The 85690-nt window shown below is 63.9% G+C and carries 76 protein-coding genes and 1 pseudogene (1 of these 77 cut by a window edge); 38 read left to right on the top strand and 39 right to left on the bottom strand.

Annotated features, from left to right (window positions below; genetic code table 11):
- The first annotated feature begins 33 nt into the window (after nucleotides 1–33).
- The 4 genes from MTX34_RS19320 (at nucleotide 34) to MTX34_RS19305 (ending at nucleotide 5765) form a co-directional block, all read left to right on the top strand.
- Complete coding sequence (locus MTX34_RS19320; RefSeq protein ID WP_243610466.1) at nucleotides 34–894, top strand: MIP/aquaporin family protein; 861 nt, start codon at nucleotides 34–36, stop codon at nucleotides 892–894.
- Nucleotides 891–2408 carry a glycerol kinase GlpK gene (gene glpK / locus MTX34_RS19315; RefSeq protein WP_243594372.1) on the top strand — a complete coding sequence of 506 codons (1518 nt, stop codon included), beginning with the start codon at nucleotides 891–893 and terminating at the stop codon, nucleotides 2406–2408. Before MTX34_RS19320 ends, glpK begins: the two co-directional genes overlap by 4 nt.
- Complete coding sequence (locus MTX34_RS19310; protein WP_243610465.1) at nucleotides 2405–4111, top strand: glycerol-3-phosphate dehydrogenase/oxidase; 1707 nt, start codon at nucleotides 2405–2407, stop codon at nucleotides 4109–4111. The genes glpK and MTX34_RS19310 overlap by 4 nt, the downstream gene beginning before the upstream one ends.
- A 139-nt stretch (nucleotides 4112–4250) precedes the next feature.
- The gene (locus tag MTX34_RS19305) at nucleotides 4251–5765 is read left to right on the top strand and encodes an alkaline phosphatase (RefSeq protein WP_243610464.1); all 1515 of its coding nucleotides are present in this window, start codon (nucleotides 4251–4253) and stop codon (nucleotides 5763–5765) included.
- Between the two features lie 123 nt (nucleotides 5766–5888).
- Here MTX34_RS19305 and glgX read toward each other — a convergent pair whose 3' ends face one another.
- Complete coding sequence (gene glgX, locus MTX34_RS19300; protein ID WP_243610463.1) at nucleotides 5889–7931, bottom strand: glycogen debranching protein GlgX; 2043 nt, start codon at nucleotides 7929–7931, stop codon at nucleotides 5889–5891.
- 123 nt (nucleotides 7932–8054) lie between these two features.
- Here glgX and MTX34_RS19295 point away from each other — a divergent pair, with 123 nt between their 5' ends.
- Complete coding sequence (locus MTX34_RS19295) at nucleotides 8055–10445, top strand: ATP-binding protein (protein WP_243610462.1); 2391 nt, start codon at nucleotides 8055–8057, stop codon at nucleotides 10443–10445.
- A 90-nt stretch (nucleotides 10446–10535) separates the two neighbouring features.
- Here the strand turns inward: MTX34_RS19295 and MTX34_RS19290 are convergent, their stop codons facing one another.
- On the bottom strand, nucleotides 10536–10916 hold the full coding sequence (locus MTX34_RS19290) for a DUF5313 family protein (protein WP_243610461.1): 381 nt from the start codon (nucleotides 10914–10916) through the stop codon (nucleotides 10536–10538).
- Complete coding sequence (locus MTX34_RS19285; RefSeq protein ID WP_243610460.1) at nucleotides 10913–11365, bottom strand: MarR family winged helix-turn-helix transcriptional regulator; 453 nt, start codon at nucleotides 11363–11365, stop codon at nucleotides 10913–10915. The genes MTX34_RS19290 and MTX34_RS19285 overlap by 4 nt, the downstream gene beginning before the upstream one ends.
- Before the next feature lie 243 nt (nucleotides 11366–11608).
- Here MTX34_RS19285 and MTX34_RS19280 point away from each other — a divergent pair, with 243 nt between their 5' ends.
- The 7 genes from MTX34_RS19280 to MTX34_RS19250 all read left to right on the top strand — a co-directional run bounded on the left by MTX34_RS19280 (nucleotide 11609) and on the right by MTX34_RS19250 (nucleotide 20641).
- Complete coding sequence (locus tag MTX34_RS19280; protein WP_243594366.1) at nucleotides 11609–12586, top strand: alpha/beta hydrolase family protein; 978 nt, start codon at nucleotides 11609–11611, stop codon at nucleotides 12584–12586.
- Nucleotides 12587–12751: 165 nt separating this feature from the next.
- The gene (gene styD / locus MTX34_RS19275; protein WP_243610459.1) at nucleotides 12752–14236 is read left to right on the top strand and encodes a phenylacetaldehyde dehydrogenase StyD; all 1485 of its coding nucleotides are present in this window, start codon (nucleotides 12752–12754) and stop codon (nucleotides 14234–14236) included.
- Between the two features lie 237 nt (nucleotides 14237–14473).
- Entirely contained in the window at nucleotides 14474–15043 is a 570-nt protein-coding gene (locus MTX34_RS19270; RefSeq protein WP_243610472.1) for a TetR/AcrR family transcriptional regulator, read from the top strand.
- A 91-nt stretch (nucleotides 15044–15134) separates the two neighbouring features.
- Nucleotides 15135–17081 carry a primary-amine oxidase gene (locus tag MTX34_RS19265; protein WP_243610458.1) on the top strand — a complete coding sequence of 649 codons (1947 nt, stop codon included), beginning with the start codon at nucleotides 15135–15137 and terminating at the stop codon, nucleotides 17079–17081.
- Complete coding sequence (locus MTX34_RS19260) at nucleotides 17074–18507, top strand: APC family permease (RefSeq protein WP_243610457.1); 1434 nt, start codon at nucleotides 17074–17076, stop codon at nucleotides 18505–18507. Before MTX34_RS19265 ends, MTX34_RS19260 begins: the two co-directional genes overlap by 8 nt.
- An 11-nt stretch (nucleotides 18508–18518) precedes the next feature.
- On the top strand, nucleotides 18519–18995 hold the full coding sequence (locus MTX34_RS19255) for a DUF5134 domain-containing protein (RefSeq protein ID WP_243610456.1): 477 nt from the start codon (nucleotides 18519–18521) through the stop codon (nucleotides 18993–18995).
- A 125-nt stretch (nucleotides 18996–19120) separates the two neighbouring features.
- Nucleotides 19121–20641 carry a GMC family oxidoreductase gene (locus tag MTX34_RS19250; RefSeq protein ID WP_243610455.1) on the top strand — a complete coding sequence of 507 codons (1521 nt, stop codon included), beginning with the start codon at nucleotides 19121–19123 and terminating at the stop codon, nucleotides 20639–20641.
- Nucleotides 20642–20671: 30 nt separating this feature from the next.
- Here MTX34_RS19250 and MTX34_RS19245 read toward each other — a convergent pair whose 3' ends face one another.
- The 11 genes from MTX34_RS19245 to MTX34_RS19195 form a co-directional block, all read right to left on the bottom strand.
- Nucleotides 20672–21577 (bottom strand): helix-turn-helix domain-containing protein, encoded by a 906-nt coding sequence (locus tag MTX34_RS19245; RefSeq protein ID WP_243610454.1) that lies wholly within the window; start codon nucleotides 21575–21577, stop codon nucleotides 20672–20674.
- 1 nt (nucleotide 21578) lies between these two features.
- Entirely contained in the window at nucleotides 21579–22886 is a 1308-nt protein-coding gene (gene paaK / locus MTX34_RS19240) for a phenylacetate--CoA ligase PaaK (protein ID WP_243594358.1), read from the bottom strand.
- Nucleotides 22887–22904: 18 nt separating this feature from the next.
- Nucleotides 22905–23999: a 1,2-phenylacetyl-CoA epoxidase subunit PaaE gene (paaE, locus tag MTX34_RS19235; RefSeq protein WP_243610453.1), complete on the bottom strand. Its 1095-nt coding sequence runs from the start codon at nucleotides 23997–23999 to the stop codon at nucleotides 22905–22907.
- Entirely contained in the window at nucleotides 23999–24460 is a 462-nt protein-coding gene (gene paaD, locus MTX34_RS19230; RefSeq protein ID WP_243610471.1) for a 1,2-phenylacetyl-CoA epoxidase subunit PaaD, read from the bottom strand. The genes paaE and paaD overlap by 1 nt, the downstream gene beginning before the upstream one ends.
- A gap of 41 nt (nucleotides 24461–24501) precedes the next feature.
- Nucleotides 24502–25419, bottom strand: coding sequence for a 1,2-phenylacetyl-CoA epoxidase subunit PaaC (gene paaC, locus MTX34_RS19225; RefSeq protein WP_243610452.1), 918 nt, complete (start codon nucleotides 25417–25419; stop codon nucleotides 24502–24504).
- 28 nt (nucleotides 25420–25447) lie between these two features.
- Nucleotides 25448–25810 carry a 1,2-phenylacetyl-CoA epoxidase subunit PaaB gene (gene paaB / locus MTX34_RS19220; RefSeq protein ID WP_032379886.1) on the bottom strand — a complete coding sequence of 121 codons (363 nt, stop codon included), beginning with the start codon at nucleotides 25808–25810 and terminating at the stop codon, nucleotides 25448–25450.
- Nucleotides 25807–26754, bottom strand: a complete 948-nt coding sequence (paaA, locus tag MTX34_RS19215; RefSeq protein ID WP_032379887.1) for a 1,2-phenylacetyl-CoA epoxidase subunit PaaA — start codon at nucleotides 26752–26754, stop codon at nucleotides 25807–25809. The genes paaB and paaA overlap by 4 nt, the downstream gene beginning before the upstream one ends.
- Nucleotides 26755–26874: 120 nt before the next feature.
- Nucleotides 26875–27645, bottom strand: a complete 771-nt coding sequence (locus tag MTX34_RS19210) for an enoyl-CoA hydratase-related protein (protein WP_243610451.1) — start codon at nucleotides 27643–27645, stop codon at nucleotides 26875–26877.
- Nucleotides 27642–28493: a 3-hydroxyacyl-CoA dehydrogenase family protein gene (locus MTX34_RS19205; RefSeq protein WP_243610450.1), complete on the bottom strand. Its 852-nt coding sequence runs from the start codon at nucleotides 28491–28493 to the stop codon at nucleotides 27642–27644. Before MTX34_RS19205 ends, MTX34_RS19210 begins: the two co-directional genes overlap by 4 nt.
- A complete protein-coding gene (locus MTX34_RS19200; RefSeq protein WP_243610449.1) occupies nucleotides 28490–29209 on the bottom strand; it encodes an enoyl-CoA hydratase/isomerase family protein in 720 nt (239 codons plus the stop codon). The genes MTX34_RS19205 and MTX34_RS19200 overlap by 4 nt, the downstream gene beginning before the upstream one ends.
- Nucleotides 29206–30405, bottom strand: coding sequence for a thiolase family protein (locus MTX34_RS19195; RefSeq protein ID WP_243610448.1), 1200 nt, complete (start codon nucleotides 30403–30405; stop codon nucleotides 29206–29208). The genes MTX34_RS19200 and MTX34_RS19195 overlap by 4 nt, the downstream gene beginning before the upstream one ends.
- Before the next feature lie 110 nt (nucleotides 30406–30515).
- Between MTX34_RS19195 and MTX34_RS19190 the strand changes: the two genes are divergently transcribed.
- From MTX34_RS19190 to MTX34_RS19170, 5 genes are all read left to right on the top strand, one after another.
- Nucleotides 30516–31127: a TetR/AcrR family transcriptional regulator gene (locus MTX34_RS19190; protein ID WP_032380646.1), complete on the top strand. Its 612-nt coding sequence runs from the start codon at nucleotides 30516–30518 to the stop codon at nucleotides 31125–31127.
- Nucleotides 31128–31298: 171 nt separating this feature from the next.
- Nucleotides 31299–33326, top strand: a complete 2028-nt coding sequence (gene paaZ / locus MTX34_RS19185; protein ID WP_243610447.1) for a phenylacetic acid degradation bifunctional protein PaaZ — start codon at nucleotides 31299–31301, stop codon at nucleotides 33324–33326.
- The gene (locus MTX34_RS19180) at nucleotides 33323–33640 is read left to right on the top strand and encodes an EthD family reductase (RefSeq protein WP_243610446.1); all 318 of its coding nucleotides are present in this window, start codon (nucleotides 33323–33325) and stop codon (nucleotides 33638–33640) included. Before paaZ ends, MTX34_RS19180 begins: the two co-directional genes overlap by 4 nt.
- Before the next feature lie 23 nt (nucleotides 33641–33663).
- Nucleotides 33664–34032 (top strand): hydroxyphenylacetyl-CoA thioesterase PaaI, encoded by a 369-nt coding sequence (paaI, locus tag MTX34_RS19175; protein WP_243610470.1) that lies wholly within the window; start codon nucleotides 33664–33666, stop codon nucleotides 34030–34032.
- A 30-nt stretch (nucleotides 34033–34062) separates the two neighbouring features.
- Nucleotides 34063–35175, top strand: coding sequence for a CdaR family transcriptional regulator (locus MTX34_RS19170; protein ID WP_243610445.1), 1113 nt, complete (start codon nucleotides 34063–34065; stop codon nucleotides 35173–35175).
- Here the strand turns inward: MTX34_RS19170 and MTX34_RS19165 are convergent.
- Nucleotides 35159–36565 (bottom strand): FAD-binding oxidoreductase, encoded by a 1407-nt coding sequence (locus MTX34_RS19165; protein ID WP_243610444.1) that lies wholly within the window; start codon nucleotides 36563–36565, stop codon nucleotides 35159–35161. The two genes, MTX34_RS19170 and MTX34_RS19165, sit on opposite strands and share 17 nt — an antisense overlap.
- A gap of 298 nt (nucleotides 36566–36863) precedes the next feature.
- Between MTX34_RS19165 and MTX34_RS19160 the strand changes: the two genes are divergently transcribed.
- A complete protein-coding gene (locus MTX34_RS19160) occupies nucleotides 36864–38165 on the top strand; it encodes an MFS transporter (RefSeq protein WP_243610443.1) in 1302 nt (433 codons plus the stop codon).
- 89 nt (nucleotides 38166–38254) lie between these two features.
- On the opposite strand, the gene MTX34_RS19155 is transcribed toward MTX34_RS19160, so the two are convergent.
- From MTX34_RS19155 to MTX34_RS19145, 4 genes and pseudogenes are all read right to left on the bottom strand, one after another.
- A complete protein-coding gene (locus MTX34_RS19155) occupies nucleotides 38255–38548 on the bottom strand; it encodes a helix-turn-helix domain-containing protein (protein ID WP_243610442.1) in 294 nt (97 codons plus the stop codon).
- Nucleotides 38545–38949, bottom strand: a complete 405-nt coding sequence (locus MTX34_RS19150; protein ID WP_243610441.1) for a VOC family protein — start codon at nucleotides 38947–38949, stop codon at nucleotides 38545–38547. Before MTX34_RS19150 ends, MTX34_RS19155 begins: the two co-directional genes overlap by 4 nt.
- Nucleotides 38950–39001: 52 nt before the next feature.
- Nucleotides 39002–39097 (bottom strand): annotated as a pseudogene (locus MTX34_RS26150) (alpha-ketoacid dehydrogenase subunit beta); the annotation flags it as partial.
- 109 nt (nucleotides 39098–39206) lie between these two features.
- On the bottom strand, nucleotides 39207–39386 hold the full coding sequence (locus MTX34_RS19145) for a hypothetical protein (protein ID WP_243610440.1): 180 nt from the start codon (nucleotides 39384–39386) through the stop codon (nucleotides 39207–39209).
- Nucleotides 39387–39782: 396 nt separating this feature from the next.
- Here MTX34_RS19145 and MTX34_RS19140 point away from each other — a divergent pair, with 396 nt between their 5' ends.
- Nucleotides 39783–41072 (top strand): cation:proton antiporter, encoded by a 1290-nt coding sequence (locus MTX34_RS19140; RefSeq protein WP_279393485.1) that lies wholly within the window; start codon nucleotides 39783–39785, stop codon nucleotides 41070–41072.
- Entirely contained in the window at nucleotides 41066–43330 is a 2265-nt protein-coding gene (locus MTX34_RS19135; RefSeq protein ID WP_243610438.1) for an MMPL family transporter, read from the top strand. The genes MTX34_RS19140 and MTX34_RS19135 overlap by 7 nt, the downstream gene beginning before the upstream one ends.
- 92 nt (nucleotides 43331–43422) lie before the next feature.
- On the opposite strand, the gene MTX34_RS19130 is transcribed toward MTX34_RS19135, so the two are convergent.
- Together MTX34_RS19130 and MTX34_RS19125 are read right to left on the bottom strand one after the other, a co-directional pair.
- Nucleotides 43423–44274, bottom strand: a complete 852-nt coding sequence (locus MTX34_RS19130; RefSeq protein WP_243610437.1) for an SAM-dependent methyltransferase — start codon at nucleotides 44272–44274, stop codon at nucleotides 43423–43425.
- Nucleotides 44271–45698 (bottom strand): AarF/ABC1/UbiB kinase family protein, encoded by a 1428-nt coding sequence (locus tag MTX34_RS19125; protein WP_243610436.1) that lies wholly within the window; start codon nucleotides 45696–45698, stop codon nucleotides 44271–44273. The genes MTX34_RS19130 and MTX34_RS19125 overlap by 4 nt, the downstream gene beginning before the upstream one ends.
- 260 nt (nucleotides 45699–45958) lie before the next feature.
- Here MTX34_RS19125 and MTX34_RS19120 point away from each other — a divergent pair, with 260 nt between their 5' ends.
- From MTX34_RS19120 to MTX34_RS19095, 6 genes are all read left to right on the top strand, one after another.
- A complete protein-coding gene (locus tag MTX34_RS19120; protein ID WP_243610435.1) occupies nucleotides 45959–46471 on the top strand; it encodes a nuclear transport factor 2 family protein in 513 nt (170 codons plus the stop codon).
- Nucleotides 46472–46580: 109 nt separating this feature from the next.
- The gene (locus MTX34_RS19115; RefSeq protein WP_243610434.1) at nucleotides 46581–47588 is read left to right on the top strand and encodes a DUF1702 family protein; all 1008 of its coding nucleotides are present in this window, start codon (nucleotides 46581–46583) and stop codon (nucleotides 47586–47588) included.
- A gap of 40 nt (nucleotides 47589–47628) precedes the next feature.
- Entirely contained in the window at nucleotides 47629–49401 is a 1773-nt protein-coding gene (locus tag MTX34_RS19110) for an NAD(P)/FAD-dependent oxidoreductase (RefSeq protein WP_243610433.1), read from the top strand.
- Nucleotides 49402–49415: 14 nt separating this feature from the next.
- A complete protein-coding gene (locus MTX34_RS19105) occupies nucleotides 49416–51131 on the top strand; it encodes an NAD(P)/FAD-dependent oxidoreductase (RefSeq protein ID WP_243610432.1) in 1716 nt (571 codons plus the stop codon).
- A 52-nt stretch (nucleotides 51132–51183) separates the two neighbouring features.
- Nucleotides 51184–52023 (top strand): thioesterase II family protein, encoded by an 840-nt coding sequence (locus MTX34_RS19100; RefSeq protein WP_243610431.1) that lies wholly within the window; start codon nucleotides 51184–51186, stop codon nucleotides 52021–52023.
- Nucleotides 52013–57583, top strand: coding sequence for a type I polyketide synthase (locus MTX34_RS19095; RefSeq protein WP_243610430.1), 5571 nt, complete (start codon nucleotides 52013–52015; stop codon nucleotides 57581–57583). Before MTX34_RS19100 ends, MTX34_RS19095 begins: the two co-directional genes overlap by 11 nt.
- Nucleotides 57584–57725: 142 nt before the next feature.
- Here MTX34_RS19095 and lpdA read toward each other — a convergent pair whose 3' ends face one another.
- From lpdA to pdhA, 4 genes are read right to left on the bottom strand one after another with little or no spacing between them, the layout of a single operon-like run.
- On the bottom strand, nucleotides 57726–59093 hold the full coding sequence (gene lpdA, locus MTX34_RS19090; protein WP_243610429.1) for a dihydrolipoyl dehydrogenase: 1368 nt from the start codon (nucleotides 59091–59093) through the stop codon (nucleotides 57726–57728).
- Nucleotides 59090–60352 (bottom strand): dihydrolipoamide acetyltransferase family protein, encoded by a 1263-nt coding sequence (locus MTX34_RS19085; RefSeq protein ID WP_243610428.1) that lies wholly within the window; start codon nucleotides 60350–60352, stop codon nucleotides 59090–59092. The genes lpdA and MTX34_RS19085 overlap by 4 nt, the downstream gene beginning before the upstream one ends.
- Nucleotides 60349–61353: an alpha-ketoacid dehydrogenase subunit beta gene (locus tag MTX34_RS19080; protein ID WP_243610427.1), complete on the bottom strand. Its 1005-nt coding sequence runs from the start codon at nucleotides 61351–61353 to the stop codon at nucleotides 60349–60351. The genes MTX34_RS19085 and MTX34_RS19080 overlap by 4 nt, the downstream gene beginning before the upstream one ends.
- Nucleotides 61350–62465, bottom strand: a complete 1116-nt coding sequence (gene pdhA, locus MTX34_RS19075) for a pyruvate dehydrogenase (acetyl-transferring) E1 component subunit alpha (RefSeq protein WP_243610426.1) — start codon at nucleotides 62463–62465, stop codon at nucleotides 61350–61352. The genes MTX34_RS19080 and pdhA overlap by 4 nt, the downstream gene beginning before the upstream one ends.
- Before the next feature lie 158 nt (nucleotides 62466–62623).
- Here pdhA and MTX34_RS19070 point away from each other — a divergent pair, with 158 nt between their 5' ends.
- Nucleotides 62624–63109, top strand: coding sequence for an Lrp/AsnC family transcriptional regulator (locus tag MTX34_RS19070; RefSeq protein ID WP_243610425.1), 486 nt, complete (start codon nucleotides 62624–62626; stop codon nucleotides 63107–63109).
- 28 nt (nucleotides 63110–63137) lie between these two features.
- Here the strand turns inward: MTX34_RS19070 and hppD are convergent, their stop codons facing one another.
- Nucleotides 63138–64343 carry a 4-hydroxyphenylpyruvate dioxygenase gene (gene hppD / locus MTX34_RS19065; protein WP_243610424.1) on the bottom strand — a complete coding sequence of 402 codons (1206 nt, stop codon included), beginning with the start codon at nucleotides 64341–64343 and terminating at the stop codon, nucleotides 63138–63140.
- A gap of 180 nt (nucleotides 64344–64523) precedes the next feature.
- Between hppD and MTX34_RS19060 the strand changes: the two genes are divergently transcribed.
- Nucleotides 64524–65036 carry an Lrp/AsnC family transcriptional regulator gene (locus tag MTX34_RS19060; RefSeq protein ID WP_243610423.1) on the top strand — a complete coding sequence of 171 codons (513 nt, stop codon included), beginning with the start codon at nucleotides 64524–64526 and terminating at the stop codon, nucleotides 65034–65036.
- 33 nt (nucleotides 65037–65069) lie between these two features.
- Here the strand turns inward: MTX34_RS19060 and MTX34_RS19055 are convergent, their stop codons facing one another.
- Both MTX34_RS19055 and MTX34_RS19050 read right to left on the bottom strand, forming a co-directional pair.
- Nucleotides 65070–65753 (bottom strand): ABC transporter ATP-binding protein, encoded by a 684-nt coding sequence (locus MTX34_RS19055; protein ID WP_243610422.1) that lies wholly within the window; start codon nucleotides 65751–65753, stop codon nucleotides 65070–65072.
- The gene (locus MTX34_RS19050) at nucleotides 65750–66832 is read right to left on the bottom strand and encodes an ABC transporter permease (RefSeq protein WP_243610421.1); all 1083 of its coding nucleotides are present in this window, start codon (nucleotides 66830–66832) and stop codon (nucleotides 65750–65752) included. The genes MTX34_RS19055 and MTX34_RS19050 overlap by 4 nt, the downstream gene beginning before the upstream one ends.
- Before the next feature lie 183 nt (nucleotides 66833–67015).
- Between MTX34_RS19050 and MTX34_RS19045 the strand changes: the two genes are divergently transcribed.
- Genes MTX34_RS19045 through MTX34_RS19030 form a run of 4 tightly spaced genes read left to right on the top strand, consistent with a single transcriptional unit; the run spans nucleotide 67016 to nucleotide 70659 of the window.
- Nucleotides 67016–68197 carry a sensor histidine kinase gene (locus tag MTX34_RS19045; RefSeq protein WP_243610420.1) on the top strand — a complete coding sequence of 394 codons (1182 nt, stop codon included), beginning with the start codon at nucleotides 67016–67018 and terminating at the stop codon, nucleotides 68195–68197.
- Nucleotides 68194–68826, top strand: coding sequence for a response regulator transcription factor (locus MTX34_RS19040; RefSeq protein ID WP_243610419.1), 633 nt, complete (start codon nucleotides 68194–68196; stop codon nucleotides 68824–68826). Before MTX34_RS19045 ends, MTX34_RS19040 begins: the two co-directional genes overlap by 4 nt.
- On the top strand, nucleotides 68813–70030 hold the full coding sequence (locus tag MTX34_RS19035; protein ID WP_243610418.1) for a sensor histidine kinase: 1218 nt from the start codon (nucleotides 68813–68815) through the stop codon (nucleotides 70028–70030). Before MTX34_RS19040 ends, MTX34_RS19035 begins: the two co-directional genes overlap by 14 nt.
- Nucleotides 70027–70659, top strand: coding sequence for a response regulator transcription factor (locus MTX34_RS19030; RefSeq protein ID WP_243610417.1), 633 nt, complete (start codon nucleotides 70027–70029; stop codon nucleotides 70657–70659). Before MTX34_RS19035 ends, MTX34_RS19030 begins: the two co-directional genes overlap by 4 nt.
- A gap of 30 nt (nucleotides 70660–70689) precedes the next feature.
- Here the strand turns inward: MTX34_RS19030 and MTX34_RS19025 are convergent, their stop codons facing one another.
- From MTX34_RS19025 to MTX34_RS19005, 5 genes are all read right to left on the bottom strand, one after another.
- Complete coding sequence (locus MTX34_RS19025; RefSeq protein ID WP_243610416.1) at nucleotides 70690–72234, bottom strand: multicopper oxidase family protein; 1545 nt, start codon at nucleotides 72232–72234, stop codon at nucleotides 70690–70692.
- 174 nt (nucleotides 72235–72408) lie between these two features.
- The gene (fahA, locus tag MTX34_RS19020) at nucleotides 72409–73575 is read right to left on the bottom strand and encodes a fumarylacetoacetase (RefSeq protein ID WP_243610415.1); all 1167 of its coding nucleotides are present in this window, start codon (nucleotides 73573–73575) and stop codon (nucleotides 72409–72411) included.
- Nucleotides 73576–73594: 19 nt separating this feature from the next.
- Complete coding sequence (locus MTX34_RS19015; protein ID WP_243610414.1) at nucleotides 73595–74383, bottom strand: hypothetical protein; 789 nt, start codon at nucleotides 74381–74383, stop codon at nucleotides 73595–73597.
- Nucleotides 74380–75573 carry a homogentisate 1,2-dioxygenase gene (locus MTX34_RS19010; RefSeq protein WP_243610413.1) on the bottom strand — a complete coding sequence of 398 codons (1194 nt, stop codon included), beginning with the start codon at nucleotides 75571–75573 and terminating at the stop codon, nucleotides 74380–74382. Before MTX34_RS19010 ends, MTX34_RS19015 begins: the two co-directional genes overlap by 4 nt.
- A 71-nt stretch (nucleotides 75574–75644) precedes the next feature.
- Nucleotides 75645–76172, bottom strand: coding sequence for a MarR family winged helix-turn-helix transcriptional regulator (locus MTX34_RS19005; protein WP_243610412.1), 528 nt, complete (start codon nucleotides 76170–76172; stop codon nucleotides 75645–75647).
- A 94-nt stretch (nucleotides 76173–76266) separates the two neighbouring features.
- On the opposite strand from MTX34_RS19005, the gene MTX34_RS19000 reads away from it, so the two are divergent.
- The gene (locus MTX34_RS19000) at nucleotides 76267–76476 is read left to right on the top strand and encodes a hypothetical protein (RefSeq protein ID WP_243594328.1); all 210 of its coding nucleotides are present in this window, start codon (nucleotides 76267–76269) and stop codon (nucleotides 76474–76476) included.
- Here the strand turns inward: MTX34_RS19000 and MTX34_RS18995 are convergent.
- A complete protein-coding gene (locus tag MTX34_RS18995) occupies nucleotides 76448–76849 on the bottom strand; it encodes a GAF domain-containing protein (RefSeq protein WP_243610411.1) in 402 nt (133 codons plus the stop codon). The two genes, MTX34_RS19000 and MTX34_RS18995, sit on opposite strands and share 29 nt — an antisense overlap.
- A gap of 83 nt (nucleotides 76850–76932) precedes the next feature.
- Here MTX34_RS18995 and MTX34_RS18990 point away from each other — a divergent pair, with 83 nt between their 5' ends.
- The 4 genes from MTX34_RS18990 to MTX34_RS18975 all read left to right on the top strand — a co-directional run bounded on the left by MTX34_RS18990 (nucleotide 76933) and on the right by MTX34_RS18975 (nucleotide 81273).
- A complete protein-coding gene (locus MTX34_RS18990; protein WP_243594326.1) occupies nucleotides 76933–77814 on the top strand; it encodes a dioxygenase in 882 nt (293 codons plus the stop codon).
- Between the two features lie 272 nt (nucleotides 77815–78086).
- Nucleotides 78087–79436 (top strand): lipase family protein, encoded by a 1350-nt coding sequence (locus MTX34_RS18985; RefSeq protein ID WP_243610469.1) that lies wholly within the window; start codon nucleotides 78087–78089, stop codon nucleotides 79434–79436.
- A 54-nt stretch (nucleotides 79437–79490) separates the two neighbouring features.
- Nucleotides 79491–80132 (top strand): TetR/AcrR family transcriptional regulator, encoded by a 642-nt coding sequence (locus tag MTX34_RS18980; protein WP_243594325.1) that lies wholly within the window; start codon nucleotides 79491–79493, stop codon nucleotides 80130–80132.
- 31 nt (nucleotides 80133–80163) lie between these two features.
- Nucleotides 80164–81273, top strand: coding sequence for a CaiB/BaiF CoA-transferase family protein (locus tag MTX34_RS18975; RefSeq protein WP_243610410.1), 1110 nt, complete (start codon nucleotides 80164–80166; stop codon nucleotides 81271–81273).
- Nucleotides 81274–81374: 101 nt separating this feature from the next.
- Here the strand turns inward: MTX34_RS18975 and MTX34_RS18970 are convergent, their stop codons facing one another.
- Both MTX34_RS18970 and MTX34_RS18965 read right to left on the bottom strand, forming a co-directional pair.
- The gene (locus MTX34_RS18970; protein ID WP_243594323.1) at nucleotides 81375–82109 is read right to left on the bottom strand and encodes an SIMPL domain-containing protein; all 735 of its coding nucleotides are present in this window, start codon (nucleotides 82107–82109) and stop codon (nucleotides 81375–81377) included.
- A gap of 38 nt (nucleotides 82110–82147) precedes the next feature.
- Nucleotides 82148–82699, bottom strand: coding sequence for a YceI family protein (locus tag MTX34_RS18965; protein ID WP_243610409.1), 552 nt, complete (start codon nucleotides 82697–82699; stop codon nucleotides 82148–82150).
- A gap of 65 nt (nucleotides 82700–82764) precedes the next feature.
- On the opposite strand from MTX34_RS18965, the gene MTX34_RS18960 reads away from it, so the two are divergent.
- Nucleotides 82765–84414, top strand: a complete 1650-nt coding sequence (locus tag MTX34_RS18960; protein WP_243610408.1) for a dihydroxyacetone kinase family protein — start codon at nucleotides 82765–82767, stop codon at nucleotides 84412–84414.
- Here the strand turns inward: MTX34_RS18960 and MTX34_RS18955 are convergent.
- The 3 genes in view from MTX34_RS18955 to MTX34_RS18945 are tightly spaced (at most 9 nt apart) and all read right to left on the bottom strand, a layout consistent with a single transcriptional unit that may run on beyond the window.
- Nucleotides 84411–84896, bottom strand: a complete 486-nt coding sequence (locus MTX34_RS18955) for a GAF domain-containing protein (protein WP_243610407.1) — start codon at nucleotides 84894–84896, stop codon at nucleotides 84411–84413. The genes MTX34_RS18960 and MTX34_RS18955 overlap by 4 nt on opposite strands.
- Nucleotides 84872–85561, bottom strand: a complete 690-nt coding sequence (locus MTX34_RS18950) for a DUF998 domain-containing protein (RefSeq protein WP_243610406.1) — start codon at nucleotides 85559–85561, stop codon at nucleotides 84872–84874. The genes MTX34_RS18955 and MTX34_RS18950 overlap by 25 nt, the downstream gene beginning before the upstream one ends.
- A gap of 9 nt (nucleotides 85562–85570) precedes the next feature.
- Nucleotides 85571–85690, bottom strand: partial view of a hypothetical protein gene (locus MTX34_RS18945; protein ID WP_243610405.1) — the 3' end only. It continues 909 nt past the right edge of the window; 120 of the gene's 1029 nt are visible here — the last part of the coding sequence; its start codon lies off the right edge, out of view; it ends in the stop codon at nucleotides 85571–85573.

The raw sequence follows: 85690 nt of genomic DNA, 5'->3' as shown, positions 1-85690 counted from the left end.
GGCGTGCATCACCAACTTTGCGGAGGCTACACAATGGCTCGTAAGGAACCGGAATGGGGACTGCCGGCGCACATGGCTGCCGAGTTCGCCGGAACCATGATTCTCATTCTGTTCGGCGTCGGCGTCGGCGTCGTCGCGCAGGTGGTCTCGGGCGGTGAATCGGGGAGTCTCGGAGACCACGATTCGATCGCCTGGGCCTGGGGGCTGGGCGTGATGTTCGGCATCTACGTCGCGGGCCGTATCACCGGCGCGCACCTCAATCCCGCGGTCACCATCGCGTTCGCACTCTTCCGCGGCTTCAGCTGGAAGATGGTTGCGCCCTACGTTCTCGCGCAGACCGCAGGTGCCTTCGTGGCCGCACTGCTGGTCCGCTGGAACTACAACGACATGATCAACGCAGTGGACCCCGGGCACACCACGGCCACTCAGACGATCTTCTCGACGCTTCCCGGAAACGGAACGTTGCCCGTCAGCGTGTCCTCGGCGCTGATCGATCAGATCATCGGCACGGCGATCCTGCTGTTCCTCATTGTGGCCGTGACCGATTCGCTCGGTACCGCACCGATGGCCAACATGGCTCCGCTGATCGTCGGCCTCATCGTCGTCGCCATCGGCTTCGCATGGGCCACCAACGCCGGATACGCGATCAATCCGGCCCGAGATTTCGGACCTCGCCTGGCGTCGTACATCACCGGATACGGTGGAGCCTGGCGAGATCAATACGGCGGCCTGTACTTCTGGGTCCCGATCGTCGGACCTCTCGTAGGCGGACCGATAGGAGTGATCCTGTACGACTTGCTCATCGGTAGGAACCTCCGCAAAGAAGAAGGTTCGACGCCCGAGCCGCCCTCACGACTCCCAGCAGACACCCAGACCACAGGAGAGAAGCCATGACCGAGTTCGCAGGAAAGTACGTCGCCGCGATCGATCAGGGAACCACGTCTTCACGCTGCATGATCTTCGATCACGCGGGTGCCGTCGTCGCGGTCGATCAGAAGGAACACCAGCAGATCTTCCCGCAGGCCGGATGGGTCGAGCACGACGCGTCGGAGATCTGGGACAACGTGCGTGCCGTCGCGGCCGGTGCCATGGCTGCTGCGGATCTGACGCGCGAGGACATCGCCGCTGTCGGTATCACCAACCAACGTGAGACGGCGCTGGTGTGGGAGCGCGCGACGGGCAAGCCGATCTACAACGCCATCGTCTGGCAGGACACCCGTACCGATCGCATCGCCACCGCCCTCGGTGGGGGCGACGCCAACAAGTACACCGCCAAGACCGGCCTGCCTCTTGCCACCTACTTCTCCGGCCCCAAGATCAAGTGGATCCTCGACAACGTCGACGGCGCACGAGCGAAAGCCGAAGCGGGAGAACTGTGTTTCGGCAACATGGACACGTGGGTGCTGTGGAACATGACCGGCGGTACCGACGGCGGACTGCACTACACCGATCCGACCAATGCCTCGCGCACCCTGCTGATGGATCTCGACACCCTGCAGTGGGACGAGGGTATCTGTGCAGACATGGGCATCCCGATGTCGATGATGCCCGAGATCCGCTCGAGTTCCGAGGTGTACGGCACCGGCCGCGAGCGCGGTCCGTTCCGCGGAGTGCCGATCTCCGGCATCCTCGGCGATCAGCAGGCAGCAACGTTCGGGCAGGCCTGCCTGTCTCCCGGTGAGGCCAAGAACACCTACGGCACAGGCAATTTCGTGCTGCTCAACACCGGCACCGAAAAAGTCATGAGCAAGAACGGCCTGCTGACCACGGTCTGCTACAAGATCGGCGACCAACCGACGGTGTACGCACTCGAAGGTTCCATCGCCGTGACGGGTTCGTTGGTGCAGTGGCTGCGCGACAACCTGGGCATGATCTCCTCGGCCGCCGACATCGAGACCGACGCACGGTCGGTGGACGACAACGGTGGCGCGTACTTCGTGCCTGCATTCTCCGGCCTCTTCGCTCCGCACTGGCGAGCGGACGCCCGCGGTGCCATCGTGGGACTGACGCGCTTCGTCAACAAGGGCCACCTGGCCCGTGCCGTGCTCGAGGCCACCGCGTACCAGACGCGTGAGGTCATCGAGGCCATGAACGCCGACTCCGGTGTCGATCTCGAGGTGCTCAAGGTCGACGGCGGAATGGTCGTCAACGAACTGCTGATGCAGTTCCAGTCCGACATCCTCAATGTGAAGGTGGTGCGGCCCGTCGTGGCCGAAACCACTGCTCTCGGAGCGGCATACGCTGCCGGACTCGCCGTAGGCTATTGGGAGAGCGAAGACGATATTCGCGAGAACTGGGCCGAGGACAAGACATGGACCCCGTCCATGGACGAAGACCAGCGGGCAAAGTTGTACGCCGGCTGGAAGAAGGCAGTAACACGTACTCTCGATTGGGTTGATGAAGAATGAGTTCCAGCACACCGGTTCTGAGTCCACAGGCACGAGCGGATGCGTTGTCGCGGATGGAGGCCGAAGAGCTCGACATCCTGGTGATCGGCGGCGGCGTCGTCGGAGCGGGCACCGCACTCGATGCCGTGACGCGCGGACTGAAGGTCGGTCTGCTCGAAGCGCGTGATTACGCGGCCGGCACATCCAGCCGCTCGAGCAAGCTGTTCCACGGCGGTCTGCGGTACCTCGAGCAGTTCAACTTCGCGTTGGTGTTCGAGGCGCTCAAGGAGCGATCGCTGGTGCTGAACAAGCTGTGCCCGCACCTCGCTCGCCCGGTGTCGTTCATCTACCCGCTCGAGAAGGCGATCGACCGTCCGTACGTCGGGCTCGGCATCGGCGTGTACGACGTCATGGGTGCCGGACGCGGCGTGCCGAGCCACCACAAGCACCTCGGCAAGAAGAAGACGCTCGAGTCCTTCCCGTCCGGCAAGCGCTCGGCGATTCGCGGTGCGGTGAAGTTCTACGAGGGTCAGGTCGACGACGCACGGCACACGATGATGCTCGCTCGTACCGCAGCTGCCTACGGCGCGTTGTGCGCCAACAGCACTCGCGTCACGGGATTCCTCAGGGAGGACGACAAGGTTGTCGGCGTCGTGGCCAGCGATCTCGAAACGGGCCGCTCCTTCGAGGTCCGGGCCAAGCAGGTCATCAATGCGGCCGGTGTCTGGACCGACGAGGTGCAGCAGATGGTCGGTGGCCGTGGACAATTCCAGGTTCGCGCGTCCAAGGGCGTGCACCTGGTGGTACCGCGCAATCGCATCAACAGTGCCACCGGCATCATCACGCGTACCGAGAAGAGTCTGCTGTTCGTCATCCCGTGGGGCAGTCACTGGATCATCGGCACCACCGATACCGACTGGAAGCTCGATCTGGCTCATCCGGCCGCGAGCCAGAGCGATATCGACTACATCCTGGGCCACGTGAACAAGTTGCTCGCCGATCCGTTGGACCGCACCGATGTCGTCGGTGTGTACGCCGGACTGCGACCGTTGCTGTTCGGCGAATCCGATTCCACCAGCACTCTCTCCCGTGAGCATGCAGTGTCCAGCCCGGTACGAGGGCTGACGGTGATTGCCGGTGGCAAGTACACCACCTATCGCGTGATGGCCAAGGACGCAGTCGATTCCGCGGTGCACGGACTCGAGCGGACGGTACCGAAGTGCGTCACCGAGGACATTCCGCTCGTCGGTGCCGACGGTTACCTCGGTGCGTTCAACTCGCGCAATCTGACGGCCGAACGCACCGGTATGCGCGTCTCACGCGTCGAGCACCTGCTCGGTCGGTACGGCACTTTGATGGGTGAACTGTTGGAGATGATCGACGCCGATCCCGAGCTCGGTAAGCCTTTGGAGAGCGCGCCGGAGTACCTCAAGGCAGAGGTGGTCTATGCCGCCAGTCACGAGGGCGCACAACACCTCGACGACATCCTGACCCGACGCACCCGCATCTCCATCGAGGTACCCGATCGTGGTGAAGCGGCGGCCGAAGAGGTGGCTCGACTGGTTGCGCCGATCCTCGGCTGGGATGATCAGCATGTGGCCGAGGAGATCGAGCACTACCGGCTTCGTGTTCTGGCAGAACGGGATTCACAGCAGCAGCCCGACGACGACACGGCCGATGCAGCACGACTCGGAGCGCCGGACGTGCGCCTCGGGGTGAGCTGAGCTCTTCGGTCGTAACGGTTCGACGAGGTAGCGCCGCAGGGTCGGGCTCGGAAGTTGTCTGTCCGACCCTGTGGCCGCACACTCGGCTGTCTGCCTGAGCGCTACGAGCCGTTCATGTCGATGCTGGACGGTGGACGGCATGCAGCTCACCCGTCGATCCCTTCTCAGATATGCCGCTCTCGGTGCCGCTGCCACGCCGGTGCTGGCGTGCAGCCCGGCGTTGGTTCGCGCCCGGCCGATACTGACACACGGAGTCGCCAGCGGTGATGTGCGTGCCGACGGAGCGCTGGTGTGGGCACGTTCCGATACTCCGGCGACGATGATCGTCGACACGTCCGCGACGGACTCGTTCTCCTCGGTGTCGACGATGCGCGGGCCACTGCTGACCCCGCAGTCCGACGGCACGGGAGTGCTGCGCCTCACCGGATTGCCTGCGGGACAGAAGGTTCACTATCGTGTCACGCTCGAGGGCGAGGACGGTGCGACGTCGGAACCCGTGACCGGAGTGTTCTCCACAGCTCCCGACCGCCCATCCGACATCCGCTTGTTGTGGGGTGGCGACACCGCAGGCCAGGGCTACGGCATCAACCCCGATATCGGTGGTATGACCATCTTCTCGGCGATGGCCGACAGGCAGCCGGATCTGTTCCTGCACAGCGGCGATGTCATCTATGCGGACGGCCCGCTCGAGGAGCGCGTGACACTTCCCGACGGCCGTATCTGGCGAAACACCATGAGCGAGGCCAAGTCCAAGGTCGCCGAGACGCTCGACGAGTACCGCGGACAGTACGCCTACAATCTCACCGACGACAACTACCGCCGCTTCAATTCGTCTGTCGCTCAAATGGTCCAGTGGGACGATCACGAAACCGTCAACAACTGGTACCCCGGTGAGATCCTCGACCTCGAGCAATACACGGTGAAAGAGGTGGACGTGCTGTCGCGGAGAGCGTTGCAGGCGTTTCACGAGTGGTTGCCCATCGCGCCAACGGAAGCCGTCGACGGCCGGGTGTACCGCAAGATCGCGTACGGGCCGCTGCTCGACGTCTTCGTCCTCGACATGCGCACGTACAAGGACGCGAACGGTGCGAACACCGCTGCGTCAGGGGAGATCCTCGGCTCGGCGCAGCGTCAGTGGTTGATCGACGAGCTGTCCCGCTCCACCGCGACGTGGAAGATCATCGCGAACGACCTGCCCCTCGGACTCGTCGTGCCTGATGGGAAGGACGCGCAGGAAGGCGTCGGCAACGGCGACTCCGGTGCGCCACTGGGGCGTGAGACCGACATCGCACAGGTGCTCACCGCGATCGACCGGAACGACGTCACCGGCACCGTCTGGCTCACAGCCGACGTGCATTACACAGCAGCGCACCACTATTCGCCGGAACGAGCCGCCTACCAGGAATTCCGCGAGTTCTGGGAATTCGTCAGCGGGCCACTCAACGCAGGCGCGTTCGGTCCCAACGACTTGGACGGCACCTTCGGCCCGGAGGCAGTGTTCGTGCACGCGCCGCCGGAGCAGAACGCGTCACCCCTCGACTCGTTTCAGCATTTCGGTGAGGTGCTCATCGACGGGGACTCGCGCGAACTCACCGTCAATCTGTGCGACGGGACCGGGGCCGTGCTGTTCACGAAGGTACTGCCTGCCGCTTGATCGGCCCGAGTGGGAATCTCGTACGCCCACACGTGCGCTCGCGTCCGGCCCGACGGTTCTATCGCGCGGGCCGGACGGTCCGAGTCCGAGGGATGGAATCAGTGTTGTCGAACGGTGGACAGGTCAGCCCTGCAGCAACGTGAACGAATGCTCGCGGATCAGGATCGACGGGCCACCGGACTCGTAGGCCTGGTCCGGGTCACTCGAGGTCGACTGACTCCACTTACCCTCCGGCAGAGTGAATTCCACTGTTGCAGAGGAGCTGTTGACCATCCACGCGAAGGCTGCGTCACCGTCGCCTCCACGCATCAGAATCAGAATGCTCTGTGCGTTACCGTCCGCCCAATCCTCGTCGGCCAGCTTCTGGCCGTCGGCTCGGTAGAAGTCGACCGTATCGGGACCGGCCCCGTCTTCGTCGGAATCGCTGTCGTGCCGGAACCACGTGGGGCGCAGAGCCGGGTGCTCGTCACGGAGCGCGATGAGGTGGGTGGTGAAGTCGATGAGATCCTGGTCGGCCGTGCTCCAATCGAACCAGGACACCTCGTTGTCCTGGCAGTACGCGTTGTTGTTGCCGTTCTGCGTTCGGCCCAGTTCGTCACCGCCCAGGATCATCGGAACGCCGGCCGAGAGCAGCAGTGTGGCAAGGTGATTGCGTTGCTGGCGGGCGCGCAGCGCATTGATTCCCTCGTCGTCGGTCGGGCCCTCGGCTCCGCAACCCCACGAGCGGTTGTCGGATTCGCCGTCCTGACTGTCCTCGCCGTTCTCCTCGTTGTGCTTGTCGTCGTAGGAGTTGAGGTCGGCCAACGTGAAGCCGTCGTGTGCGGTGATGAAGTTGACGCTGGCCAACGTGGGTCGACGGGTGCTCTCGTAGACGTCCGGGCTGCCGGTGACGCGCTGAGCAAGTGCGGGTAGCGTGCCGCTCTCACCGCGCCAGAAGTCACGGACGTCGTCGCGGAACTTACCGTTCCACTCCGACCAGCGGGCCGGGAAGCCGCCCACCTGGTAGCCCTGGGTGTCCCACGGTTCGGCGATGAGCTTGACCGGGGCGAGCGTCGGATCCTGATGGACGAGGCTGAGGAACGCGCTGTGCACGTCCAGGTCCGAGTCCTGACGAGTCAGGGTGCTCGCGAGGTCGAAGCGGAAACCGTCGACGTGCATCTCGGTCACCCAGTAGCGCAACGAGTCCAGGATCAGTGCCAGGGCCGCGGGGTGACCGACGTTCAGGCTGTTGCCGGTGCCGGTGGTGTCGTAGTACGCACTTCGGTCGTCGTCGACCAGTCGGTAGTGCGAGCCGTTGTCGATTCCCTTGAGCGAGAGCGTCGGTCCGAGGTGATTGCCCTCGGCGGTGTGGTTGTAGACGACGTCGAGAATGACCTCGATGCCGTTGTCGTGCATAGCTTTGACCAATGCCTTGAACTCGTCCACCTGGCCGCCGGTGTCGCCGCTGCTGCTGTATTCGTTGTGCGGCGCGAAGAAGCCGACCGAGTTGTAGCCCCAGTAGTTCCGTCGCCCCTCTTCGAGCAGGTGCGAATCCTGGACGAACTGGTGGATCGGCAGCAACTCCACTGCCGTGACCCCGATACGCTTCAGATGGGCGATGGCGGCCGGGTGGGCCAAGCCGGCATAGGTACCGCGAATCTCTTCGGGCACATCGGGATTGGTAGCGGTGAAGCCCTTCACATGCACTTCGTAGACGACGGTTCGATCCAGCGGTGTCCGCGGCGACTCGTCGTCCTCCCAATCGAAATTCGATTGCACGGCAATGGAATACGGCATGTATGGGGCCGAGTCCTCGTCGTTGCGGGTCTCCGGCTCGTCGTGCAGATGCGAGAAGACCGCCTCGTTCCAGTCGACCTGGCCGGTGACGGCGGTGGCGTACGGGTCGAGCAGCAACTTCGCCACGTTGTGCCGCAGTCCCGACGCGGGATCCCACGGGCCGTCGACGCGTAGCCCGTACCGCGAACCGGGCGTCACGTCGGGAACCAGATCGTGGAAGACGTGACCGGTGCGCAGAGTCAATGGCGTTGTACTGCGCTCTGTTCCGTCGTCGTTCAGTACGACCACGGACACGGAGTCCGCAGTTTCCGAGTAGACGGCAAGGTTTGCGCCGTCGTTCGACAGACGCGAGACGCCCAGGGGGTACGGGAGACTTGATGAGGAGGGCATGCTTGCCCCAGTACCCCCGCTGAGGATGAGCGAAACGCCTGCATACCTGGCGCTCGGCTACTATCGATGCCGAGATTGCGACCGCCGAACTCCCGCGGAACGCTGGTTACGAAGGACGAGGCAATGAACTCCGCACGACCCGACGACGGTTCGGCCCGCCCTGTCGAGCTGTTTCCGGGTGACAACGCCACCGACGCCACGTTCCGGGAGCTGGACTGGACGGCGACCGAATTGGGGCCGGTGGACCAGTGGCCGTACGAGCTGGTGACGGCCGTGCGCACAGTCATGCCGTCGACAATCCCGATGCTGATCTGGTGGGGTCCGCATCTGGTGCAGATCTTCAATCACGCCTACACGAACTTTCTCGGGGCGAAGTTCCCCGAGGCTGCAGGTCAGCGTGCCAGTGACTGTTGGTCCGAGATGTGGGACTACGTCGGCGGACTGTGCGCGCAGGTGGTGGACGGTCGCGAGCCGGTGCACGGTGTTCGGCAGATGTTCGTCCTGGAGCGATACGGCTACCTCGAGGAGACGTACTGGACATTCTCGTACAGTCCGATCTTCGGTCCGAATCGGACAGTCCTCGGGGTGTTCGTCGCCACCACCGAGGTGACGATGCAGGTACTGGGCGAACGCCGGATGCACGCGTTGCTCCGGCTCGGGTCGCTCGACATGGGCGACGGGACCGGCCCACCGGGCATCGCCCGCGCCGCCGTGGAAGTTCTCGGAAGCGAACCCCGTGAGTTCCCGCTGGTAGCGGCCTATCTGCGCGAGGACCTGGCCGAGAACGGTCGGCTGACACACATCGCCACGAGCGGCGACACCGGCTGCGAGGCGTCGACGTGGGAGTACGCAGACGTGGTTCGGGTGGTCGACGGATCGGTCCCCTGCGAGGTCACGGAGGTCGTCGGTAACGTGCCGCGAGCGGTCGTGACGCCGCTGACGATGGCGGGCCGGATCGAGCCGGTCGGGGCCCTGCTGATCGGTGTCAACGGACATCGCGTCGTCGACGACTCGATCGTGTCGTTCTGCGGAGTGGTGGCCGAACGCGTATCGACTGCGCTGACCGCCTCGCAGGCCTTCGAGATGGAGCGGCGACGCGTCGTGGCGCTGGCCGAGGCAGATACGGCGAAGTCGCGGTTGCTCGAGACCGTGGGCCACGAGTTCCGAACGCCGCTGACCCTGCTCGCCGGACCACTGGACTCGGTGCGCGAGAGTGCGTCCTCGCAGTTGAGCGAACCCGATCGACAGTCCCTCGACGTCGTCCATCGCGCAGCGGTGCGACTGCGCCGACTCGTCGACGATCTGTTGGATGTCGTCACTGCCGATGCGGGCCGACTCGAGGCTCGACTCGAACCCACCGACCTCACCGCGGTGACGCGCGACTGCGCGACGCTGTTCGCGGCGGTGGCGTCGGACAGTGGTCTCGAGCTCGTCGTCGATACGCCCGAGAACGTCGTCGTGCTCACCGACGGTGAGATGTGGTCGAAGATCGTGTTCAATCTGGTCGCGAATGCCGTCAAGTACACCCCGTCCGGTCGGGTATCGGTGCGGCTGAACGCCGAGAACGACACCGTCCGCCTCGTGGTCGCCGATACCGGGCTGGGGATTCCCGCCGACGAGCTGTCGCTCATATTCGATCGGTTCCACCGAGTCGAGCACGCGGACGCACGCAGTATCGAAGGATTCGGCATCGGCCTCGCGCTGGTATCGGACCTGATCACGGCCTTGAACGGGCGCATCGACGTGGAGAGCGAGGAGGCCGTCGGGAGCACGTTCACCGTGGTCGTGCCGCGGGTGCCCGTCGAGGCCGCTACGGGGGTCGAACGATCGGCAACACCCACCGATTCGGTGTCCGCGATCTTTTCCGCCCACGAATCGACGACGGCGACTACTGGTCGAGCGGACATCCTGCTCGTCGAAGACAACGTCGACATGCGCGACTACCTCGTGCGACTACTGACCGGCGAAGGATGGACGGTCGCCACCGCACGCGATATCGAGATCGCACTCGACCTGGCTCGATCGACGCCACCGGGAATCGTGTTGACCGACGTCATGCTCCCCGGGCGTAGTGGCCTGGACCTGGTCGACGACATCCGCCGTGACACCGATCTGCAGCGTGTGCCGGTGATCCTGTTGACCGCGCGAGCCGGAACCGACTTCGTGCTCGACGGCCTGGGCCGCGGTGCCGACGACTACATCGTCAAGCCGTTCCAGGATCGAGAACTCGTGGCCCGCGTCCGGGTACACCTCGAACTCTCCCGTATGCGCGAGCAGATCCTCGTCGAAAGCGGCAACCAGGCCTCGACGCTGCGGGCAGCCCTCGACACCCGCGGAACGATCGGCCGGGCACTGGGAATCCTGATGTCGGTGTATCGCATCGACTCGGACGCGGCCTTCACCCAACTGACCGAACTGTCGCAGAACTCCAACCGCAAAACCCGGGACCTGGCCTCGATGATCATCGACGACTTCACCGCCGGACTGAGCAACAACGGTCGACCGCCGTCCTGACCTACCCCCGGCCGAGTCCACCAAATGTGACATCGACCCCCCGAAAAGTCCACCGAACGTGACATCGAGTGCCCTCGGGGGTGGCGGCACTCAGTGATTGCGGCGGTAGTTCTCTCGCTCGCGTTCCATCTCGGCCATCTTCTTCGGGCTCTTCAGATCGGCCGGCAGCCCGTGGATCTCGAGGCGCCGGGCGCGGTTCTGGTCCATGTAGGCCGCCGTGTAGAACAGCGCGAGCAGCAGGCTGAGCAACACCATCGAGGCGCGTAGCCAGATGGCGCCGGGGAAGAGAACGAAGAATCCGATGAAGATCGGCAGGAACGGAATCATCGACCGCAGGATGTGACGCGGTGTCGCTCCCGGCCCGACGAGGTCGCGTCGAACCCAATCCTGCATCTCGTCGGGGAGTTTGCGGCCGAGGACGGCGTACCCCAGCCATTGGCCGGGGGACGGACGGGTGCGGTTCTTGTTCATGACAGTGCTCCTGCTGCGATGGCGGCGTCGTTGACGCGGGTGAGGACGCGTCGTAGATCGTCGAGTTCGGCGAGTGACGCTCCGAGCTTCGACACGACGGCGGGTGGGATTTTTTCGGCCTCGGTCCGCAGCGCGGCTCCGGCCGGGGTGAGGGAGACCAGCAGGACGCGCTCGTCCGCGACGCTTCGATTGCGGGTGAGCAGCCCCATCGATTCCAGACGCTTGAGAAGTGGCGAGAGAGTGGGGGAGTCGAGTTGCAGTGCCGATCCGATGGCTTTGACCGACATCGGCGACTCTCCCCACAGAGCCAACATCACCAAATACTGCGGATGCGTCATTCCCATCGGCTCGAGCAATGGCCGATACACCGCGAGCACCGCACGGTTGGCGACGGCGAGCGCGAAGCAGACCTGGCGATCGAGCGCGAGCGGATCTTCGGTGGTGGTCACGGGGACCAGGCTACGCAAACTTCTTCGTGCACTAACTATTAGTGGACTAATCGATCGATCGTCGCAGATTCGATGCCCGAAAAGCGTTCAAAAGAAGGGGGAATGCCCGTACGACGCGGGGTTGTCATAGTGCCGGTCGGTCCGGATTTCTTCTTCGCATATTCGGCGTTCCATCCGGTTGGTTGCTGTGCAATGCTCCATGTCGATTCCCCGTTTACTGTGACAAACCCCGAGAGGATCGCCATGCGTCGTCGACGCATCTTCACCCCGTTCGTCGTCGTCGCAGCCTTGACCTTGTCCTCGACGGCCGTGGCGACCGCCGCTCCTGATGCCCCTGTCGCCCGGATCGTCGACACGTCGATCGCGTCGGACACCCTGCGGACTCTGAGTGTCGAATCGCCGGCCATGGGTGCCGTCGTCGACGTCCAGGTACTCACCCCGGCAGTGCAGACCGGCTCGCGGCCGACGCTGTACATGCTCAGCGGAATCGGTGAGGAAGACCCGAACAACAGCATGTGGCTACGCAAGGGTGGAGCGGCCGAATTCTTCGCCGACAAGAACGTGAACGTCGTACTACCGCTGGCCGGCCCGGGCAGTTTCTACACCGACTGGCAACGGGACGATCCGAAGCTCGGCCGATACCAGTGGGAGACGTTCCTGACCGAGGAGCTCCCGCCGCTGATCGACGCAGCCGTGGACGGGAACGGACGCAACGCGATCGCGGGACTGTCGATGGGAGCGCAGTCGGCCATGATGCTGGCCGCTCGTAACCCGGATCTCTACTCCGGGGTGGCGTCGTACAGCGGTTGCTTCGCGTCGTCGGAGCCGTTGGGCCAGGCGAGTATTCGCGCGATCGTCGGAGCATTCGGCGGAAATGCCGACAACATGTGGGGCGGCCCGCTCGATCCCGCATGGGTGGAGCACGATTCGGTCGTCAATGCCGAGAGCCTGCGCGGCACCGACGTGTACGTGTCGGTGGGCACAGGAGCGCCGGGGCGGTACGAAAGTTTCGATACCGTAGAAGCTTTGGACGTGGTGGTGATCGGCGGAATCATCGAGGTGGGGGCGAACTACTGCACCCATCGACTGGCCGATCGTCTGAATCAGCTGAACATTCCCGCCACCTTCGACTTCACCGAGACCGGAACCCACTCGTGGCCGTACTGGGTGGACCAGTTGCCCAAGAGTTGGCCGACACTGGCTGGGTCACTCGGGATCTGAGCCGGGCTGTTCGACGAATCCAGCCGCCGCATCGGCTGGAGGACGGTGCGCATCTGTCGCACAATGTGTGCGCGATCACACAAGACCTTCTCGCCTGTCCGGGCGCAGTCTGGACCGGACACGCGACAGGTGCCGCGATCGGCACCCGAGAAGGAGCTTGGAAATATGACCGCAGTTCAAGAATCGGCCGCACCGTCGTTGCCGACCGGCACCGCCACCGAGCTCTACATTGCGGGCCAGTGGCGCGGTGCATCCGACGGAGGCACCTTCACCGACATCAACCCCACCACCGAACAGCCACTGGCCGAGGTAGCTGCTGCCACGGCATCGGACGTCGATGCTGCGGTGCGAGCGGCTCGCGCCCAGCTCGGCGGCGAATGGGGTGCGACGCCCGGAGTGGTCCGCGGTCAGCTGCTCAACCGAATTGCCGATCTGATCGAGCGCGACGGCGATCTCCTCGCTCGCCTCGAAGCCCTCGACGTCGGTAAGCCGGTCGGCCAGCCGGCCATGCTCGACATTCCCAATGCCGCAGCCACTTTCCGACACTTCGCCGGCTGGGCCGACAAGATCACCGGAAGCTCCATCCCGACGGCAGGCTACTTCGGGAAGCCGACGCACTCCTATACCGTTCGTGAGCCCGTTGGTGTGATCGGCATGATCGTCCCCTGGAACACCCCGCTGATGATCGCGGCATGGAAACTCGCGCCTGCGCTGGCCACCGGAAACACCGTCGTTGTCAAGCCACCGGAGGACGCCCCGCTGTCCATCCTGCATCTGGCGCGTCTGATGAACGAGGCAGGTCTACCCGACGGAGTCGTCAACGTCGTTCCAGGTCTAGGTGAAGTGACCGGCGACGCCTTGGTCGGACATCCGGACGTCGACAAGATCAGCTTCACCGGAAGCCCGCGGGTCGGCAAGCTCATCGCGAAGAAAGCTGCCGACACGTTCAAGCGAACAACTCTCGAGCTCGGCGGCAAGTCCCCACAGATCATTCTCGAGGACGCGGATCTCGAAGCGGCGATCAACGGGACCGCGATGGGACTGTTCTTCAATCAGGGCCAGGTGTGCGCCGCCGGCACGCGAGTGCTGGTGCACCGCTCGTTGTACTCGCAGGTGGTCGACGGATTGGCCGCTGCGGCGTCGGCCCAGGTTCTGGGCGATCCTTTCGATTCGTCGACGACGATGGGGGCACTGGTCAACGCGAAGCAGCGGGACAGCGTCCTCGGGTACATCCAGTCCGGACGCGACGGCGGAGCGCGTGTGGCAGCCGGTGGCGGCCGTCCCGACGGTGCCGGGTACTTCGTCGAGCCGACGATCTTCGCCGACGCGAACAACGACATGAAGATCGCCCAGGAGGAGATCTTCGGACCGGTCGGAACGGTGATTCCGTTCGATACGGCCGACGAGGCCATCGCCATCGCCAACGGCACGGTATACGGACTCGCCGCGAGCATCTGGACCCGTGACGTCTCGCGCGCCCACACTCTCGCGGCTCGGGTGCGCTCTGGAGCGGTGTGGGTGAACGGTTGGGCCGCAATCGATCCCGCACTCCCGTGGGGCGGCATGAAGACCAGTGGCACCGGCCGTGAGCTGGGATGGGCCGGCATCGAGGCCAACACCGAGGAGAAGGTCGTCACGATCGTTCTGTAGAGCTTCGCAGGTGAGGAGCTGACGCAGGTGAGCGGAACTTCGTAGCAGGGGTCGAAGTTCCGCTCACCTGGGGTAACGCGGTGTTTACCGAAGGACACGCGATCCGTAACGAACAGGTCGCAAGATTTAGTTCAACGGACGTAGAACAACGTTCGAGCGAATCGGAAGGCGATGATGACGATGCCCGAACCCTAGGTCCGAGCAGGGAGCCGCTACCGTAGGGCTGTGCCGAAGCTCGTGGATCACGACGAACGCCGCCGCGCGATCACCGCGGCAACCTGGCGTTTGATCGCTGCCAAGGGGATCGATGCCGCGAACATGCGGGACATCGCGACCGAGGCGGGATACACGAACGGTGCGCTGAGCCACTACTTCGCGGGCAAGGACGAGATCCTCCGAACTGCATTCGAGCACGTCTTCGAGGCAACGAACCGCCGAATCGACGAAGCTCTCGGTGATGCAACAGGATTTGATGCCCTCCGCATCTTCTGTCGAGAAGTGATGCCGACGACCGCAGAGACGCTGCTCGAGGCGAGAATTGCAGTGTCGCTGTGGCAGCGCGCGATGTACGACGAGCACATGGACGATACGAACCATCGATCCCTGGTGTCGTGGCGGACGCGGATGGCGGAGTTTCTCGAGCAGGCCCGCGCGGAAGGTGACGCCGGCGATTTCGATGTCGATCTCGCCGTCGAAATGTTGCTCAACATGATGATGGGCATGCAGATTCTCGGCGTGCTCACCCCCGATGACACCACTGCCGACCGGCAGTTCGAGATGCTCGACCGGTTCATAGCTCAGCTGTAGCCACCCCGTGTGCGGGCTGCTCGCATCCCTTCCGCAGGTCTTCTTTATTCAACGTCTGTAGAACCAATACCCAACACCGCGAGGAACACCCATGCCAACCCTCACGCCCCACGCAATCGACCACGCCTTGTCCTTGCCCACCGAAGACGAGATCGCCCAGGTTCGCGCCATCGTCGACGCCGCCGGATTCGTCACGGCCGCAACCAGGTTCGTCTACGTCGGACTCGACGAACCGGACAAGGCCGAGTTGTACGTCGCCGAACCGACCACCCGACGTGCCTTTCGGGTGCTGTTGCACGACATCTCTACACCCGATGCCGTCGACCTTCTGGTATCGCTGGACGACCGCGAGGTGATCGCTTCCACTCGGCTCGACGCGATCCGTGACGGCCAGATGCCGGTGCTCGACGAGGAATTCGAGCTCGTCGAAAGTGTGCTCTCCACCGACCCGGACTGGCTCGCCGCGCTGGCTGCCCGTGGACTGGACGTGGCCAACGTTCGAGTTGCGCCGTTGTCTGCCGGGGTGTTCGACTACCCGGGTGAGCATGGTCGACGCATACTGCGCGGCTTGGCATTTCGTCAGGACTACCCCACCGATCATGCCTGGGCACATCCCATCGACGGTCTGGTCGCGTTCGTCGACGTGATGAATCGGACGGTGGACAAGGTCGTCGACCTGGGTGCGGTTCCGATCCCGGAGGAGTCGGGCAATTTCGACGATCTGTCCGTCACCGGCCCGCTGCGTACTACGCAGAAGCCGATCGAGATCACCCAACCCGACGGTCCGAGCTTCACGGTTCGAGGCAATCGCGTCGACTGGGAGAAGTGGTCGTTCAGAGTCGGCTTCGACGTGCGTGAAGGTCTGGTGCTGCACCAGATCGGCTTCGAGGACGGGGGTGCCGTGCGTCCGATCATCCACCGCGCCTCGATCGCAGAAATGGTTGTGCCCTATGGTGATCCGTCGCCGGTACGGTCGTGGCAGAACTACTTCGACACCGGTGAGTACCTGGTGGGACGGTACGCGAACTCACTCGAACTCGGCTGCGACTGCGTCGGAGACATCACGTACTTCGATGCCGTGATCGCCGACGAATTCGGCAATCCGAAAACGCTGACCAATGCCGTGTGCATGCACGAGGAGGACTTCGGGGTGCTGTGGAAGCACACCGATCTGTGGTCGGGCTCGCAGGAGACCCGCCGCCAGCGCCGACTCGTGATCTCCTTCTTCACCACCATCGGCAACTACGACTACGGCTTCTTCTGGTACCTGTACCTCGACGGCACCATCGAATTCGAGGTCAAGGCAACAGGAATCGTGTTCACGTCCGGGCATCCCGGTGGTGACTACCCCTACGCGACAGAGATCGCCCCGGGGCTCGGAGCGCCGTGCCACCAGCACCTGTTCAGTGCGCGACTCGACATGATGGTCGACGGCATCGGCAACTCCGTCGAGGAGATCGAGACCCGCCGAGTGTCGATGGGCCCGGACAACCTGCACGGCAATGCCTTTGCTCTGCAACACACACCGCTCGCCACCGAAGCCGAGGCGCAACGCATCGCCGACGGCAGGGTCGGCCGCGTCTGGCACGTCACCAATCCGACCTCGATGAGCCGGCTCGGAAAGCCCGTCGGATACACGCTGCACCCCGAGGGGCAGCCGCTGCTTCTCGCCGACGACAACTCGTCGATCGCACGACGCGCCACGTTCGCCACCAAGCATCTCTGGGTGACGCAGTTCGATCGGAAAGAACGTTATGCCGCAGGCGATTTCGTCAACCAGCATCATGGGGGAGCGGGTCTGCCCGCGTTCGTCGAAGCAAACCGCAGCCTCGTCGACGAGGACATCGTGCTGTGGCACACCTTCGGGCTCACCCACTTCCCGCGCCCCGAGGACTGGCCGATCATGCCGGTGGACTACACCGGCTTCAAACTGAAGCCTTCAGGATTCTTCGATCGCAACCCCACCCTCGATGTGCCGAGAACCACGTCCGCGCACTGCACCGCCACGAGCTGCGAGAGCGGTGAGCAGAATGTCTGACAGCGAACCGAATTCGACGGCCGGCGCACTGCGTGGATCCATCGGTGTCGTCGGAATCGTGTTCCTGGTCATCGCGGCTGCCGCGCCGCTGACCGCCATCGGCGGGGCTCTGCCGGTCATGATCGCCACCGGCAACGGTGCAGGTGCTCCGCTCGCCTACATCGTCGCGGCGATCGTCCTGCTGATCTTCAGCGTCGGCTACGCGGCCATGAGCCGGCACATGGTGGACACCGGTGCGTTCTACGCCTACGTGGAGAAAGGGCTCGGCCGAACCATGGGCCTCGGTGCTGCGGGTCTGGCGCTGCTGACGTACACCGCTATTCAAGCGGGGATCTACGGCCTCGCCGCGTCGACCGTCGACAGCCTGGTCGTGAAGTACGGCGGATCCGACCTGCCGTGGTGGTTGTGGGCGCTCGGTCTCGTCGCGATCGTGGCGCTGCTCGGCTACCGCAGCATCGATCTCGGTGCCAAGGTGCTCGGGGTGCTGCTGGTGCTCGAGATCGGCATCATCGTGATCCTGTCGGTCGCGGTGTTCGCCAAGGGCGGCGCCGCCGGCATCGACGTCGAATCATTCACTCCCTCGGCCTTCTTCAGCGGATCTCCAGGAATCGCTCTGATGTTCGCCATCGCCTCGTTCATCGGCTTCGAGGCCACCGCGATCTACGGCGAGGAGGCGCGTAACCCCACGCGAACCGTTCCGATCGCGACCTACGCCGCCGTCGTCACCATCGGACTGGTGTACGCGGTGTCGAGTTGGGCCGTCGTGCTCGCCTTCGGCAGTGCGTCCGTCGCGCAGGCCGCTGCCGACGACACCGCGGGGCTGACCTTCGCCGCTGCCGCCCAATACCTGGGGCCCATGTCTGCGGACATCATGGAAATCATGTTGGTCACCAGTCTCTTCGCTGCACTCCTGGCGTTCCACAATGCAATCGGACGGTACGTGTTCGCACTGGCCCGCAAGGGCGTCGCCCCGTCGATGTTGGCACGCACCCACTCTCGGCACGGCTCCCCGCACATGGGATCGCTGTTCCAGACCGTCTCGGCAGTTGTGGTTCTCGTGGTCTTCGCATTGGCAGGTGCAGACCCGGTGTTGGAACTGTTCACCTGGATGTCCGGACTGGCCACCGTGAGCATTCTGGTTCTGATGATCCTCACCGGCTGCGCGATCATCGCGTTCTTCCGTCGATCGACCGTGGATACCCGCACCTGGCACACCGTTGTCGCCCCGGCCCTGGGAACCGTGGGGCTGGTGGCGATCCTGGCCCTCGTGCTGGACAACTTCACGCTGCTCATCGGCGGTTCGGCAGTGCTCGCCGCCCTGCTGTTGATCGTCGTCGCGGCGTCCTTCGCGGGAGGAACAGTGACGGCACGAGTGACCGCACGGAACCCCGCGGACAGCCGCCGAGACCTAGAGCCGACGGGCTGACACCGATGGTCATGACGGTGCTGATGGCACTCGGTGCGGTGGGAGCGGTTCTTCCCCTGATCGGACGCCGCAACCACACGGGGCGGGTCCGGTGGGCTCACCTGTGCATGGGCACCGTCATGGCCGCCATGGTGGTGTTCGGCATGGACCCATCTGTGGCGCTGATATCGATACTCGCTCTCGTTGCGGCTGCCGTCCACGTCACCGCAGACCGGCCGAACAGAACTCGATCGATTCCGTGCGCGGTGGATCTGACCTGCATGGCTGTGTTGTTGATGATGCTGCCGTCCATGCATTCCCACGCGGACCCGCAGGCGTCCACGCGGCACCGGCACGGAGTCGAGACGGATCCGAGGATCATCGCCGCGCTGCTTCTGGTGGCTTGGACGGCCATGACGATCCACCTGTTGGGCACGAGCCCGCCCGGACGACGAGTGACCGCAGGTTCCGCGTTGATGATTCTGGGAATGGCGCCGATGGTCTTCTGACGGCGCTCCGATCGCTCGCTCTCGATGGTGCGCATCTGACCCAGAATGTGTGCGCACAGCGACATGTTTGTGCACGCGGATTCGACCACTGTTGTGTCGACGGTCACAACAGAAAGAGACAGCGCATGTCGACGGATTACATCGTAGTGGGAGCAGGATCAGCCGGGAGCGTCATCGCCAGAAGGCTCCTCGACGCGGGACACACCGTCCACGTGATCGAGGCCGGTCCCGTGGACACCGATCCGGCCATCCACTCACCGCAGGGCTGGCCGACGCTGTTGGGCGGACCGCAGGACTGGGGACTGTTCACGACCCCGCAGAAGCATGCCAACGATCGGCGGATCTTCTGGCCCCGCGGGCGCGTCCTCGGTGGCAGCTCGTCTCTCAACGGAATGATCTACGTCCGGGGGCATTCGAGCGATTACGACGGGTGGGCATCGGCCAGCGGTGACGCCGGATGGTCGTGGGAGAACGTGCTGCCGCTGTTCAAGCGTTCGGAGTCACACGAACTCGGTGCCAACGAGTTCCACGGCGGTGACGGGCCACTGCCGGTGTCGATCATGGGTACCCCGCATCCGCTGGCGGCAGCCTTCGTCGACGCGGCCGTCGAGCACGGGCACAAGCTCATCGACGACTTCAACGCCGACGAGATGGTCGGTGCGGGCTACAACCACACCACCACCCGCGACGGCGAGCGGATGAGCGCGTGGAAGAGCTTCGTCGGACCGGTGCTCGACAACCCTGGACTGACCTTCACCACCGGAGCGCTCGTCCACCGGGTGGTGCTCGAGAACGGCCGAGCGGTGGGAATCGAGTTCAGCCGGGGCGGTTCCGAGCTGGAGCGATCGTTCGCCGATCAAGAGGTGATTCTGTGCGGCGGAGCTCTCGGCTCACCGAAGACGTTGATGCTCAGTGGAATCGGGCCTTCCGGGCACCTGGCCGAACTGGGAATCGACACAGTCGTCGACCTGCCGGGCGTCGGCGAGAACCTGCACGACCATTTGCTGCTGAGCAACATCTACGAGTCGCTCGAGCCGCTCGCCGCCGGCACCAACAATCTGCTCGAGGCGCAGCTGTATGCACGCAGCACCGGATGGTCCGGTGCTGCACCCGATCTGCAGCCCCTGTTCATGCACATTCCGTATCCGGCAGACGGATACCCGGTGCCCGAGAACGGTTACACCATCGCACCTGGGATCGTCGCTCCCCGCTCGCGGGGGACCCTGCGGTTGGCGTCCACGGACCCGAGTGAACTGCCACTGGCGGATCCGAACATCCTGGCCGATCCGTACGACCTCGAAGCGATGGTCGACGCGGTGGAGATCTGCCGCGAGATCGGTGCGTCCGACGCGTTCGCTCCGTGGCGCAAAGCGGAGGTGGTTCCGGGACCGGGTGCGCGTACTCGCGACGACCTACGGGCCTACGTCCGACAGACCGCCGGTACGTACCACCACCAGGTCGGCACCTGCAAGATGGGAGCCGAGTCGGACGCCGATGCCGTTGTCGGAGGAGACCTTCGGGTTCGCGGCGTCGAGGGGCTACGGGTCGCGGACGCGTCGATCATGCCCACGGTGCCGTCGGGCAACACCAACGCGCCGTCGATCATGGTGGGTGAGCGGGCCTCGGATCTGATCCTCGGGAGGTGACTCGTAGTCGGGTGAGGGCGACCTCTGCCCTCACCCGACGCGATACTCGCGCGGCGACACGCCGTACGTCTCCTTGAACAGCTTCGAGAAGTTCGAGGAATCGATCAAACCGTTACGCGCACAGATGGTTCCGATACTGTCTGCGGTGAAGCGTGGATCCCGGAGTTCGCGGTGGCATCGGTCGAGTCGTCGTGATCTGATCCAGCCGGCCACCGTGCGGCCGTCGGACTCGAACAACTTCTGCAAGTAGCGCGTCGAAATATGCAGTCGCGCAGCGATCGACGCCGTGGACAGCGTGGGATCGGACAGTTGCGACTCGACGAGACTCTTGGCCTCGATCAACAGTGTCGAACCCGGTGCTTCGTGGGGAGCTACGTCGTCGAGAGCGGCGCAGAGCAGATCGAGGACAGCGTTCTCCAGCATCGGCGTCGACGGCAGAGTTCCGTCGGCGGCGTTGCGGCGCAAATTGAACAGAAACGGCGAAACAAGCGCGCCGACGCCGTGATCGCCCTCGATACGCCGCGCCGCAACGGTCGTCAACTCACGGGAATCGATGCGCAGCGCGTCGCGCGGGAACATCACCACGAACATCTCGAAGTCCCCGACGAAATGAAGATCGTACGGGGCGCTGGTGTCGTACACCGCGAAGTCGCCCGGCTCCAGCACGGCCTCTCGGTCGTTCTGTACCAGCGTGCCGCGGCCGGTCAACTGCAGGCCGACCTTGATCAGACCGGGATCGGCGCGCTTGATGGTGGCGCGTGTGCGGCGGACGTCCACCTCGCGGCCCGCGACCTCGCTCAGTTGCAGCGAACCCAACGTCGACGACACCAGGGTGCCCTGGAACGGAGACTGCCCGGTGGACACAGCGTCGAGCGGCACGAACGCCGTCGAGACGTTCTCGCGCCATTGCTCGAAATCCTGTGCCACCGGGCTCATGTCATACGGCCGGGCGATTGTCTATCAGCCTGCGGGCCTTACCGATCGAACGCTCCAACGCGGCCTGCGGCAGTACGTCGACGTTCACCGTCACACCGATCCGGTTCTTGACCAGCTTCTGCAGCGTCACGCCCAGAACGGCGTACTGATCGGACGGCACATCGGGTCTGGCCTCCACCCGCACCGTCAGGTTGTCCATTCGGCCTGCGCGATCGAGCACGCACTGGAACTGCGGTGCGAGCGCGGGGACACCCAGGATGAGCTCCTCGATCTGCGTCGGGAACAGGTTGACGCCGCGCAGGATGATCATGTCGTCGGTACGGCCGGTGACCTTCTGCATCCGACGCATCGTGCGGGCCGTGCCCGGCAGCAGACGCGTCAGATCCCGGGTGCGGTACCGCACGATCGGCATCGCTTCCTTGGTCAGGGAAGTGAACACCAATTCACCCTCCTCGCCGTCGGGCAGGACTTCGCCGGTCACCGGGTCGATGATCTCCGGGTAGAAATGATCCTCCCAGATGTGCAGTCCGTCCTTGGTTTCGACGCATTCCATCGCCACACCCGGTCCCATCACCTCGGACAGGCCGTAGATGTCGACGGCATCCATCGCCAGAGTGTTCTCGATTTCGGTGCGCATCTCCTCGGTCCACGGCTCGGCACCGAACACTCCGGTCGTCAGAGACGTCGAGGCGGGGTCGATACCCTTCTTCACCATGGCGTCGACGATCGTCAACATGTAGGACGGGGTGACCAGGATGGCGTCGGGCTCGAAGTCCTGGATCAGTTGGATCTGTCGATCGGTCATGCCACCGGACATCGGAATGACCGTGCAGCCCAGCCGTTCTGCGCCGTAGTGGGCACCGAGGCCGCCGGTGAAGAGCCCGTATCCGTAGGCCACGTGCACCTTGTCGGAGGGCTTGACGCCACCCGCGCGAAGGCTGCGGGCGATGAGATCGGCCCAGTTGTCGATGTCCTTGGCGGTGTAGCCGACGACGGTGGGTCGCCCGGTGGTGCCCGAGGACGCGTGAATGCGTGAGACCTGGTTCTGCGGCACGGCGAACATGCCGAACGGGTAGTTCGCCCGCAGGTCCTGCTTGGACGTGAAGGGGAACTTCGCCAGATCGCTCAGGTCCTTCAGATCGCTGGGATGTACACCGGCATCGTCGAACGCCTTCGTGTAGTGCGCCACGTTGTCGTAGGCGTGCTGCAGCGACCACCGCAGGCGCTCGAGCTGCAGCGTCGAGATCCGGTCGCGGCTGGCGTGCTCGATGTCGGGGCTGTCGGTCGGGGTGGACAAGACGCTGGTCATGATTGCTCTCTCGTGGTCTCAGGCGTCGAAGTCGACGGTGACGGTGTCGCTGACGGGGAAGGTTTGGCAGGTGAGCACGAAGCCGGCGTCGACCTCGTTGTCCTCGAGCGCGTAGTTGCGGCGCATGTCGACCTCGCCGAAGGTCACCTTCGCGCGGCACGTGCCGCACACGCCGCCCTTGCATGCGAACGGCAGATCCGAGCGCAGCTGCTCTGCCGAATCGAGGATCGACTCGTCCTGAGGCAGTGCGCCTTTCACCTCGCGGCCGTCGAGGATGATCGTGACCTCACTGCTGGGCCCGGTGATCCCCGGCTCGCGGTGCGTCTCCTGCGGCGGGGGTACGTCGTCGACGTAGAACAGCTCGGCGTGAACGCTGCTCTTGGCCACGCCCAGGTCTGCGAGGACCTGCTGGGCATCGGTGACCATCCCGAACGGGCCACACAGCCAGAAATGATCGATGTCCGGTGTCGCGACGACGGTGTCGAGTATCTCGCGCAGTCGTTCGGCGTCGAGTCTTCCGCTGAACAGTTCGACCTCGCGCGGCTCCCTGGACAGGACGTGAATGACGTCGAACCGGCTACCGTACTGGTCCTTCAGGTCCGCGATCTCCTCGGCGAACATCACGGTCCGGGTCCGCCGATTGCCGTACAGCAGAACCACTTCGGCGTCCGGGTTGGCAAGAACGGAGGCAGCGATGGACAGCATCGGTGTGATGCCGGAACCGGCCGCGATCAGGACGTGCCTACCGGCCTGGGTGGGATCCGCATGAAAGGTGCCGGTCGGACCCTGGACGTCGATGCGGTCGCCGGCCTTGACCTCGTGGACCAGCCACGAGGAGAACAAACCGTCGCTCACCTCACGGACACCGACGCGGGGACGCGCACCGGCCGGAGCGCAGATGGAGTAGGAGCGGCGATGTTCGACGCCGTCGACGGTGCGGCTGAGCATCAGGGATTGTCCCGGGCGGAAGTCGAATTCGTCCGTGAGGTGGTCGGGCACGTCGAACGTGACGGCTACGGCGTCGTCGCAGAGGGATTCGACGTCAGCAACCGTCAGGGTGTGAAAGGGCTTGTTGCGCAGGTTCTTCAGTTCCGACTCGGCAGTGACGGTCATCAGATTTCCTTCACGTGGTCGAAGGGCTCGAGGCAGTCGTCGCACCGGTACTGGGCTTTGCACAGCGTTGCGCCGAATTCGGATGTGAGATGGGTGTTCGCGGAACCGCACTGGGGGCAGTCGATTCGGCGCGGCTTCACGGTCAGGGTCAACGGAACCGGGCCGGAGGTGCGAGCGGGAGCCGGTCCTGGTGTGGAGTAACCGGTCTCGCGCAGCTTGCGCAGGCCCTCCTCGGAGATCCAATCGGTACTCCACGCGGGGGAGAGGCTGGTGACGATCTCGACATCCGCGTAACCGTGATCCTGGAGCTTGTGGGCGATATCGTCGCGCATCGTCGCCATCGCGGGGCATCCGGAGTACGTCGGAGTGATCGTGACGAGCACACTGCCGTTCTCGCGTACCTCGACGTCGCGCAGGACGCCGAGATCGTCGAGGGTGAGCAGTGGCATCTCGGGGTCCATGACGGTCGCGGCGATCTCGCGTGCGGTTTTCTCGAGTGTGGTCACCAGACTCCCTCCGGATGGGCCCTCGCCACGACCTGCATCTCGGCGATCAGCGGTCCGAACGCCTCGGTGTGGATTCCACGCCGACCGCCTCGGCCGCCGATGGTGCCGACGGACTTGCCCTCGGGTGCATCCAATTCTGCTGCATGCAGTACCTGCGCCAGAACGGAATCGAACTCCTCGCGAACGTCGCGTGGGTCGACGGCGACACCGACCTCAGCCAGCGCGATCTCCTCGTCCGTCGGGACGAACAGTTCGGAGACGTACGGCCAGATGCGCGTCACGGCCTCGTGGACGCGTCGCTTCGATTCGTCGGTTCCGCAACCGAGGGTGACGACCCATCGAGCCGCGTAGTCACGGTGGTAGGTCAGTTCTTTGACGCCCTTGTTCGCGACAGCGGCGAGAACGGGATCGCGGGATTCCTGCAGGCGAGCGAAGACAGCGAGCCGCCACGTCGAGAACACCAGCAGGCGCACCTGAGATTTGGCGAAGTCACCGTTGTCGAGCTCGGTGAGCCGAACGTTGCGGAAGTCGGCGTCGTCGCGGAAGAACGCGAGAGCATCCTCTGCGGGTGCGGGCGAGGTAGCCGAAACGACCGGCACCACCGTCGGATCGGCTTTCGCGGCGCGGGCCAGCAGCAGCCGGGCCTGCCCGAGCAGATCGAGGCCGACATTGGCCAGCGCCACTTCTTCTTCGAGCTCCGGTGCGCGAGTGCTCCACTCGGCGAGGCGCTGCGAGCTGATCAGCGCATCGTCACCGAGCATGAGGCAGTATGCGGCAAGAGCTTTCAGGTCGACGTCGTCGGGAACGGTGGTATCGACGCCGGCGAGCGGATCGTCGAAGCTCGTCCCGAATGCCCACTGCCCGTGCGAGTCCTCGTCGACGAGGCCCTCGTAGGCGCTGTCGTGATCGGTCATGAGTGCTTGTCCTCTTGAAGTATGGGTCTCACATGTGGGGGACGTTGTCGGGGATCTCGTAGAAGGTCGGGTGGCGGTAGACCTTGTCGCCACTCGGTGCGAAGAACGGATCCTTCTCCGACGGCGACGACGCGACGATCGAATTGGACGGAACCACCCAGATGCTGACGCCTTCGTTGCGGCGGGTGTAGACGTCGCGAGCGTGACGAAGTGCCATGTGGTCGTCGGCAGCGTGGAGTGATCCGACGTGCACGTGGTTCAGGCCGCGCTTGCCGCGTAGGAACACCTCGTACAACGGCCAATCGGCCTTGACCGCTTCCCTTTTCGGCTCGACCGGAACACCCTCGGTGGGCACTGCTCCGTGGCCGCCCTCTGCGGTGAACTCGCTCATGATGCTGCGTTCCTTTCGGCAAATGCGGTCGCGGCCTCGCGGACCCAGGCTCCGCCGTCGTGGGCTGCTCGACGGTTCGCAATGCGCTCGACGTTGGAGGCTCCGTTGCCCTTGATCACCTGCATGAACTCGGACCAGTCGGGCTCGCCGAAATCGTGCGACTTGCGCTCCTCGTTCCACTTCAGGTCCGGGTCGGGGAACGTGACTCCGAGTGCCTTCGCCTGCGGGATCGACATGTCGACGAAGCGTTGGCGCAGTTCGTCGTTGGTGTGGCGCTTGATGCCCCACTTCATCGACTGCTCGGTGTTGGGGGACTCGTCGTCCGGCGGGCCGAACATCATCAGTGCCGGCCACCACCAGCGGTTGACGGATTCCTGCACCATGGCGCGCTGTTCGTCGGTGCCGCGCATCATCGTCGCGAGCAGTTCGTAGCCCTGGCGCTGGTGGAACGACTCCTCCTTGCAGACGCGGATCATCGCGCGTGCGTACGGCCCGAAGCTGCTGCGGCACAGGGGAACCTGATTGCAGATCGCCGCACCGTCCACGAGCCAGCCGATGGTACCCACGTCGGCGTACGTCAGGGTGGGGTAGTTGAAGATCGAGGAGTACTTCTGCTTGCCCTCGATGAGCTTGACCGTCAAGTCGGCGCGGTCTGCCCCGAGCGTCTCCGCGGCGGAGTACAGGTAGAGGCCGTGGCCGGCTTCGTCCTGCACCTTTGCCATCAGGATCGCCTTGCGGCGCAGCGACGGCGCGCGGGTGAGCCAGTTGCCCTCCGGCTGCATTCCGATGATCTCGGAGTGCGCATGCTGAGCGATCTGGCGGATGAGCGACTTGCGATAGCCGTCGGGCATCCAGTCGCGGGGCTCGACGCGCTGCTCACGGGCGACGGTGTCGTCGAAGCCGTCCTGCAGCGTCTCGGCGGACAGGGTGTTTGACGTGGTCATAAGTCCTACTTTCATTACCGAATGATCGGTTGGTAACCAGTATGCCCGGAAGTGACCCCGGGCACAAGAGCGGCTTCGCCGCACGTGCGCGAAACTTCGTAGCAGGGGTCGAATTTCCGCTCACATGCCGACGAAGGAGGCTCTTTTCTTGGCAAGGAAGGCATCGACGGCGGCTCTGTGGTCGACGGTCTGGCCCAGAGCGGTCTGTGCCTGCGCCTCGCGGTCCAGTGCGTCGGACAGTCCGGATCGCGCGATCAGCGACTTGACCTGCTTGTAGGCCCTGGTCGGACCGGACGCGAGGGAGGTGGCCAGTGTGCGTGCTGTTTCGAGAACGTCCGCGTCGTCGACGACGCGATGCACCAGGCCCCAGTCGAGGGCCTGGGCGGCTGTGACCTTGTCGCCGAGCAGCATCAGACCCGCCGCCCGACTCGATCCCAGTGCCTCGACCAACGTGTAGCTCAATCCAGAGTCGCTGGCCAGGGCGATACCGGTGAACGCCGTCGCGAACGAGGACTTGGTACCGGCGACTCGGATGTCTCCAGCGAGTGCGATGCCCAGACCTGCGCCGACGCACGCGCCGGGGATGGCCACGACGATCGGCACCTCGAGCGCTGCGAGCCCTCGGATGACCGGGTTGTAGTGCTCACCGACGGTATCCATCGCTGTGGCGGGGTCGGCCTCGAGTGCGGAGACGTGCTCGCCGAGATCCTGGCCGACGCAGAAGTTCTTGCCCTCTGCGGTGATGAGCACCGCGCGCACCTCGGGTACAGCGGCGCTCTGGACCGCCTCCGCCAACGCGAGCTTCGTCGCGACGTCGAGTGCGTTGTGCGCCTCGGGCCGCGCCAGGGTGATGGTCGCCAGGCCGTCGGTGATGTCGAACCGTACCGTCATGTGTTCGTCCAATCGTGAAAGCCGCGACCGGACTTGCGTCCGATGTCGCCGCGAGCAACCATGTCTCGCAACAACTGCGGGGGAGTGAACCTGTCGCCGAGGGTCGACGCCAGGTGTTCTGCGATCGCGAGCCGGACGTCCAACCCGACGAGGTCGGTGGAACGCAGCGGACCCATCGGGTGCTTGTAGCCGAGTTCCATGGCGCGATCGATGGATTCGGCGTCGGCGACGCCCTCCTCCAGCATCCGAATGGCTTCGAGCCCGAGGCAGACGCCGAGCCGGGAGGTCGCAAAGCCGGGGGAGTCGTTGACGAGCACCTCGGTCTTGCCCAGGAGCGACACCCATTGCTGCACCCGCTCCACCACATCCGCAGATGTGGCCGGCGCACGCACGATCTCGACGAGAGTCGACGCCGGAACCGGGTTGAAGAAGTGCATCCCGATGAAGCGACTCGGATCACTGAGTGCTGCGGCGAGTTCGGCGATGGAAATAGAGCTCGTGTTCGACGCGATGACGGTCTGGGGCTCGGCGATCTTGTCGACGAGAGCCAGTACCTCGACCTTGAGCGACGGGATCTCGGGCACCGCTTCGACAATCAGATCGAGGTCGGCCGGGAGATCCGCTGGCCCGGCGACGGTGGAGACCCGAGCAAGAATTGCAGCGGGGTCCTCGCTGAGCTTGCCGCGCTCATGGGCCCGGGCTAGTCCGGTCGAGACTCGGCCGAGGGCTGCTTGTTGGTCGGCTGCTTCGGCGATGACGACGGTGGAACCGAGGGCTGCGAAAACCTGGGCAATACCTGCACCCATGCGGCCGCCACCGACGACGGCCACGTGCGTAGGAACTGTCATTTCTTCTCCAGAAATGCCGTCATGCGGCGTTGTTTGTCTTCGGTCTCGAACAGAACGGCCTGCGCGATGTCGTCGGCCCACGGGTGTGAACCGGGTGCATCGAGGATCTTCTTGGTCAGCTTCAGTGCCAGAGGTGCTTGCTTGGCAATGCGATCCGCCAGTGCGTGCGCTGCGGCCAACGGCTCGTCGACGACGTCCAGCACCAGGCCGGAGCGGAGTGCTACCTGTGCGTCGAGCGTCCGGCCACCGAGAAGTACCTGCTTCGCGACGGAGACTCCCATCAGCGTCGGTAACCGGTAGCTGGCCCCGGCGGCAGCCATGATGCCCAGGCCCGGTTCGGGATTGCCGAACACGGCAGTCGACGACGCGATCCGGATGTCGCAGGCGTAGGACAGCTCGGCTCCACCGCCGAGGGCGTAGCCGCGGACGGCAGCGATCGTCGGCAGGGGGAGTGCGGCGATGCGGTCGAACAGGTTTCGGTTGATACCGCGCAATGCGTCGTCGCGGGTGCGGGCGCGCAGCTGATTGATGTCGGCACCGCCGGCGAAGTGCTCGCCCGCGCCGGTCAGGATGACGATTCTCGGATCCTGCTCCACGAGCCCGCACACCTCGTGCAACTCGCCGATCATCTCGGAATCAATTGCGTTGCGCTGCTTCTCGCGATTCAGAGTGACGACAACGCGGTCCGTCAGCTCCTCGACGACGAGCGTGTTCACGGTGCCTCGATCAACATCGACACGCCTTGCCCGACGCCGACGCACAGGGTCGCGAGCCCGCGGGACGCCTTCTCGCGTTCCATGCGACCCAACAGCGTCAACAGGATTCGGGCACCCGACGAGCCGAGGGGGTGGCCGAGTGCGATCGCCCCGCCGTCGGCGTTGACGATGTCCTCGTTCAGTTTCAACTGACGGATGACGCCGAGGGACTGCGCGGCGAAGGCCTCGTTGAGTTCGACGGCACCGAGGTCATCGACAGACCACCCGGCGCGAGTGAGCGCCTTCTGCGTGGAGGGCACCGGCCCGAGTCCCATGATGTGCGGTGCGATGCCTGCGCTCGCACTGGTGACGATGCGGCCCCGTACCTCGAGGCCGTACTTGTTCACGGCCTCCTCGGAGGCCACGACCAGCGCCGACGCACCGTCGGTGAACGGTGAGGACGTTCCGGCGGTGACGATGCCGTCCTTGCGGAACACGGTCTTCAGCGTTCCGAGCTTCTCGAGCGTGGTTCCGCGTCGCGGCGTCTCGTCCTCGGTGACCACGCCGTTCTTGGTCGTGACGGGCACGATCTCGTCGGCGAAGCGTCCGGCATCCTGGGCGGCGATGGCACGCTGCTGACTGCGGAAGGCGAAGGCATCGGACTCCTCGCGGGTGATGCCCTCGCTGAGCGCGACCTCCTCGGCGGTTTCGCCCATCGACAGGGTGATCTTGGGATCGGTCCCCGCATCGTGCGAGGCGAAGGTCGGATTGGTGAAACGCCAGCCGAGGGAGGTATCGAAGATCTCTCCGGGCTTGGCCCAGGCGGTTCCCGGCTTGGCCATGACCCAGGGCGCGCGGGTCATCGACTCGACGCCACCGGCGACGATGATGTCGGCCTCGCCGCTACGAATGGTGCTCGCGGCGTTGGCCACTGCCGTCAGGCCGCTCGCGCACAGGCGGTTGACGGTATATCCCGGCACCGTGTGGGGGAGTCCTGCGAGCAGAACCGCCATTCTCGCCACGTCTCGATTGTCCTCGCCTGCCTGGTTCGCGGCACCGAGAATCACCTCGTCGATCCGGTCGACGGGCACACCGGCTCGCCGGACTGCCTCGGCGACGACCAGCCCGGCCAGATCGTCGGGACGCACCGAGGCAAGGGCTCCTCCGTAGCGTCCGTGCGGAGTACGTGCGCCGGCCACGAGAAATACTTCGCCCACTGGGATCTCCTTCGTACGGTTGCGTCATTAATAACCGAACATTCGGTCGTTTGGCAAGGTTTGCTGCCCACGGTGCTGTGGAATCCGGCGCCGACTGAGAAGATGTGGCAATGACAACCGCACGCGCGCCGCGCAAGACCGGACAGCCAGGGCGGCCGGGATACGACCTGGACTCGCTGTTGGCAGTGGCGGTCAAGGTCTTCAACGACCGTGGATACGACGGCACCAGCATGGAGGTTCTGGCGAAGCGGCTCGGCATCACCAAGTCCTCGATCTATCACCACGTGTCCGGCAAGTCCGAGTTGCTCGAACTCGCGCTGTCGCGCGCTCTCAATGCTCTGTTCGCCGTGACGACCGAGGATCGGGCGACGACCGGGCGATACATCGACCGCCTCGAATACCTGGTGCGACGCAGTGTGGACATCCTGTGTGCGGAACTGCCCTACGTGACGCTGCTGCTGCGAGTCCGCGGCAACACCGACGTCGAGCGCCGCGCCCTCGCCCGTCGCCGCGAATTCGACTCGTTCGTCACCGGGCTCGTGGTCGCCGCCGCCGAGGAGGGCGACCTTCGTCCAGGGGTGGATCCGGCACTCGCGTCCAAGCTCGTGTTCGGCACGGTCAACTCGCTCATCGAGTGGTATCGCCCGCGCACCGGCGGATCCGTCGAGGAATTGGCCGACGCCGTCGTGGCGCTGACCTTCGACGGGTTGCGCCGCACGTAAATAGGGCCATGCCCCGCCACCGGACCTGAGCGTTCGATATCGACGACCAGGCGCGGCTTTCCGTCGACCGGCTGCGATCGTGAACGCTCAGGTCCGCTCTCGGTCCTTGACATCTCGGCGTCCGACGGCGATGGTAATTACCGACCGAACGTACGGTGAGATGGAGGCGTTGTGAGCAGACTTCTGGAAAGCTATGCCCAGGGAGCGTGGTATTCCGCGACCGACGAGGGAGCGCCGCTGATGAGCGCCGTCGACGGCAGTGAGATCGCCCGGGTGTCGTCCAGCGGTCTCGACGTCGCAGGCATGGTGGACTACGCCCGCACCGTCGGCGGCCCAGCGCTCGCAGCACTGACGTTCCACGAGCGTGCAGCCCTGCTCAAGCAGTTGGGCCTGACGCTGATGGCCGGCAAGGAGGAGTTCTACCAACTCTCCCGACACACCGGAGCCACCACCCGCGATTCCGGAGTCGACATCGACGGCGGATTCGGAACCGTGCTGAGCTATGCGAGCAAGGCCCGACGCGAACTCCCCAACGAGACGGTCTATCTCGACGGTGCCATCGAGCAGCTCGGCAAGAAGGGCACCTTCCTCGGTCAGCACATCTACACCTCGCGGCGCGGTGTCGCCGTGCAGATCAATGCCTTCAACTTCCCCGTCTGGGGCTTCCTCGAGAAGCTGGCACCCGCGTTCATCGCCGGTGTGCCGTCGATCGTCAAGCCCGCCAGCCAAACTGCATACCTCACCGAGCTGGTGTTCCGCCGAATCATCGAGTCGGGATTGCTGCCCGAGGGTTCGGTGCAGTTGCTGTGTGGCAGCGCCCGCGGTGTCCTCGACCACCTCGGCGGCCAGGACTCGGTGGCGTTCACCGGATCCGCCGATACCGCTGCGACCCTGCGCTCACACCCCAACGTCGTCGGCGAGGGACTGCACTTCACGGCCGAGGCGGATTCTCTCAATGCGTCGATACTCGGTTCGGATGTGGCACAGAACGATCCGGAATTCGATCTGTTCGTCAAGGGTGTCTTCACCGAAATGACGTCGAAGGCCGGTCAGAAGTGCACGGCCATTCGCCGTGTGCTGGTGCCGCAAGCCTCGGTCGAGCCTGTCATCGAGGCGCTGAAGGCAAAGCTGGAGAAGGTCGTCGTCGGTGATCCGGCCGACGAGGGCGTCACCATGGGTGCACTCGCCAGCATCGACCAGCGCGACGAAGTCCTCAAATCCATTCGTGGACTTACCAAGTCGGCAACGGTCGTCTTCGGCGACCCGGACGCCGTGGATTCGCGACCCGGCGCGTTCATGGCACCGGTTCTGTTGAAGGCCGGCGACAAGGCCGCACCCGAACCGCACGAGATCGAGGCCTTCGGACCCGTATCGACCGTCATCGGTTACGAGAACACCGCAGATTTGCTCGACCTCGTCGCGCGCGGAAAGGGCTCTCTGGTCGCGTCTCTCGTGACCAAGGACTCTGCGATCGCGCGCGAGATCGTCCTGGGCAGTGCGCCGTACCACGGACGCATCCTGGTCCTGAACTCCGAGGACGCCAAGGAATCGACCGGGCACGGGTCTCCGCTTCCGGTTCTGGTGCACGGCGGGCCCGGTCGCGCAGGCGGCGGCGAAGAACTCGGTGGCATCCGCGGCGTGCTGCACCATATGCAGCGCACCGCAATTCAGGGAACACCGGACGTACTGACGGCCATCGGCAACAAATGGGTGACCGGCGCGAAGCAGACGACCGGCGACGTCCACCCGTTCCGGAAGAACCTCGGTGAACTCGAGCTGGGCGACACCATCATCGGTGGGCCCCGACAGGTGACCCGCGCGGACATCGATCACTTCGCCGAGTTCACCGGCGACACCTTCTACGCGCACACCGATCCCGAGGCGGCAGCGGCCAATCCGCTGTTCGGCGGCATCGTGGCGCACGGCTACCTGGTGGTCTCACTGGCCGCCGGGCTGTTCGTAGACCCGGCACCGGGCCCCGTGCTCGCCAACTTCGGCGTCGACAGCCTGCGATTCCTGACGCCGGTCAAGGCCGAGGATTCGTTGACGGTCACGTTGACGGCCAAGCTCATCACTCCGCGTCAGAGTGCCGACTACGGCGAGGTGCGATGGGACGCAGTGGTCGTCAACCAGGACGGCGATCCCGTCGCCACCTACGATGTTCTCACTCTCGTCGCGAAGCCCGAGGTCGCGTCATGAGCGTGCGAGTGGCCGTCTGTTACGGGATGCCCGAGGACCCTGCGGCATTCGATCGTCACTACGCAGACGTGCACGTGCCCCTCGCGCGTGCAGTTCCAGGGCTGGTCGACTTCACCTGGGGCACGCTCGACTCGCTCGACGATTCACCACCGCCGTACTACGCGATCGCCAGTCTGTACTTCGCGGACGAGGCATCGCTGAAGGCAGGATTGGCCTCGCCCGAGATGACAGCGGCAGGCAAGGATCTGCGCAACTTCGCGACCGGGGGCGTCACGATGTTCACCCAAAACGAGCGATCGGTGTTGCAGCCGTGACCGATTCGTCTATCGCCCGCGAGATGTTCGAGGTCGACGCCGCGTCCCGCAAGCTCGGCATCGAACTGATCGAGCTGTCACCTGGCCATGCGAGGATGTCGATGGTCGTCACCGAGGACATGGTCAACGGGTACGCCATCACCCACGGCGGCTACGTCTTTCTGTTGGCGGACACGACGTTCGCAATGGCTTGTAATTCGCACGACGATTCGGCCGTCGCGGCCCGCTGCGACATCCGCTATCTCCGTCCGACGAAGGTAGGAGATGTGCTCGTCGCCGACGCCGTCGAGCGTGCGAGGTTCGGCCGCAACGGACTGTACGACGTCTCGGTGACGTGCCGAGGCGAGCTGATCGCGGAATTCCGAGGCGACAGTCGCACCATAGCGCGCTAGCGATCCCGCACGTGGAAGTACGGTGAGTCGATGACCACTGCAGATCTCTCGGCGCTGGCAGACGCAACTGCCACGGCAGTGGGCGGCGCAGTGTCGGTGATGGATCCACAGGGCTACGTCGTCGCATACTCGTCCGTTCCAGGCCAGCCGATCGACGACGTGCGGCGCGACGGAATTCTGGGCAAGCAGGTCCCGGCTCGATACATGGTGCACCACATAGATCCGGACTTCCGACGCAGTTCGGCTGTCCACGTGGTCGATGTGGCCGGGGCGCTACCGCGTCTGGCAGTAGCGGTCTCGGCCGACGGCGAGTACCTCGGCTCCATCTGGTGCATCGTGTCCACCGCCCCGTCCGGCCCACCCGATAGTGGGGCGGTGACCGCATTGACTCGCGCGGCCGCTGCTGCGGTGCCATTGCTCCTTGCTCGACGTAGTCCGGCCGGACCCGGTAACCCCAGGGCACGTGCGTTGTTGACCGATCCCGCCGTCGTCACCTCGCCCGGTAGCTGCTTCGCGGTAGTGGCTGCGAGGGTGGACTCGGCGCAACCCGATGTCCTGCTCGTGCAGCTCGGGGGCCTGTTGGAGCTCACGTTCGGCGGTGATGCTGATTCCGGGTTCATCGTCGACGAACACGTCGTGTTCTTCGTCGTGGCGAGGGACGACGACCGCGGTGTCGCCGAGGAGGCCGAGGAGGTCCGACGCCGCGCGGAGGTAGCGTTCGGGGTGCCGGTGACCTTCGCGATCGGCGGTCCGCATGCGCGGCCCGCGGTGGCGCGTAGTCACGCACGCTGGGCACTCGATGCGGTCGAGAATGGGGCGCATACAACGACATTCGAGCAGAGCCGGGTGCCGGTCACCCTGAACAGGGCGACCGATGCGCTGTCGGACGTACCGTTGGCGATTCCGGCCGTCGAACGGATGCTCTCCTCCGACGCTGCCGAAGGTACCGACTACGGCGCGACGGTACTTGCGCTACTTGCGCACGAATCCAATGTCGCCGCAGCGTCGGCATCGCTGTATCTGCACGCCAACACTTTTCGTTACCGGCTGCGGCGAACGAAGGAACTCTTCGATCTCGATCTCGATGATCCCGACACACGATTGCTCGTGTGGATGTCGCTCCGGCTCAGGGCCGGGCGGTGAGGACCTTGCCGGGGTTGAGCAGATAGTGCGGGTCCAGTAGTTCCTTGATGCCACGCTGTAGTTCGGCTGCGACCGAGTCGAGTTCGGTTTCGAGAAGGTCCCGCTTGAGCAGTCCCACTCCGTGCTCGCCGGTGATGGTTCCACCGAGCGAGAGAGCGAAGGCCGCGATCTCGTCGAATGCTCGGTGAGCCTTGGCCAACGAGGACGGGTCGGTCGGATCCACGATGACCGTCGGATGAATGTTGCCGTCGCCGGCATGGCCGACGACTCCGATGACGATGCCCAGCCGATCAGCCACCCGACCCACCTCGTCGATCATCGTAGCGAGTTGCGAAATCGGTACGGACACATCGTCGACCAACGGTGAACCCAGGCGCTCCAGCGCGGGGTAGGCCAGTCGACGGGCCTGAACCAGCTGCTCCGACTCGACCTCGTCCTCGGCGACCGCCACGTCCACTGCACCGGATTCGGTGCACAGCGCGGCGATGGCCTCTAGCTCTTCCACGGCACCCTCGCCGATGTCGGACTGGGCGATCAGCACTGCGGCGGCGTCGGTTCCGAAGTCCATCCGCGCGTAGGCATCGATGGCGGCAATGGTGGTGCGGTCCAACAGCTCGAACAGGCTCGGGGTGATACCTGCCGCACGAATCCGCGACACTGCCTCTCCTGCCGCGACAGTGGACGGGAAGGTAGCGGCCATCGTGAGCGGGGTTGCATTGGGGAAGTCGAGACCGACAGTGGCCTCGGTGATGATGCCGAGGGTTCCTTCCGAACCGACGAACAGGTCCGCAAGAGACAGGCCCGCGACACCTTTGACAGTGCGGCGACCCACGAACGTCGCGCGGCCGTCGGCGAGTACGACACGCAGACCACGCACGAACCGTGCTGTGACGCCGTACTTCACGCAGCAGAGCCCACCTGCGTTGGTGGCGATGTTGCCGCCGATGGTCGACGCCTCCCAGCTGGACGGGTCGGGCAGGTACGTCAAACCCTGTTCTCGGGCAGCGTCTTTCAGTTCCTTGTTCGTCACGCCGGGTTGCACGACGGCGACGCGGTTGACGACGTCGAGCTCGATGATCTTGTTCATGCGGCGGGTGTTGAGTGCGATTGCCCCGGCACTGGAGTTCGCAGCACCCGCCAGACCTGTCAAAGCACCCTGCGGCACCACCGGAATGCGATGCGCGGACGCGATGCTCATGACTGCCCGGACGTCCGACTCGGTGGTAGGAAGTACCGCGGCAAGCGGAAGGGTGGATTCGCAGAGAGCTGCCGCGTCGTGCCGGAAGCTCTCCAGAACGTCCGGGTCGGTTACCACCGCGTCGGCACCGAGGGCGCGCATCAGTTCGTCGATGACCGGCGAATGTAGAACGAGGGTGGTCGGAGCAGTCATGAGTTCGAGTATGACCGGCGTCACTGGCGGTGTCTGCGTCGTTTCGGACGAACACTCGCGCTTCGGTCGGTAGATTTCGACGAACTTGTGGGCGGCCACGCTCGTCATGGCCTGCGCCACCTTGACAAACCATCGTGTCGACGGTCACAGTGATTACCGACCGAATGGACGGTGAGTTATATCCGGTTTTCGGTCGCCGAAATTGTTCGTGTTCCAACCCTATTACCCTGCCTCACGACACTCCGAATCGCCGCTCCTGTATCCGAGCGCCGGAGCCCGAACGAAACGAGACAAGTCGATGTCAACACAGGTCGAGACGCCTACCGGGGTGTCGCGCGAGCATCGCCGCGCCGCGATGGCCAGCATGGTCGGAACCACGGTCGAGTGGTACGACTTCTTCATCTACGCGCAGGCAGCGTCGCTGATCTTCGCCCAATTGTTCTTCGCGCCCATGGGCTCGTCCGGACAGCTCGTCGCCTACGTCACCATCGGCATCAGCTTCATCTTCCGGCCTCTCGGAGCCATCGTCGCGGGCTACTTCGGCGACAAGATCGGCCGCAAGAAAGTCCTCATTGCCACACTCACCCTCATGGGTGCGGCCACCGTCGGAATGGGACTGCTGCCGACCTACGCAACCATCGGCATCTGGGCTCCGATCATTCTGATCGTGCTGCGCATCCTGCAGGGATTCTCCACCGGCGGCGAGTGGGGCGGCGCGGCGCTGATGGCCGTCGAGCATGCACCGAAGGGCAAGCGTGGAATCTACGGTGCCGCAACGCAGATGGGTGTCCCACTCGGCATGCTCATCGCGGTGGGAACTCTGGCGCTGTGCACCGGCCTGCTCAGCGAGGAGCAGTTCGAGGCCTGGGGCTGGCGCATCCCGTTCCTGATCAGCTTCGTGCTGATCCTCGTCGGCTTCTACATCCGACGTCGCGTCGAGGAGACTCCGGTGTTCAAGGAGCTCTCGGAACGCAAGGAGCGCAACCACACTCCGGTTCGCGCACTGTGGCGCACCAACAAGAAGCAGGTCATGCTGGCCGCGCTGTCGTTCATCGGCACCAACGGCAACGGCTACATCATCGTCGGCGGCTTCATCGTCGCGTACTCGACGAGGGAACACGGTCTCGCTCGCGTGGACGTGTTGGTGGCAAGTCTGTTCGCGGCCATCGTCTGGGGAGTGTTCACCCTCCTCGGCGCGCATCTGTCCGATCGCTACGCTCGGACCACCATCATGAACCTCGGAAACGCGGCAATGGTGTTGTGCGCCATCCCGTTCTTCCTGCTGGTCGACACCGGTGAATTGCAGTGGATCTACGTGGCCCTCGGTCTCTTCGCCGTCGGACTTGGACTCTCCTACGGTCCGCAGCCGGCCCTGTACGCCGAAATGTTCCCTGCTGCAGTCCGATTCAGTGGTGCATCCATCGGCTACGCGATCGGCACCGTGCTCGGTGGAGCCTTCGTTCCGACCATCTCCGAGGCACTGTTCAAGGGAACAGGCACCTCGATGTCGATCTCGATCTACCTGATGATCCTGGCGGCGATCTCTTTCGTGGCCACCTCTCGCATCAAGAACAGACGAGACGAGGATTTGAACGTCTGACCCATCGATGACGACAGCCCCGCAACCAGCAGAGGTGCGGGGCTGTCGTCGTATACGTGGCCCCTACGGTGTTCACGCTCTCCAGGAGCTCAACGAACCTGTGGCGCAGTATCTTTGCCCCATCGCTCGAGTGCGACAATTGAGTCACGCAGGGCGAGGCCTCTTTCGGTCAGCGCGTAGGCCCGAGTGTTGTGCCGAAGGGGGAGACGGCTCAACACTCCGGCAGCTTCGAGTTCGCGTAGTCGGGTAGCAAGCATGTTCGTCGGTACGCCCAGGTCGCGCTGCAGATCGCCGTACCGTTGCGGCTCCTCGAGTAGCCGCTCGACAATGAGAAGTGCCCACCGCGCGCCGACGATGTCGAGGGCAGCGGAGAGGTCGCTCATTCGGCCGTATCGGTGTCCGTCTTCATCCAGAACGGCGAGTAGTGGTAGCCGTCGAGGTCGTCGAACTGGCGTTGGTACATGAACGCGTAATCGTCGATGTCTCCGATGCGTCCACCGGCAGCACCGGCGCGCTCGGTGAGCTCGTCGACCGCCTCGCGGCTACCCAGGTCGAACGAGACCGTGACCTTCGACGGGGTGTCGGGTCCGCCGATCAGCTCCTCGGTGCCACCCACGCTCGCATGCATCTCGCGGCTGCCGAGCATGACGTACTGCCCCGGTGTGATGGCGAAGCACGACACGTTGTGGTCGGACATCTCGGGGTTGAGCGTCCAACCGAGGGCTGTGTAGAAGGACGTTGCGCGCTCGACGTTCTCGACGGGGCAGGTGATGAACAGGCTCATGCTCTGATGCTTGCAAAATGCAAGTGCGGCGCAAGGCCCGATCTTGCTGTCTCCAGCTGTGCGCCGAGTCGTAGTGATACCCGACGCCGCCGATACCGCCCGGGAATGGAACTCGAATGACAATCGGTACGGTGAGCGCGCCACGAGTCGACGCTGCACCTCAAAGGCTGATCGACCGAAAGCTCGGGAACCGCAACGGTTCCGGTGCTTTCGTCGTTTCATTCTGCAGGTGACCGCATAGGTGTGTGCAGGACGAGTCAGGTCGGCTCGCCCGCAATGAAATCGGTGCGCAATATATCCATGAAACTGGTGATCATGTAGTTCGGGTGCGCAGTCTTCGAGATGGCGATGGCCGCGGCAGCTGCAGTACGTAAATGTATAGCCGCGGGCAATAGCCCGACCCTCGAGTGCATCTCCGTACAGATCTTGTCAGGCATGTGCGAATCCTTCGCGACCGGAAGGATTCGGCATCGAACCTGGGGTGGTGCACCTATTTCCTTTGCAAGGCTCGAAGAAATTTGCATCAGTTGTATTCGCGGTCCCCCACGCGCTCGAAAAGTGCGCCGACCATTGACGATGTTGCGACATTCTCGATAAGGTTCCTCACCGGCCGCGACGGGGATGATGGTGTGGGGGGGAATCGGGGGCGGGCCTCAGTGGCATGGACTTTCGTCAGCATCGGGAACAGTGAATTTGTAAGACGAGCCTTGTCGAAAGACGTGGCGTCGCGTGGATCGTTTGCCTACTGAGCGCTGAAACTGCAAAGGAAGCCATTGCCTTCACTATTGAGCATTGCCGGTCATTTCTTTCTTCAGATAACAGTTATTCTGCTGATGTACCGTCTCTTGTGGCCACTGTTTCGCAGGTTGGCTCAAGTGCAGGTAGTCGCGATCATGGTTGCCGGATTTGTCCTCGGGCCATCGATTCTGGGCTGGGTCCTGCCGGGCGCACAACAATGGCTGTTCCCCACCACACTGACCATCGGCAGCGAGACCATCGCCCACCCGAATATCGTCGCCATCTATGTGGTGGGTCAATTAGGCCTCGTGCTCTACATGTTCTTGGTGGGGGCCTCCTTCCGAACCGAAATCCTCCGAGACCATGCGCGGCAGGCGGGCGCGACATCGGTCGCGGGTATCGGTGCGCCACTCATTCTCGGTGGTGCTGCGGGATGGTGGTTGGTCAGCCGCGGTGGCTTCTTCACCGACGAGGTGGCCGCCTGGCAGGGGGCATTGTTCCTCGCCTCGGCGGTCGCCATCACCGCCTTTCCGATGCTGGCCTGGATCGTCTACGACTCGGGCCTGGCGAACACCCGACTCGGAACCATGGCGTTGTCGTGTGCTGCCATCGACGATGCGTGTTCCTGGATCCTCCTGGCAACCGTGGTAGCTACCGCGAAGGGCACCCCGCTGGGCGCAGTCGTCGCCGTCGGTGGGGGACTGGCATATCTGCTCTTCATGATCTACGTAAGTCGCCCTCTACTCGCCAAACTCGCGACCTGGACACCGCGCCACGGCGACCGTGGGACCACCGGCGATATGCCGATCACGCACGTGACCGTCGTCCTTCTCGTCGTGTTCGCGGCTAGCTGGTTCACCGATCTGGTCGGGATCTACTCGGTATTCGGTGCATTCATCGCCGGGATCGTGATGCCGCGAGGTCCGCTTCTCGACACGATTCGGAATCGATTCGAGCCGCTGACCGCGTACGTTCTGGTGCCTGCGTTCTTCATCTATTCGGGGCTGAACACCCAGCTGAATCTGATCTTCGACGCCTCGACACTTCTCGTGGCGGCCGTGGTCCTGGTCGTGTCGTTCGCGGTGAAGTTCGGTGCTGTCGGGCTGGCCGCTCGGTGGCAGGGAATGAGTTGGTTCGAGGCCGGTTCGATGGGCGCACTCGCCAATGCCCGGGGACTGATGGAGCTCATCCTGGTGAACATCGGATTCGAGGCGGGAATCATCTCGGCGCGCCTCTACACCGTTTTGGTTCTCATGACCCTGGTCACGACCTTCGTTGCAACCCCATTGCAGCGCCTGTTCGAGCGTCGACTTCACAGGTCGGGGTACATGTTCGGCCCGTCCGGGGAGCAGCCACTGGAAGAGGCGGTGAGTCGACCATGCTGACAAGGTGTGCGCGATTCACCGCCCACGCGCCACGGTCGGTGTTGGTTGCCGCGCTTCTGATCGGCTTCGCCGCCGCGATATTCGGCATCCCGGTTGCGGGACATCTGTCGGCGGGCGGGCAGCGGGATCCGTCGTCGGACTCCTCGCGGGTAGCCGACATTCTGGTCGAGAACTACAGCATCAGCGAGCAGTCGCTGGTATTTGTTCTCAGCAGCGATGAGGGGGCGAGGAGTCCGGCGGTCACCCGGGTTGCGGGCGAACTCGAAAGGGACCTGCTCGGCTCTGGGGTGGTGCTCGATTTCGTCTCCGCCTGGCGAGCTCCACCGCTGCTGGCCTCACGATTGTTCAGCATCGACGGCACATCGGGGTTGATCGTTGCGGGAATTGCCGGGGACGAGGACGAAGCGCAACAGCGCGCGGTCGCGTTGGTTTCGAGCATCGGTCAGGACCGTGATGGGGTCACCGTCCTCGCAGGTGGCCTGGCCGTGGCGTCGGATGAGATAAACGCGACGACACAGCGCGACCTGATAGTCGCCGAATTGATCGCCGTTCCGTTGATCTTCGTGGCGCTGGTGTGGATCTTCGGTGGATTGTATGCGGCGGCGCTTCCCCTTCTGGTCGGGGTTTTCTCGATCCTGTGTTCCCTGTCGATATTGCGCGCACTGACCTCCGTGACCAGTGTGTCGATATTCTCGCTGAATCTGGCGACCGCACTAGGTCTCGGTCTGGCGGTGGACTACTCGCTCCTGATCATCAACAGGTATCGCGAGGAGGTCACCGCCGGACACGGACGTCCGGATGCGCTCGAGCGTGCAATGGCAAGCGCGGGCCGAACCGTGCTGTTTGCGGCCCTCACCGTCGCCCTGTCGCTCGGTTGTATGACGTTGTTCCCCATGTACTTTCTCAGGTCGTTCGCCTATGCAGGTGTGGCGGTTGTGGTGATGAGCGCGGTGGCTGCACTGGTCATCGTGCCCGCAGTCATCACCGTGCTGGGCGACCGTATCGATGCTCTCGACGCACGGACGGCGCTGCGCCGCGTCACGCGCCGGTCGCAGCCGGAACCGGTGGCCATCACCGATACCTTCTTCTATCGTGTCGCACGAAACGCGATGGCGCACGCGGTACCCATCGCAGGAGTTGCGGTGGCGGCGTTGTTGATCCTCGGATTGCCGTTCCTCGACATCAAGCTCGGATTTCCGGACGACCGAGCATTACCGGCGTCGACCTCGGCCCGTCAGGTGGGGGACGAGCTGCGCGCGAACTACGGCGACGACGCGGCGACAACCCTGTATCTGGTGTTGCAGGAGGCGTCGACCCTCACCGACGCAGACTTCGGCGGCTACGCCTCGGGTCTGTCGCGTGTCGCCGATGTCACCGCGGTCTCGGCACCTACCGGCACCTACGTCGGCGGGATCAGAGTCGGGCCCCCGCTCACCGCAACGGGGACGAACGCCGGAACGGCACTTCTCACCGTCCAGACCGGGGCACCACGCTACAGCGAATCTGCGGATGCACAGTTGGATGCCCTACGCGGGGTGCCCGTCCCCGCGGGCGGATCGTCGTTGTTGATCGGTGGCGGAGCGCAGTTGGACCGCGACGCGGTAGCAGGCATCATGTCCCGGCTGCCGTGGGTCATCGGCATCATCGCCCTCGTGACCTTCGTCCTGCTGTTCATGTTGACGGGTTCGGTCTTGTTGCCCATCAAGGCCCTTGTCCTCAACTTCCTTTCGCTGACCGCTACTTTCGGTGCGCTTGTATGGATATTCGGCCAGGGCCACCTCGGCGGCCTGGGCACCACACCCACCGGGGTGATCGCCTCCAACATTCCAGTGTTGATGTTCTGCATCGCATTTGGGCTCTCGATGGATTACGAGGTGTTCTTGATGTCGCGGATACGAGAGTACTGGGCCGCCTCGAGTGGTACTCGCGAAGACAGCTGCGAGGCTATTGCATTGGGGGTCGCTCGAACCGGGCGTGTCATCACAGCAGCCGCGGTGATCTTGTCGATCTCGTTCGCCGCCCTCATCGCCGCGGAGGTGTCGTTCATCCGGATGTTCGGAGTGGGTCTGACCATTGCGATCCTCGTGGACGCCACCGTCATCCGCATGTTGCTGGTGCCGGCATTCATGCGAATCCTCGGCCGCGCGAACTGGTGGGCACCGGCACCGCTCGCGCGGTGGCATGACCGTTTCGCGATGAGGGATGAACCGGCTACCAGCCCATCGGCTCACGCGGGTGTGGACGGGTCTCGCACATAGAGTTTCCGGTCGTGCACCCGAAAATGGCGGTGTGCAATTGCATCGAAGTCGATGTCAACGATGCAAGCAGTGGCGCGGCATGTTCGTCTGGCTCAACGGTTGCCGGGCACGCCCTGAACTCGAGGGGAACTCGCTACTGTGAACGTGTGAATTCGATACCCGTCGCGCAGGCTTCTCAGCACGGTGTTGAAAACCATGGCGGGCACGGTGACTGCCCCCAACTCACGGGCCCTGCCGACGATCGAACGCGGTGTGTCGGGTTGCAGGTAGCCGTGGTAGAGAAATATCCGCTCCGGTTCTGGTTCGAGGAACTTGAACTCGGTACCGAGGGCGAGTATCTGGTCGTAGAGCTTTCCGATGTGCTTGTCGAAGAAAGCTTTGTCCATGAGGTCGCAGATCAGCGTGTGGCGTCCGAAGGCGTCGGTAAGCACGCCGAGGAGGTCGATGACCTCGGCCGCCTCGAGGTACATGAAAACGCCCTCGATGACGACCAGTGTCTCGGCGTCGGGGTCGCATTGTTGCAACGCGATAGGAAGGTCGCCGGCCGAGAAGTCGACGGCGATGCGCCGCAACGGATTCGGGCACGAACTGGTGGGGAGCCGGCTGTTCTTGTGGTCGATGATCGCGGGTTCGTCGAACTCGAACCATCTTCCCCCGGTGAGCCGGTAGGCGCGGCTGTCGAAGCCGGCCCCGATGTTGACGACCTGGATTTCCGGGTCTTTCTGCAGGCGTTCGCCGATGTCGTCCTGAATCATGCGCGCCCGCACCACGTTGCTGACGTTGCGGCGCTTGGTGCCTGCGAATCGCGCCAGGATGGCACGACCCTCGTCGGTCATGAAACCCTCGGCGTAGGTGTCTTCGCAGATCGGGTGTGGAGACGTTGCATCCTGTGCCCGGATACCGCAGCAGAAGAACGCTGTCCTGGAGATCGCGTTGGTCGTCACGTCAGCGTCGATTCATGGATATCGGTTGCGGACGGTAGGCCACGTTCACGAACCCAATCGTGGTGTAGTCGCCCCAGTCGGGTGACGGGTTCGGCGACACCGTCCATGTCGTCGGCTATCGCGCGGGCCGGCAGTGTCGCTTCGAGAGCACCACAGATGGTGGAGATGGCCTGATAGATGCGGGGAGCGAAAACGTAGTCCTCCGGAACTACCATCCGCGAGAGCGGATTGTCGGAGTCGAGGTCGAACAGCCACCGTGCGGTGCGGGCACCGCTCTTCGCGTTGTAGGTGGCGGGCTGAGGTGCCAGCACCACCTCGTAGAGCACCTGCGAATACCACTCGTAGATGTCCTCGGCGGTCAACGGCGATCCAGCGGCGATGAAGCCCGCGGTCACGAGGTCGTTCCGCAGCGAGATGATGTCACCGTCGATCACATTGCGCATGATCGAGACCCACAGCCTGCGCTTGTCCTCGGAAAGCACCTTGACACAGCCGAAGTCGACGAATCCGATCGAACCGTCCGGATGAAACCGGTAATTTCCGGGGTGAGGGTCGGCGTACAACAGGTTGGAATGGCGAAAGTTGCCGTCGCTGAACCGGATCACCACTTCGGCCCAGGTGTTCTTCAGTTCCTGATCTGCCAGTTGCGCTGCTGCCCAGCCCATCCCGTCGAGATAGGTCATGGTCAAGACCCGATCGGTGGAGGCCTCGGGCACGACGTCGGGAACATGAATGAACGGATGCCCGCGGTAGAGGTCCGCGAAAGCGGTGATAGTGGACGCTTCGCGTCGGTAGTCGACCTCCTCGCCGATACGCTCGGCCATCTCGTGCACGAGACTACGGTGATCGAACAGTGTGCTTCCGCCGGACGATGCGGAGGTCGCGAACCGCACCAGGGTCGCCATGAGCTCGGTGTTGGCCAGGTCCTCCCGAATCGCCTGCGCAACACCGGGGTATTGAATTTTCACCGCGACGTCACGACCGTCGTGCAATACCCCGCGGTGGACTTGGCCGATAGACGCTGCGGCGATCGGCTCTTCGTCGAAGTGTACGAACAGGTCTGCGGCCGTGGGGAGTTCAGCGGCCAGGACATCGCGAACCAGTTCGGGTGCCATCGGTGGTGCGTCCGATTGGAGCCGGGTCAGGGCCTCCTGGTAGGGCGATCGTCCGGTCGTCCCGCCGCCGTCCAGGTCGATCATGGACAGTAGTTGCCCGATCTTCATCATGGCGCCTTTGGAGTTTCCGAGAAGGTCGGTGTATCGCGCCGCCGTGCGTTCGTGGAAGCGATCCATCGCACCGGACTCGCCGGTTCTTTCGCGCACTTCCGCGACAAACCGCTCGCCGACGGTGCGCGCCGTCAACCCCGCCAGCGGCAGCGTTCGCTTGAGTCGTCCCTGAACAACGGGGTTCTCTCGATTTGTCATGCACAACTCCAGATTCGGTAAAGTTCAATTTTTGACAATTGCCGTCGCAGTGTTGTGTGGTCGACGCGGTCCAGATTAGCGGAGAATTGGCGAACATCACTGCAATTAATTGATACCACGATACCGATCTGCGGCACCGCTTGACTTCTCCTACGGAGTGGCGTCTTATAGGCGCTGAAGTGCACAATCGAACCTCGGGGGAAGGTATCGTTTTGTCTATTCCAGGCTCTATTCCTGAGTTGAGTCCTTTATCTTTAGCGGTGCGAGCGGGAATTGAAGCATTGCGTACGGCGGATCAGGCCGGGGATGCCGACGCCATGGGCGAGTTGCTTGCACCTGACGTCGTGTGTCGGTCGCCGTTCGCGTCCACCGTTCGTTTCGAGGGCCGGGACGAAGTAGTGGCACTCCACCGCGACGTGTTCGCCATCCTGGAGGATCGCGACTCCGGCGAACCGCTGGTGAACGAGTCGACGGGGAGCTTCAATTTCTCCGGCCGGGTGCGCGGGACGCCGGTGGACGGGATGATTCTTGCGACTTTCGATGAGCGGGGCCAGATTTCGGAGCTCAAGATCTTCATTCGTCCCCTGTTGGCCCTGTCGGCCATGTTCCGTGCGCTACCCCCCAGAGTCTCTCGACGGCGTGGGGGGCCTGTCAAAGCTCGCTTGACGGCGATGGGTGGTTGGCTGTTCGCGCTCATTGCCCGACCGATCGAGAAGCTGGCACCGTTTCTCATTCCCCATTCTGGGGCACTGCCCAACCGGGATGAGTCGTAATTCGGTGTCCAAGCAAATGATGAGTAACAGTATCTGATCTGAACTAACGAAATATCTGAAGCTGTGCACACCGACCAGGGGTCGAGAGGGCAATACGAAAGCGAGTGTCATGCGACTGAGTACCTTTATCAAGCCCTTCACGCACCTCAAGTTGGATTCGTTCAGGGAGCTGTCGAATCAGCGTTTCGGTGCGTTGGACGACAATGATACCGACTGGGATTATTTTCAATTCGTGGTGCAGAAGTTCTTCGAAGGATTATATCTAGCTGTCGATACTAATAGTCAGGAAAAGCTGCTCAGGGAGCTCGACAAGGAAACGATCGAGTATCGAGGGTTCATATACGAGGGTGCCGGGATGGGCCTGATCATGCTCGATTCCTTCCTCCCTTTCAAGAACCGTTTCGATTCGTTCATGCGACTCGCCGGCGCGGAGTACGAACTGCTCGTCCAGATCGGTGCGGGTATGGGGTTCGGGTATCTCGCCAAGGGGATGCCGGTTCGACTGGTGCGACGCGACACGAACAAGTTCGTCGATCGACAGGATCCGATGCAACGCTGGTTGGTCGTCGACGGCTACGGATTTTTCGACGGCATGGTGAACTGGAAGAGGGTCATCACCGAGAGGGAACAGCCCGGTGAACTCGTGGGATACGGCTTGCGGGCTTACGACCAGGGGGTGGGCAGGAGCCTGTGGATCTGCACCGGCGGGCATCCGGGCAGATTTCAGCAATCCATCAAGACGTTCCCGCGTGGGCGCCAGGCTGATCTGTGGGGTGGCATCGGGGAAGGATTGGCCTACGCCGGTGGCGTGGACGACTTCTCGCGGGTCCGTGACCTTGTCAGGGAGGCGGGCGACTTCGCCGATCACTTTGCTGCTGGGGTCGTGGTCGGTGCCGTGGGGCGAGTGCGAGCCGGTGAACGTTCTGCTCATACCGATTTGGCATGCAACGCGATCTGGGAGTGCGATTCGTCGACGCTCGTCGCGAGCGCGGATGCGCGGTGGACCGACGGGTTGGGCAGCGTCGCGGGCGCAGATCTCTACGAGCATTGGCGGGCTGGTCTTCGACGAGAATGGTCGGCCGACCACAAGCATCTGGCCGACCTGCATTCCTCCTGACGGGTTGTGCGTTCGAGTGATTCGAGACGAGTGAAAGGGCATGAAGGTGACCGTGCAATCGGAGTTGTCAGGGCTGTCGAAGGAAGCGCGTGCGGCGCTCGCCGCTCGTATCGCGAAGCATCTGTCGCAATCGGACACACCGCGACCGGATCATGATGTGGTGATCGTGGGCGGTGGTGTAGCGGGTCTGACCTTGGCGTTGGAGATATCTCGTACCCGGCCGACTCGTGTCCTCGTGGTCGACTCGGACACCGGGCCTGCACCTGAGGCCACGCATAGGGTCGGTGAGTCGACAGTCGAGGTTGCGTCGCATTACCTCAGAGAAAAACTGTGCATGGGTGAGCACCTGTCGGCGTCGCAGCTGCCGAAGATGGGCTTGCGAATGTTCTTCTCCGACGGCGTGAACACCGACATAGCGCAGCGGCTGGAGGTCGGCAGCTCGACACGGATTCCCTTCGTCACCTACCAGATCGACCGTGGTCGCCTCGCCAACGAGCTCGCGAGGCGGTGCGCCGCTGATGGTGTCGACATCACCTGTGGGAGGGTGCAGTCGATCGAGCTCGGCGCAGGCAGTCGGCCTCATTCGCTCACTGTCCGCACGGGCGACAGAACATTCACTACAACCGCCACCTGGGTGGTGGACGGATCCGGCCGGAATCGGACGTTGTCCAAGCAGCTCGATCTGCGTCGGTCCAATGAGCACAAATGCAATGCGGTATGGCTCCGCGTGGCTGCAGAGCTGGACATCGGGCAGTGGAGTTCGGATCCCGATTGGCACGCCAGGATCGTCGACGGTGATCGGGCGCTGTCCACGAATCACCTGATGGGGCAGGGTTATTGGGTGTGGATAATCAGGCTGGCCTCTGGGTCGACGAGCATCGGCATCGTCGCCGATCCCGCCTTCCATCAAGCCTCGGCTTTCGACACTCTCCCCAAGGCGACGGCCTGGCTTCGCGAGTACGAGCCGCAATGCGCCGACGCGTTGGCGGAGGTGGAGGACCGGGTCCAGGACTTTCGGGTCATGAAGAATTACAGCCATGGGGCAGCGAAATTCTTCGACGGCAAGGAGCGCTGGTGCTTGACCGGTGATTCCGCGATCTTTCTCGATCCGCTCTACTCCTCCGGATTGGACTTGATCGCCATCGGAAACGGGCTGATCACCGACATGATCGTCCGAGACCTCGACGGCGAGAACGTCATCGGTCGTTCCAAGACCGTGAACACGTTGTTCGGGACTCTCGCCGAGATGTGGTTGGCGATATATCAGGACCAGTACCCGCTGATGGCAGCACCGAAGGTGATGACCTCCAAGATCATCTGGGACGTGGCGCTCTACTGGGGATTTCTGGGCTTCCTCTACGTCAACGACCGGTTCGTCACCGTTGCCGACGACCCGTCGATCGTGCCCGGTCTGGAACGGATGGTGGGTCTGAGTAACCGAATGCAACAATTCTTCCGCGAGTGGGCCGCCATCGAACAAGGTCGGCCGCAGGCCCAGTTCGTCGACGCGTACTCGCCGTTGAACTTCATGCGCGTGCTGCACGCAACGATGATCGACGAAATCCCCGATGTCACTGCCCAGTTCGATACCAATGCCGAGTTGCTCGGCCGAGTCGCTGGGCAACTGGTAGAGCTCATCATCGCTGAGAACTGCAACAGATTCTCCGACGACGCGGTGATGCGCCAAATTCAAGCGTGGCAACAGGATCCGTTGTTGCGAGATGTGCGATCGGTCTATCGACGCCAGCAGGGCGTCAACCCGTTGAGTACTGACTGGATCATTGCTTCGGCCCCAGTGCAGTCATCCACCTAATCGAAGGAGACATCATGCCGGACTCAGCTGGCTCGACCGCCACCGCGGATCCCACTACCGTCGATGTGGCTGTCCTCGGCGGTGGGATATGCGGGCTCACCCTGGCTCTGGAACTGCGCCAGAAGGTGCCGGGATTGTCGGTGACCGTGGTGGAGAAGAGCGTGCACCCGGTCAAAGAAGCAACACACAAGGTCGGCGAGTCGACGGTGGAGATCCAGGCGCACTACCTGCGGGACATCCTCGGACTCGGGGAGCACCTGGAGAGCGATCAGATACGGAAATTCGGCTTGCGCATGTTCTTCACGTACGGCGACAACGAGGATATCGCGAAGCGAGTCGAGTACGGCCAGACGGGTGAGGCACCCCTGGCCACGTATCAGCTCGATCGTGGTCGAATCGAGAACGAGTTGGGTACGCGTATTCAGTCGGCTGGTGCGACTTTCGAGACCGGCACCCGGGTGGTCGACGTCGCGCTCGGCACCGGCGACGAGCCGCACTCGATCACCGTCACCAAGGGTGGGAGCGAGCGCAGGTTGGCTGCCCGATGGGTGATCGACGCCAGTGGGCGTGCGTCCATCCTGAAGCGCCAACTTGGTTTGCAGAAGTCGCTCCCGCACGAGGCCAATTCGAGTTGGTTCAGGCTCGAAGGCCCCGTCGACGTCGACAACTGGTCCGACAATGCGGAATGGCGTGACAAGGTGCCGAGTGGTAAGCGCCGGTTGTCCACCAATCATCTTATGGGCCAGGGATACTGGGTATGGCTGATTCCGCTTGCCTCGGGCTCCACGAGTGTCGGTGTGGTTGCCGACGCCAAGGTCCACCCGTTCACCTCGATCAGTACGTTCGAGAAGACACTCGCCTTCTTGCAGGTACACGAACCGCAGCTGGCCGCGCATATCGTCGCCAATCGCGAGAAGCTCCAGGACTTCCGAGCGATGCGGGACTACGCCTACGGTGCCGAACGCGTGTTCTCCGGTTACCGGTGGTGCCTGACCGGTGAGGCAGGGGTCTCGATCGACCCGCTGTACTCCTCGGGGGGTGATCTGATGGCGATCAGCAACGGTCTCATCACCGACCTCGTCGCGCGTGACCACGCCGGCGAAGACATCGGCCCTCTCGCCGACATCCACGATCAGGTGTACCTACTGGTCAGCGACATGTGGTTACTGATCTACCAGGACCAGTTCGCGGTGATGGGCAATGCGCAGGTCATGGTTGCGAAGGTGTTGTGGGACACGATGATCTACTGGGCGGTTCCCGGCACCATGTACTTTCACGACCAGCTGAGACGTATGTTCCAGAGCCCGCCCATCCTCACCGGACTGGTCCAGATACGTACTCTTCACAGCAGAGTCGAGCAATTCTTCCGCGAGTGGTCGGCGATCGACAATCCGGTTGTCTCCGATCATTTCGCCGATCCGTATCTCTTTTTCGGATTCTTCCTGGAGCTGCACGAGCAGATGGCCACCGACCTCTCCGACGGCGAGTTCGAAGATCAGCTGCTGAAGAATGTCGCACTTCTCGAACAATGTGCCGGACAGCTGGGTGCCACGGTGATGGACAAGCTCAGAGATTCGACCGATCCGGCCGCGACCGCTCAATTGACCCGATGGCGGGCGGACAAGCAACTCGCAGATCTGGTGAACAAATATCGTGTGGGTGCCTACCCGGAGCCAATAGACGGCTCTTGGATCACGTTCGGTGGTCCGCAGGCAAGGGTGCCCGCATGAGCCGAGTCCGATTGCTGCAACTGCGTCGGGGTCGGGTCGAGGAGCTGACCCATTGACGACTGACAAGCTGATCGATCCGGTGGTGCGACCGGGGTCGACGAGCAGCGACAAACGCGCAGAACTGTTGACCGCATTCCGCAGGGTGCACAACAGGTGGTTGGGTGGCCGCGACAACCCCGACGCGGGGCCGTTGATGTTGTGCTTCACCTATGCGGGCGGCAGCACAGGGGCGTTTCGCGGATGGGAAGACATGCTTCCCGTGAACGTGTGCCCGATCGTCCTACCGGGCCGCGACGGTCGCATCGACGAGCCCGCGTACACCAGGTTGAGCCCCCTGATAGCGGACCTGGTCGACAACGTCGGACCGCATGTCACCCCGGACACCGTCTTCTTCGGTCACAGCATGGGGGCACTGGTCGCCTTCGAGTTCACCCGAGAGCTGCGTCGGAGGGGGATGGCAGTTCCGAAGAAGCTGCTTCTTGCGGCTTTTCGTGCGCCGCACCTCGAGAGCGACCGAAAACCTATCCACGGGTGGCCCGACGACGTGTTGCAGGCGGTCCTACACAGGGAAGGTGTCCCCGCGGCGACGCTGACCAACCCACAGATCATGGCGGCGCTCCTGCCGACGCTGCGGGCTGACCTGGAGCTGTGCGAGACCTACGAGTTCGCCGACGAGCCTCCGTTGGAGGTCCCGTTGGCCGTGTTCGGGGGCAGCGATGACGTCCGTGTCCGCCCGCCGATGCTGCGTGGGTGGGATCGGCACACCTCGCAGGGGGCAACACATGTGACCGTGAACGGTCCGCACCTGTTCATCAACGTGTCGCGGGACGAACTCCTTGCGGCAGTCCAGCACGAACTTCACGCGATGGTCGGAGATCACGATGTCAACTGAACCAGCAGCGCGAGCACCCCTGGCCATCGTAGGAATCGGGTGTCGGTTCCCCGGCGGGGCCGACACGCCAGAAGGATTCTGGGACATGATGTGTGGGGGTGTCGACGCCACCGGCATCATTCCTGAAGCGCGATGGAATTCCGCGAAATACTTCGATCCGAATCCGGCCAAGAACGGCAAGATGATCACCGAACGTGGTGGTTTTCTGGACGAGGTCGATCAGTTCGACCCCCAGTTCTTCGGGATCTCGCCCCGGGAGGCGCACTCGCTCGATCCGCAGCAGCGTCTCCTGTTGCGTGCCACCTGGGAGGCGTTCGAGGACGGCGGAATTCGCGCTGAGGATCTGGCCGGACAGCAGGTGGGCGTGTTCATCGGAGGGTTCACCACCGACTACCAACTGCTGCAGAACCACGGCCGGAGCAGTCGTTACCGATTCAAGCCGCACTCTGCCACCGGAATGATGATGACAATGCTGTCGAACCGGATCTCGTACACGTTCGACCTGCGAGGCCCGAGCATGACCGTGGACACCGCATGTTCGAGCTCATTGGTCGCCGTACACCTTGCCGCGCAGAGTATTTGGAACGGTGAGTCCGAGATGGCACTGGCCGGCGGAGTGAACGTCATCATCGGCCCCAACACGTTCGTCGCGGAATCCAAGAGTGGATTCCTCAGCCCCGACGGACGCTGCAAGTCCTTCAGTCGGTCCGCGAACGGATATGCGCGCGGCGAGGGTGGAGCAATAGTGATCATCAAGCCACTGGAGCAGGCGCTCGACGACGGTGATCGAATCTACGCGCAGATCCTGGGCAGCGGCGTGTCACAAGACGGCCGTACCGATGGCATCACGGTTCCCAGCGAAGAAGCCCAGGAGGCAGCGATCACCGCGGCCATCGGACGCGCGGGGGTGGAACCGGCCGACATCGGTTACGTCGAGGCGCACGGAACCGGCACCCCGGTCGGCGATCCCATCGAAGCCCGCGCACTGGCCAAAGCACTGGCCGGCGGCAATCCTCGACGCCGACCGCTGCTGATCGGCTCGGTCAAGACCAACATCGGCCACCTCGAAGCGGGTGCCGGCATAGCAGGACTGATAAAAGCGGCGCTCGTCGTGAAACAGGCGTTCATACCGCCGAATCTCCACCTCGATGCGCTGAACGATCAGATCTCGCTGGGTGAGCTCAACATCGACATCCCGTCCGTCGGCCGCGACTGGCCGACCGGTGACGGCGAACGACTGGCCGGGATCAACTCCTTCGGCTTCGGCGGCACCAATGCGCACGTCGTGCTTGCCCAACCACCCGAGAATGCCGATGCCGGGGCCGAAGAGGATCGGCCGTCGTTCCCGCTGGCGGTTCTACCGATCTCGGCGCGCGCCGACGATGCAGTTGCCGACTCCGCCGGGCAGTTGGCCGAATACCTTCGTGCAACCCCCGACATCACGATGGCCGACCTGGGCTACACCCTCGGTCAGCGGCGATCCCACCTCGGTTACCGGCGAACCCTGGTCGTCGACGGCATCGACGATGCACGGAGTCAGCTCGCAGCAATCGCCGACGGCAGCGACCGAAAGAAGCCCGTGAACGCGGGGAGATCGCGTTCGGACACACCGAAATTGGCTTTTGTCTGTACCGGCATGGGTGCACAGTGGTGGAAGATGTGTCGCGGCTTGCTCGATGTGTATCCCACGTTCACCGCGAGCATCATGCGCAGCGATCGCGCCCTGCAGCCGTATATGGGCTGGTCGTTGATCGACGAACTCCGAGCCGAAGAGTCGCAATCGCGCATGGCGGAACCCAACGTGGCGCAATCGGCCAACTTCGCGATCCAGGTCGCCTTGGCCGAGCAGCTCCGTGAGTTCGGCGTGGTACCCGATGCCGTTATCGGACACAGCGCCGGCGAGGTGGCCGCGCACTACCTCGCGGGCATCCTGACGTTCGAGCAGGCGATCGCGGTGATCCTCCAACGCAGTGAGGCTGCGCAGCGCGTCAAAGGTCTGGGCGGGATGTTGGCGATCGGTCTCAGCGCCGACTCGCTCATGCAAACCATCGATGCCACGACGCGTGAGGAGATGGAGTCTCGGGTCTCGATCGCCGCGATCAACGGCCCGTCGGCCGTGGTTGCCTCAGGCGATCGCGACATCCTCGGCACCATAGCGGCACAGCTGACCGAGGTCGAGATATTCAACCGATTCCTCAACGTCGATGTGCCGTACCACAGCCACTACATGGACCCGCTTCGCGACGATATGCTCACCGCGCTGAGCGACATCTCGCCCGCGCCCGCCAAGATTCCCGTCTACTCGACGGTCACCGGTGAGCTGTTGAACGCGGAGGCTGCGAATGGCGCGTACTGGTGGCAGAACACGCGCTGGACGGTCCTCTTCGAACCGGCGCTCCGTCGGATGCTCGACGACGGCTACACACATTTCGTCGAACTCGGTCCGCACCCGCAGATGGCATCGGCCATCGTCGAGATCGCGGCAGGCCGGGACTCCGAGGTCGTCGTCCTGGCAAGTCAGAAGCGCAACGAGGATGACAGTCGGACGCTGATGGAACTCGTCGGTGACCTGCACTGTCACGGACATCCGATCGCGTGGGATGCGTTCTATCCCAAAGCTCGTGCGCGACTGCTCTCCCTGCCGAGGTACCCATGGCAGGCTAAGAGTTACTGGAACGAGACTCCGGAGACTGTGGAGGAGTTGCATTACAACCCGGTCCATCCGATTCTGGGTCAGCCGGTCCTCGACGTGCACCCGACATGGGAGGCCGAACTCAGCGTGGCGACCCTCCCGTTTCTCGCTGACCACAAGGCGCAGGGCAGCACCCTCGTGCCGGGCACAGCATTCATCGAGATGGCAGTGGCAGCGGGAAAAGAAGCGTTCGGCTCGACCGACTTCTGCGTCGAGAACCTGAACCTGCAGCACGCCGTGATACTCGATCAGACCTGCGACCCGACAGTACGTACCACCCTCGACCGGGCCACCGGCGTGATCGAGTTCGCCGCGATGACGGCCACTACCGGTGGCGACCTGCACTGGGTGATTGCGGCGACAGCAGAGTTGAACACGATCTCCCGAGGGTGCCGTGTCGGTCCGGCTCCGAAGCACCCCGGGGAGAGCGTCGTCATCGAATTCGACGAGTTCTACGCGCGCAGCCGTGCTTTCGGCTTCGAGTACGGCGAGGCATTCCAGTCCGTACGCCGCGTCACCGCAGGGGACGGTTGGGCGACAGGCGAACTCGTCGTCCCCGAATCGATCCATTCGGACCTGGACAGGTACCGGTTCCATCCAGCGCTCATCGATGGTGCGCTGCAGACTCTCCTGGCGATGTCCATCTCCGGGAAAGATCTCGGTACGGAGGCTTTCCTGCCGTCGGGCGTTCGACGAGCCACCGTCCATGGGGCTCCGCAGCAGACCATGACGGTCGAGGTGCGGTTGGTGTCGGTGAGCAGTTCGGTGATCGAAAGTGACATCACCATTTCGAGTCGGACCGGTGAGCTGTTGGTCTCGCTCGAGGGCTTCACCGTTGCGTCACTCAACTCGTCGATCGGTATGTCGCCCGAGCACGTCGACAAGGGTCTGCTCGACGTTCGCTGGGTGGCGGGAGGTGAACTGGACGAGAGCAAAAGCATCGCGGCCAAGGATCTTTCGTGGTTGGTCCTGTCCGATTCCTCTGGCATCGGCTCACTCGTGGCTCGACAACTCCGCGAGAGCGGACAGCGGGTGCGCACGGCCGTTCACCGCGCCGTGGACCGGCTCGTCGAGGTCGACGGTGAGTATCGGATCGATGGCGGTCAGCCGCAGCAGTTCGTCGATCTCATCGACGCGCATGTGCAGATAGAGGGCGACCTCGCGGGCATCGTGAACTGTTGGCCACTGGACGTTCCCGATGCGGCGGACTCGGGGACGGATGGCGCGGCTGAGGCAGGACGGAGGGTCGGTGTTTTCGCGGCCCTCCACCTCGCTGCGGCTATGGCACGGCACGAGACCGTCTGTCCGCGTCTCTATTTGATCACCGCGAATGCGCAGCCGGTGCCGGGAACCGATCGACTTGCCGTCGACCAGGCTCCGCTGTGGGGGCTGGGGCGGGTGATCGGCCACCAGGAACTGACCGACAAGTGGGGCGGTCTGATGGACATCGACGACGCCGACGATCCGGCCCAGACCGCCGAACGACTCTGCAGGCACATCTTGACCGAGGGTGCCGAGGATCAAGTCGCGTTTCGTGGCACCGAGACCTTTGTCCCGCGGCTGTTCCCCATGGATGGGTTGACCAAGGCCTTTCCCACGAAGCTGACGCCGGATGCGACCTATGTGGTCACCGGCGGCTTGGGGGCGCTGGGTCAGGTGGTTGCCAGGTACCTCGCGAAGCGTGGAGCTCGCGATATCGCGCTCTTCAGCCGTACGGAGCTTCCGCCACGCAGCCGATGGTCGGAGATTTCTGTCGACGACGCGCAGTACTCGGTGGTCGACGCGATTCGAGGGATCGAGAAGTTGGGCGTGCACATCACCACGGCAAGTGTCGACATCACCGACCTCGAGCAGGTGCAACGGTGGGCACGTGATCACACTCGACAGGGTGGCCGGCCGGTTCGAGGCGTCATCCACGCCGCTGGCGTTGTCGAGGACCAGCTGTTGGTGAACATGGACGAGGCGTCGTTCGCGAAGGTGCTGGCTCCCAAGATCGACGGTGCCCGCGTCCTGAGTAGCGTCTTCCATGCGAACGACCTGGAATTCTTCGTGATGTTCGGTTCGGCTGGATCGGTTATCGCTTCGCCCGGTCAAGGCAACTATGCCGCCGCGAATTCGTTCCTCGATGTCTTTGCCTGTCAGTTGCGAGCCAAGGGGTTGCCTGCGCTGACAATCGGTTGGGGGCCGTGGTCGGTCGGGATGGTCGAGGAACTGAAACTGGAGAAGATGTACGAGATGCGAGGCGTCGAGCTCATCACCCCCGAGGCCGGCGGCCGGATCCTCGACCGAGTGATGAATCAGGAGGTGCCCACCGTGGTGGCCATCTCCGCGGACTGGGCTCGTCTTCGTAAAACCGGTATGGCCGGTCAGCTGCCTGCGATCTACGCCGAATTGGGGAGGGCCGACGCCCTGAGTGACGATGCGGGCGCTGGGTTCTCGTTACTGGACGTGCTCAAAGGCACGCCGGAGGCCGATCAGCTCGGCGTTGTTGCGGGTTACGTGACCCAGATCGTCGCCGGCGTGTTCGACCTGCCACTCGACGATGTCGGCGGCGACGCGACGATGAATGACCTCGGTCTCGATTCCATGATGGCGATCGAATTGAAGTCCAGGATCGCCGCGGTCATCGCAGTCGACGTGCCGGTGCTGGAACTGCTCAAGGGCATTACGGTGAGCGGGCTGGTCGATCGCATCTTCGCCGAACTCCAGGTCGACGAGGAAACCGGACCGGTGCCGGTCCTCGACGACCGCCCAGAGACGGTCGCCGACGACCACGACGTCGATCGACTCATCGAACAGCTCTCCACGGCCGACCTCCTGGAACTGCTTGCCGACCTCGAGGCAGAGTCCCCTGTTCGACCGAAGTGAGCTGCATTCTCGGCAAGATCAGATCAGCAGTGAGGTCGATTGTTGTTGCGTCCCACCATAACGGGACACGGGGACAGATCGACAGCAATCGATCTCACTGAGTACGAAATGATCGACCTCGTAGTCCACTGAGCTGTCGCGTTCAGCTGTGCGCGTGCAACGGCCGTCCCGACAGCGCCATCATCGCCTCACCGAGTGCTTCGTTCTGCGTGGGGTGTGCATGCACGAAGCCACCGACCTCGGATGGCAGTGCTTCCCATGCCACCGCGAGTTGCGCTTCGCCGATCAGCTCGCCCACGCGGTCACCGACGAGGTGGACGCCGACGACCGGGCCGTCGTCGCGTGCGCGAATCACTTTGACTCCGCCGGCAGTGGACAGGATGCGACTCTTGCCGTTGCCGCCGAGGTCGTAGACCACCGAGGTGACGGTGCCGTACTTCTGCTCCGCGGCCTTCTCAGTGAGGCCGACCGACGCGACCTCGGGGTGCGAATAGGTCACGCGCGGAACGAGATCACCGTCGATACGTGCCGGGGCGAAGCCGGCGATGTGCTCGGCGACAAATATGCCGTGCTGGAAACCGCGGTGAGCCAGCTGATATCCCGCCACGATGTCACCGACGGCATAGACACCGTCTGCGTTTGTGAGCAGGTTGTCGTCCACAGTGACGAAGCCACGTTCGGTGGCGATGCCCTGCTCGGCCAGCCCGAGACCGTCGGTGCGAGGTCCACGACCGACGGAGACGAGCACGAGATCGGCCGAGATGGTGTCGCCGGACGACAATGACACAGAGACTGCGTCGGCGGACTCGGTGACGGTCTCGACCTTGGTTCCGGTACGAATGTCGATGCCGCGCTTGCGTAGTGCCTTGGTCAGCTGCTTCGACGACCATTCGTCTTCACCCGGCACGATACGATCGAGGGCCTCGACGACGGTGACCTTGGCTCCGAAAGAGGCCCAGATACTGGCGAATTCGATACCGATGACCCCGCCGCCGAGCACGACGACCGACTCCGGCACCCGATCCAACGACATCGCCCCGTCGCTGGTGAGCACCCGCGGCCCCAGTTCGATACCGGGAATGGTGCGTGAATACGACCCAGTGGCGAGAACCAGCGAGGCACCGGTGATGTGTCGACCCTCCACCTCGACGGTACGAGGACCGACCACCTGGCCACGACCGGACACGATTTCGATGCCCGGACGCTTCAACAGCCCCTGCAGTCCGGAGTAGAGACCGGCGACCACGTTGCGCTGATAGTCCAGCGCCGCAGGCATATCAACACCCGTCAACGATGCAGTGACGCCGACGTGAGCAGCCCCGCGCACCGCATCGGCAACCTCGGCGGTGTGCAGCAGTGCCTTGGTGGGGATACATCCACGGTGCAGGCAGGTGCCGCCGAGCTTGTCCTCCTCCACCAGTGCAACCGACAGACCGAGCTGCTCGGCCCGCAGGGCGCAGGAGTAGCCGCCGGAGCCGCCGCCGAGGATGAGAACGTCCACGTCACTCATCGGACGGATCCCAATGCCACGACGGGGTTTTCGACGAAATCGGCCACGGTGCGCAAGAACCCGCCCGCCACTCCGCCGTCGCACACGCGGTGGTCGAACGCCAACGACAGCTGTGCGACCTTGCGGACGGCCAATTGGCCGTCGACCACCCACGGGCGGTCGATGATGCGTCCGATGCCCAAGATCGCGGCCTCGGGGTGATTGATGATCGCGGCCGAGCCGTCGACCCCGAATACTCCGTAGTTGTTCAGCGTGAATGTTCCGCCGCTCAGTCGTGCTGCGGGCAAGGAACCGGTTCGCGCCAGCTCGGTCAGCTCGGCCAGCCGCTCGGCGAGTTCCTTCAGATCGGCCTTGTCGGCCTGCGGCACAACAGGAACCATCAATCCGCGATCGGTTTGCGCGGCAATACCGAGTCCGACGTTCTCGTAACGCTGGATCTCGCCCGCCGCAGTATCGACCGTGCTGTTGAGCTCGGGGAACTTGGACAGCGCGATCATCGTCAGCTTTGCCAGCACCGCCAGCAGCGTCACCTTCACGCCGTCGATGGAGGCGTCGAGGTCGCGTCGGGCTTGCAGCAGAGCCGTCGCGTCGACGTCGACCCAGACGGTCGCCTCGGGAATCTCCGAACGACTGCGAGAGAGTTTGTCGGCGATGGTCTTACGAATCCCGGTGATGGGGATTCGCGTGACGCCCTCCGGCGAGGAAGCAACGTTCGAACCGGCCAAGGCGCGCTCGACGTCCGCGCGGGTGATCACGCCGTGGCCGCCGGCGGTATCGATGCTCGCCAGATCGAGCCCACCCTGCAACGCCATGCTCCGAACGATGGGGGAGAGCACCTTCGGTGCACGTGAGCGGAAATTCGTAGCCTGGGTCGAACTTCCGCTCACCTGCGGCGCAGCCGCTCTCTTGTGACGGCCGGTCGGGCCGTGTCCGGTGCCGTAGCCGATCAGCACATTGCCCGAGCCGGCTTTCTCCTCTTCGCGGTAACGCTCATGGGCAGCGGACACATCGGCGACAGCACCGCCGGTGATGCTGATCAGGGGAGCGCCGACGGCCAGCGAGGTGCCCTCGGCCGCATGCAGTTCGCCGACAACGCCCTCGAACGGGCAGGGCACCTCGACAGACGCTTTTGCTGTCTCCACTTCGACGACGACCTGATCGATGGTGACGGTGTCGCCGGGCTTGACCTTCCACTCCACGATCTCGGCCTCGGTCAGTCCTTCACCGAGATCGGGGAGCAGGAATACCTGCATGCTCATACCGTGACCGCCTTGCTGAGGTCGGGAGCATCGTTCCACTGCAATCGGTCCATCGCGTCCAGCACACGATCCGCGGACGGCAGGTGGAAGTGCTCGAGTTTCGGTGCCGGGTAGGGAATGTCGAGTCCGGTCACCCGAAGTACCGGAGCGTGCAGGTGATGGAAGCAACGCTCGGACACCCGCGACGCAATCTCCGCGGCAACACCGGAGAAGCCCTGCGCTTCCTGAATCACGATGCAGCGTCCGGTCTTGCGTACCGAGGCTGCGACGGTCTCGTCGTCGAACGGATTGAGCGATCGTAGGTCGATCACCTCGACGCTACGGCCGTCCTCGGCCGCGAACTCTGCTGCCTGCATGGCGACCGACACGGTGGGGCCGTATGCGAGAAGCGTGACGTCGGTACCGGCGCGGCGCACGACGGCGGTGCCGATCGGCTCGGTCTTGGTCAGCTCGATGTCGTCCTTGGAGAAGTACAGCCGCTTCGGTTCGAGGAAGATCACCGGATCGGGGTCGGCGATGGCGTCACGCATCAGTGAGTACGCGTCGGCGACGGTGGACGGGGAGACGACCTTCAGGCCGGGGGTGTGGGCGTAGTAGGCCTCGGACGAGTCGCAGTGATGCTCGACGCCGCCGATACCGCCTGCGAACGGAATCCGAATGACCATCGGCGCGGTGAGTGAGCCACGAGTTCTGTTGCGCAGCTTGGCAACATGGGAGACGATCTGCTCGAACGCCGGGTAGGCGAAGGCGTCGAACTGCATCTCGACCACGGGCTTGTAGCCCGACATCGCCATTCCGATCGCGAATCCCACGATGCCCGACTCGGCAAGCGGGGTATCGAAGCAGCGGTCGTCGCCGAAGTCTCGGGTCAGGCCGTCGGTGACGCGAAAGACGCCGCCGAGCGTGCCGACGTCCTCGCCGAACACGACGACCTTCTCGTCCTCGGTCAACGCGTCGCGCAGGGCGGCGTTGAGGGCTCCGGCCATGGTCATCGTGGTCATGACAGTTCTCCTGCAGCGATCTCGGCGGCGACCTGATTGCGTTGTTCGGTCAGGCCGGGGGTGGGGGAGGAGTAGACGAACCGGAACAGATCCTCGGGGTCGACGTCCTGCTCGACGTTCATGCCCGCGCGAAGCGCCGCGGCGTCGGCGTCGGCGGATACCGTCATCTGCTCGCGCATCTCGTCGGTGAGCAGACCCTGGGCTTCGAGGTAGGAGTCGAGGCGAGAGAGCGGATCTCGAGCCAACCACCCTTCGACCTCGTCGGCCTTGCGGTAGCGAGTGGCGTCGTCGGCATTGGTGTGGGCATCCATGCGGTAGGTGTGCGCCTCGACCACCACCGGTCCCTTGCCTGCTCGGACGTATTTCACGGCCTCGTCCATCACTGCCATCATCGCGATCGGGTCGTTGCCGTCGACCTGCTCGCTACCGATGCCGTAGCCGACGCCTTTGTGCGACAACGAGGGAGCCGCACTCTGACGCGCGAGGGGAACGCTGATGGCGAAGCCGTTGTTCTGCACCAGGAAGATCACCGGGGCGCGGAACACCGCCGCGAAGTTGAGGGCCTCGTGGAAGTCGCCCTCACTGGTCGCTCCGTCTCCGCAGAACGCGAGGGCGATGGTGTCTCGTCCCTGCTTGGCCTCGGCGTACGCGAAACCGGTCGCGTGCAGCAATTGTGTTGCCAGAGGGGTGCATTGGGGAGCGACCTTGTAGGCGGTCGGGTCGTAACCGCAGTGCCAGTAGCCGGCGAGCATGCCGAGCAACTCCACCTGGTCGACGCCTCGCGCCGCGAGAGCCATCGAGTCACGATACGTCGGGAACATCCAGTCCTGCTCGCCCAGGCAGAGGGCCGCGGCGATCTGACATGCCTCCTGTCCGCGCGAGGACGGATAGACCGCGAGCCGGCCCTGCTTGGTCAATGCCGTTGCCTGCTGGTCGAATCGGCGACCATGCACCATCGAGCGGTACATCTCGAGCAGACGCTCGTTCGACGGGTGTGCGTAGCGGGCGGCACTGTCCACGCCCGTCCCATCGGGTGCGAGGTACTGCACGGGACGGTCGGCAGGCATGAACTGTTGGTAGGACGTTGCCGGAACCTTCTCGACGGTCGTCATGTCGCACTCTCCTGAAATCGGCTTGTACGGCGATTCTGGCCGATTCGGTGAGGAAGAAGTCCTATAGCCGTAGGATTGCAGACATATTGCTGACATTCCAGGTGCGAACTGACTATCTGTCGGGTCGAGGCAAAGAACCACGAGGTAGGAGCGGACGAATGGACGACGTCTCGAGACGTGTGGAATTGGACGACACGGATCGTCGCATCCTCGCCGAGCTGACCTCGGACGGCCGGGTCTCGATGCGGGTGCTGGCCGATCGTCTCAATCTCTCTCGTGCACATACGTATACGCGCGTCGACCATCTGAAGGATGCGGGTGTCATCGAGCGGTTCACCGTGCAGGTCGACCATGCAGCATCCGGACTCGGGACTTCGGCGTTCATCGCGCTGTCCATCCGTCAGGATTCGTGGCGGACCGTGTCCGAGGGGCTGAGGGCGATGGAATTCGTCGACCATTTCAGTTTGCTCGGAGGGGATTTCGACGTGTTGGTACTCATCAGGACTCCCGACAACGAGAGTCTGCGGCAGGTGGTGCTGGAAGGGCTGCAATCGCTCGACGGAGTCCGAGCCACCCGCACGTGGTTGATCTTCGACGAGGACCGAGGCGGTCTGGGACGAACGACGCCGCCCACCGAACGCTGACAGTGGGCGGCGTCGAACAGGTCACGAGTCAGAAGTTGCCGCGAGCGTCCTGCTCGCGCTCGATGGCCTCGAACAGTGCCTTGAAGTTACCGATCCCGAACCCGAGCGAGCCGTGGCGTTCGATGAGCTCGAAGAACACCGTCGGGCGATCCACCAGCGGCTTGGTGAAGATCTGCAGAAGGTAGCCGTCCTCGTCTCGGTCGACGAGAATTCCGCGCTTCTGCAACTCTTCGATCGGCACTCGCACGTTACCGATACGGGCGCGTAATGCGGGATCCTCGTAGTACGAATCGGGAGTGGCGAGGAATTCGACGCCGGCGGCGCGGAGTGCGTCGACCGAGGACAGGATGTCGTTGGTCGCGAGCGCCAGATGTTGTGCGCCCGGGCCGCGGTAGAACTCGAGGTACTCGTCGATCTGGGAGCGCTTCTTGGCGATGGCCGGTTCGTTCAGTGGGAACTTCACGCGGTGGTTGCCGTTGGAGACGACCTTGCTCATCAACGCCGAGTAGTCGGTGGCGATGTCGGCTCCGACGAACTCGGCCATGTTCGTGAAGCCCATGACTCGGTGGTAGAAGTCGACCCACTCGTCCATCTTGCCGAGCTCGACGTTGCCCACCACATGATCGAGAGCCTGGAAGATGCGCCTGGGAGCGCCTTCCGGTCGCTGCAACGTCGACGTCCGCGGTACGTAGCCGGGCAGATAAGTGCCGGTGTAACGCGAGCGATCGACCAAGGTGTGTCGGGTGTCGCCGTAGGTCGCGATGGTCGCGGTGCGGACTGTGCCGTGCTCGTCGGACATGTCGGTCGGCTCGTGCAGTACTCGCGCGCCCTGGGCTCGCGCATGCTCGATGCATCGGTCGACATCGGGAACGGCCAGCGAGATGTCGATGACGCCGTCGCCGTGGCGGGTGTGGTGTGCCACCAGATCACTGTCCGGGTCGACGGCTCCCTTGATGACGAAACGCACTGCAGCGGATTTGAGTACGTATGCGTGGTGGTCACGTTGGCCGGTCGTCGGACCTGAGTACGCAACGAGCTCCATGCCGAACGCGGACTGGAAGAAATGCGCGGTCTGCGTCGCGTTGCCGACCACCCATACGATGGCGTCCCAGCCACTGACGGGAAATGGATCTCGCTTGTCGTCGTAGTCCACCAGTCCGACGAGCTGTCGAAGCTGATCGGCGTCGAGATCGGCCAGTCTTTCGTCGTCGTTGAGGATGTTGTCGAGGCTCATGAGGGCTCCCTGTTGCCGATGCAGTGTCGTGTCGACCAGTTGTTCCGATGAGCAGAACATCTGACAGATGGGCCGTCAATCAATCCCAGTTCTGCTATCTGAGCTGTGCAGATCGAGCAGGTGAATCCAGAGATTGCTATACGATCCGTCTAGAAAAGCATTCGAGTGACGAGGTGCGACATGGAATCCACACTGGACGAGTTGGACCGAGCCTTGCTCACTGCGCTGCAGGACAATTCGAGAATAGGTGTGCTCGAGCTGTCGCGGACGCTCGGCGTCGCACGGGCGACGGTGACGGCGAGGTTGCAGCGGCTGGAGGACAGTGGCGTCATCACCGGCTATCGACCGCGAATCGGTTTGGCTGCAGCGGGTTACGGAGTTCAGGCGTTTGTCACGTTGGAGATTGCACAAGGAGCGCTCGGCGATGTCGTGGCCACTCTGGAGCAGATTCCCGGCGTCTTGGAAGCCTTCGCGACCACAGGTTCGGGAGATGTGCTGTGCCGAGTCGCAGCTGCGTCGCACGACGACTTGCAGCGAACATTGATCGTGCTCAACCAGTCTCGCACGATCGCGCGGTCGACCAGCGTGGTTGTGCTCTCGGAACTGGTCGAGTTCCGAACGATGCCATTGCTGAACACAGCAGAACCCGATCGAAAGCCGAAGGCCCCCGCCTACCGGCCCACTTCTGAGTGAGGTTCGGCAGGCAGGGCCCTTCGGCTCGCCACGTCAAGTGGACGGAGAGCCGACGAGCAGCCGCCCGTCCACGATTTCGACTACTTCGTCCATGTCGGACAGATGTGCGTGGTCGTGGGTGACCACCACGGTCGCGGTGGCGTTGGTGCGGGTCAAGGTGGTGATCACATCGAGAATTGCAGCTCCGCGCTCGTGATCGAGTGCGCTTGTGGGTTCGTCGACCAGCAGTACTGCAGGGTTGCTCATCAAGGCTCGGGCGATATTGACCCGCTGTCGTTGCCCGCCGGAGAGTTGATGCGGCCTCTTGTGCGCGTGATCGCCGAGGCCGACAGCGTCGAGGAGCGTGAGTGCGGACATTTCGGCGTCCCGGGGTGAGTGACTACCGAGGTGGGCGATGACCTGTAACTGCTCGATGGCGGTCAGCGACGGCAACAGGTTGGGCTGTTGAAAGACGGTCCCGACCTTGGTGCGCCGTAGTGTTGTCAATTCTCTGCGAGTCATTGCGGCAGTGGGTGTTCCGTCGATCACGACACGACCGCTGTCAGGGGTGATCAGTGTGGCCGCCACAGCGAGCAAGCTGGACTTGCCGGAGCCGGACGGGCCGATGACGCCGGTCATCGTGCCTTTCTCGACGTGCAGATCGACGCCGTCCAACGCAGTGAGCCGGGCGTCGCCGTCGGGGTAGGTGAGAGTGATACCGGTCAGATGCAGGCTCATCGTGCGCTCCCGAGTGCAGTGAGGGGGTCAACGGAGGTAATTCGATTGATGGACAGAGCCGCGCCGACTGCGCCGAGGGCGACGATGATCAGCGCGGGTAGCACCACGGTGCCGGGGTCCAGGACGAACGGCACAGTGCCGCCGACGAGTGCGCCCACTCCTGCGGCCAGACCCGTCCCGACGACGGTGCCGGCGGTCAGCAGCACGACGGCCTGACCGAGGGCATCTCGGAGCAGGTATGCGGTAGATGCTCCGAGAGCCTTGAGAACTGCGATGTCCCCACTGCGTTGGATGGTCCACACGGTGAAGAACGCCCCGATGACAAGTGCGGAGATCGCGAACAGGAACGCGCGCATCAGTTGCAGCGAACCGTTTTCCGAGCTGTAGGAGCCGACGGCGGACTTGGCGTCCGCGGTGGGCACCGTGTGTGTTCCGATCCGTTCGTCGGCCGCAGCGAGGTCGACATCGGTGTCGGTACTCAATCCGACCACGGTCGCGCGCAGTGGGCCTGCGGGGGCTCCACTGGACATGGTCTGCCATGCCTCCAAGTCCATGAAGATCACCGGGGTGTGGCTGTAGGAGGCGTCGCCGTCGACAGCAGCGACCGTCAGGCGCTGCCCACCGAGGACGAAATCCTCACCGACCCCGAGGTTCAGCTCGTCTGCGGCCGACGTCGACAGCACTGCGCTGCCGGTGCGGATTCGGTCCGATTGCGGCGCCAGAGTGGAGCCCGGCTGCACGCCGAAGGCAGAGATCGCGGCGCTGCGCGAGCCGGCCTCGGCTTTGGTAGTGCTGATGCCGAGTGGTTCCGCTCGCTGTACCCCATCCACTTGTGCCCACTGCTGCCACGTGGATTCGGTGACGGTGCTGTCGGTGAACGACACCGAGTTGCCCTCCGTCGGAGCCGAGAACGTCAGATGGTCAGCAGGCAATTCGGTGATCGCCGACGTGCTTTCTCTTCCCAATCCCGCGGTGAGTCCGGACAACAGACCGACCAACATGGTGATCAGGACGATGACGGTCCCCATCAGAACGAACCGCCCCTTGGCGAATCTGAGGTCTCTCCATGCGACGAACACGTTTTTCTGCCTCTCTTACGGACGTCCGAATCAGGTATCCGGCAACTGCGTTCAACTGTCGCCGCAGCGGGGCTACGCAGGCATCGACCGGGAGAGTGCATCTCGAGAGCCGGAAGGATCAGCGCCCGCTACACCTTTTGGCCGATGTCGGCCGGCTGCGAACCGCATAACCTGGACGTCGTTATGGATCCGTCGTCGCTCACCCCTGTCATGCGCATCCTGCGCGGGTGCCTACATCTGATGCTGGCCGCACTGCTGACGCTGTCGGTCGTGCGAGCGGTCCAGGAGCGCGTACCGCACCTGACTGCGGTCATCGTTCTCGCCGTGGTTCTGGGCATGGTGTACGCGGTGGGGGCAACCTGGCCGAGAGTGCGTCACTCCGGTGCCACTGCCGCGGGATGGCTACTGGCGGTCGGGATGGTGTGGACGGCACTGCTCGTGGTGAGCCCCGAAGCCGTCTATCTCGCGTTCCCGTTGTTCTTCCTCCAGCTCCATCTACTGCCGACGACGTGGGGCCTGACGGCGGTTGTCTGGACCACCCTCACGGCGATCGCTGGATTCTGCTGGCATCGAGGAGGTTTCGCGGTCGGAGCGGTAGTGGGCCCGTCGCTCGGTGCCGCGGTTGCCATCGCCGTTGTTCTCGGCTACCAAGCGCTCTACCGCGAGAGCGAACAGCGGCGCGCGCTCATCGAGGAGCTGACCGCCGCTCGCGGAGAGCTGGCAGCGGCGGAGCGCGAAGCCGGGGTGCTCGCCGAACGTGAACGACTGGCCCGAGAAATCCACGACACCCTGGCTCAGGGGCTGTCGAGTATCCACTTGCTGCTCCGCGCGACGGAACGTCTGCTCCCCGAGCGTGCGGAGGAGGCGAACACGCATGTCGTACAGGCCCGTGAGACGGCGTCGAGCAACCTCGAGGAGGCACGGCGCTTCGTTCGTGCGCTGAGCCCGCCGGATCTGGAGAACGGTTCACTGCCTTCGGCGTTGGAACGATTGTGCGCCAGCACCTCTGCGGCTACCGGACCAGCGGTCGATTGGCAGTTGTCGGGTGTTCCGGTACCCCTCCGGACAGCACACGAGGTCGCGCTGCTGCGCATCGCTCAGTCTGCTCTGGCGAACGCCACGCAGCATGCCGATGCCACCCGGGTGGCGGTCACCCTGAGCTTCATGGACACCGAGGTGGCTCTCGATATCGTCGACGACGGTGTCGGCTTCGATCCCGACACCGTCAGCAGCGGGGATCGCGGTTTCGGGCTACCGGGAATGAGGTCACGTGCTCGCTCACTGCAGGGCACCCTCGTGGTGGAATCGAGACCGGGCCTGGGCACCGCCGTCGCCGTCACTGTGCCATTGGAGGTGCGAACATGATCCGTCTTCTGATGGCCGACGACCATCCGATCGTTCGCGCAGGGTTGCGCGCGGTACTCGAGACCGAGCCGGACTTCGTGATCATCGCCGAGGCGACGACTGCCGAGCAGGCGATCGGACTCTCCGCCGAACTCGAGATCGACGTGGTCCTCATGGACCTGCAGTTCGGTCCCGGTATGCACGGCGTCGACGCCATTGCCGCCATTGCTTCCTCTCCCGGCGCACCGCACGTACTGGTGCTGACGACCTACGACACCGACGCCGACATCCTCGCCGCCATCGAAGCGGGCGCCGTGGGCTACCTACTCAAAGACGCACCGCCCGATGATCTTTGCGCAGCGGTGCGCACTGCAGCAGCGGGAGGGTCGGCGCTCGCGCCTGCCGTTGCATCTCGACTGATGGACCGGATGCGGACACCCGGCAGCACACTGACGTTGCGTGAGATCGAAGTGCTGCAGTTGGTGGCAGACGGCCATTCGAACGTGCAGATCAGTCGACGGCTGTTCCTGAGCCAGGCCACCGTCAAATCCCATCTGGCCCACATCTACACGAAGTTGGGCGTGGATTCACGAACCTCTGCCGTGGCATCGGCGGCGTCCAAGGGGTTGATCCGGCATGGACAACATTGAATTGGGCTCGTCCTCGCGGACCGGAGGGGTGATCGAGATGTCCCCGCGCCGCAACTTTGTGCCGTGGGTGCGCTGGGTGCCCGTGGCCTTGGTGCCGCTGCTGCTGCTGGCCAGCAATTTTCCAGGCGAGTACCGAGTGCCTCTCTGGTATTGGTCGATGGCGCTTGCGGCTGCGATCGTCTTTCTGTGGGGCGGCCGTTGGCCGCTGCCGGTCTCGCTTGTGCTGTCGGCGCTGGCGGTGCCGATGTTCCTCACTGACGCGTGGGGGCTGTCGGAGCTGGTTCCCTATCTCGGCGCGGCCGGTGTGGCCGAGGTAGCGATGCTTTCGACACGGTCCGCTCCGGTGGTCGTGGCCAGTGTGTCGTGGACGGCAGCGGTTCTGTGGGGGATTGCCGCCGGCGACTCCTCGACCTTCTGGCGTCCTGCCACTGCGGTCGAGACTCTCGCCGTTGTCGGTCTGCCGTTGTTGTTCGGGCTGTATCTGCGGGCCCAGCGCCGCTTGGCCGCCACGTACCGGGCGCGAGCCGCCGACGCCGACATGCGAAGGCTGGAGGATTCGGCGCGGGCCCGCTTGGCCGAGCGCGCCGCGCTGGCCCGAGAGTTGCACGATCTGGTGGCCCATCACATGGCGTCGATCGTGTTGCGGATCGGTGTCGCGAAGCATGTCGTGGCGGAGGCGGACCCGCGCGTTCGAAGTGTGCTCGACGACGTCCACGACACGGCTTCGGGTGCTCTGGACGACATCCGCCGACTTCTCGTAGCGCTTCGGGATCCCTCGCCCGGAGAGGTTTCGTTGGTGGAGACAGATGCTGTGTCCACCGAGATCGCTGCAGCAATCGAGCGCACCCGCGCCACGGGAATCACCGTCGACGCCGAGGTGGATACCGACCTCGGCGAGCTGGACACGATCGGAAGGCTCACCCTGCTCCGGGTCGTTCAGGAGTCGTTGACCAATGTCATGAAGCACGCGGATCCTGCCCAACCCGTGACTGTCTCGGTCGTCCGCGAGCACGGCGGCGTGATCGCGTGCGTAATCAGCTGTCTCGACGACCCTGCCGGGGCCGTCGACCCTGCCGGGCACGGATTGACGGGAATGGCAGAGCGTGTCGCGCTCGCCGGGGGCAAGCTCGAGGTCGGAGCCGAGGACGGCAGCTGGTCCGTCCGTGCCGCGCTCACCATGTCCGACGGCGAGCGTGGACGATGATTCGCCTACTCATCGTCGACGATCAGCGCCTGGTCCGGGCAGGGCTGCGGATGCTCTGTGAGTCGACCGAGGATATCGAAGTCGTCGGCGAAGGTGCCAACGGCGCGGAGGCAATTCGTCTGGCCGCCGAGATGTCACCGGATGTCATCCTCATGGATCTGAGGATGCCGGGCCTCGACGGAATCGAGGCCACCAGAGCGATCCTGAATTCCGGATCAGCACCGAAGGTGCTGGTGCTCACCACTTTCGACGACGACGATCATCTCTACCCGGCTCTTGCGGCGGGCGCAGCGGGATTCCTCGTCAAGGACACCGAACCGGCCGAACTGTTGGACGCCATCCGTCGCGTCGCCGACGGCGAACTCCCGTTCTCCCCATTCCTGTTGCGAAGGCTGGTGAACCGGGCAGTCGAGGAGGGACGCGCCGTCGAGCGCACCGAGAACGTCGAGCTGAGCCCGCGGGAGATCGAGGTTCTCAGGCTTGTCAGTGAGGGCTTGGGAAATCAGGAGATCGCGGACTGTCTGCATCTGGGGGTCTCGACGGTCAAGACACACGTGGCTAATTTGATGGCAAAGACCGAGTGCAACAACAGAGTTCGCCTGGCCGTGTGGGCGTATCGGCGCGGCTGACATCGGCAGTGCCCGATCGGTCGACGGCGCTCAATGGCCGCCGTGCTGCATGGGTGTTTCTGCAGGCATTTGCATCGGGGTTGCAGTCTCGTTCGGTCCGAGGACCAGAAATTGGCCCATCATGCCCTGGTCCTCGTGCCTCATCAGGTGGCAGTGGAACATGTACGAAAACGTCGGGTCCGTGTACTCGGTGAACCGCAGTATCAACCGGATCGTGGTGCCGGGAGGAACGTAGATCGTGTCCTTCCACCCCGCCAGCGCAGGCACCGGTTTCTCACCGTTCACAGCGAGGACTTGGAACTGGACATCGTGCACGTGGAAGTTGTGCGGCCAGTTGTCTGCGTTGTGGATCGTCCACACCTCGGTGGTGTCGACGGCCGAGGTGAAATCGACGCGATTCATGTCCATCTGCTCGCCGTTGATCATGAACCACTGCAGGTCGAAGCGACGCTCGGCGACTGCGGTGGCCGGGTCGAGGCGGGGAATGTCGGCGAGCACAGCCGGCAACGCCGGGGATCGTTCGGGGGTGGGGACCGGTCGGAGCTCGAGAACGTCGAAGGAATCGGTGAGTCCGTACTCCGACGCGGTGTCGCGGTCGATTCCTGGTTGATCGTCGAACGAGAACGCGCGCAACATCATCGGAGAACCACCGCCCGCCGCAACGACGATCTCGACTCGTTCTCCGGGGCTGAGCGTGATGCGGCTCAGCGGCAGCGGCTCGGTGAGCAGTCCACCGTCGCTGGCCACCATCGTGAAATCGCGGTCGTCAGCGAATCCCAGGTTGTACAGCCGCCCTCCGGACCCGTTCAGGATTCGCAGTCGCACCAGTTCGGTGCTCACCTGCACGTGCGCGCCGGCGATTCCATTCGTGATGATCGTGTCGCCGAGCAGGCCTGCATCGGTCGGGTCGGACTCGTCGAGAGCACCGTCTGCAGTGAACCGGCGATCCTGGATGATCAGTGGGAAGTCGTCCACACCATAGGTTTTCGGCAGATCGAGAGAGTCGGTGTCCTCGTCGTCGACCAAAAAGATTCCTGACAAACCCCGGTAGGCATGTTTTTCGGTGGCACCGTGTGGGTGGGGGTGGTACCACAGCGTTGCCGCCGGCTGGTTCACCGTCCACGTCGGCTCCCAGCGTCCACCCGGTGTGATGGTCTGGTGGGGTCCGCCGTCGTATCGCGCCGGGACGTGCATGCCGTGCCAGTGCACGGTGGTGTCCTCCGGCACGGAGTTGTCGATAGTGAACGCGATCGTTTCGCCGCGCCGGGCCCGAATGGTCGGCCCCAGGATCGAACCGTTGAAACCCCATGTCGGAGTCTGCACGCCCGGCAACATCTCGGTGCTGCCGGCCTGTGCGGTGAGCGTGAAGTGGCGGACACCGGCGGCATCGACGCTGGAGTCCGCCAGGGGCGGCACCGGTAGTGGCCGGCGACCGCCACTCGACGTCGTGGCCTCGACTCCGGAAGAGGCGGACCCCGGAGTCGACCGATTCGCAGCACATCCCGCCGACATGACAATCGGCGCAGACACCAAACCCGCCAACAAGGTTCGTCGACTCAGCGTGTTTCGGACCATGACGTTCACTGCACTCCCGGGTTTCTTGCGATGTTCGATTACTGCGCGACACATGCAAGTTTCCGGGCTACGGGGATCACGGGCATCCACCCGAGGGTCACGGATTTCGAAAAAGAAATCCACCGCTGGGGCCTACCGCGACCTACTGGGTTGTGGTAGGCGTCTCGACTGCTGTCAGGCCGACAAGATCCGGCCACAGACGTCCCCGAAGCCGATGCGCGATCCGTTCGGCCCCGGAGCGCTGGCGGCAATGACCACCTCGTCGCCGTCTTCGAGGAACGTTCGAGTGTCGGCACCGAGCGACACCGGTTCCGCTCCACCCCAGGTCAATTCGATGAACGCGCCGCGCTGGTTCTTCTCCGGCCCGGAGATGGTGCCCGAGGCGAACAGATCACCGGTTCGCGATGTCGCACCGTTGACGGTCTCGTGCGCCAGCATCTGAGCAGGCGACCAGTACATCGCACTATAGGGCGGGTGGGACACGACGTGGCCGTTCCACGAGACCGTCAGGTCGATATCGAGAGCCCAGGAACGGGATTCGCGAAGGTACTCGAGCGGCTCGGGATCCTGAACCGGCGTAGAGGTTCGCGCCTGCTCCAGAGCGAGCAGCGGAACCACCCAGGGCGAGATGGACGTCGCGAAACTCTTGCCGAGGTTCGGCCCCAGCGGCACGTACTCCCAAGCCTGAATGTCGCGAGCCGACCAGTCGTTGACGATGACGGCTCCGAACACGTGCTCGGAGAACTCATCCGGTGATATCGGACCATCCGCCGGAACGCCGACGACGAAGCCCATCTCGGCTTCGATGTCCAGTCGCCGACTCGGACCGAACGTTGGCGACGGCTCGTCGGGTGCCTTGCGTTGCCCGCGAGGCCGGGTGATGTCGGTGCCGGAGACGACAACCGTGCCTGCCCGTCCGTGATACGCAACGGGCAGGTGCTTCCAATTCGGTAGCAGCGGTTCGGCATCGGGACGAAAGAGCCGGCCGAGGTTGGCTGCGTGGTGCTCGGAGGCGTAGAAGTCCACGTAGTCGGCCACCTCGAACGGCAGGTGCATCGTGACATCGGAAACCGAGACGATCGATTCCGCGGGGGTCTGGCCACTGACGATCATGTCGGTGACGGCCGTGCGTACCTCGACCCAGCGGCTTCGTCCGCGGGCCATGAATGCATTGAGGCTGGATGAGGAAAAATCGGGATCATTCAAAGCTGCAGAAAGATCGATCACATTGTCGCCGTAGCGAACTCCGACATGAGCGTCCGTGCCTGGAGTGCTGAAGATGCCGTAAGGGAGGTTGTGGATTCCGAACTCGGAATCGGCGGGAATGTCGATGTGCGTCATGAACGGCGCGCTCCTTGGTTCACTGAGGTGGGACGAGTCCGAGGCGGACGAGATCGTCCAGGGGTTCGCGGATGCTGCAGGTGCCGAAGGAGGCGAACGCGCGCTGTCCCTCGATCCCGGCGACGAGCCCGGCGAGGACGTCGGCGTCCCGGATCGCCAGGATCTTCTCGAGCTCACCGACGCGTGCGCCGCTGTGGGCGGCCTGCGCCGCAAGGATCACGTTGAGGAAACCGTGCTGCTCGAACCCGTTGTGGGGATCGGTATTACGGGCGGCATGGTGCAGACCCGCGGTGGCTTTGAAGTGGACCTCGCGCTGTGCCGCCTCGTAGATGGACGCGGCGAGCTCCTGCTCGTTCGGATACTGGTCGGCCGTGACGCCGCCGGTCCTGAATTTGGCGCGATACCCGAACTCGTCGACGGCGTCGAAGATGTCGTCGCGTCGGGAGTCTCGGGGAATTTCCACATAGATGTCGATGTCCTGGGTGATGGTGCGCAAGGCGTCGATGTTCGTGCCTTCGGGGACGGCCACTTCGACGGCAACGACCGTCACGCCGGCTGTGCGGTCGGCTACCCGCAGGCCTGCCTCCACGCTGCCCGGACCGGCAGGTGCGGTCAACGCCACCTCCATCCGAGCACCCAGGTCCAGCTTGTTCACCCGATCCATCGGCACGACCAGCGGGCCGACAAGGTCTGCGAACGCGCCGGCTCGGTACTCGAGGTGTTGTGCCGCAGCAGCATCGAGCGGTGCGTTACCGGGTGGAAAGATGGCGGCGTCGTCGCACAGGCGATGGAAGAACTTCGGGATCATCGGTTCGGTCCCCGGCCGGCCCACGTCCACGCGTATCCAGCGTCCTCGCACGCGAGTGCACCCTCGCCGAGTTCGAGCGGGCGGAAGGTATCGACCATGACGGCCAGTTCGTCGAAGAACTCGGCACCGATACTGCGTTCGTACGCTCCTGGTTGCGGCCCGTGAGCATGTCCGCCCGGATGTACCGAGATCGAACCCTGTCCGATGCCGGAGCCCTTGCGGGCCTCGTAGTCTCCGCCGACGTAGAACATGATCTCGTCGGAGTCGACGTTGGAGTGGTAGTACGGCACCGGGATTGCCAGTGGGTGGTAGTCGACCTTGCGCGGAACGAAATTACAGATCACGAAGTTGGCCCCCTCGAATGCCTGATGTGCCGGCGGTGGTTGATGCACACGGCCGGTGAGTGGTTCGTAGTCGGAGATGTTGAACGTGTACGGGTACAGGCAGCCGTCCCACCCCACCACGTCGAACGGGTGGTTGGGGTAGACGAACCGGGTTCCGACGATGCCCGTCGAACCGCGGTGCTTGACAAGCACTTCCACGTCGTTGCCGTCGGTGGGTAGAGGCTCGGTGGGGCCGTGCAGATCGCGTTCACAGTAGGGAGCGTTCTCGAGCAACTGGCCGTACTTCGACAGGAAGCGCTTCGGCGGCGCGATGTGACTGTTGGCCTCGACGGCATAGGCGCGCAGGGTGCCGTCGGGAATCCAGCGGTGCGTAGTCGCGCGCGGAATGAGCACGTAGTCACCCTGCCGTGCCTGCAGCGCCCCGAATACCGTTTCCACGGTGGCAGAACCGGATTCGATGTAGACCATTTCGTCGCCGATCGAATTGCGATACAGCGGTGAGGTTTTCGAGGCAACGACGTAGGACAGTCTGACGTCGGCATTGCCGAGGACGAGGCGTCGTCCGGTGACCACGTCGGTGTCGGCAACAACGGACTCCGGAAACAGGTCGTGCAATTTCAGATGTCGGGGCTTGAGCGGATGATTAGGAGTGGTCGATTGATCGGGGAGGTCCCAGACCGTGGCGTCGACGATGGCCGACGGTATGTGGCGGTGGTACAGCAGGGACGAGTCCGAGGAGAAGCCCTCTTCGCCCATCAGCTCCTCGTAGTAGAGGTTGCCGTCCGGCGTTCGGTGCTGGGTGTGCCGCTTCGGCGGTATCGATCCGAGCTGCCGGTAGTAGGCCACGTCATCGCTCCTGTGCTCTGTTCAGGCTTGTAATAAATACATTAACTACTTTGACGTGATCTACGCAACCATCAGTTGCGTCCCCGGACGTCGAACTGGCTGCGGTGAGTGATGAGTTTGGTCAACAGCATCACCAGGATCCGCTGTTCGGGTTCGGTGAGCGCACTGGCCCACGCGTTCTCCCGTTCGTTCTGTTCGGCGAACGCCTCGACCATCTCGTCGTGCCCCTGCGCGGTGAGGGCAAGGCGCACCGAACGCCCGTCCTTCTCGTCGGGCGTACTGGCGAGCAGGCCGCCGGTGATGAGTGTCTTGGACAGGTTCGACACGGCCGCGCGGCTCATACCGGTCAGTTCGGCGGCTCGTCGGGGTTCGATCGGGCCCGCCAGCCACGTGACGAACATCAGTCGGAACGACGACCACGACCAGCCTCGGGGGCGATGAACCGCCGCTTCCAAGTCGTAGGTGACGATGTTCGACGCCCGGTTGAGCGTCAGCAGAACCTCGGTGGCCAATTGGTGCTCGAACCCGTAGTCCCGGGCCAGCGTGGTGTTGGCGGTGTCGATGAACGACCAGAAATCGGGCTCGGGTGCGTCGGTCACGGATTCACTGTAACCACGAACTCATCTGATCAACACCTTTATTACTTCGGTACGCGCGATTCGTGTCTCTTCCAGAAGGGTTCATGATGGACCCATGAGCTCGAAGAACCTGTTCGGTGGCCCACGGACCCTGCTGATCGTGGCAGCGGTGGTCGTCGTGATCGCACTCGTCGCTGCCGCCGCGACGCTGATCGTGCGTGCCGTGCTCGGACCACCTGAGGGCGAGAACAAGTTCGAGATTCAGGGCTACGCCGTCGTGCAGATCGATCCCCAGGTCAGCGACCTCGCGCTCGCCACGCGCTAGCCGACTCCGCGGCGACCTGAGGGTCGTGTGTCTGCTGAAAGTTTCGCCCGCCGCGCGCGAATGTCCGAAGCGTGGCGGCGGGTACCTCGTGCTCGGGAATCGGCTCGCTCGTCCACTCGCAGTTCCGTACGAAGATCATGTTCGACGCCACCGCGTCGGCGCTGCGATCTTCCCGCAGTGGGCCGGAAATCTGGCCGAGAAAGAACTCGCCGCTCTCGGTACGCGTCCAGACGAAAGATCCGTCCGGGAGGTGCTCGAAGCGCTCGACGCGTCGTAGCGATCGTTCGTCGTCGGCCGACATGCCGCAGAGTCCGTAGGTGAGGGCGCGTTCGACACCGTTCGGCATGGGAGCGCGATAGACGGCGTCCGGCATGCATCCGAGCGTAGCGATGCTGGCTGGAATGCCCCATCAGTGCTAACTTGAAGTTTCAACCTGAGCACTTCGAAGGACCCGCCATGACATCTGTGATCAACCCGCCGGTCGCGGGCGCAGCGTTCGACGCATTTCTCGCCGATACCGCACCCGCGAGTCGGTCCCAGCAGACGTGGACCCCGAACGACGGTCCGATGCCTGCCCTCTACATCAGCCACGGTGCACCCCCGGTTTTCGACGACGCACTCTGGATGAACGAACTCTTCACCTGGTCGCAGTCGATGCCCAAGCCGAAGGCGATTCTCATCGTCAGCGCGCACTGGGAAGAGGCCCCGCTGAGCCTGTCCGCATCGGCGGCCGCAACTCCGCTGGTCTACGACTTCGGCGGATTCGCGCAGCGCTACTTCTCGATGGAATATCGAACGCCCGACGCTCAGGCGCTGGCTGCGCGGGTGGCCGCTGCCATTCCCGCGTCGGAGAACCTGCACCGCCACACCTCGCGCGGGCTCGATCACGGTGCCTGGGTGCCGCTGAAGGTGATGTACCCGTACGCCGATGTTCCCGTTCTGCAGTTGTCCCTGCCGACGCATGCTCCCGACCGGCTGATGGCGATAGGCGTTGCGCTGAAGGAACTTCGAGCCGAGGGAGTGTTGGTCATCGGTTCGGGTTTCATGACGCACGGACTGCCGTTCCTGTCGCGGGAGAACTTCGTGACCAACACAGTGCCGACATGGTCCGAGGATTTCGATCTCTGGGCCGCGGACGCATTGTCGCGCGGTGACGTCGACACATTGGCGGACTTCCGCAACGCCGCGCCGGGAATGCCCTATGCCCACCCCACCGTCGAACATTTCACTCCGCTGTTCGTCACCCTCGGTGCTGCCGAAAATCCCGAGGCTCCGGTTACCACGGCGATCACCGGCTTCCAGTTCGGCTTGGCGAAGCGGTCGTTCTCGGTCGTGTGACGGTTGGACGCAGCCGGTCGCAGTTGGAACAGATTCACTTCTGAATTCTTTTCGAGCCGGGGATTGTTATCCACGCCACTTCGCTCTACAGTTCTCAGCACCATCTCGGACATCGGTGTCCAAGATGGCCGGATGCGCTACGAACTGTCGCCGGGCGCGCCTCCTGTGGACCCCGTTGTCCGGCGCGAAGGAGTACAGCCGTGTCTTCTGCCCGATCTTGGACGCTGCGGGTAGCGATCAGCCTGGTGACCGCGGCCGCAGCCGTTGCCGCGATGACCACCCCCGCTGCCGCTGCACCCGAGGCGAGCGATTCGCCCGAGGTGACGGTTCAGCCGCCTCTGGCACCGTTCACGTGGCCGAAGATTCCGGAGTTCGACACCGACTTCTACCTTCCGCCCGCCGACGTGGTGGCCGCGGCCGCGCCAGGCCAGATCATCGCTGCACGGCCCGTCGAGCTGGCCACCCTCAACGTCATCCCCACTCAAGTCGACGCCTGGCAGTTGTCGTTCCGGTCCAATAACGGACGCGACGAGCCGATAGCTGCGGTGACCACGGTCATCAAGCCCCGCGGCGTGCCCGCGGCACCGCGGCCGCTGATCTCCATCCAGCTGGCCGAGGATTCACTCGCTGCGTACTGCGCGCCCTCGTATGCGATGCGTGCGGGCGCGATTCCCTGGCCGGTCACAGGCGCGGTGACGTCGGGGGCCCAATTCCTCGAAGTGCAAGCCGCATTGGCGCAGGGCTGGGCGGTATCGGTACCCGATCATCAAGGTCCGAACAACTCGTTCGCCGCAGGGCCGGTCGCCGGTCGGATCACCCTCGACGGTATCCGGGCGGCCGAGAACTTCGAGCCGATGCAGTTGGCCGGGGAGGCCACCAAGGTGGGGATGAGCGGCTACTCCGGCGGCGCGATAGCGACCGGACATGCCGCCGAACTGGCCGGAAGTTACGCTCCCGAACTCGACATAGTCGGAGTCACCGAGGGCGGCACCCCGGCCGAACTCGGGGCATTGGTCGACAACGCGAACAACACCCTGGGCTCGGGCATCGTCGCCGCCGGCATCATCGGTGCCAGTCGCGAGGATCCCGAGTTGGCCGGCTTCATCGACGAACACATCGACCCCTTCGGTAGGGCGTTGTTCGCGGCCAAGGACAATCTCTGTGTCGGCTACTCGTCAGCGCTGCTGCCGTTCGTCAATCTCAAAGGCTTCCTGCACACCGACGGCGACCCGATTCAACATCCAGTGGTGAAGAAGGCACTGTCTGCAATGCAGCTCGGCAGCACCACACCGAACATGCCGCTCTACGTCTACCATTCCAACCCTGATTGGCTGGTGCCGATCGGACCGGTCAACACGATGGTCGACTCGTACTGCAGCCGTCCGGGTGCCGATGTCACGTACACCCGCGATCACTTCAGCGAGCACATCACCCTCGAGCTGATCGCCTTTCCGAGCGCGGTCTTGTGGATGCGCGACCGATTCGCCGGTGTGCCGGTGGAACCGGGTTGCCGAACCAACGATGTCGGCTCGATGGCGCTCGACACGCGTGCACACCCGCTCTTCGTAGATGCTGTAGGCGAGATAATCGCAGGACTGTTCGGTAAGCCGATCGGGTCGTGATGGAACCGATCGTCGACGGGGCTGCGAACGGTCCGTCGCCTGTAGACTCCCTCGGTGACTGTCGCCGATGATCAGGGCCGCATCTACGCCGGACAATCCTCCTCTGCTCGGAAAGCCGATCGTCGTGCACGGTTCTTGCAGGCCGGAATCGAGGTCATCGGGGTACGCGGCTACGCAGCCACCTCGGTGTCGGATATCTGCGTTGCTGCCGGTCTGGCACGCAGCCAGTTCTACAGTGCGTTCGCCAACCGTGAGGCGCTGCTCGTGGACGTCTACGACCTGATCCAGGACGATGCGCTGGCCGCCGTCGTGGCTGCCCTCGACGATCAGGTCGACCGAGATCGTCGCGCCCTGGTCGTTGCCGCCATGACAGCCCTGGTGGGATCGATCGGAAACGATCCACGCCGAGCGCGGATTTCCTATCTGGAGATGTTGGGTGTCAGCGATGCCGTCGAACAGCACCGGGCGCGTCGCCGTGCACAGTGGGTGGAGTTCTTCGAGAACACCCTGCGTTCGGAAGTCGGTCCCGATTTTGTTCCCCCGGGTGGATACCGTTCGGCTGCAACGGCATTCCTCGGAGCGCTCACCGAGATCGTCTCCGACTGGTCCCGTACCGCTCCTCCTCGCCCACCCATCGAGCAGATCGTGGAGACGATGGTTGCCGTCCTGGGAGCGTTCGTTCCGGACCTGACCTGATCCGCAGCCTGTCGCGCAATACAGTGGACCGATGACGAATGCCACCGGTCCACTCGCAGGGCTCGTCGTCGCGGATTTCTCGCGCGTACTCGCAGGGCCGTACGCGACGATGATGCTCGGCGACATGGGTGCCGAGGTCATCAAGATCGAGCGACCCGGAATCGGTGACGACACTCGATCGTGGGGTCCGCCGTACGACTCCGCAGGTACAGCAACGTATTTCAACTCCGTCAACCGCAACAAGACCTCTCGTGTCATCGACCTGCAGTCCGAGGCCGGCTGCGCCGAGGCACGTGAGATCGTCGCTGGTTCGGACATCCTGATCGAGAACTTCCGAGCCGGTGCGATGGACCGGCTGGGGCTGGGTTACTCGACGCTCTCGGACACGAACCAAGGTCTGATCTACTGCTCGATCACCGGATTCGGCACCGGTGGAGGTGCAGCGCTGCCGGGATACGACCTGGTGGTCCAGGCGGTCGGCGGGTTGATGAGCGTCACCGGTTCCGATGCCTCGTCTCCCACGAAAGTGGGTGTGGCGATGGTCGACATCGTCACCGGACTGCATGCGCTCAGCGGAATCCTTGCCGCATTGCATCATCGAACGAACACCGGTGCGGGCCAGCAGGTACACACCTCGCTGATGGCGTCGGTGCTGTCCGCGTTGAGCAACCAGTCGTCGGCCTATCTCGGAGCAGGCGTCGTGCCCGTCCCGATGGGGAACAAGCATCCCTCGCTCGTGCCGTACGAAGTGTTCGAGACCGCCGATCGCCCGCTGGCGCTGGCGGTGGGAAACGACCGGCAATTCGCGGCCCTGGTCGAGGTGCTCGGATTGCCTGCGTTGGCCGAGGACGAGCGCTTCTCGTCCAACTCTGCTCGCGTCGAACATCGAGATCAGCTGGTCGACCTGCTGAACACGGCGTTGCAGACGCGGATCGCGGACGACTGGTACCGAGAACTGATGGCCTGCAACGTGCCCGCTGGGCCGGTCAATTCCCTCGAGGAGGCGTTCGCGTTCGCGGTATCGCTGGGGCTCGAACCGCGGGTCCAGGTTCCGGGAGCCGCGTCCGACGGCGTCCGCAATCCGGTGGACTTCTCGGCGACGCCGGTGAACTATCGCTTGCCGCCACCGCAAGCCGGATAGTCGACCTGCAACTTTCGCTCCACTCCGGGGCGTGAGTCGGCGAATCCCCGTCTGCAACCACTTCAGTGGAGCAACCGTTGCAGCGGCAGCAACTCACTCCGCTAGTTCAACGCCCACTTCACCTGGACGGACACACTGACGGTCTGCTGCCCCGGTTCGATGGGCACCGCCATGTCGAACGAACTGGCGGCGGAATCGCCGAACGTCCTCGGTTGCTCCTGGCCGGTGATCGACTCCGTGATCGACAGAACGTCACCGAGTTCGCCGCCTGAAAGCGTGGCGTACTGCTCGGCGCGATCGCGGGCATCGGCGAAGGCCCTGGACCGCGCATCGGTGATCAGCTCGGAATCGTCGTCGATCTCGAACGAGACCCCGGAGATCCGGGTCGCGTTTCCGCCGGCCGAGGTGGCGTCGCCCAGGACTGTGGATGCCGTCGACAAGTCACGCACCGTGACCTGCAGGGTGTTGGTGGCCTGATATCCGGAAATGTCCGAGGTGCCGCCCGGCAGCGCGCCGGAGTACTGCGGATCGATCGACACCTGTTGAGTCCGGATGTCCTCGCGAGCGACGCCGGCTGCGATCACCGCGTCCGTCACCTCGGCGACCGCAGTATTGGCTTGTTCGATGGCGGCGGTGACGTCCTCGGCCGTGGCCTGAACGCCGATCTGGGTGGTCAACGTATCCGGCGCTCCCTGGACTTCTCCCACTCCGTTGACGTTCACTCCGGGAGGTCCGTCCGGGGACGTGGTCGCTGGACTGCTGCAACCCGCTGTCAGGGCTGCGGCCAGCGCCAGGGCCGAGACGCACGATCCGGTCATCCAACGATTTCGACTCACCGCCGTAGTGTCCACCATTGCAGGTGAATTGAAAAGGCTCAGGGCTTGCGATACTCGGCGTCGAACGTCACGATCACCTCGTCCACCACTTTCATGGCTCCGAACATCTGCGAATACGGCGTGATCTTGTAATCAGATTGCCGCACAGTGGTTTCGGACTCGATGTGCCATCGATCGCCGAGGTCGGTGGCGGTCACATCCACCGCGATCTCCCTCGAGACACCGTGTATTTCGGCCGTACCGACCAGTCGAAACCCGGAGTCGGCAGAAGTAACTTCCGACGACTGGAATCGAATGGTTGGATATCGATCGGCATCGAAGGTCTTGAGCGCGTTGGCTTTTGCCACGATCTTCTCCGGCCCGATCAACGGTGTCAGTCCGCCCTCGCCGTGGATCACCTCGAGTGAGCCGACCTCGGCTGTCAGGGACACCGCGGCAGGTGCGTCCCCGGACCACTCGACTGTCGCAGTCCAGGATGTCACCGCAATCGTGAGACGATGGCCCATCTTGGATGCCCTTCCGGTGACATCCGTCCGAACAGCCAGCTGCCCGCCGGCCGATGCGTCGAGCGTCCAGGTCTCGGTAGTCATGCCCCGACTGTATCCGTCCCGCAGAACCGACGAAGGGACGCGGCGCAGGTGGTTAGGGTGGAGTCATGTTCTCCAATTCCCCTCGAACATTCGTCGCCGACGCCCTCCGCGGTTTCGTCGCCGCCACCGACGACGTCACCTGGCATGCCGACCCCGGATTTCTGACCCGGCGCTACCGCATCTCCGACGGTCAGGTCGCCCTGCTGTCCGGTGGCGGGTCCGGCCACGAGCCATTGCACGCCGGATTCATCGGTCGCGGCATGCTGACCGGCGCATGCCCGGGCTTGGTGTTCACCTCACCCAACGCCCTCCAGGTGCACGAGGCGTCCAAGGCCGTGGACGCCGGCGGCGGGGTAGTGCACATCGTCAAGAACTACACCGGCGATGTGATGAACTTCAGGATCGCCCGAGAGTTGTTGCAGGAGGACGGCATCGTCGCTGACGTCATTCTCGTCGACGACGACGTTGCCAGCGAGAGTGAGGACGGACCCGGTCGACGCGGCACCGCAGCGACCATCGTTGTCGAGAAGGTGTGCGGCGCAGCGGCAGAACGCGGAGACAGCCTGCAGGCGATAGTCGCGCTTGGGCGTCGAACAGCGGAGAACGCACGCAGCATGGCGGTCGCGCTCGACCCGCCGACGCTACCGGGTGCCGACGGACCTTCGTTCGATTTGCCCAAGGAAGAAATCGAACTGGGCATCGGGATACACGGAGAGCGCGGAACCGATCGCGTGCCCGGTCTGCCTGCTCAGGAGATCGTCGCGAAACTCACCGATCCCATCGTGAACTCGCTCGGATTGAACTCGGGCGAATCGGTGATCGCGATCGTCAACGGGCTCGGGGCAACGCACCCGTTGGAGCTGCACCTGTTGTTCGGTGAACTCTCGGAGCACCTGCACGGCAAAGGGATCGAGATATCCCGCTCGCTCGTCGGCAGTTTCGTCACCGCATTGAACATGGGCGGTGCCTCGATCACCCTCGTGCGTGCCGACGACGAGATGCTCGAACTCTGGGACGCGCCCACCGACGCACCCGGCTGGCCCAACGCTCACAGTCGTGGCGCGAAACCGGTCGCCGAACGCGGCGGATTCGGACCCACGTTCGAGCCCTCCGACACCGGGGCGGTATCGGCGTTCGTGTCGACGTGGATCGGGACGTGGGTTCAGCGGGTGCTCGACGAAGAACCGGCCCTGACCGACTTGGACCGCAAGGCAGGCGACGGTGACTTCGGCACCAACATGGTGGCCGCCCTCGAACAACTCGATCTGGACGCCGTCAAGGAAAACTACTCGGCAGCAACGGTATTCGAGGCAGTGAGCGAGGCCTACCTGGGGCACGCGGGCGGGACGTCGGGCGCGCTGTTCGGCATCTGGTTCCGCCAGTTCTATCGGACGATGCTGGAATCCGAGCCCGATCTCGCGGCTGTCGGAAAGGCCGCCAGGGCGGGCCTCGACAGCATCACCGAACTCGGTGGCGCACGGGTGGGCGACAAGACGATGGTCGACGCCATCGCCCCTGCCGTCGATGCGCTCGAGAAGGACGGCGGCACCCTGCAGAATGCAGCCGACGCCGCGAAGACCGGAGCCGAATCGACGAAGGACATCACCGCCAACCGCGGCCGCGCCAGCTATGTCGGTGAGGCCGCGCGAGGCGTCGTGGATCCGGGTGCGCTGGTCTTGGCCTGGTTCTTCGAGGCCGCAGCAGGTGCCCTCTAGCCGAGCGAGTTGACGAACACCGCGGCGACCGCTTCGAGGCCGGCCTGATCGTCGGCGTCGAAGCGGTCCGGCACGGGGCTGTCCAGATCGAACACACCGATCAGGGTCTCGCCTTGGTACAGCGGTACGACCACCTCGGAGCGAGTGTCGGCGTCGCACGCGATGTGGCCGGGGAAGGCGTGGACATCGGCCACTCGCTGTGTTTCGCGGGTGGTCGCCGCCGCGCCACAGACGCCCTTGTCCAGGGCGATGCGCACGCAGGCAGGCTGCCCCTGAAACGGCCCGACCACCAGTTCGGTGCCGTCGAACAGGTAGAAGCCGACCCAATTGACCTCGGGCAGAGCGTGATACACCAGCGCAGAAAGATTGGCTGCGTTGGCGATCAGGTTCGATTCCTCGTATACGAGGCCACGGGCCTGCTCGGTGAGCTGCTCGTACTGCTCTACCTTGGAACCGGTCAGTTCGGTCGCGGTGAAAGACATGCGCCGAGTCTAAGCGCACACCCCAGCACCACCAGATACGCCGACATGCCGCCCACCTGAACCCGTTGCGCGATGCCGAGGCCGTAGTCGCCGGGCAGATTGTCGGCGATCAGCAGCCACGCGGTGGCCAGCGTCGTGACAGCCAGTACCGCGACACCGAGCGTCCGAAGCAGGGGATCGACCCCATAACGGAACGCGGCGAGCGTGAACGCGACCATGACCGTGAAGATCGCGAACACTGCGACGGTGCTGGTGAGTGCGTGCAGATGATGAAGTTGCGGAAACAATCCGCTCGGCTCGATCGGGCAACTCGGATCGTCGGCCGCCACACACTCGAGGGGGAGTTTCGCGTCGGCGATGGTCGCGATACCGAAGGTGCCCGACGCCACCCAGCCGGTGACGAAAAGCCGTCGACGCGGGGTTGCCAGGAAGCCGAGAACCGCGGCGAGAATCATCAGCGAGCCGGTGACGACGTCTGCGGTGGAGAAGAGTTCGCGGTACGGCTGATCGCGGGCGTCGAGTTCGCTGAGGAACGACGTGGCTGGGTCGAGACCGGTGTCGAGGAAGAACTCGGCCACCCACGCGGAATACAGCAGTCCGGCGAGGATCAAGCAGATCGCCGCTGCGACGCGGCGGATGTCCACGCCTTCAGTTCTCGAACGCACCGACCAAGGTTAGCCAGTGAGCACATCGGCAGCTGCCACCGCCAGTGCGACCGCGGAGTCGCAGCTATCGGTCGAGACGGACAGTGCGGGAACCGTGCGGGCGTACCGCGCGGCGGAGTCTTCCGTCTC

The sequence above is a fragment of the Rhodococcus sp. ARC_M5 genome, assembly GCF_022810405.1.
GTDB classification, from domain to species: domain Bacteria; phylum Actinomycetota; class Actinomycetes; order Mycobacteriales; family Mycobacteriaceae; genus Rhodococcoides; species Rhodococcoides navarretei.
The sequence above is the reverse complement of the archived record's forward strand: the minus strand, read 5'-3'. Positions and strand labels throughout refer to the sequence as shown.

What these genes read in the sequence shown, in the direction of transcription:
- MTX34_RS18955 (WP_243610407.1), bottom strand. Translation starts at nt 84,896, where the DNA reads ATGTCTTTCACCGCGACCGAACTGACCGGTTCCAAGGTAGAGCAGTAC.
- MTX34_RS18995 (WP_243610411.1), bottom strand. Translation starts at nt 76,849, where the DNA reads ATGCCGGACGCCGTCTATCGCGCTCCCATGCCGAACGGTGTCGAACGC.
- MTX34_RS19265 (WP_243610458.1), top strand. Translation starts at nt 15,135, where the DNA reads ATGCCAACCCTCACGCCCCACGCAATCGACCACGCCTTGTCCTTGCCC.
- MTX34_RS19110 (WP_243610433.1), top strand. Translation starts at nt 47,629, where the DNA reads ATGAAGGTGACCGTGCAATCGGAGTTGTCAGGGCTGTCGAAGGAAGCG.
- MTX34_RS19040 (WP_243610419.1), top strand. Translation starts at nt 68,194, where the DNA reads ATGATCCGTCTTCTGATGGCCGACGACCATCCGATCGTTCGCGCAGGG.
- paaI (WP_243610470.1), top strand. Translation starts at nt 33,664, where the DNA reads ATGTTCGAGGTCGACGCCGCGTCCCGCAAGCTCGGCATCGAACTGATC.
- MTX34_RS18990 (WP_243594326.1), top strand. Translation starts at nt 76,933, where the DNA reads ATGACATCTGTGATCAACCCGCCGGTCGCGGGCGCAGCGTTCGACGCA.
- MTX34_RS19295 (WP_243610462.1), top strand. Translation starts at nt 8,055, where the DNA reads ATGAACTCCGCACGACCCGACGACGGTTCGGCCCGCCCTGTCGAGCTG.
- MTX34_RS19080 (WP_243610427.1), bottom strand. Translation starts at nt 61,353, where the DNA reads ATGACCACGATGACCATGGCCGGAGCCCTCAACGCCGCCCTGCGCGAC.
- MTX34_RS19210 (WP_243610451.1), bottom strand. Translation starts at nt 27,645, where the DNA reads ATGACGGTACGGTTCGACATCACCGACGGCCTGGCGACCATCACCCTG.
- MTX34_RS19255 (WP_243610456.1), top strand. Translation starts at nt 18,519, where the DNA reads ATGACGGTGCTGATGGCACTCGGTGCGGTGGGAGCGGTTCTTCCCCTG.
- MTX34_RS19290 (WP_243610461.1), bottom strand. Translation starts at nt 10,916, where the DNA reads ATGAACAAGAACCGCACCCGTCCGTCCCCCGGCCAATGGCTGGGGTAC.
- MTX34_RS19030 (WP_243610417.1), top strand. Translation starts at nt 70,027, where the DNA reads ATGATTCGCCTACTCATCGTCGACGATCAGCGCCTGGTCCGGGCAGGG.
- MTX34_RS19280 (WP_243594366.1), top strand. Translation starts at nt 11,609, where the DNA reads ATGCGTCGTCGACGCATCTTCACCCCGTTCGTCGTCGTCGCAGCCTTG.
- MTX34_RS19025 (WP_243610416.1), bottom strand. Translation starts at nt 72,234, where the DNA reads ATGGTCCGAAACACGCTGAGTCGACGAACCTTGTTGGCGGGTTTGGTG.
- MTX34_RS19205 (WP_243610450.1), bottom strand. Translation starts at nt 28,493, where the DNA reads ATGACAGTTCCTACGCACGTGGCCGTCGTCGGTGGCGGCCGCATGGGT.
- MTX34_RS19190 (WP_032380646.1), top strand. Translation starts at nt 30,516, where the DNA reads ATGACAACCGCACGCGCGCCGCGCAAGACCGGACAGCCAGGGCGGCCG.
- glgX (WP_243610463.1), bottom strand. Translation starts at nt 7,931, where the DNA reads ATGCCCTCCTCATCAAGTCTCCCGTACCCCCTGGGCGTCTCGCGTCTG.
- MTX34_RS19035 (WP_243610418.1), top strand. Translation starts at nt 68,813, where the DNA reads ATGGACAACATTGAATTGGGCTCGTCCTCGCGGACCGGAGGGGTGATC.
- glpK (WP_243594372.1), top strand. Translation starts at nt 891, where the DNA reads ATGACCGAGTTCGCAGGAAAGTACGTCGCCGCGATCGATCAGGGAACC.
- MTX34_RS19170 (WP_243610445.1), top strand. Translation starts at nt 34,063, where the DNA reads ATGACCACTGCAGATCTCTCGGCGCTGGCAGACGCAACTGCCACGGCA.
- hppD (WP_243610424.1), bottom strand. Translation starts at nt 64,343, where the DNA reads ATGAGCCTCGACAACATCCTCAACGACGACGAAAGACTGGCCGATCTC.
- MTX34_RS19320 (WP_243610466.1), top strand. Translation starts at nt 34, where the DNA reads ATGGCTCGTAAGGAACCGGAATGGGGACTGCCGGCGCACATGGCTGCC.
- MTX34_RS19155 (WP_243610442.1), bottom strand. Translation starts at nt 38,548, where the DNA reads ATGAGCGACCTCTCCGCTGCCCTCGACATCGTCGGCGCGCGGTGGGCA.
- MTX34_RS19060 (WP_243610423.1), top strand. Translation starts at nt 64,524, where the DNA reads ATGGAATCCACACTGGACGAGTTGGACCGAGCCTTGCTCACTGCGCTG.
- MTX34_RS19250 (WP_243610455.1), top strand. Translation starts at nt 19,121, where the DNA reads ATGTCGACGGATTACATCGTAGTGGGAGCAGGATCAGCCGGGAGCGTC.
- MTX34_RS19055 (WP_243610422.1), bottom strand. Translation starts at nt 65,753, where the DNA reads ATGAGCCTGCATCTGACCGGTATCACTCTCACCTACCCCGACGGCGAC.
- MTX34_RS19145 (WP_243610440.1), bottom strand. Translation starts at nt 39,386, where the DNA reads ATGCCTGACAAGATCTGTACGGAGATGCACTCGAGGGTCGGGCTATTG.
- MTX34_RS19160 (WP_243610443.1), top strand. Translation starts at nt 36,864, where the DNA reads ATGTCAACACAGGTCGAGACGCCTACCGGGGTGTCGCGCGAGCATCGC.
- MTX34_RS19085 (WP_243610428.1), bottom strand. Translation starts at nt 60,352, where the DNA reads ATGAGCATGCAGGTATTCCTGCTCCCCGATCTCGGTGAAGGACTGACC.
- MTX34_RS19000 (WP_243594328.1), top strand. Translation starts at nt 76,267, where the DNA reads ATGAGCTCGAAGAACCTGTTCGGTGGCCCACGGACCCTGCTGATCGTG.
- MTX34_RS19140 (WP_279393485.1), top strand. Translation starts at nt 39,783, where the DNA reads ATGTACCGTCTCTTGTGGCCACTGTTTCGCAGGTTGGCTCAAGTGCAG.
- paaK (WP_243594358.1), bottom strand. Translation starts at nt 22,886, where the DNA reads ATGACCAGCGTCTTGTCCACCCCGACCGACAGCCCCGACATCGAGCAC.
- MTX34_RS19015 (WP_243610414.1), bottom strand. Translation starts at nt 74,383, where the DNA reads ATGATCCCGAAGTTCTTCCATCGCCTGTGCGACGACGCCGCCATCTTT.
- MTX34_RS19310 (WP_243610465.1), top strand. Translation starts at nt 2,405, where the DNA reads ATGAGTTCCAGCACACCGGTTCTGAGTCCACAGGCACGAGCGGATGCG.
- MTX34_RS19095 (WP_243610430.1), top strand. Translation starts at nt 52,013, where the DNA reads ATGTCAACTGAACCAGCAGCGCGAGCACCCCTGGCCATCGTAGGAATC.
- MTX34_RS19305 (WP_243610464.1), top strand. Translation starts at nt 4,251, where the DNA reads ATGCAGCTCACCCGTCGATCCCTTCTCAGATATGCCGCTCTCGGTGCC.
- paaB (WP_032379886.1), bottom strand. Translation starts at nt 25,810, where the DNA reads ATGAGCGAGTTCACCGCAGAGGGCGGCCACGGAGCAGTGCCCACCGAG.
- MTX34_RS18960 (WP_243610408.1), top strand. Translation starts at nt 82,765, where the DNA reads ATGTTCTCCAATTCCCCTCGAACATTCGTCGCCGACGCCCTCCGCGGT.
- pdhA (WP_243610426.1), bottom strand. Translation starts at nt 62,465, where the DNA reads ATGACGACCGTCGAGAAGGTTCCGGCAACGTCCTACCAACAGTTCATG.
- MTX34_RS19115 (WP_243610434.1), top strand. Translation starts at nt 46,581, where the DNA reads ATGCGACTGAGTACCTTTATCAAGCCCTTCACGCACCTCAAGTTGGAT.
- MTX34_RS19045 (WP_243610420.1), top strand. Translation starts at nt 67,016, where the DNA reads ATGGATCCGTCGTCGCTCACCCCTGTCATGCGCATCCTGCGCGGGTGC.
- MTX34_RS18975 (WP_243610410.1), top strand. Translation starts at nt 80,164, where the DNA reads ATGACGAATGCCACCGGTCCACTCGCAGGGCTCGTCGTCGCGGATTTC.
- MTX34_RS19260 (WP_243610457.1), top strand. Translation starts at nt 17,074, where the DNA reads ATGTCTGACAGCGAACCGAATTCGACGGCCGGCGCACTGCGTGGATCC.
- lpdA (WP_243610429.1), bottom strand. Translation starts at nt 59,093, where the DNA reads ATGAGTGACGTGGACGTTCTCATCCTCGGCGGCGGCTCCGGCGGCTAC.
- MTX34_RS19125 (WP_243610436.1), bottom strand. Translation starts at nt 45,698, where the DNA reads ATGACAAATCGAGAGAACCCCGTTGTTCAGGGACGACTCAAGCGAACG.
- paaD (WP_243610471.1), bottom strand. Translation starts at nt 24,460, where the DNA reads ATGGACCCCGAGATGCCACTGCTCACCCTCGACGATCTCGGCGTCCTG.
- MTX34_RS19180 (WP_243610446.1), top strand. Translation starts at nt 33,323, where the DNA reads ATGAGCGTGCGAGTGGCCGTCTGTTACGGGATGCCCGAGGACCCTGCG.
- paaA (WP_032379887.1), bottom strand. Translation starts at nt 26,754, where the DNA reads ATGACCACGTCAAACACCCTGTCCGCCGAGACGCTGCAGGACGGCTTC.
- paaC (WP_243610452.1), bottom strand. Translation starts at nt 25,419, where the DNA reads ATGACCGATCACGACAGCGCCTACGAGGGCCTCGTCGACGAGGACTCG.
- MTX34_RS19135 (WP_243610438.1), top strand. Translation starts at nt 41,066, where the DNA reads ATGCTGACAAGGTGTGCGCGATTCACCGCCCACGCGCCACGGTCGGTG.
- MTX34_RS19070 (WP_243610425.1), top strand. Translation starts at nt 62,624, where the DNA reads ATGGACGACGTCTCGAGACGTGTGGAATTGGACGACACGGATCGTCGC.
- MTX34_RS19245 (WP_243610454.1), bottom strand. Translation starts at nt 21,577, where the DNA reads ATGAGCCCGGTGGCACAGGATTTCGAGCAATGGCGCGAGAACGTCTCG.
- MTX34_RS18985 (WP_243610469.1), top strand. Translation starts at nt 78,087, where the DNA reads ATGACCACCCCCGCTGCCGCTGCACCCGAGGCGAGCGATTCGCCCGAG.
- MTX34_RS19105 (WP_243610432.1), top strand. Translation starts at nt 49,416, where the DNA reads ATGCCGGACTCAGCTGGCTCGACCGCCACCGCGGATCCCACTACCGTC.
- MTX34_RS19165 (WP_243610444.1), bottom strand. Translation starts at nt 36,565, where the DNA reads ATGACTGCTCCGACCACCCTCGTTCTACATTCGCCGGTCATCGACGAA.
- MTX34_RS18965 (WP_243610409.1), bottom strand. Translation starts at nt 82,699, where the DNA reads ATGACTACCGAGACCTGGACGCTCGACGCATCGGCCGGCGGGCAGCTG.
- MTX34_RS19150 (WP_243610441.1), bottom strand. Translation starts at nt 38,949, where the DNA reads ATGAGCCTGTTCATCACCTGCCCCGTCGAGAACGTCGAGCGCGCAACG.
- styD (WP_243610459.1), top strand. Translation starts at nt 12,752, where the DNA reads ATGACCGCAGTTCAAGAATCGGCCGCACCGTCGTTGCCGACCGGCACC.
- paaE (WP_243610453.1), bottom strand. Translation starts at nt 23,999, where the DNA reads ATGACCGTCACTGCCGAGTCGGAACTGAAGAACCTGCGCAACAAGCCC.
- fahA (WP_243610415.1), bottom strand. Translation starts at nt 73,575, where the DNA reads ATGACGCACATCGACATTCCCGCCGATTCCGAGTTCGGAATCCACAAC.